104 protein-coding genes and 1 pseudogene (1 of these 105 cut by a window edge) are annotated in these 113,554 nt (G+C 71.7%); 60 read left to right on the forward strand and 45 right to left on the reverse strand.

All coding sequences use genetic code 11. From position 1 onward, the window contains the following. Both ABEA43_RS43640 and ABEA43_RS43645 read right to left on the reverse strand, forming a co-directional pair. Positions 1–209 (reverse strand): annotated as a pseudogene (locus ABEA43_RS43640) (hypothetical protein); the annotation flags it as partial. Between the two features lie 35 nt (positions 210–244). Continuing rightward, the gene (locus ABEA43_RS43645) at positions 245–1,546 is read right to left on the reverse strand and encodes an ABC transporter substrate-binding protein (RefSeq protein ID WP_345571678.1); all 1,302 of its coding nucleotides are present in this window, start codon (positions 1,544–1,546) and stop codon (positions 245–247) included. A gap of 233 nt (positions 1,547–1,779) precedes the next feature. Here ABEA43_RS43645 and ABEA43_RS43650 point away from each other — a divergent pair, with 233 nt between their 5' ends. Then, positions 1,780–2,817, forward strand: coding sequence for a LacI family DNA-binding transcriptional regulator (locus ABEA43_RS43650; RefSeq protein WP_345571680.1), 1,038 nt, complete (start codon positions 1,780–1,782; stop codon positions 2,815–2,817). 3 nt (positions 2,818–2,820) lie between these two features. On the opposite strand, the gene ABEA43_RS43655 is transcribed toward ABEA43_RS43650, so the two are convergent. Further along, positions 2,821–3,714 carry a helix-turn-helix domain-containing protein gene (locus tag ABEA43_RS43655; protein WP_345571682.1) on the reverse strand — a complete coding sequence of 298 codons (894 nt, stop codon included), beginning with the start codon at positions 3,712–3,714 and terminating at the stop codon, positions 2,821–2,823. Positions 3,715–3,877: 163 nt separating this feature from the next. Between ABEA43_RS43655 and ABEA43_RS43660 the strand changes: the two genes are divergently transcribed. From ABEA43_RS43660 to ABEA43_RS43690, 7 genes are all read left to right on the forward strand, one after another. Then, positions 3,878–6,163 (forward strand): beta-glucosidase, encoded by a 2,286-nt coding sequence (locus ABEA43_RS43660; RefSeq protein WP_345571684.1) that lies wholly within the window; start codon positions 3,878–3,880, stop codon positions 6,161–6,163. Positions 6,164–6,267: 104 nt separating this feature from the next. Further along, positions 6,268–6,519 (forward strand): hypothetical protein, encoded by a 252-nt coding sequence (locus ABEA43_RS43665; protein ID WP_345571686.1) that lies wholly within the window; start codon positions 6,268–6,270, stop codon positions 6,517–6,519. Positions 6,520–6,533: 14 nt separating this feature from the next. After that, positions 6,534–7,586 (forward strand): trypsin-like peptidase domain-containing protein, encoded by a 1,053-nt coding sequence (locus ABEA43_RS43670; protein WP_345571688.1) that lies wholly within the window; start codon positions 6,534–6,536, stop codon positions 7,584–7,586. Then, positions 7,586–8,671: a hypothetical protein gene (locus tag ABEA43_RS43675; RefSeq protein ID WP_345571690.1), complete on the forward strand. Its 1,086-nt coding sequence runs from the start codon at positions 7,586–7,588 to the stop codon at positions 8,669–8,671. Before ABEA43_RS43670 ends, ABEA43_RS43675 begins: the two co-directional genes overlap by 1 nt. Continuing rightward, positions 8,668–11,184, forward strand: coding sequence for an ATP-binding protein (locus ABEA43_RS43680; protein WP_345571692.1), 2,517 nt, complete (start codon positions 8,668–8,670; stop codon positions 11,182–11,184). The genes ABEA43_RS43675 and ABEA43_RS43680 overlap by 4 nt, the downstream gene beginning before the upstream one ends. 35 nt (positions 11,185–11,219) lie before the next feature. Then, positions 11,220–11,870, forward strand: coding sequence for a response regulator transcription factor (locus ABEA43_RS43685; protein ID WP_345571693.1), 651 nt, complete (start codon positions 11,220–11,222; stop codon positions 11,868–11,870). Next, complete coding sequence (locus tag ABEA43_RS43690; RefSeq protein ID WP_345571961.1) at positions 11,870–12,979, forward strand: sensor histidine kinase; 1,110 nt, start codon at positions 11,870–11,872, stop codon at positions 12,977–12,979. Before ABEA43_RS43685 ends, ABEA43_RS43690 begins: the two co-directional genes overlap by 1 nt. Positions 12,980–13,042: 63 nt before the next feature. Here the strand turns inward: ABEA43_RS43690 and ABEA43_RS43695 are convergent, their stop codons facing one another. The 7 genes from ABEA43_RS43695 to ABEA43_RS43725 are packed head-to-tail and all read right to left on the reverse strand — an operon-like array spanning position 13,043 to position 24,284. Continuing rightward, positions 13,043–13,534 (reverse strand): hypothetical protein, encoded by a 492-nt coding sequence (locus ABEA43_RS43695; protein WP_345571695.1) that lies wholly within the window; start codon positions 13,532–13,534, stop codon positions 13,043–13,045. 60 nt (positions 13,535–13,594) lie between these two features. Next, the gene (locus tag ABEA43_RS43700; RefSeq protein ID WP_345571696.1) at positions 13,595–15,169 is read right to left on the reverse strand and encodes a hypothetical protein; all 1,575 of its coding nucleotides are present in this window, start codon (positions 15,167–15,169) and stop codon (positions 13,595–13,597) included. Then, complete coding sequence (locus tag ABEA43_RS43705; RefSeq protein ID WP_345571698.1) at positions 15,169–16,173, reverse strand: hypothetical protein; 1,005 nt, start codon at positions 16,171–16,173, stop codon at positions 15,169–15,171. Before ABEA43_RS43705 ends, ABEA43_RS43700 begins: the two co-directional genes overlap by 1 nt. Beyond that, entirely contained in the window at positions 16,170–17,147 is a 978-nt protein-coding gene (locus tag ABEA43_RS43710) for a protein kinase family protein (RefSeq protein ID WP_345571700.1), read from the reverse strand. The genes ABEA43_RS43705 and ABEA43_RS43710 overlap by 4 nt, the downstream gene beginning before the upstream one ends. Next, a complete protein-coding gene (locus ABEA43_RS43715) occupies positions 17,131–18,972 on the reverse strand; it encodes a hypothetical protein (protein WP_345571701.1) in 1,842 nt (613 codons plus the stop codon). The genes ABEA43_RS43710 and ABEA43_RS43715 overlap by 17 nt, the downstream gene beginning before the upstream one ends. Continuing rightward, a complete protein-coding gene (locus tag ABEA43_RS43720) occupies positions 18,969–22,082 on the reverse strand; it encodes a tubulin-like doman-containing protein (protein ID WP_345571702.1) in 3,114 nt (1,037 codons plus the stop codon). Before ABEA43_RS43720 ends, ABEA43_RS43715 begins: the two co-directional genes overlap by 4 nt. A gap of 12 nt (positions 22,083–22,094) precedes the next feature. Then, positions 22,095–24,284 carry a VWA domain-containing protein gene (locus ABEA43_RS43725; protein ID WP_345571704.1) on the reverse strand — a complete coding sequence of 730 codons (2,190 nt, stop codon included), beginning with the start codon at positions 24,282–24,284 and terminating at the stop codon, positions 22,095–22,097. Between the two features lie 304 nt (positions 24,285–24,588). Here ABEA43_RS43725 and ABEA43_RS43730 point away from each other — a divergent pair, with 304 nt between their 5' ends. Further along, positions 24,589–25,458 carry an LLM class F420-dependent oxidoreductase gene (locus tag ABEA43_RS43730; protein WP_345571706.1) on the forward strand — a complete coding sequence of 290 codons (870 nt, stop codon included), beginning with the start codon at positions 24,589–24,591 and terminating at the stop codon, positions 25,456–25,458. A gap of 88 nt (positions 25,459–25,546) precedes the next feature. Here ABEA43_RS43730 and ABEA43_RS43735 read toward each other — a convergent pair whose 3' ends face one another. Both ABEA43_RS43735 and ABEA43_RS43740 read right to left on the reverse strand, forming a co-directional pair. Then, positions 25,547–26,464, reverse strand: a complete 918-nt coding sequence (locus ABEA43_RS43735; protein ID WP_345571708.1) for a TIGR03620 family F420-dependent LLM class oxidoreductase — start codon at positions 26,462–26,464, stop codon at positions 25,547–25,549. Positions 26,465–26,573: 109 nt separating this feature from the next. Next, on the reverse strand, positions 26,574–27,359 hold the full coding sequence (locus tag ABEA43_RS43740; RefSeq protein WP_345571709.1) for a glycerophosphodiester phosphodiesterase family protein: 786 nt from the start codon (positions 27,357–27,359) through the stop codon (positions 26,574–26,576). A gap of 97 nt (positions 27,360–27,456) precedes the next feature. Between ABEA43_RS43740 and ABEA43_RS43745 the strand changes: the two genes are divergently transcribed. The 4 genes from ABEA43_RS43745 to ABEA43_RS43760 all read left to right on the forward strand — a co-directional run bounded on the left by ABEA43_RS43745 (position 27,457) and on the right by ABEA43_RS43760 (position 29,580). Beyond that, on the forward strand, positions 27,457–27,603 hold the full coding sequence (locus ABEA43_RS43745; protein ID WP_345571710.1) for a hypothetical protein: 147 nt from the start codon (positions 27,457–27,459) through the stop codon (positions 27,601–27,603). 4 nt (positions 27,604–27,607) lie between these two features. Continuing rightward, positions 27,608–27,736, forward strand: coding sequence for a hypothetical protein (locus ABEA43_RS43750; RefSeq protein WP_345571711.1), 129 nt, complete (start codon positions 27,608–27,610; stop codon positions 27,734–27,736). Positions 27,737–27,883: 147 nt separating this feature from the next. Continuing rightward, entirely contained in the window at positions 27,884–28,684 is an 801-nt protein-coding gene (locus tag ABEA43_RS43755; RefSeq protein WP_345571712.1) for an SAM-dependent methyltransferase, read from the forward strand. Positions 28,685–28,791: 107 nt separating this feature from the next. After that, complete coding sequence (locus ABEA43_RS43760; RefSeq protein WP_345571714.1) at positions 28,792–29,580, forward strand: alpha/beta fold hydrolase; 789 nt, start codon at positions 28,792–28,794, stop codon at positions 29,578–29,580. Between the two features lie 95 nt (positions 29,581–29,675). On the opposite strand, the gene ABEA43_RS43765 is transcribed toward ABEA43_RS43760, so the two are convergent. Next, positions 29,676–30,392: an SDR family NAD(P)-dependent oxidoreductase gene (locus tag ABEA43_RS43765; RefSeq protein ID WP_345571715.1), complete on the reverse strand. Its 717-nt coding sequence runs from the start codon at positions 30,390–30,392 to the stop codon at positions 29,676–29,678. Between the two features lie 4 nt (positions 30,393–30,396). On the opposite strand from ABEA43_RS43765, the gene ABEA43_RS43770 reads away from it, so the two are divergent. From ABEA43_RS43770 to ABEA43_RS43780, 3 genes are all read left to right on the forward strand, one after another. Then, positions 30,397–30,570, forward strand: coding sequence for a hypothetical protein (locus tag ABEA43_RS43770; protein WP_345571716.1), 174 nt, complete (start codon positions 30,397–30,399; stop codon positions 30,568–30,570). 103 nt (positions 30,571–30,673) lie between these two features. Continuing rightward, positions 30,674–31,273, forward strand: a complete 600-nt coding sequence (locus ABEA43_RS43775) for a TIGR03086 family metal-binding protein (protein WP_345571718.1) — start codon at positions 30,674–30,676, stop codon at positions 31,271–31,273. 220 nt (positions 31,274–31,493) lie between these two features. Further along, positions 31,494–32,375 carry an LLM class F420-dependent oxidoreductase gene (locus tag ABEA43_RS43780; protein WP_345571720.1) on the forward strand — a complete coding sequence of 294 codons (882 nt, stop codon included), beginning with the start codon at positions 31,494–31,496 and terminating at the stop codon, positions 32,373–32,375. Positions 32,376–32,478: 103 nt separating this feature from the next. Here ABEA43_RS43780 and ABEA43_RS43785 read toward each other — a convergent pair whose 3' ends face one another. Beyond that, positions 32,479–33,219, reverse strand: coding sequence for a hypothetical protein (locus ABEA43_RS43785; RefSeq protein WP_345571722.1), 741 nt, complete (start codon positions 33,217–33,219; stop codon positions 32,479–32,481). Between the two features lie 522 nt (positions 33,220–33,741). On the opposite strand from ABEA43_RS43785, the gene ABEA43_RS43790 reads away from it, so the two are divergent. After that, positions 33,742–34,353: a chemotaxis protein CheB gene (locus tag ABEA43_RS43790; protein ID WP_345571724.1), complete on the forward strand. Its 612-nt coding sequence runs from the start codon at positions 33,742–33,744 to the stop codon at positions 34,351–34,353. Positions 34,354–34,435: 82 nt separating this feature from the next. Next, entirely contained in the window at positions 34,436–34,897 is a 462-nt protein-coding gene (locus ABEA43_RS43795) for a proteasome activator (protein WP_345571726.1), read from the forward strand. Between the two features lie 28 nt (positions 34,898–34,925). On the opposite strand, the gene ABEA43_RS43800 is transcribed toward ABEA43_RS43795, so the two are convergent. Continuing rightward, the gene (locus ABEA43_RS43800) at positions 34,926–36,131 is read right to left on the reverse strand and encodes an endonuclease/exonuclease/phosphatase family protein (protein ID WP_345571728.1); all 1,206 of its coding nucleotides are present in this window, start codon (positions 36,129–36,131) and stop codon (positions 34,926–34,928) included. Positions 36,132–36,371: 240 nt separating this feature from the next. Here ABEA43_RS43800 and ABEA43_RS43805 point away from each other — a divergent pair, with 240 nt between their 5' ends. From ABEA43_RS43805 to ABEA43_RS43815, 3 genes are all read left to right on the forward strand, one after another. Beyond that, a complete protein-coding gene (locus ABEA43_RS43805) occupies positions 36,372–37,097 on the forward strand; it encodes a helix-turn-helix transcriptional regulator (protein WP_345571731.1) in 726 nt (241 codons plus the stop codon). Positions 37,098–37,199: 102 nt separating this feature from the next. After that, complete coding sequence (locus ABEA43_RS43810; protein ID WP_345571732.1) at positions 37,200–37,721, forward strand: hypothetical protein; 522 nt, start codon at positions 37,200–37,202, stop codon at positions 37,719–37,721. A gap of 180 nt (positions 37,722–37,901) precedes the next feature. Beyond that, positions 37,902–38,768, forward strand: coding sequence for an alpha/beta fold hydrolase (locus ABEA43_RS43815; protein ID WP_345571734.1), 867 nt, complete (start codon positions 37,902–37,904; stop codon positions 38,766–38,768). 376 nt (positions 38,769–39,144) lie between these two features. Here ABEA43_RS43815 and ABEA43_RS43820 read toward each other — a convergent pair whose 3' ends face one another. Continuing rightward, the gene (locus ABEA43_RS43820) at positions 39,145–40,635 is read right to left on the reverse strand and encodes a hypothetical protein (RefSeq protein WP_345571736.1); all 1,491 of its coding nucleotides are present in this window, start codon (positions 40,633–40,635) and stop codon (positions 39,145–39,147) included. 447 nt (positions 40,636–41,082) lie between these two features. Between ABEA43_RS43820 and ABEA43_RS43825 the strand changes: the two genes are divergently transcribed. The 5 genes from ABEA43_RS43825 (at position 41,083) to ABEA43_RS43845 (ending at position 44,248) form a co-directional block, all read left to right on the forward strand. Next, positions 41,083–41,841, forward strand: a complete 759-nt coding sequence (locus ABEA43_RS43825) for an IclR family transcriptional regulator (RefSeq protein WP_345571737.1) — start codon at positions 41,083–41,085, stop codon at positions 41,839–41,841. Positions 41,842–42,093: 252 nt separating this feature from the next. After that, positions 42,094–42,972, forward strand: coding sequence for an SMP-30/gluconolactonase/LRE family protein (locus ABEA43_RS43830; RefSeq protein WP_345571738.1), 879 nt, complete (start codon positions 42,094–42,096; stop codon positions 42,970–42,972). A gap of 86 nt (positions 42,973–43,058) precedes the next feature. After that, positions 43,059–43,289: a hypothetical protein gene (locus tag ABEA43_RS43835; RefSeq protein ID WP_345571740.1), complete on the forward strand. Its 231-nt coding sequence runs from the start codon at positions 43,059–43,061 to the stop codon at positions 43,287–43,289. Then, entirely contained in the window at positions 43,226–43,468 is a 243-nt protein-coding gene (locus tag ABEA43_RS43840) for a type III PLP-dependent enzyme domain-containing protein (protein ID WP_345571742.1), read from the forward strand. The genes ABEA43_RS43835 and ABEA43_RS43840 overlap by 64 nt, the downstream gene beginning before the upstream one ends. 15 nt (positions 43,469–43,483) lie before the next feature. Further along, on the forward strand, positions 43,484–44,248 hold the full coding sequence (locus ABEA43_RS43845) for an SDR family NAD(P)-dependent oxidoreductase (RefSeq protein WP_345571743.1): 765 nt from the start codon (positions 43,484–43,486) through the stop codon (positions 44,246–44,248). Between the two features lie 71 nt (positions 44,249–44,319). On the opposite strand, the gene ABEA43_RS43850 is transcribed toward ABEA43_RS43845, so the two are convergent. From ABEA43_RS43850 to ABEA43_RS43895, 10 genes are all read right to left on the reverse strand, one after another. Beyond that, positions 44,320–46,542, reverse strand: a complete 2,223-nt coding sequence (locus ABEA43_RS43850) for a spherulation-specific family 4 protein (RefSeq protein ID WP_345571745.1) — start codon at positions 46,540–46,542, stop codon at positions 44,320–44,322. Between the two features lie 16 nt (positions 46,543–46,558). Next, complete coding sequence (locus ABEA43_RS43855) at positions 46,559–47,899, reverse strand: ABC transporter substrate-binding protein (RefSeq protein ID WP_345571747.1); 1,341 nt, start codon at positions 47,897–47,899, stop codon at positions 46,559–46,561. Positions 47,900–47,914: 15 nt separating this feature from the next. Continuing rightward, positions 47,915–48,784, reverse strand: coding sequence for a carbohydrate ABC transporter permease (locus tag ABEA43_RS43860; RefSeq protein ID WP_345571749.1), 870 nt, complete (start codon positions 48,782–48,784; stop codon positions 47,915–47,917). Positions 48,785–48,796: 12 nt separating this feature from the next. Then, positions 48,797–49,729, reverse strand: a complete 933-nt coding sequence (locus tag ABEA43_RS43865) for a carbohydrate ABC transporter permease (protein WP_345571751.1) — start codon at positions 49,727–49,729, stop codon at positions 48,797–48,799. Then, positions 49,726–50,778: an amidohydrolase family protein gene (locus tag ABEA43_RS43870; protein WP_345571753.1), complete on the reverse strand. Its 1,053-nt coding sequence runs from the start codon at positions 50,776–50,778 to the stop codon at positions 49,726–49,728. The genes ABEA43_RS43865 and ABEA43_RS43870 overlap by 4 nt, the downstream gene beginning before the upstream one ends. Before the next feature lie 11 nt (positions 50,779–50,789). Next, positions 50,790–52,082: an alpha-galactosidase gene (gene melA, locus ABEA43_RS43875; protein WP_345571755.1), complete on the reverse strand. Its 1,293-nt coding sequence runs from the start codon at positions 52,080–52,082 to the stop codon at positions 50,790–50,792. Between the two features lie 3 nt (positions 52,083–52,085). Next, complete coding sequence (locus tag ABEA43_RS43880) at positions 52,086–53,030, reverse strand: alcohol dehydrogenase catalytic domain-containing protein (protein WP_345571757.1); 945 nt, start codon at positions 53,028–53,030, stop codon at positions 52,086–52,088. A 513-nt stretch (positions 53,031–53,543) separates the two neighbouring features. Continuing rightward, the gene (locus tag ABEA43_RS43885) at positions 53,544–54,983 is read right to left on the reverse strand and encodes an RICIN domain-containing protein (protein WP_345571759.1); all 1,440 of its coding nucleotides are present in this window, start codon (positions 54,981–54,983) and stop codon (positions 53,544–53,546) included. Positions 54,984–55,011: 28 nt separating this feature from the next. Beyond that, positions 55,012–56,430, reverse strand: a complete 1,419-nt coding sequence (locus ABEA43_RS43890; RefSeq protein ID WP_345571761.1) for a pectinesterase family protein — start codon at positions 56,428–56,430, stop codon at positions 55,012–55,014. Positions 56,431–56,788: 358 nt separating this feature from the next. Then, positions 56,789–57,547 carry an alpha/beta hydrolase gene (locus ABEA43_RS43895; RefSeq protein ID WP_345571763.1) on the reverse strand — a complete coding sequence of 253 codons (759 nt, stop codon included), beginning with the start codon at positions 57,545–57,547 and terminating at the stop codon, positions 56,789–56,791. An 81-nt stretch (positions 57,548–57,628) separates the two neighbouring features. Between ABEA43_RS43895 and ABEA43_RS43900 the strand changes: the two genes are divergently transcribed. Together ABEA43_RS43900 and ABEA43_RS43905 are read left to right on the forward strand one after the other, a co-directional pair. Further along, positions 57,629–58,390: a sensor histidine kinase gene (locus tag ABEA43_RS43900; RefSeq protein ID WP_345571765.1), complete on the forward strand. Its 762-nt coding sequence runs from the start codon at positions 57,629–57,631 to the stop codon at positions 58,388–58,390. Positions 58,391–58,517: 127 nt separating this feature from the next. After that, on the forward strand, positions 58,518–59,165 hold the full coding sequence (locus ABEA43_RS43905; protein ID WP_345571767.1) for a response regulator transcription factor: 648 nt from the start codon (positions 58,518–58,520) through the stop codon (positions 59,163–59,165). Between the two features lie 54 nt (positions 59,166–59,219). Here ABEA43_RS43905 and abc-f read toward each other — a convergent pair whose 3' ends face one another. Then, positions 59,220–60,800: a ribosomal protection-like ABC-F family protein gene (gene abc-f, locus ABEA43_RS43910; RefSeq protein ID WP_345571769.1), complete on the reverse strand. Its 1,581-nt coding sequence runs from the start codon at positions 60,798–60,800 to the stop codon at positions 59,220–59,222. 300 nt (positions 60,801–61,100) lie between these two features. Here abc-f and ABEA43_RS43915 point away from each other — a divergent pair, with 300 nt between their 5' ends. The 4 genes from ABEA43_RS43915 to pafA all read left to right on the forward strand — a co-directional run bounded on the left by ABEA43_RS43915 (position 61,101) and on the right by pafA (position 66,593). Further along, positions 61,101–61,919, forward strand: coding sequence for an ABC transporter ATP-binding protein (locus ABEA43_RS43915; protein WP_345571770.1), 819 nt, complete (start codon positions 61,101–61,103; stop codon positions 61,917–61,919). An 11-nt stretch (positions 61,920–61,930) separates the two neighbouring features. After that, positions 61,931–62,914: an ABC transporter substrate-binding protein gene (locus tag ABEA43_RS43920; protein ID WP_345571772.1), complete on the forward strand. Its 984-nt coding sequence runs from the start codon at positions 61,931–61,933 to the stop codon at positions 62,912–62,914. Positions 62,915–62,940: 26 nt separating this feature from the next. Continuing rightward, on the forward strand, positions 62,941–65,043 hold the full coding sequence (locus tag ABEA43_RS43925) for an iron ABC transporter permease (RefSeq protein WP_345571774.1): 2,103 nt from the start codon (positions 62,941–62,943) through the stop codon (positions 65,041–65,043). Positions 65,044–65,234: 191 nt separating this feature from the next. Continuing rightward, positions 65,235–66,593: a Pup--protein ligase gene (gene pafA / locus ABEA43_RS43930; RefSeq protein WP_345571775.1), complete on the forward strand. Its 1,359-nt coding sequence runs from the start codon at positions 65,235–65,237 to the stop codon at positions 66,591–66,593. An 8-nt stretch (positions 66,594–66,601) separates the two neighbouring features. On the opposite strand, the gene ABEA43_RS43935 is transcribed toward pafA, so the two are convergent. From ABEA43_RS43935 to ABEA43_RS43945, 3 genes are read right to left on the reverse strand one after another with little or no spacing between them, the layout of a single operon-like run. Next, on the reverse strand, positions 66,602–67,705 hold the full coding sequence (locus tag ABEA43_RS43935) for a LacI family DNA-binding transcriptional regulator (protein ID WP_345571777.1): 1,104 nt from the start codon (positions 67,703–67,705) through the stop codon (positions 66,602–66,604). Positions 67,706–67,748: 43 nt separating this feature from the next. Beyond that, on the reverse strand, positions 67,749–68,627 hold the full coding sequence (locus tag ABEA43_RS43940; RefSeq protein WP_345571779.1) for a PfkB family carbohydrate kinase: 879 nt from the start codon (positions 68,625–68,627) through the stop codon (positions 67,749–67,751). 2 nt (positions 68,628–68,629) lie between these two features. Continuing rightward, entirely contained in the window at positions 68,630–69,631 is a 1,002-nt protein-coding gene (locus ABEA43_RS43945) for an SIS domain-containing protein (RefSeq protein WP_345571781.1), read from the reverse strand. Between the two features lie 256 nt (positions 69,632–69,887). Here ABEA43_RS43945 and ABEA43_RS43950 point away from each other — a divergent pair, with 256 nt between their 5' ends. From ABEA43_RS43950 to ABEA43_RS43980, 7 genes are all read left to right on the forward strand, one after another. Then, complete coding sequence (locus ABEA43_RS43950; RefSeq protein WP_345571782.1) at positions 69,888–71,207, forward strand: ABC transporter substrate-binding protein; 1,320 nt, start codon at positions 69,888–69,890, stop codon at positions 71,205–71,207. A 26-nt stretch (positions 71,208–71,233) separates the two neighbouring features. Continuing rightward, a complete protein-coding gene (locus ABEA43_RS43955) occupies positions 71,234–72,121 on the forward strand; it encodes a carbohydrate ABC transporter permease (RefSeq protein WP_345571784.1) in 888 nt (295 codons plus the stop codon). Continuing rightward, positions 72,115–72,951 carry a carbohydrate ABC transporter permease gene (locus ABEA43_RS43960; protein ID WP_345571786.1) on the forward strand — a complete coding sequence of 279 codons (837 nt, stop codon included), beginning with the start codon at positions 72,115–72,117 and terminating at the stop codon, positions 72,949–72,951. The genes ABEA43_RS43955 and ABEA43_RS43960 overlap by 7 nt, the downstream gene beginning before the upstream one ends. Before the next feature lie 25 nt (positions 72,952–72,976). Further along, positions 72,977–73,807 carry a TIM barrel protein gene (locus tag ABEA43_RS43965; protein ID WP_345571787.1) on the forward strand — a complete coding sequence of 277 codons (831 nt, stop codon included), beginning with the start codon at positions 72,977–72,979 and terminating at the stop codon, positions 73,805–73,807. A 90-nt stretch (positions 73,808–73,897) separates the two neighbouring features. Beyond that, positions 73,898–74,365 (forward strand): hypothetical protein, encoded by a 468-nt coding sequence (locus ABEA43_RS43970; protein ID WP_345571789.1) that lies wholly within the window; start codon positions 73,898–73,900, stop codon positions 74,363–74,365. Between the two features lie 161 nt (positions 74,366–74,526). After that, positions 74,527–75,996, forward strand: a complete 1,470-nt coding sequence (locus tag ABEA43_RS43975; RefSeq protein WP_345571791.1) for a gluzincin family metallopeptidase — start codon at positions 74,527–74,529, stop codon at positions 75,994–75,996. 17 nt (positions 75,997–76,013) lie between these two features. Further along, positions 76,014–76,292, forward strand: a complete 279-nt coding sequence (locus ABEA43_RS43980; protein ID WP_345571792.1) for a protealysin inhibitor emfourin — start codon at positions 76,014–76,016, stop codon at positions 76,290–76,292. A 63-nt stretch (positions 76,293–76,355) separates the two neighbouring features. Here ABEA43_RS43980 and ABEA43_RS43985 read toward each other — a convergent pair whose 3' ends face one another. The 3 genes from ABEA43_RS43985 to ABEA43_RS43995 all read right to left on the reverse strand — a co-directional run bounded on the left by ABEA43_RS43985 (position 76,356) and on the right by ABEA43_RS43995 (position 82,455). Next, entirely contained in the window at positions 76,356–77,975 is a 1,620-nt protein-coding gene (locus tag ABEA43_RS43985; protein WP_345571793.1) for a thiamine pyrophosphate-dependent enzyme, read from the reverse strand. A gap of 42 nt (positions 77,976–78,017) precedes the next feature. After that, positions 78,018–79,124 carry an FAD-dependent oxidoreductase gene (locus tag ABEA43_RS43990; RefSeq protein WP_345571794.1) on the reverse strand — a complete coding sequence of 369 codons (1,107 nt, stop codon included), beginning with the start codon at positions 79,122–79,124 and terminating at the stop codon, positions 78,018–78,020. 301 nt (positions 79,125–79,425) lie between these two features. After that, positions 79,426–82,455, reverse strand: coding sequence for a patatin-like protein (locus ABEA43_RS43995; protein ID WP_345571796.1), 3,030 nt, complete (start codon positions 82,453–82,455; stop codon positions 79,426–79,428). 209 nt (positions 82,456–82,664) lie between these two features. Here ABEA43_RS43995 and ABEA43_RS44000 point away from each other — a divergent pair, with 209 nt between their 5' ends. The 4 genes from ABEA43_RS44000 (at position 82,665) to ABEA43_RS44015 (ending at position 87,504) form a co-directional block, all read left to right on the forward strand. Then, positions 82,665–82,787, forward strand: a complete 123-nt coding sequence (locus tag ABEA43_RS44000; RefSeq protein WP_345571797.1) for a hypothetical protein — start codon at positions 82,665–82,667, stop codon at positions 82,785–82,787. A gap of 19 nt (positions 82,788–82,806) precedes the next feature. Continuing rightward, the gene (locus ABEA43_RS44005; RefSeq protein ID WP_345571798.1) at positions 82,807–84,138 is read left to right on the forward strand and encodes a YcaO-like family protein; all 1,332 of its coding nucleotides are present in this window, start codon (positions 82,807–82,809) and stop codon (positions 84,136–84,138) included. 197 nt (positions 84,139–84,335) lie between these two features. After that, positions 84,336–86,369, forward strand: a complete 2,034-nt coding sequence (locus ABEA43_RS44010; RefSeq protein WP_345571799.1) for an NACHT domain-containing protein — start codon at positions 84,336–84,338, stop codon at positions 86,367–86,369. A gap of 130 nt (positions 86,370–86,499) precedes the next feature. Then, positions 86,500–87,504: a DUF8094 domain-containing protein gene (locus ABEA43_RS44015; RefSeq protein ID WP_345571801.1), complete on the forward strand. Its 1,005-nt coding sequence runs from the start codon at positions 86,500–86,502 to the stop codon at positions 87,502–87,504. Here the strand turns inward: ABEA43_RS44015 and ABEA43_RS44020 are convergent. After that, the gene (locus tag ABEA43_RS44020) at positions 87,499–88,080 is read right to left on the reverse strand and encodes a helix-turn-helix domain-containing protein (protein ID WP_345571804.1); all 582 of its coding nucleotides are present in this window, start codon (positions 88,078–88,080) and stop codon (positions 87,499–87,501) included. The genes ABEA43_RS44015 and ABEA43_RS44020 overlap by 6 nt on opposite strands. A gap of 251 nt (positions 88,081–88,331) precedes the next feature. On the opposite strand from ABEA43_RS44020, the gene ABEA43_RS44025 reads away from it, so the two are divergent. The 6 genes from ABEA43_RS44025 (at position 88,332) to ABEA43_RS44050 (ending at position 92,823) form a co-directional block, all read left to right on the forward strand. Further along, a complete protein-coding gene (locus tag ABEA43_RS44025) occupies positions 88,332–89,189 on the forward strand; it encodes a class I SAM-dependent methyltransferase (protein ID WP_345571806.1) in 858 nt (285 codons plus the stop codon). Positions 89,190–89,300: 111 nt separating this feature from the next. Beyond that, on the forward strand, positions 89,301–89,423 hold the full coding sequence (locus ABEA43_RS44030; protein ID WP_345571808.1) for a hypothetical protein: 123 nt from the start codon (positions 89,301–89,303) through the stop codon (positions 89,421–89,423). A 13-nt stretch (positions 89,424–89,436) separates the two neighbouring features. Next, positions 89,437–89,814 (forward strand): DUF2255 family protein, encoded by a 378-nt coding sequence (locus tag ABEA43_RS44035; protein WP_345571809.1) that lies wholly within the window; start codon positions 89,437–89,439, stop codon positions 89,812–89,814. Between the two features lie 92 nt (positions 89,815–89,906). Next, a complete protein-coding gene (locus ABEA43_RS44040) occupies positions 89,907–90,911 on the forward strand; it encodes a LacI family DNA-binding transcriptional regulator (protein WP_345571811.1) in 1,005 nt (334 codons plus the stop codon). A 46-nt stretch (positions 90,912–90,957) separates the two neighbouring features. Continuing rightward, on the forward strand, positions 90,958–92,229 hold the full coding sequence (locus ABEA43_RS44045; RefSeq protein ID WP_345571813.1) for a glycoside hydrolase family 30 protein: 1,272 nt from the start codon (positions 90,958–90,960) through the stop codon (positions 92,227–92,229). A gap of 138 nt (positions 92,230–92,367) precedes the next feature. Beyond that, on the forward strand, positions 92,368–92,823 hold the full coding sequence (locus ABEA43_RS44050) for a carboxymuconolactone decarboxylase family protein (RefSeq protein WP_345571815.1): 456 nt from the start codon (positions 92,368–92,370) through the stop codon (positions 92,821–92,823). Positions 92,824–92,900: 77 nt separating this feature from the next. Here ABEA43_RS44050 and ABEA43_RS44055 read toward each other — a convergent pair whose 3' ends face one another. From ABEA43_RS44055 to ABEA43_RS44065, 3 genes are all read right to left on the reverse strand, one after another. After that, complete coding sequence (locus ABEA43_RS44055; protein ID WP_345571817.1) at positions 92,901–94,049, reverse strand: hypothetical protein; 1,149 nt, start codon at positions 94,047–94,049, stop codon at positions 92,901–92,903. A gap of 68 nt (positions 94,050–94,117) precedes the next feature. Beyond that, complete coding sequence (locus ABEA43_RS44060) at positions 94,118–95,596, reverse strand: amidohydrolase (RefSeq protein WP_345571819.1); 1,479 nt, start codon at positions 95,594–95,596, stop codon at positions 94,118–94,120. Between the two features lie 119 nt (positions 95,597–95,715). Then, positions 95,716–96,048, reverse strand: coding sequence for a helix-turn-helix domain-containing protein (locus ABEA43_RS44065; RefSeq protein ID WP_345571821.1), 333 nt, complete (start codon positions 96,046–96,048; stop codon positions 95,716–95,718). Between ABEA43_RS44065 and ABEA43_RS44070 the strand changes: the two genes are divergently transcribed. Then, positions 96,035–96,265, forward strand: a complete 231-nt coding sequence (locus tag ABEA43_RS44070; RefSeq protein ID WP_345571823.1) for an ABC transporter ATP-binding protein — start codon at positions 96,035–96,037, stop codon at positions 96,263–96,265. The two genes, ABEA43_RS44065 and ABEA43_RS44070, sit on opposite strands and share 14 nt — an antisense overlap. On the opposite strand, the gene ABEA43_RS44075 is transcribed toward ABEA43_RS44070, so the two are convergent. Then, positions 96,231–99,119, reverse strand: a complete 2,889-nt coding sequence (locus ABEA43_RS44075) for an ATP-binding protein (RefSeq protein WP_345571825.1) — start codon at positions 99,117–99,119, stop codon at positions 96,231–96,233. The two genes, ABEA43_RS44070 and ABEA43_RS44075, sit on opposite strands and share 35 nt — an antisense overlap. Before the next feature lie 150 nt (positions 99,120–99,269). On the opposite strand from ABEA43_RS44075, the gene ABEA43_RS44080 reads away from it, so the two are divergent. The 5 genes from ABEA43_RS44080 to ABEA43_RS44100 all read left to right on the forward strand — a co-directional run bounded on the left by ABEA43_RS44080 (position 99,270) and on the right by ABEA43_RS44100 (position 103,455). After that, positions 99,270–99,611, forward strand: a complete 342-nt coding sequence (locus ABEA43_RS44080) for a VOC family protein (RefSeq protein WP_345571827.1) — start codon at positions 99,270–99,272, stop codon at positions 99,609–99,611. 32 nt (positions 99,612–99,643) lie between these two features. Continuing rightward, on the forward strand, positions 99,644–100,249 hold the full coding sequence (locus tag ABEA43_RS44085; protein ID WP_345571829.1) for a VOC family protein: 606 nt from the start codon (positions 99,644–99,646) through the stop codon (positions 100,247–100,249). Positions 100,250–100,304: 55 nt separating this feature from the next. Beyond that, positions 100,305–100,766, forward strand: coding sequence for an iron chaperone (locus tag ABEA43_RS44090; protein WP_345571831.1), 462 nt, complete (start codon positions 100,305–100,307; stop codon positions 100,764–100,766). 42 nt (positions 100,767–100,808) lie between these two features. After that, positions 100,809–100,982 (forward strand): hypothetical protein, encoded by a 174-nt coding sequence (locus ABEA43_RS44095; RefSeq protein ID WP_345571833.1) that lies wholly within the window; start codon positions 100,809–100,811, stop codon positions 100,980–100,982. A gap of 298 nt (positions 100,983–101,280) precedes the next feature. Beyond that, the gene (locus ABEA43_RS44100; RefSeq protein ID WP_345571835.1) at positions 101,281–103,455 is read left to right on the forward strand and encodes a fibronectin type III domain-containing protein; all 2,175 of its coding nucleotides are present in this window, start codon (positions 101,281–101,283) and stop codon (positions 103,453–103,455) included. 61 nt (positions 103,456–103,516) lie between these two features. Here the strand turns inward: ABEA43_RS44100 and ABEA43_RS44105 are convergent, their stop codons facing one another. Then, positions 103,517–103,936 carry a YbaB/EbfC family nucleoid-associated protein gene (locus ABEA43_RS44105; RefSeq protein WP_345571837.1) on the reverse strand — a complete coding sequence of 140 codons (420 nt, stop codon included), beginning with the start codon at positions 103,934–103,936 and terminating at the stop codon, positions 103,517–103,519. A gap of 136 nt (positions 103,937–104,072) precedes the next feature. Here ABEA43_RS44105 and ABEA43_RS44110 point away from each other — a divergent pair, with 136 nt between their 5' ends. From ABEA43_RS44110 to ABEA43_RS44130, 5 genes are all read left to right on the forward strand, one after another. Then, entirely contained in the window at positions 104,073–104,339 is a 267-nt protein-coding gene (locus tag ABEA43_RS44110) for a hypothetical protein (RefSeq protein ID WP_345571839.1), read from the forward strand. 240 nt (positions 104,340–104,579) lie between these two features. After that, complete coding sequence (locus ABEA43_RS44115; protein ID WP_345571841.1) at positions 104,580–104,921, forward strand: hypothetical protein; 342 nt, start codon at positions 104,580–104,582, stop codon at positions 104,919–104,921. A gap of 88 nt (positions 104,922–105,009) precedes the next feature. Beyond that, entirely contained in the window at positions 105,010–105,597 is a 588-nt protein-coding gene (locus ABEA43_RS44120; RefSeq protein ID WP_345571843.1) for a TetR/AcrR family transcriptional regulator, read from the forward strand. Beyond that, positions 105,591–106,352 (forward strand): alpha/beta fold hydrolase, encoded by a 762-nt coding sequence (locus ABEA43_RS44125; RefSeq protein ID WP_345571845.1) that lies wholly within the window; start codon positions 105,591–105,593, stop codon positions 106,350–106,352. Before ABEA43_RS44120 ends, ABEA43_RS44125 begins: the two co-directional genes overlap by 7 nt. A gap of 169 nt (positions 106,353–106,521) precedes the next feature. Then, positions 106,522–108,228: a DEAD/DEAH box helicase gene (locus ABEA43_RS44130; RefSeq protein ID WP_345571847.1), complete on the forward strand. Its 1,707-nt coding sequence runs from the start codon at positions 106,522–106,524 to the stop codon at positions 108,226–108,228. Positions 108,229–108,255: 27 nt separating this feature from the next. Here ABEA43_RS44130 and ABEA43_RS44135 read toward each other — a convergent pair whose 3' ends face one another. From ABEA43_RS44135 to ABEA43_RS44160, 6 genes are all read right to left on the reverse strand, one after another. After that, entirely contained in the window at positions 108,256–108,633 is a 378-nt protein-coding gene (locus tag ABEA43_RS44135; RefSeq protein ID WP_345571849.1) for a hypothetical protein, read from the reverse strand. Between the two features lie 139 nt (positions 108,634–108,772). After that, positions 108,773–109,678, reverse strand: coding sequence for an aldehyde dehydrogenase family protein (locus ABEA43_RS44140; RefSeq protein WP_425570483.1), 906 nt, complete (start codon positions 109,676–109,678; stop codon positions 108,773–108,775). Then, positions 109,671–111,098 (reverse strand): aldehyde dehydrogenase family protein, encoded by a 1,428-nt coding sequence (locus ABEA43_RS44145; protein ID WP_345571963.1) that lies wholly within the window; start codon positions 111,096–111,098, stop codon positions 109,671–109,673. The genes ABEA43_RS44140 and ABEA43_RS44145 overlap by 8 nt, the downstream gene beginning before the upstream one ends. Before the next feature lie 14 nt (positions 111,099–111,112). Beyond that, a complete protein-coding gene (gene deoC, locus ABEA43_RS44150; protein WP_345571854.1) occupies positions 111,113–112,033 on the reverse strand; it encodes a deoxyribose-phosphate aldolase in 921 nt (306 codons plus the stop codon). Next, entirely contained in the window at positions 112,026–113,033 is a 1,008-nt protein-coding gene (locus tag ABEA43_RS44155) for an ABC transporter permease (RefSeq protein WP_345571856.1), read from the reverse strand. The genes deoC and ABEA43_RS44155 overlap by 8 nt, the downstream gene beginning before the upstream one ends. Then, positions 113,030–113,554, reverse strand: the 3' end of a protein-coding gene (locus tag ABEA43_RS44160; protein WP_345571858.1) for a sugar ABC transporter ATP-binding protein. The gene runs 963 nt beyond the window's last position; only the last 525 of its 1,488 coding nucleotides appear in the window; its start codon lies off the right edge, out of view — the gene reads right to left on this strand; its stop codon occupies positions 113,030–113,032. Before ABEA43_RS44160 ends, ABEA43_RS44155 begins: the two co-directional genes overlap by 4 nt.

Raw genomic sequence — 113,554 nt, forward strand, 5'->3', positions numbered from 1 at the left:
AGGTTCTGCTCGGCCAGGAAGTCGCGGAAGTTGTCCAGCCCGACGAAGGTGCTGTCGAACAGGGTCCAGCGGGTCAGCGCGAAGTAGAACGCCATCACGGTCGGCACCAGGAAGATCACCAGGTAGATGATCGCGGCCGGCAGATAGAGCGCGTACGGGTAGGCCGAGCGCGCCTTGGACGCGCCCGTGTGCCGTGGCCCCTGAGCCACGCCGGGCCCTGTGCGGGGCCCGGCGTCCTGTCTGGTCACCACCCCGCGAGCCCCAATTGCTTGGCCTGCTTCTCCACGTCCTTGTCGTACTGGGCGGCCCCCTCCGCGGGCGGCGTCAGTCCCGAGCCGACGGCGACGGTGATCTGCTCCAGCGACGGGCCCTTGACGGGGGAGAGGAACTCCAGGGCCGGCGCGCTCTTGCCCTCGTCGATGTAGACCTGCAGGTCCTTGGCGGCCTGGATGGCGTTGTCCGGCAGCTTGGAGCCCTCGATCCGGTACGGTCCCGTCGGCTGCACGGCCTTGGTCACCGCGTCGGCCGCGGCCGGCGAGGCGACGAAGGCCAGGAACTTCTTGGCCGCGTCCAGGTTCTTGGTGGTCTTGGCGGCGTAGACGGCGGCCGGCTCCCAGATCGTGGCGCCGTTCTTGGCCGCGTCATCACCCGGGATGCCGAAGAAGCCGATGTCGGTGCCGGCCTGCGGCATCGTCGCGATCACCGGCGGCAGGGCGGAGCTGAGCATCGCGTAGTGCGCGCCCTTGCCCTCGGCCAGCATCTTGATGCCCTGGTCGTTGGTCGCGGAGCCGAAGCCCTCGTTGACGTAGCCCTTGGCGTGCACGTCCGCCAGATGCTGGAAGCCCGCCTGCGCGGCCGGCGTGCCGGCGAACTTGACCTTGCCCGCGGTGTAGTCGGCCGCGAAGGCCGGGGCCGCGGCCTGGACGTTGAAGTAGTCGCCCAGCACGAAGAGCTGCGAGGTCCAGGTGTCCTTGAACGTCGTGATCACCGGGGTGATCTTCGCCGCCTTGATCTTCTCGTTGTTGGCCATGAAGTCCGCCCAGGTCTTGGGCACCTGCAGGCCGAGCTGCTCGTAGATCTTGCGGTTGTACAGGATGCCGCCGCCGGTCACTGTCCCGGCCGGTACGCCGAACGCCTTGCCGCCCTGTGTCACCGAGGGCAGGAAGTCCTTCTGGACGGTGGCCAGCACCGGGTCGCCGGTGAGGTCCACCATGGTCTGGCCCGGGTTGAGCGCCTGGAGCAGTGAGCCGGAGTTGTACCAGAACACATCCGACATGTCGCCCGTTGAGAGCCGGGTCTTGACGATGTTGTCGCCTTCGCTGCCTCCGGGCCGCGTCTCGGTCTCGATCTTGATCTTCGGGTTGGCCTGCATGAAGGCGTCCGTGAGCGCCTTGGCCGTGCTCACCGTCCCCTGGCTGTTGTCCACCAGGAAGGACAAGGTGACGGAGCCGTCGGCGGCCGGCTCTGAGCCCGAGCCGCAGGAGGTCAGGACCGCCGTCGTCAGAACGGCCAGGGCCGCTCCGAACGTGCGGTGAGAGGTCTTCACAACGCCCCTCCGGGTTCGTTGAAACGTTTTAACATCCCCCGATGCGAGTTAACGTAGGCGTTACCTCAGGGCACGTCAAGAGGCGATCTGAGGAACGATTCCCTTTCGTGATCCACGTGATACGCCTCCTTGATGGCATGGAACGGCGTAAGGATGGGTAACGTTACCCACCTTGGCGGTGGCGGGGAGCTCGTACAATCGGGGACGCGTCAACGACGAGAGAAGGACGGCATATGGTCACGCGTGACGGACGACGGGTGACGATCACCGACGTGGCCAGCCATGCGCAGGTGTCCACCACCGCCGTCTCCAAGGTGCTGCGCAACGCCTACGGCGTCAGCGAGGCGATGCGGGTCAAGGTGCAGGCCGCCATCGACGAGCTCGGCTACCGCCCGCACGCGGCGGCCAGGGCGATGCGCGGGCGCACGTTCACCATCGGCGTGCTGCTGCCGCACATCAGGAACCCGTTCTTCGCCGACATCGTCGAGGCGCTCGCGGAGCAGATCTCGGGGGCCGGCTACCAGGCGATCATCGTCCAGGGCGGCGGCACGGACCCCAAGGCGGAGCGCCGCGCGATCGACGCCCTGGTGGACCGGCAGGTGGACGGCATGCTCGCGGTCGCCCCCGTCATCACCAGGAAGGAGCTCGAAGAGATCGGCAGGGGCACGCCGACCGTGGTGCTCGGCCGCCACGACCGCTCGCCGGTGTACGACTCGGTGCTCGACGACGACGAGGTCGGGGCCGAGCTGGTCGTGGAGCACCTCATCGGGCTCGGCCACCGGCGCATCGCGCACATCACCCAGAACGACAACGTCCCCGCCCGTCCCGCGGCGCTGCTGCAGACCGTCAGGGCCAGGTCCTACGAGCGGGTGATGGCCGAGCACGGCCTGGCCGGGCACATCGCCCTGGCGGTCACCTCCTACTCGGAAGAGGGCGGCTACGAGGGCACCCGCGAGCTGCTGGCCCGCGAGCCGCGGCCCACCGCCATCTTCGCGGGCGCCGACCAGGCCGCCTTCGGCGTGCTCGCGGCGGTCAACGAGGCCGGGCTGGCGGTGCCCGGCGACATCTCGGTGGCCGGCTACGACAACTCGCGGCTGACCGCCATGGCGCACGTCTCGCTGACCAGCGTCGACCAGGACGGCGCCGCCATGGGCCAGACGGCCGGGCGGCTCCTGCTCGAACGCGTCCAGGGCCGCACGTCGGCCGTGCGCTTCTCCGTCACCCCCACGCTGGTCGCCCGCCGGTCCACCGCCCCGCCCCCGGCGGGGTGAGGCTCACCCCCGTGCGACCCCGAACCTGGCCCGGTACGCCGACGCGCTCAGCCCGTAATGGGCCTTGAAGCGGCGGGCGAAGTAGTTCGCGTCCGGCCAGCCGACCGTCTCGCCGATCCGGGTGATCGACTGGTCGGTGTGCAGCAGCAGGGCCGCCGCCAGCTCGACCCGGAAGCGTGACAGGTACGCCATCGGCGGCAGCCCGGTCGCCGACTTGAAGCGGCGCACCAGGTATCCGCGGGTCAGGTGCAGCTCGGCGGCGAGACCGGCGAGCGTCCAGCGGTGCTCGGGTGCCGCCTCCATCAGCCGCATCGCACGCACGATCGCGGGATGGCTCGGCCCGGTGGCCTGGAAGGCGTCGCCGGTGGTACGGGCGACCGCGCGGGCCAGGCAGCCGAGCACCAGCAGCAGCCGCCCGATGATGTCGCCGCGATGCGGCCCCACGGGCTGGAAGCACAGCCGGTTGAGTGCGTCGAGATGCTCGGCGCACTCGGCCAGGGCGGCCGGCTCCAGCCGGGTGGTCAGCATCCCGCGCCGCTGCACCGAGTGGGGCCCGGTCCACAGCAGGTAGCTCAGCAGGGCGTCCTCGCGGATCCAGGCCAGCTCCCGCTGCAGCGTCTCGGTGGAGAAACAGCAGTTGTACAGGTCGAGCCCCCTGCAGTCCTCGTAGCCGTGCCACACCCCCGGCCGCAGCAGGATGACGTCGCCGACGGCCAGCGCCCGGCGCCCGGCCATCGACACGTGCACGCCCTCGCCGCCGGTCACCACGGCGATCTCGACGAAGCTGTGGGTGTGCACGGGATGGCTCTGTTCGTGCAGGTAATGGCCGGCGTAGGCGAGCGTGCCGGCGGTGAAGTGCAGCAGGACCCCGGACCGGTCGACGGGTGGCTCGGCCATGCCCGGACTGTACTGCCGGGACGCCGGCCGGGGACGGCGTGAGGTGCATTTCGTGCTACCTCCGGCGCACTTTGGCCTAGCCGTGCCCACCGGCGGGACACAGGATGCGAAACACGGCGGAAACCTCGGCGCGCCGGTACCTCTCACCTCCGGAGGCTTCACTGTGGACCCACGTACGGGCACTCGCTTACCGACCACCAGACGGCGCGTCGCGTCGCTGGCCGCCGTGCTGGCGCTGGCGGCACCAGGAGTCCAGGTGATCAGCACGGGGCCGGCGGCCGGCCAGATCGACTGCGCGGCCGTGCCCTGGATGGACCGGGCGAAGTCGCCCGAGCGGCGGGCCCGCGCGCTGCTCGCCGCGTCGTCGCTGGACCAGAAGCTGCGCTGGCTCGACGAGCACTCGGCCAACGACCCGGCGCGCACCACGTTCACCACCGCCGCGCCGCGCGAGCTGCCGCCGGGCGAGTTCGTCCCGATCACGTTCACGATGCCGGCGCAGGTGCCGTGCACGCCGGCGATCCAGTACACCGACGCGCCGTCGGCGATCGCCGGGGCGGGCGCGGGGGTGACGGTCTATCCGGCGAACGTGTCGCTGTCCTCCTCCTGGGACCAGGCGCTGGCGTACGAGAAGGGTGTCGCGATGGGCCACGAGGCGTGGCGCAAGCAGCGCAACGTGCTGCTGGGCCCCGGCCTCGCGAGCGGGCGCGACCCCCGCAGCGGCCGGACGTCGGAGTACCTGGGCGAGGACCCGGTGCTGTCGGGCCTCATGGCCGGGGCGTACAGCAAGGGCGTCGGGGCCAACCCGGCAGAGCCGGTCCAGTCGCAGCTCAAGCACTACGTCGCCAACGAGCAGGAGACCGATCGCAACAACGGCTCCTCCAACGTCGACGGGCGCACCCTCCGCGAGATCTACACCCTGCCCTTCGAGATCGCGATCGACCGGGGCGACGTGGGCTCCGTCATGTGCTCCTACAACCAGGTCAACCACGGCTGGGCCTGCGGCAACGAGCAGTTGCTCGGCCGGATCCTGAAGCGGGAGATCGGCTTCGGCGGGTGGGTGGTGTCCGACTTCGGGGCGCGGCACTACCTGACCGACCCGGTGCCGTCGCTGAAGGCGGGCCTGGACCAGGAGCTGAACGCGTGGCGCTACTGGACGCCGATGGCCATCAAGGAGCAGATCGCGCAGGGCCGGCTGAGCGTGAAGGACGTCGATGAGGCGGCGTACCGGATCGTGCGCTCGCACATCGCCGCCGGCCTGTTCGACGTGCCCCGCCTGAGCGCTCCCGACCCCGACGTCGCCACGCCGCAGAGCGAGGCGCTGGCCCGCAAGCTGGCCGAGCGCGGCTCCGTCCTGCTGAAGAACTCCGGCATCCTGCCGCTGTCCCCGTCCGCCAAGAAGATCGCCGTCATCGGGCCGACCGCCGCCAACACGCCGGCGACCGGTGACGTCGACGCCTCCAGCGTCTGCCTGCACACCGCGCCGAACATCCCCTGCACCGCCAAGGCGCCGCTCGATGCCATCACCGCCCGCGCCCAGGCGAACGGCGGCACGGTCACCTACGCCGACGGCAGCGACCCCGCCGCCGCGGCGGCCGTGGCGGCCGCCGCCGACGTGGCCGTCGTGTTCGGCCACTACCGCGAAGGCGAGTTCGCCGACCGGCCGGACATCTCCCTGGACGCCGGCGGTGACGCGCTCATCGCCGCGGTCGCGGCGGCCAACCCGGAGACCGTGGTCGTCCTCCAGACCGGCGGGCCCGTCGTCATGCCGTGGATCGGCTCGGTGAAGGGCGTGCTGGAGGTCTGGTACGCCGGGGAGGAGATGGGGCCCGCGATCGCCTCCCTGCTGTGGGGCGACGTGGCGCCCACCGGCAAGCTCCCGCACTCCTTCCCCAAGGCGGAGTCCGACCTCCCGACGGCCGGCGACCCCGAGCGTTACCCCGGCACCTTCTCCGACGGGTCCGTCGTCCGCCCACCGGGCAGCACCGAGCCGCGGCAGATCGCGTACAAGGAGGGGCTCAAGGTGGGCTACCGCTGGTACGCGGCCCAGGACATCGAGCCGTTGTTCCCGTTCGGGCACGGCCTGACCTACACCACGTTCGCCTACGACCGGCTGCGGGTCACCAGCGCGGCCAAGGAGCTGCGCGTCCGCTTCCGGCTCACCAACACCGGCACCCGGGCCGGCACCGAGACGGCCCAGGTCTACGTCGAGCTGCCCGCCGCCGCGAACGAGCCGTCCAAGCGGCTGCTCGGCTGGCGGCAGGTCACGCTGGCCCCCGGCGAGTCCAGGGACGTACAGGTCTCCGTCAGTGCGGCCGACCTCGCGGACCTGCACCTCCTGCAGTACTGGAACGCGGGCACCGGCACGTGGGCCACCGCCAGGGGCGGCTACGAGATCAGCGTCGGCACGTCCTTCGACACCGCGCTCGCGGACCGGTTCACCATCCGCTGACCGGCGGGGCGGGGCCACGGCCCCGCCCTTTCGGTAACCAGGGGAGTACGGGGACCGATAGGTAGGTATGACCTGCCCCTGCGCCTGGCCTTCTGGAGAGTGACATGTCCTTGTCTCGTGCGGAGATCCCGGGCCAGGACGCGGCGGGCAACGAAGGGCTGCCGCAGGTCACGAAGCTGAACCGGGGCATCTACACGCTCGTCTTCTACATCCTCGGCATCGCGCTCATCCTGCTCATCCTGGGCTGGGTGCTCATCACGGCGGTCGGCCGGACCGTGCCCGACGGCCTGCCGGTGGTGATCGCGACCATCGTGGGCGGCCTGGTGGGCGTGATCTCCAGCAACCGGCCGTCCTAGCCGGGGGAGCGGCGATGAGCGGCGTCTTCGACGACTACCCACTCGACTTCTCGCGTCCGGAGCTGCGGACGCTGCGCGATCTCTTCGCCCAGGCGATCTACCGCCGGCGCGAGGTGGAGGACGTCGCCCTCACCGCGGGCCTGAACATGGGCATGATCGACTTCGGCGGCAACGCGTCGCTGCAGTGGCGCGCCATCCTCGTCGAAGCCCGGGCGCAACTACGCGTCCCCGCGCTGCTCGACGCCGTCAGGAAGGCGCAACCGGCGCTCGGCGTGCGGATCGACGAGCTGGCGGGCCCGCGCCCCGTGCTGGCGCCGAGCACGGGCCTGCCGGACCAGCTCTCCGATCCGAAGGGCGTGGGCTGGCGCGGGTTCGGCGCGGAGCGCCTGGTGGTCTCCGGCGCGGACACCCTGCTGGGGATCGCGTTCCTGGCCGTGGGGCTCGACCGCAGCCGGTCGGTGTGCCGGGTGACGGCCAGGTTCGGCGCGAAACAGGTGCAGGGCACGGCCGCGCTCGTCGGGCCCGGCCTGCTGCTGACGAACCACCACGTGCTGCACGACTGGGCCGACGGCGACCGGCCGGCGAACCTCGTCGAGGCGTGGTTCGACTACGAGCTGGACGGGGAGGGCGCCACCCGTCCGCTGAGCATCGTGCCGTGCGCGCCGGCGACGATCGAGGGGGAGCGCGAGCACGACTGGGCGGTGGTGCGTACCGCGATCGACCCGCCGCCGACCAGCTCGATACTCGATCTGGGCGGCGCGGCGGCGCCGCGCAAGGACGACTACGTCTTCATCATCCAGCACCCCGAGGGCGGGCCGAAGATGATCGGCCTGAGCCACAACCTCGTGCGGTCCGTGGACGACGACGTGCTCCAGTACTGGACGGACACCAAGGCGGGCTCGTCGGGCGCACCCGTGTTCGACAGCCGGTGGCGTGTGGTGGGCCTGCACCACCGGTGGGTCGCGGCGCCGGCGGAGGACGGGGTGGCCTACCGGAATCAGGGGCGGCGCATCGAGCGGGTGCTGCAAGGGCTGCGGCGACGTGGCATCGGCGTGGGGGCGGGTTGATGTACTGGCTGAACGAGCTCACCGATCCGAGCGACCCGCGCACCCGGCTGGTCACCGATTTGCTCACCAGGAGGGTGTACGGGCGGTCCGTGGAGGACCTCCTGCTGACCGCGGGACTCAACCCGGGCCACTACGTCCTCGAACCCGCCAAGCTGGCCTGGAGGGCCGTGGTGCCCGACGCCGCGAGCCTGGGACTGCTCAGCGGGCTGGTCGGGGAGGTGGTCAGGCAGGATCCCGCGTTCGGGGCGCTGCTGGAGTCGCGGTTGCGGGAGCTGACCACGCCGCCGGGCGCGGCCCGCCGCTGGTACCACCACGACGATCCGTACGCCTGCCAGTTCCTGGGCCCCCGGGCATCGCGCGCCCTGATCGACCGCGTCGAGCTGCGCAAGGGCCTGCGCGCCCTCGTCCACGACGACTTCCGCATCCTCGTGGTCAACGGCCCCGAGGGGTCCGGCAAGTCGCACACCTGGGTGCTCGTCGACCACTTGCGCGACGCCGGGACGCTGGCCGGGACGCACAGGTTCGCGCGCGTGACGACCCACGCGTGGAGCGACACCGTGACCGGGGAGGACCTCGGGCTGAGCATGGCCAGGAAGCTGGGCCTGGACATCGCGCTGGCGTCGAGCGGGGAGCAGGCCGCCACCATCGTCCGCAAGATCCTCGACATGCTGGTCGGGAAATACCCGCAGGGCGACGGCGTCACGCGGTGGATCATCCTGGACGGGCTGGACCGGCCCGGCGTGGACGACTCGGCCCGCGACCTCGCCAAGAGCCTGATCCGCCTGGTCGACGAGGGCGAGCTGCCGTACACCAGGCTCATCGTGACCGGTCTCGACACCCTGGGCCTGCAGATCGGCAGCAGCGTGCGGCACGAGACGATCCCGGCGATCACCGTCGCGCTGGTCCGGGCGTTCCTGGCCGACGCGGCCAGGCACCTCGGCCATGAGGCGGACGACCAGGAGCTCGACGCGCTCGCCGCGGAGGCGCTCGGGCCCGGGGAGGGGCCGCCCGACCTGCGCAGCCTGGAGGAGAACGTGTACCGGATCGTCACGACGCACTGGGTGAAGGAAGGCGGCGGGACATGACTCCGGAGGGCTCCGGCCGGCTGCTGCGGGCGGCGGTGCTGTCGACGTTCGACGTGGAGCAGATCGAGCCGCGCCTGGCGGAGATCGATGTGGACGACCTGGCCGAGTTCCTGGCGTCGTCCTGCGAGCGGGTGGTGGACGCCACGGGGACGCCGCGCTGGCGCCTGCGGGACGACGAGCGCGTACGCGTGCTCCGCGGCCAGAGCACGGCGGCGCTCCTGGGCGCGGTCGACAGCGTGACCACCCGCCCGGACGAGCCCGTGCAGGCCGTGCTGGAGCAGTACCTGCACGGCGAGCTGCCCCCGGTCGGCGAGCTGAGCCCGTCCGCGCTGGGCGGCGTGCTGCAGCTCGAACGCTGGTTCGGCGCGGACGCCGGCCTGCCGCGCGCCCAGGAGGTGCAGTCCAGGCTCGACTGGGCGGAGATCGCCGGACCGCTGGAGCGGCTGCTGGCGCGCGGCTTCGTGGGCCGGTCGGACCTGCTGGCGGAGCTGCGGTCCTTCATCGAGGACGGGCCCCAGGAAACGGAGTTCGTGCTCTACGGGGTGGGCGGCAGCGGGAAGTCGACCGTGCTCGCCCGGTTGATCGACGAGCTGACGCGCGCGGCGGTGCCCGTGGCGTACGTCACCTACGACCGCGGCTGGCTGATCGACGGCGGCCCTTTCGCGCTGTTCGACGAGATCGTCCGGCAGCTCGCCACGCAGGTGGACGACCTCGGCGACCAGGCGGCCCGTCTGCGCCGGCAGGCCGAGGCGACCGGGCGGCGCACCGGGTTCGCCGACATCGCCTCCCGTGGCTCGCAGAGCCGCGTCAGGGTGCCGGCGTCGCTCCTGGCGCGGCTGGCGAAGCCGCTGAGGGGGCAGCGCAGGGTCCTCGTGGTCCTCGACACCTTCGAGGAGATGGAGCGGCGGGAGCTCAGCAGGATCGCCGAGGTGTTCGGCTTCCTGCGCGAGCTCGGGGCCGAGCTGCCCGGCCTGCGCGTCGTGGTGGCCGGCCGCACGCCGGTCCAGGTCGGCGGCACCCGGTTGCGGGCTCCCTGGCGGCTGAGCGGGCTCGGCGAGGCGGACGCGCTGCGCCTGCTGCGTGAGCTGGTCGCCGAGCCGGACTCCGAGCTCCTGGGCGAGGTGGTCCGGCTGGTCGGAGGCAACCCGCTCAGCCTGCGCCTGGCGGCCGACGTGCTGAACCGCTCCGGCGGCGCCCCGGTCAGGCTCCTGTCCGTGGCCGAGGGCAACGTGCAGGGCCAGCTCTATTCGCGGCTGCTGGAGCACATCGCGGACCCGCGGGTCCGCGCCATCGCGCATCCGGGGCTGGTGGTCCGCCGCCTCACGCCGGAGGTCATCCGGGAGGTGCTGGCCGAGCCGTGCGGGATCGCGCCGCTGGAGGCCTATGAGGAACAGGACATCTTCTGGGGGCTGGTCCGCGAGGCCACGCTCTGCGAGCCGTCACCGGACGGCGACGGGGCCCTCGTGCACCGGCAGGACGTACGGGCTCTCATGCTGCCGTTCATCCAGCTCGACAACCCGGGCACGATCCGGCGGATCCACGAGGCGGCGGTGCGTTACTACGAGTCCGCGCCGCCGGAGGAGGTCTCCGCCGGCGTGGCCCGCCGCGAGGAGCTCTACCACCGGCTCATGCTCAAGCAGGAGCCGCCCCAGCTCGACGAGCGGTGGCAGCCGGCCGCGGGCGCCGACCTGGCCGCGGTCATCGACGAGCTGCCGGCCCGCGCGCAGCTCTACCTGACGACCAAGGTACGCGGGCTGCGGCTCGACCCCGAGGTCCGCGCCACGGCCGACGACCACGAGTGGCGGCACTCGGTGGAGCCCGTCGCGCGCGCCCGCATCGAGCGCGGCCTGCTGACCGAGGCGCTGGAGCTGCTGCGGGAGCGGCGCGGCGCCGACGGCCGTGCGCTGCTGCCCGTCATGGAGATCGAGGTGCTGGAGCGGCTCGGACGGGTGACGGAGGCGCTCGGCCTCGTGGCCGCCGAACGTGAGAACGCCTGCCGCCGCGGCTCCCTGACCACGATGCGCGAGCTGATCACCCACGAGGCGCGGATCCTGGAGCGGCTGAGCCGGTGGGAGGCGGCCATGGCCCTGCTCGGGCAGCTCGCCGGCCTGGACCGCGAGCGCCGCGCGCGCAACAGCCGGCTCGACGACGACGTACGGGTGCGTGAGCTCGTGGTGCTGACCAGCATGCTCCGCATCGCACGCCACCAGGGCCGCGACGATCCGGAGATCGAGGAGCTCAGGAACGAGACGGCGGAGCTGGCGGGGTCGACGCCAGGACGGCTCCTGACCGGGATCCCGAGCCTGCTGCGCGACCTGGCCGCCGAGATCGGGCTCGCCTCGCCCGGCATCATGGAGCTCGCGGTGGCGACGCTGGCAGAGCCATCAGAGGGGCCGTCAGAAGAGCCCTCCGAGGAGCCGGTGGACGCGTCCCAGTGGTCGAGGCACTTCAGCGAGGTCTCCGACCTGTCGCAGGACTACCTCGATCACCCCCAAGAGGGCCTGGAACGTTAACCGCGCCTTCACCCCCGCCGCGATAGGAAGGGAAGATGCGCATCCTGGTGGCCGAGGACGAGCGGGTGCTCGCGGACCTCATCGGCGTGGGCCTTCGTCGCGAATCGATGACGGTCGACGTGGTCTACGACGGCGGGGCCGCCCTGGAGCGGCTGGCGGCCGGCGACTACGAGGTGCTCGTGCTCGACCGCGACCTGCCCGTGGTCCACGGTGACGACGTCTGCAGGGTGCTGGCCGAGCGGGCGGCGCCGGTGCGCGTCCTGATGCTCACCGCGGCAGTCACGGTCTTCGACCGGGTCGCCGGTCTGGGGCTCGGCGCCGACGACTATCTCACGAAGCCGTTCGCCAGCGCCGAGCTGGTCGCGCGGGTCCTGGCGCTCGGCCGGCGCACCGCGGCCCGGCTCCCCCCGGTGCTCGAACGCCACGGCGTCGTCCTCGACAGCCCGCGCCGGCAGGTGCTCCGCGACGGCGTCCACGTGCAGCTCTCCCGTAAGGAGTACGCGGTGCTCGAAGTGCTCATGCGCGCCAGAGGCACGGTCGTCACCACCGAGGAGCTGCTGGACCGGGCATGGGACGAGCAGACCGACCCGTTCACCACGGTGGTCAAGGTGACGGTGCGCAAATTACGCACCAAGCTCGGTGACCCGCCGCTGATCAGGACCGCGCCCGGCGGGTACGCGCTGTGATGCACACGACGATCAGGACCCGCCTGACGCTGGCGTTCGGCGGGCTGTTCCTGGTGAGCGTCACCATCGTGCTGTTCGCCGCCAACCGGATGGTGGAGCAGTCCTTCGACGGCAGCGTCAGCGTCCGGTCCGAGGTGTCGCAGGACGGCCCCGTGCGGCACCCGCGGACGGTGCGCGTCGGGCCCGACCCCGAGGACGTCATGATGGCCGTGCGCGACGACGTGTTCAGCTCGCAGTGGCGGATCACGCTGACGTCGATCGCGGTCATGGGGGTGACGGCGTTCGGCCTGTGCTGGTGGCTGTCGGGACGCGCGCTGCGCCCGGTCCACCAGATCACGGGTACGGCGCGGCGCCTGTCGCTGTCCAATCTCGGCGAACGCATCAACATGAAGGGCCCCCGCGACGAGCTCAAGGAGCTGGCCGACACCTTCGACGCCATGCTGGAGCGGCTGGCCCGCTCCGCCGAGGACCAGCGCCGCTTCGTCGCCAACGCCTCGCACGAGCTGCGCACGCCCCTGGCCGTGCAGCGGGCCGCGATCGAGATCGGCCTGGCCGACGCGTCGCCGGAGCGCGTCGCCGCCATGCGCGTCGAGCTCCTGCGCAGCACCGAGCGCTCAGAACGGCTCATCGACGGCCTGCTCGCCCTCGCCCAGGGCGAGCGCGGCCCGCGGGCCCGCACGCCCGTCGATCTCGCCGCGGCCGTGCGCCGGGCCGCCGAGGAGTACGCGGCCGCGGACATCGAGATCGAGCTCGATCTCCGCCCGGTCGCCATCGCGGGTGACGACGTGCTGCTGACCCGCCTGGTGGACAACCTGGTGCAGAACGCGGTCCGCCACAACCATCCCGGCGGGCGGGTCACCGTACGGGTGGCGCCGGACGCCGGTCTGGTCATCTCCAACACCGGGCCGCTCGTGGACCCGGGCCGGGTGGAGGAGCTGTTCCAGCCGTTCCGCCGGCTGCATCCCGACCGGATCGGGTCGGCGGAGGGGGCGGGGCTCGGGCTGTCCATCGTCGCGGCGATCGCGGCCGCCCACGACGCCTCCGTCACCGCCACCGCCAACCCCGAAGGCGGGCTCACCGTCCACCTGTCCCTCCCGGGTCCCTCGTGACGCGCAGGACAGGCCGCCGGCCCCGCTGACCTACGCTGCCGCACCGGCCGGTGGGTGCGGGCGCTACTCGGCGCCGGAGGCTGTGCTCGCGGGGGTCCTGAAGCGTTCGTGGGCCGACTGCTTGGAGATGCCCATGGCCTCGCCGACCTCCGCCCAGGAGGCGCCGTTCTCCCGGGCCGCGGCGACGGCCTGGTCGAGCAGGGTGCGCTGCCAGCTCTCCACCTGGGACAACAGGGTGAGCGCGGCGAGCGGGCGATCGGCGGCGAGGTGCACGATCTGCTCGCACAGCAGGTTCGACTTGATCACCAGCCAGCTCGGCGGGGCGGCGGCGAGCAGGCCGGGGGTGTGCCTGCTCCACCACCGGTACTCCGCCTCCTTGGCCCCTTCCGGGGTCGCCGGGAAGCGGCGGCGGTCGGTCCAGCCGCAGGAGCAGGTGGCCTGATAGCCGACGAAGGTCTTGGTGAAGGCGCTCGCCGAGGGGGCCGGCTCGCCGGTGGGGAGCACCGGTGCGGCGAAACCCTCGTGGTCGGGGATGTCAGGCATCTTCAGGGTCATAATCGTCAGGATATCCTGACGATTAGGTTGTGGTGCAACCCGGGCCTCCTGCGGCGGGCGTCAGCGGAGTGCGGCGACGAGCTGGAGGACGATCACGATCGACAGGGCCGCGACGATGATCAGCCAGCGGGGCTCAAGCCAGGCGGATCTGCCCGCCGGCCTGCCCGCCACGGCCTGTCCGCTCGGCGGGGGCGCCGGGGTCAGCAGGGCGCGCAGGACCGGGTTGACCTGGTCGTCGGGCAGGAGACGTTCCAGCTCGGGGACGAGGGTCAGCAGCCGGGGGCGCACCTCGGCCGGCCGTTGCGTGGCCGCCCAGGCGCGTACGTCCTCCAGGATGCCCCTGGCCTGGGCGGCGGTGGTCGCGTCGGCCAGGTCCGCGCGGAAGTCCTCGAACACGTCGCGCAACACGAAGGGCCGCGCGTCCGGGTGAGCGTCGGAAGGCGGCAGCGGGGAGGCCAGCCCCGAGCGCGACCCGGCCGCCGCTCCCGGAGAGCTCGGCCCGCGAGCCTCGGAGTCGGCCGACGACGACCCCTCCTGCGCGCCGCCTTCCGCAGCGCGGCCCTCTTGCATGCGGCGTTCCGTAGTGCGGCCCTCTTGCGCGCGGCCTTCTCCGACGCGGCCCTCCTGCGCGCGGTCCTCTAGTGCGCGGTCCTCCAGGGCGCGGCTCTGCGGTGGCAGGCGTGGCTGCGTGGCGCGGTCCGGGGACGGGCGGGCCGGTGGGCGGGGGGCCCAGGGCTCGGCCGGGTCGGCCCGGGACGCCGGGCGTACCGGCTCCTGGGTGGCCCGGGGCGCGGCCGGCGGCTCCTGGGCGGCGCTGATGAGCCGCTCGACCCGCTCTTCGAGCGGCATCCCCTCCGTGATCCCCAGCCGCTTGACCAGCGCCCCCAGCTGCCGGTGCGCGTACGCCCCGACCACCATCGCCGCGATCTCGCCGTACAGGTCGTCCTGGTCCGGCGCCCGCAGATCCACGCGCCACCGGCGGGCCGCCCGCGACGACGGCCCCGGCCACTGCTGCAGGAAGATGACCTCGGCCCCCTGCTTGAGATCGTCGCTCTCGTACGTGGAGAACGTCTCAGGACTGAGCCCCAGCACCTGGTCCAGAACGTCCACCAGCCCCCACAGCTGCACGATCGCCTGCCCGTGAGACGCCACCGAGAGCGCTTCCCGGTGCCCGCGCAGCAGCTCGGACACGATCGGCGCGAGCGCCGCCGCCCCCGCCCGCGCCTGCCGGTCGAGGATCACGCTCGACTCCGCGTACGGAGCCAGCAGCCGCGCCAGATCGAGCGGCTCGGGATCTTCTGGAAGCTGCGCGGCCCACCCGGGCGCCAGGGCGAGGGCCTGGCGGACGTTCGGCATCGCCGACGGCCGGGTGACGGAGCCGCCCAGGTAGGCGTGCACCCGGAGGGTCCGCCTGCTGTCCGAGCCGCCGCTCCGGGTGCGGGCGAGCACCACCACCCGCTCGTCCACCACGAGCCGGCAGATGCTCACCCCCGCCGCCGGCCCGGGGTCGAGCCAGGGACCGAGCTGGTGGTACCAGCCCCGGGTGTCCTCCAGCGAGGACTGTACGGGCCCGAGCCCGGTACGCCGCTCGTCCCACTCGAACCGGATCCAGTCGACACTCGAGTAGCGCCCCATCAGAGCCCCACCTCCGGATAGCCGCGAAGGACGCCGGTCATCGCGAAGAGCGAGATCAGCGGCATGAGGACGCGGCGCGGCCGGACACCACGGGGGAAGCGCCCGTCGGCCTCGGCCGCGCCGGTGGCCGAGACGAAGTGCAGGGTGCACTTGCGGCACTTGTCGTACGGGCTCAGCCACGCCTGCGCGCCCCGCCGGTGCAGGAAGGCGTAGACGTCCCGGCTCTCCTCCAGGACGGCCTCCGGGTCCAGCCGGTCCGGCTCCCCGTACAGCCAGGTGTCCACCGGCGCCTGGAAGCGCACCGCGTCGCTCTTGGTGACGGCGATGGCGGCGGGGATGTTCAGCCGGCCGCCGGTCTTGGGCAGCCGGTCGAGCACGGCGCGGAAGGACTCGTCGCCCATCCTGGCCGGCTTGCCGGCCGCGTCGATCACGAACAGCAGCCCGCCCACGGCCGGCACGAACCTGGTCGCCTCGTGCGTGCTGCTGCGCAGCAGCTCGCCGGCGATGTCGAAGAAGGCCACCGCCGTGGTGTGCTCGCCGTCGTTGACGAGCAGCGCGTCGGCCAGCTCGGAGGTGGCTCTGTGAGTGGTGCGCGACAGCGTGGTCCGCTCCACCATCAGCGGATGCACGTACGTGTCGACGTACTCGGCGTGCCGCTCGATGTCCACCGCGTCCGTGGTCAGCCCGTACGGCCGCAGCCCGCCCTGCTCGATGGCGCCGATCATCGAGGCCAGCAGGTGGGTCTTGCCCGTCTCCGGCCCGCCGACCAGGCCGATCACCAGCGGGCGGCCGTGGCGCACGTAGGGGTAGGGCAGGTGGTGCTCCAGGCTCGGGTCGGCCACCGGCGCCGGGCAGCGTACGTGGGCCGCGCGCAGCAGGTCCTCGCGCCGGGCCCCGGTGACCAGGTCGAGGGAGAGCCGCTGGTACTGGCCGGCGGGGGTGCGTTCGTAGAGCTCGTCCTCGCTCCAGTCGAACTCGTGCAGGCAGATCGGGCAGAGCATCACCGGCTCACCATCCAGACGACGAAGACCAGGACGATCAGCACGGCCAGCGGCAGCCAGCGCGCCCACCAGGGCTGCGGTGGCTGCTCCTGCACCGGCTGGACCTGGGTGACGGTCTCTTCCGCGACCGGCTCGCGCCTGGCCGCGCGCGCCCGGTCGAAGGCGGCGCGCCCCTCTTCGAGCCCCAGGTCGTGCCCGTCGGGAACGCCCTGCATCGGGTCGGGCGCCCGGAGCCGGGCCAGCACCTCCCGCGCCGACGGCGGCCCGTCGGAGAAGACGTCGTGGATGGGCTGCAGCGAAGGGGCGGCGGTCAGGTCGGGCCGGTCGGCGATCTCGCGGCCGGTGACCGTTCGGTAGATGACGACGCCCGCGCTCCAGAGGTCGTCGGCGGTGGCCGCCCGGCCGTGGCCCGCCCGCTGCGCGGGGGAGGCGTACGGGGCCTCGCCCAGCCGCAGCCGGCGGGCGCCGATCAGGGTGGCGTGGCTGAGATCGGTGACCTGCACGGCGGAGCCGTCCCACCGCACGGTGCCCGGCTCGATGCGCCGGTGCACGATGCCGCAGGCCGACAGGAGGCGCACCGCGCGGAAGAGGCTCGCCTGCAGGGCCCGCTGCTCGGCGATCAGCAACGCCCCGGAGAAGCGGCTGACCGGCTCCCCCCGGTAGTCGGACAGCAGCACGAACGGCTCCGCCACGTCCAGGCTGTAGCCGATCAGCCTGGGCAGCTCGACGGGGTAGGAGCGGCCCAGCCGGGTGAGCAGCCTGGCGCCCATGCGGGCCTCGTTCTCCAGCAGGTCGTAGAGGTGCTCGCGGTCGCGGCCCTCCGAGCGCGGCACCCGCCGCTGCACGATCTTGGTGCCCTGGACGACGAGGGTCAGCCGGCGTTCGAAGGGATCGTGGTACGGCTCCGCCTCCACCTCCCAGGTCACCGGATCGCCTTCGGGAGTGGTGAAGGCCAGCGGCTCAGGTTCCATCCTCACTCCAGTTCTCCTCCACCGTCCCCGGGCGCACCGGCACCAGGCGCAGCGTGCCGGCGTACTGGCCCGACCTGGTCCACACGACGCCTGGCGGGTTCCCCGGTCCGCGTACGGCCCTGGGCGCGAACCGCACCGCGCGCGCCTGCCGCAGCAGCATCGCCAGGTCGCGGTCACCGCAGAGCTGCAGCATCTGCCCGTTCGCCGCCGCCCCCAGCGCTCGTACGACCTGCTGGGACTGCCGCCACATCGCATCGACGAACTCCTGGCGGCCCGCGTCGCCCGTGCCGAAACCGGGCCGTTCCTGCACGCCCCGGTGGGCCAGGTGATAGCGGTACTGCCGGAGCGTCTCGTCCACCCGGCCGTCCAGCCCGGCCCGCACGTCCCGGTAGGAGCCCTGCTCCAGCGCGGGCCAGCCGGGCTCCAGCCAGCCCGTCACCGCGTCGACCAGGTCGCCGTTGATGACCTCGCGCAGCCGGCCGCCGCGGTCGCGCAGGCGTACGGTGACCTCTTCGTCCAGCGCCGGGGCGGCCGCGGCCTGGCCGCTCTCGGCCTTGCTCCAGTCGATCAGCGTCCCGGCCACCTGCGCGGCGATCTCGCCCAGCGCCGCCGCCAGCGTGCGGGCCGCGTCGGAGGCGTGCATGCGCGACTCCCCGAGCATCCACTCGCTGGCCGCGACCCGGTCGAGCAGCGAGCGGAGGTCGTCGAGCGCGGTCCTCGCCTGGCCGAGCGCGAGCTGCTCGCGCCACCACGCCTGCGAGCGCCGGAAGAAGACGAAACGGGCGGCGAGCGTGGCGGGGTAGCCGGCGGGCACGTGCAGGGCGTCGAGCAGCGGGTCGGGGCAGATCCGCCAGAGATCGTCGACGAAGGCGGCGCTGCCGATGGGCGCGCTGTGGTCGGCCAGCAGGCGCAGCCGCGCGACCAGCCGCGTCAGGCTCTTGCGTTCGGCCAGCGCCGCCTCCACGTCGGCGCGCAGCTCGGCGGTGATCTCGGCGTGACCCATGCCCGCCGGGGTGGCGAACTTGATCCCGCTCGACGCCAGCCGCTCCCCGGCGTCCTCGTCGGTGTGGTCGATCTGCTCGAAGAGCCGCGCGACGGTGTCGCGGAACTCGGCCAGCGCCCGCCCCGCGGCGACCACCTCATCGACCGCCGCGGCCCTGGCCTGGGCGGCGTGGAAGTAGCCCAAATCCTCCACGGCGCGGGCGGCGCGGTCGAGCTGCCCGGCCGCCCGGCGGTAGAGCCGGTCCAGAGCGCCGTCGGGGACGAGCGCGTCGAGGAGGTCGGCGGGCAGGTCCGCGGCGCCGCTGAGCACCGGCAGCGCGGTGGCCAGCGGCGAGCTGAACGCGGCCGTGTCCTGCTGGACGGGCCCGTCGAAGCGCTCGGCCACCTCGCGGAACGTCTGCGCGAGCACGTCCGCGTCGATCCGGCCGGCCACGATGCGCCAGCCGGGCGAGGCGGTGCCGTACGGGATGTCGCCCAGGCCGCTGACCACCTCGTCGAACACCTCCGGCTGCGTCAGCAGATCGATCAGGACAGGCTCGGCGCTGACGCCGGGGCCGTGCGCCGCCTCTCCGGTGTCGGCGTCCCAGAGGATGCCGCGCGGGTCGCCCACCCACAGCACCCTGCGGCTCTCCCCGTCCAGCGCGGGAGGCAGGCGCAGCCCGGAGCCCACGGCCACGACCAGCACCGATCTGACCAGCCGCGAGCTGAACACCTCCTGCAGCACCCGCTGCCCGGTGGCCAGGCGCTCGGTGTCGGTCACCACCAGGACCCGGGAGCCGAGCCGCGCCGGCTCCTCCTTGCGCAGGTCGAGCACGACGACCATGCTCACTCTCCGATGAGCGCGTCCAGGTCGCGCAGGTTGTAGGCGACGGCCTCGGAGACCCGTTCGAAGGGCAGGTCCAGCGCGGCGGGCAGGGTGTGCGCCCAGAACGCGATGAGCTGGTCGGCCCGGCTGCGCGCGCCCGAGGGCAGCTTGGGCGTCATGATCTCCAGCAGCCCGAGCTGATCGGCCGACATGCCCGTGACGAGGTGGAAGAGCGGGTCGGGCGCGCTGAGCGTGCCCGCCAGGCCGTCGGGCGTGGCGTCCATGAGCTGCTCGCTGACCAGGCTGCGGAACTCCTCGTCGCCGCCGATCACCCACTGCTCGTACGCGCGCAGCATGCTCGGCCACGAGGACGCCTTGCCGTACCCGGTCAGGGGCAGCGTCATCGAGCCGCCCTCGACGTCGATCCTGATCCGCGACGGCGAGGCGGGATCGCCGTCGGCCACGCTGACACGCCCGTTCCAGAGCAGGCAGAGCAGCCGGTGCAGGATGCGGACGCGGTGCGCTTCCGTCGTGGCCAGATAGCCGAAGTCGTAGCCGAGGCGCTGGCGCCACTTGAGGTGGTCCTGGGGCCGTTCGTCGCGCAGCGCGTCGCCCCAGCTGTGCAGGACCTCGCGCAGCTCGCGGACCTGGGTGACGCTCATCGAGGTACGGATCTGCACCACGGTCACCGAGTCGGCGTCGATGTTGCGGTAGTCGGGCATGCCCGGCAGGTCGATCCGGTCCTTCAGGAAGCGCTCCAGATCCGGGTCCTTCGCCGGCGCCGGGTAGGAGACCAGCACCTTCAGCTCGCCCGTGCCATCGGGGGAGAAGCCGCCCGGCACCAGGTCGGCCAGCTTGAGCTGGAACTGGCGCACCTGCGGATCGTCGCCGCGGCCCGAGGCGGCCTGGGCCAGGATGTCGGCCAGCGAGGGCAGCAGCGGCTGCTCGCCCAGCGCGGCGGCCTCGTCCTGGTCCCTGAAGAGCTTCTTCACCTCCAGCTTGAGCCGCTCGCGCACCCAGTCGAGCGCGTCGGCCGGCTTGCCCGTGCGCCAGGCCAGGTCGTAGGCGTGCCGCCAGCCGTCCGCGCCGATCAGCGCGTTGACCACGCCGGCCTCCCCGTCGGTCGGGCGGAGGAGCTGCCGGGCGACGAACACGTCGACGAAGCGGCGGAGCACCGCGTCGTAGAAGGCCTCCGCGCCCGCGGGCGGCAGCAGGTGGTAGACGCCCACGCGGGTCTCGTACAGCTCGCCCGCCCGGCGCGCGAACCGGTCCTGGTCGGCCTCGGCGTGCTCGGCGAACACCTGGGTGAACTCGCGCACCTCGCGGATGAGCTGCTTGCGCCGCGGCTCCCAGCGGGGCATCTGGTCGGCCCACGCCTTGTGCCAGAGCGCCTGGCTGCGCCACAGGTACCAGGCGTCCTGGTCGGCGAGCGACGCCTGGACCCCGGGATCGGCCCACTGCGTCTTGCGCAGCACCCGGTCCCGCATCGACCTGGGCAGCGGGGGCGCCTCGGTCATGTTGTCGTACGGCTTGCGCGGCTGCGCCCTGCGCTGGTCCAGCAGCCCGGCGAAGCCCAGCCGGTCGGCCTCGTGCACGTCGCCGGGCAGCCCGACCACCACCCGCCGCAGCCGGAACGGGTCCACCTGACCCAGCGCTTCGAGCGCGCCGCGCCGCACGTCCATCTCCTGGACCATGACCGGCACGGTGCGGCTGAGCTGCCGGTCCAGCGAGGCCAGGTTGTCCTCCATCGCCCGCATCCGGTTGGCCAGCGACTTCTGGACGGCGGCGGCGCCGGTGACGGCACGGGCCTCCGGCAGCGGCAGCGGCTCGCGGGTGTTCAGGGGCTCCAGGTTGGTGGCGGTGAACATGCGCCGGATCTCGTCGACGTTGCTCTCCGCGGCCCCCGGCGGCACGGCTTCGAGCTGCGTCACCGCGCGGGCCAGCAGCCGCGAGCTGACCAGGTCGGCCAGCTCCTCCACGGGCACGGTCATGGACGAGACGAAGGCCGTGGACACCCCGCGGTTGCCGATGCCGGACGCCGCCGCCACCTCGCGCTCCACGGCCCGGTTGACGAAGTCGTCGGCGAAGGAGGACTCGCCGCGATCCTCCATGCCGCCGCCCGCCTCGCCCGAGGACCGCGGCTGGGTCCCGGCCAGCGACACGATCAGCGAGGCGATCGAGCGGTGCAGGTCGTCCCGTTCGACGCCGGGCGGCATGGTGAACAGGAACGCCGTCTGCACCGTGCCCGTCGGCAGGCGTACCTCGCCCTTGCCCGGGTAGCGCACGCCGAGCTCGCCGATGATGCCCTGCTCGTCGATCTGCGTGCCCGCGTGCGGCGCGTTCTGGTCGTCCACCAGCCGGAACAGGTCCAGCAGGCTGGAGCCGGCGTTCAGCCGGGCCCGCCGGCCGCCGCCCATGCCCTCGGCGAACGCGGACGGCATGACGACCAGCGGATAGATGCGCGCCCTGATGCCGTTGCGGGCCAGGGCGTCGCCGATCAGGTGCAGATAGTCGTAGAAGATGCCGCTGCCGGTGCCGCCCGCCACCGAGAAGGCCACGAACACGTCGCAGCTGCGCCGCAGCCGGCCGCCCAGCGCGGCCAGCTCGCTGCCCGAGTTGGCGATCGAGCCGATGGCGTCGTCGAAGCCCTGCACCACCGGCCCCGGGCCGTGCCGCATCCGCTCGAACAGCGCCGCCCTGGCCACCGTGGGCAGCTGCCCGGCGCCCCGCATCAGCGGCGCGACCAGCGGCTCCTGCTCGCGCGGCGGCAGCCAGTCCTTGACGTGGTCGCTCAGCGTCGCCCGCAGGCTGCGCGCCACCTCCGGGTAGGAGTCGAACTTCGGCACCACGTCGTGGATCAGATGGGCGGTCCGGCCGGCCGCGGGGAGCTCCCGCTCGGTCGGCACCACCCGCCGCCGCGTCCTGCCCAGCTCCGCCTCGTTGAGGTCGACGTAGACGAACTGCAGGCACGAGGGCAGCTCGTACGGCTGGTAGTTCTGCCAGCTGAAGTTCCTGATCAGGTCCATTCCGTCCGGACCGCACAGCTCGTCCCGCAGCCGGCGCTCCAGCTCCACCCCGACCCGGCAGCCGGTGCCGCCGAGCCCCACGAACATCATCGGATCGAAGATCCTCATGCGCCCCTCACATCACAAAAGGTCGTCACCGGGCATCGGTCTATGGGTCCTGCTCGGGTGCGGCTCCCGCGCGCCGTACCCGGGTTGCCCGGGGTGCCCGGGTTGCTCCGCGCCCTTGGCCCGGGCGTCGTCGACGCCGAGGAACAGGCCGCCGGGCAGCGCGACGGGCCGTCCCGGGCGTAGCGGATCCAGCTCCCGTCCCGACGGATCGCGGACCAGGACGGTCTGGCCGCCGCCGCGCCTCGCGGTGTAGCCGGTGCCGAACGTCCTGGTCAGGCGGCCGTTGCCGATCTCGAAGGTGAACTCGGGCCCCTCGCCGAGCGGCGCCTGCATCTTGCTGATGTACGGCTCGCCCGGCCGCTCGTACAGGTAGAAGGTCAGCTCGCTCGGGTCGGCCACCCTGAGCCGCGCCCGCCGCCTGACCAGCAGGAACCCGAGGATCGCGGCCATGACCAGGACGATGGCCAGGAGGATGAGCAGCAGCCGTTGCCACAGCGGGGCCGGCGGCTGCACGTCCACGTCCACGAACTCCTCGGCCACCACCTGCCCGGCCGCGTCGAGCACCTGGATCAGGCCGCCGACCTGGCCCTGGGGAGCGTCCGCGCCGACCCGGAGCCTGATGCCGTGCGCGGAGGTCCCCGCGGGCGCCGTCAGCCGCTGGGCCGAGAGGCTCACCGGCCCCTGGGCGTCGAGCAGCCGCAGGCCGAGCTGCGCGGGCTCGGCGTCGTTGGTCACGCGTACGGTGCCGGCGACCTCGCCGCCCGGCTCCACGGTGGCCGAGTCGAGCTGCACCTGGGCGCGCAGCCGGTCGGCCGGCCCGGCGATGCGGGTCTCGTACGGGCGCTCGTCACCGGCCACGCCCGGCCCGCTCACCTTGCCCAGGAAGGACAGGGCGCCGGTGGCCGAGGCGGGGATGGCGATCCGGCCGGAGTATTCGCCGTCGTTCGCGGCCCGGTCCGTGCCGTCGCCGGCGTCGCGCAGGTCGAGCGGCAGCTCCTGGAAACCCGCGCCGGACATCCGCGCGGTGAAGCGCAGGCCCTCCAGCGCCGCCGGATCGGTGATCGTGCCCGTCCTGGTCTGCAGCCGCAGGCGCACGGTCACCTGCTCGCCGGGTCGCGGCCTGGGGTTGCTCAGGGAGATCGAGGCCCGCAGCGCGCCCTGCCAGACGACCGTCGCGCTGACCTCCTGGCGGTCGGCGCCGGCGGGCGACTTGAGCTGGACCCGCCACCGGCCGGGCACCGGGTTGCGGATGCGCAGCGACTCCACCGGCCCCGCCTCGCCGGCCGCCTGGAACGTCGAGTCGTTCTGCTCGCCCTGCTTGGGCACCTGATTGCCGTCGGGGTCGAAGTAGGTGACCTGGATGCGCTTGTCGCGCTTGACCACCACGATCGAGCCGTCGGTCGCGATGATCGGGATGTTGACGTGCAGATCGACGGTGGCGCCCGCGTCGAGCGAGTCGGTCACCGGCTGCTCGATGCCCGCGCACCTGGCGTAGGCGAACGCCTCCAGCAGGGAGCGCACCACGTCCGCCGAGCTCGCGACCACCCGGGCGCGCGGCGTGGCCGATGCCTGGTCGCCGCAGGGCTGCCGCCAGCCGCCCGCGGCGAAGGCGTCGAGACCGGACTTGTCGGCCGCGCCGAAGCCGAGCGGCCAGATCTGCACCCGCGCCTTCTCGGCGTCCTTCAGGCTGCGGTCGATCTGCGCCTGGGCGTTGCGGTTGCGGGCCTGCGGATCGGCGCCGTATTGAGGGCTGTTCCTGACGTCGAGCACGCCGTCGGTCAGCAGGAACACGATCTTGGCCCGCTGCTGGTCGTCGGGCTTGTTCATGATGTCGAGCGCCTGCTCCACCGCGGCGGCGTGGTCGGTGTCGCCGCCCTCCGCGCTGTCGCGCCGGTGCAGCTTGTCCACGCACCGGCTCAGCGACTCGCGGTCCTGCGCGGTCTCGACCCCGGTCAGCGGGCAGACGATGTCGACGGCGGACTGGCCGGGGCCGTTGGAGCTGCCGAACCCGACCACGGCCACCTGCGACTGCGGCGAGAGCTCGCTGAGCGCGATGAGCTGGGAGGCGGCGCGTTCGCGGGCGACGTCCGGCTCGGTGAGGCTGCCTGATTCGTCCACCAGGATCACGACGCGGACGGGCTTGACGGCGGAGGGCTCAGGGGCGCGGGCAGGCGTGGGTAAAAGCGCTGCCGAGGCGGTCACGGCCAGCGCGAAAAGGGCACTGAGGGATGAAGTGACGTGCACATTTCCTCACAGTCGCTGTTTGCTTACTCGCAAAACGGAGAGAGGCCCTGAGAAGTTTCTGCCGCCATTCTGGTCATGTCTTGCATGGGTTTGAGCATGCCCGCAATTTACCTAAGATGCCACATCTGCCGGAGATCCTAAAGCGCGAAAATGCCGCTGCGCTGAAATAAGGGCAGGCATCTATTTCACATATGTCACTTATTTCCCATAAACCACAGACCGGACATATCGGTATTTATCGGTGTTTGACAGGGAGTCAGCTATGCAGATCGGGGTCGTTTTCCCGCAGACCGAGCTGGGCGCGGACGCGGGCGCGGTGCGCGCCTATGGGCAGGGGGTCGAAGAGCTCGGGTTCCGGCACGTGATGGTCTTCGACCACGTCGTCGGCGCCGACCCGGCTATCCACCAGGGCTGGCAGGGCCCTTACGACGTGCGGACCACGTTCCACGAGCCGATGGTGCTCTTCGGCTATCTCGCCGCGCTGACCTCGCTGGAGCTCGTCACCAGCATCATCATCCTGCCCCAGCGGCAGACGGTGCTGGCGGCCAAGCAGGCGGCCGAGGTCGATCTGCTGACCGGCGGCCGGTTCAGGATGGGCGTGGGGCTGGGCTGGAACCAGGTCGAGTACGAAGCGCTCGGCCAGGACTTCGCCACCCGGGGCAAGCGCGTCGAGGAACAGGTCGAGCTGATGCGCCGGTTGTGGACCGAGCCGTCGGTCACGTTCGAGGGCGGCTTCGACCGGGTGACGGGAGCGGGACTCGCGCCCCTGCCGATCCAGCGGCCGATCCCCGTCTGGTTCGGCGCGCAGTCGCCGGCCGCCTACCGCCGCGCGGGGCGGCTGGCCGACGGCTGGTTCCCGCAGTGGTCTCCCGGGCCGAAGCTGGACGAGGCCCGGTCGATGGTCGAGGAGGCCGCCGCGCAGGCCGGGCGCGACCCCGCCACGCTCGGCATGGAGGGCCGGGCCCCGTGGCGGGGCGACGCGGAGGAGCTGGACGACCTGGCCCGCCGGTGGCGGGAGTCCGGGGCCACGCACCTCGCCATCGACACCATGAGGGCGGGGCTGGGCTCGGTGGACGCGCATCTCGGCGCGCTGGAGACCGTGGCCGGCACGCTCGGCCTGCGCAAGGGCTGAGCCTGGCCGCTCGGTCTGCGCAAGGGCTGAGGCCGGCCGCTCGCGCTCGGTCTGCGCAAGGGCTGAGCCTGGCCCTCCGGAGACCGGGTCAGAGCGAGACCACGTCGCCGGTGGCCAGGGCGCGCAGGTGGTCCAGCATGTCGCGGGGCGTGTCGGCGAGCGGCTGGAGGCAGACGTGGTCGGCGCCGGCGTCGAGGTGGGCGCGTACCCGCTCGATGATCGTCTCCGGGTCGCCCCAGGCCACGACGGCGTCCACCAGCGCGTCGCTGCCCCCGTCCGCCAGGTCGGCGTCGTCCCAGCCGAGATCGCGCAGGTTGCTCGCGTAGTTCGGCAGGGCCAGGTAGAGCGACATGAACCGGCGGGCGGTCCGCCGCGCGCGCTCGGGGTCGGTGTCGAGCACGACCGTCTGCTCCGGCGCCAGCAGCGGATCGGGGCCGAGGACCGCGCGAGCGCGCGCGGTGTGCTCGGGGGTGACGAAGTACGGATGGGCGCCCTCGGCCCGCTGCGCGGCCAGCTCCAGCATCTTGGGGCGCAGCGCCGCCAGCAGCCGGGGCGCGCGTTGCGGCAGCGGCCCGGCGTACTCGGTCGCGTCCATGGCGTCCAGGTATTCGCGCATCGCGGTCACCGGCTTGCGATAGTCGTGCCCGCGCGCCGACACCAGCGGCGCGTGACTCACGCCCAGCCCTAGCAGGAACCGCCCGTCGTACGCCTCCGCGAGAGCGTTCGCGCCGTTCGCGGCGGCGGTGGCGTCGCGGCCCCAGATGCTGGCGATCCCGGTGCCGACCATCAGCCGCTGCGTCGCGCCGAGCAGGATCGCCGAATGGGTCAGCGCCTCCTTGCCCACCGGAGTCTCGCCGACCCACAGCGTCGTGAAGCCCAGCGACTCGATCTCGGCGGCCGCCTCCCGCTCGAACGCGGCGGACTCCGCGCTCAATGTGCTGTTCCAGACCCCGACTCGCCCCATGCGCCGCTTCAGCGCCGTGACATCGATGCTCGGACCGGGCATCTCACCTCACCGCCTCGATACGACCTGTCACCGCAGGTCACTGGACTCGCATGAGCACCATACGCAGCTCAGCGCCAGGGCACGGTCACGACTTGCCGTGTTCTCCGGGTCACGTGCATTTACCGGCGAGCCAGGTCTTGTACTCCTTCGTGTAGTTCGTCATGACGCTCTTCGGGCCCCCGTCGAGCACGGCCTGCCACTGGGGCGTGTTGCCGGTCCAGGCGGGCGGCGGCTCCTCCCAGGCCACGCTGTCGGTCCAGCGGGCGGCGGATCCCTTGAGCAGCCCCGGGTGACGAGTGGCGAGCTGGCCCTGGATCCAGGCGTCCTGCGAGTAGACCAGGATCTGCTGCGTGCCCTGGCGCTCCTTGATCGGGTCCGAGATCTCCTTCCAGGCGGCCGCGGCGTAGGCGGCGTCGGACAGGACGGCCTTCGTCTCCGGCTTGATCTCCAGGAGGGCGACCAGGCCCTGGGACCGTACGTGATCCAGCCACTGCCGCAGCGTGTAGACCTGCTCGCCCTGGTACGGTCCGCGGGCTATGCGCCGGGCCTGGAGGTTGTCCGCACCGGCCGTCCACCAGAGGCCGGTGATGAGGCTGTTGGCGCCCGTCAGGCCGTTGGTGGAGGTGTTGTGCCACATCACGGCCTTGGTGCCCTGCTTGGTGAGCTGGACGTCGCCCTCCACGCCCTGGGCGCCCCAGGCCTTCTGGTCGTTCACGCCGCGCGGGTGGTTGGGCTGGCGTACCTGGTCCCTGGTCCAGGCACTGGCGCCCGTGGGATAGCCGCCGTGGCCGAACACCAGCGGGCAGGCGGGCAGGCGGGCCGCCGCCGCGGGCGCGACCGTTCCCACGGCGGTCAGGGCCGCCATCGCCACCGTGAGTGCCGCCTTCATCGTCATTCGTCGCATCCCATCCGTGAACACCGATCGAAGAGCTGAGCAGGAGGCAGGCTATGGGTCGCGCCGATCACGATCAACCGCGCGCTACTTTGGGGGCATGCTCCCCGATCTTGGAGGAATCACCTCTGACGAGTCCTACGCCGTCCTGCGCAACGACCCCGCGTTCTGGGAGCCGTGGGCGCGGCGCGCTGCTCGCCGCCGCGCTCCGGGCCGCGAACTGGCCGGTTTCCCGCACCTTTCCTGAGGAGATGCTCGTTTACACCTTGCTGCATGACTTCGAGGTGTTCGAGGGGCCGCTGCCCGATCTGAGCGGCGTCGCGGACCTGGGTGAGCTGGCGCGGCTGCTGTGGGACGTCTCCGACGCCCGCTTGGGATAGCCCGCTCGGGATGGCGCGCTTGGGATAGCGCGGCCCTGTTCGCGGCCGGTGCCGGCAAGATCCGACACGCCCGGCGGCGTTCGTCCGGGCGAGGGGCTGCGGGGAGTAGGGTGCGGGCAAAACCGGCGAAGGCGGGAGATCCTCCTCATGAGTGATGTTTCGGGTGCCCCACGGATCGACACGACGCGGCCGCACTCGGCCCGGGTGTGGAACTGGCTGCTGGGCGGCAAGGATCACTACGCCGTCGACGTGGTGGCCGGCGAGAAGATCTGCACGGTCTTCCCCGGCATGATCGACATCGCCCGCCAGTCGCGCTACATGCTCGCCCGCGTGGTCCGCCACCTGGCGGGGGAGGCGGGGATCACCCAGTTCCTCGACATCGGCACCGGGCTGCCGACCGTCGACAACACCCACGAGGTCGCTCAGCGGGTCGCGCCCGCCTCCCGCATCGTGTATGTCGACAACGACCCGCTCGTGCTGGCCCACGCCCAGGCGCTCCTCGTCGGCACCCCTGAGGGCGCGACCGCCTACATCCAGGCCGACGTCCGCGATCCGGCGGGCATCCTGAGCAAGGCCGCCGAGACGCTGGACTTCAGCCGCCCCGCCGCGCTCATGCTCATGGGCATCATGGGCCTGGTCAGTGACGACGAGCAGCCGCGCGCGATCGTCCGCGAGCTGATGGCGGCGCTCCCGCCGGGCAGCTACCTGGCCCTGTACGACGGCTGCGACCTCGACCCCGCCTACGTCACGGCGATCCGCAGCTACAACGCGGCCAGCGGCGCGGTGCCCTACACGCCGCGCGGCATCGCGCAGATCACGGGGTTCTTCGACGGCCTGGAGCTGCTGGAGCCCGGCATCGTGACGGTCTCGCGGTGGCGCCCGGACCCCGGGCCGTGGGACGAGCCGCCCATCGTGGCCTGCGCGGGCGGCGTCGCCATAAAGCACTGACCCGGCCGGGCGGCGGGCGCGCGGGCGGTGCGGCTGGGGATGGCGAGCTTGCGGGTGGGGTCGCCGGGGGACGCCGAGCCGACCGGGCTGCTGGCAGGATGTCGGCCATGGTGTCGATCTCCCCGGACGAGCCCGTGCGCGCGGCCGTGACACTCGGCGGCCGGCAACTGTCCTACCTCGACTTCGGCGGGCCGGGGCCGGTGCTGTTCGCGTTGCACGGCCACTTCGGCGAGGCGCGCACCTTCGCCGGCTTGGCCCGCGCGCTGGCCCCCGAGTGGCGGGTGATCGCCCTCGACCAGCGGGGGCACGGCCGTTCCGATCGCCCCGCCGACTTCACCAGGGAGGGCTACGTCCAGGACGCCGCCGGTGTCCTGAGCCGGCTCCGCCTCGGACCGGTGACCGTCCTGGGCCACTCCCTCGGCGGCGTCAACGCCTACCAGCTCGCGGCGCGGCATCCGTACCTGGTCGATTCCCTGATCGTCGAGGACATCGGGGCCGAGGTCGCGGGCGACCTGTCCTTCTGCCTGTCCTGGCCGCACCGGGCGCCCACCCGCACCGCGCTGGTCGAGCGGCTCGGAGAGGCCGCGCCGTACCTCGTCGACGCCATCCGCGAGCACGCCGACGGCTGGGGCCTGGCCTTCCGCCCCGGCGACATGGTCGCCTCACAACAGGAGCTGAACGGCGTCCACTGGATCGACTGGCTCGCCAGCGCCTGCCCCGCCCTGCTGGTCAGGGGCACCCGCAGCGGTGTGCTGAGCGCCGAGCACGCGCGCGACATGGCCGCCCGCCGCCCGGACACCCGGCTCGCGGAGCTCGTCACCGGGCACACCGTCCACGAGAGCGACCCGGCCGGATTCGCCGCGATCGTCCGCAGCTTCCTCCTGCACTCCCGCTGAACTTCCGCCCGTGGGTGCGTGCGGCCTGGCCGGAGCGCACCGCCGCGTGCGTACCTGCTCACCCCGGGACGGTGGCTCGCCGCCCTCGACCGGCGTCACAGACCGCCCGAAACCTCCAGTACGGCCCCGGTGACGTACGACGCCTTGTCCGACAGCAGCCACGCGACCGCCTCGGCGATCTCCTCGGGCTTGCCGGGACGGCCGAGCGGCACACGTTCGGCGACCCGCCAGGCTCGGTCGGGCTCGCCCGCCCGGGCGTGGATCGTGGTGTCGATGGTCCCGGGGGACACGGCGTTGACCCGCACGCCGGGTGCCAGCTCCTTGGCCAGGCCGGTCGTCATGGTCTCGACGGCCGCCTTGGTCGCGGCGTAGGCGACGTACTCGCCGGGCGAGCCGGTACGGGCCGCCACCGAGGACACGGTGACGATCGAGCGCCCTGACAGCCGGGCCCACCGCCGCGCGGCCTCCCGGCACAGGCGCAGCGGAGCCACCAGGTTCACCTCCACGAGGCGGCGCAGGTCGTCGTCCTCCAGGGCGGTGAAGGGGCCGAGCCGGCCTGTGACACCGGCGTTGTTCACCAGCCCCGACACCTCGCCCAGCGACTCGGCCAGATCGAACAGGCGGGACGGCGCGTCCTCCGCGGTGACGTCCAGGCGGACGCCGCGCACCCGCGAGCCGAGCCGCTCCTCGATCTGGGCCGCCTCCTCGTCCGAGCCGGAATGCGTGAAGACCACGCCCAGACCGTCGGCGTGCAGCCGCTCGACGACGCTCCTGCCGATCCCCCGCGAACCGCCGGTGACGATCACGATCACGTACGTGCTCCTTGCGTCGATCCCGCGGCCCTCGATGGCGGGGACCGCGGCCACCCTGCCCAGCCCGCCGGGAGCCGCACCGCAAGTGATCGTCTCATGGCACCTCGGGACCGGCGACGGCCGTACCGCCTCGACCGCCGCCCGAGCCGCCCGCCCGGCGGGATACGGCCATTCCTGAACGATTGTGCTTCGGGGGAGCCCGCGCGCCGGGACCCACGGGAGGTTCGTTATCGTCTGTCAGCCCGGCCAAGAGGACCCTTCGAGGACGACAGGACGATGCCATGCCCGACCTCATCGAACTGAGCAGGCGGTCCGCCCTGGCCACCGCGGACCTGGTGGCCACGATCAAGCCCGCCGACCTGGACCGGCCCACGCCCTGCGCCGGCTGGGCCATCCGCGACCTGCTCGAACACCAGATCGCCCAGAACCACGGCTTCGCCTTCGCCGCCACGGGCGAGCGGTCCGAGCTGGAGAGCTGGCAGCCGCGGCCGCTCGGCGACGACCCGGTGGCCGAGCACACCGCGTCGGTCCAGGCCGTGATCGACGCCTTCGCCGCCGCCGGGGTGCTGGAGCGGCGCTTCCACCTGCCCGAGGTACGCGACGGCGGCCCCTTTCCCGCGGCGCAGGCGATCGGCTTCCACTTCATCGACTGCGTGGTGCACGGCTGGGACTTCGCCAAGGCGCTCGGCGTGCCGCCCAACGTGGACGCCGACCTCGCCGAGGCGGCGCTGCCGCTGACCGAGCAGGTGCCCGACTCGCCGGCGACGCGTGGTCCCGGACGGGCGTTCCTGTCCGGGGTGGCGGCGGGCGACGGGGCCGCGGCACTGGACCGGGTGGTGGCGATGCTGGGCCGCTCACCCGCCTGGACGCCACCCGCCTGAAACCGGACACCGCCGGAACGCCACCGGCCTGACACCGGGCACCGGCCTCACGCCGCCGGTCGGCACGGCGTGGCCCGGGTCGCCACGCCGAGCCGGTGGGCCTGGATCGGGTCGTCCGGGCGAGCCGACGCGGTAGTTGACTTAGAGTGCGCTCAAGGTCTTAGTGTCGGATCAACCGGCCCTTCGATCGGCGAAGGTCTCACTGTGGAAGGAGGCCGGCGTGAAGCTCGGCGTCCACATGATGCGGTTCGATCACCCTCAAGGCACGAACGTGCTCGGGCTGGAACTGGCAGCCGCCGGCGCGGCGGCCGAGGCGGCGGGCGTGAGCTGGCTGTCGGTGATGGACCACCACTTCCAGATGGAGCACGTCGGCGGCCCTGAAGAGCCGATGCTGGAGTGCTACACCGCCCTGGGCTACCTGGCCGCCCACACCACGACCGTGCGGCTCGGCGTGCTCGTCACCGGCGTGACCTATCGCCACCCCGGCATCCTGGCGAAGATCGTGACCACGCTGGACGTCCTGTCCGGCGGCCGGGCCACGCTGGGGCTGGGCGCGGCCTGGTACGAACGCGAGCACCGCGGGCTCGGCGTCCCGTTCCCGCCACTGGCCGAGCGGTTCGAGCGGCTGGAGGAGACGCTGCGAATCTGCCGGCAGATGTGGGATCCCGCCGACGACGGGCCCTTCGAAGGCGCCCACTACCGCCTTGCCGAGACCCGATGCGTACCGGCTCCGGTGAGCACCCCGTACCCCGAGATCATGATCGGCGGCGGCGGTGAGCGCAAGACGCTGCGGCTGGTCGCCCGCTACGGCGACGCGTGCAACTTCATCGGCCCCTCTCACGCGGAGCTGGCGCACAAGCTCGACGTGCTGCGCGCCCACTGTGACGACGTGGGGCGCGACTACGCCGGCATCCGCAAGACGGTGCTCTACCTGGGCGACGTGCTGTCCGACGACGACCTCAAGGTCTTCACCGAGGACGTGGCCGAGTACGCCAGGCTCGGCGTCGACACCGTGATCCTGCGACCGCCCACCGGCGCCGTGTCCGAGTGGATCGAACGCGACGTGGCCCCCGCCGTCCGCCGCGTGGCCGACGTCGGCTGAGAGCCCACCCCAGGCAGCCCCGTGGCCGACCTCGGCTGAGACCCCGCCACAAGCCGACCCCCGCTGAGACCCCCGCCACCGGCAGCGGCGGGGGAGCCGGGCGTCAGCGCGTCGGATCCTGGCCTTCCGGTGCGACCTCGTCTTCCTCAGGCGACAACGGCGGCGGCTCGGCAGGCGATGAGGCGCCGGCGCTCGCCTCGGGCGCACTCCGGCTGGGCTCGGGCGAAGGAGCGCCGGAAGGCGTGAGCGTGCTCGCGGGCGCGGGTGTGGCCGCCGGTGCGCCGGTCGTCGCCTTGGGGGCCGGGATCGAGCTGCGGGAGTCCGCCGCGGACGGGGTCGCGACCGGCCGGTCCGGCGGCACCCGTACCGGATGTTCCGCACGTTTGTCGCGCCTGACCAGGGGCTTGTCGCGCTCGGCCTTCTTCGCGGGCTGGCCGGCGATCTGGTCGGCCACGGTCCGGCCGGCCACGCCCTGGTAGGCGAGGATGCTCCCCATGCTCACGCCGAACACCAGCACGGTCACCGCGGCCACCCGCGCCCACTGCAATCTCCTGCGCGGCGCCTTCGCCGGCGCCGCGACCAGCGTGGACGCGCCGCCGTCGGCTCCGGCGACCTGCCCGCGCCAGGCGGTCACCGTGTGTTCCTTGACCTTGTCGCCGGTGCGTTTCAGATAGTGCGAGTAGACGGAGGTCCCGACGGTGGTGCCCGCGCTCATCAGCGCGGCGCCGATCACGGTGCCCGACACGCCGAGGTAGGAGGCCGCGACCGCGGCGGTGACCGCGGCCAGGGCGCTTCCCACGATCTGCGGCCCGGTCAGCTCGAACTTCGGCTGCTCGCCGCTCATTCTCGAATCAATCCCATCTGATAGGTACGTGGACACGAAGCCGTGCTCGTGAATCCGCCGGAGGTTGGATGCAGGAATCGCGTTCTGAATCCATCAGCGAACGTCCATGAACGACTAAAGAGGCGCGCATCGGGACCCGCCGCGCGTGAGGCCACGCCGTGGGCGAGATCCCAGGCCCGGCCGGACTTACCTGACCGGCGAACCTGGACCGCGATCGCCCGGACGGTGGACGCGGCGTACGAGGTCAGCGCACAGTCGGGAAGGCGCTGAACCACACCACCGCGAAACCAGCCGACACCAGGCACTCTCGCGGTGTTTTCGATGGATTCATCGGCGTGAGTCTAAGTTCGTCGGCAGAAGTCCATCGGCAGGCCCGCCGCCCACCAGGACAGACCTTTGCCGCACCGATCACGATGCTTGGCCCGGGGCAGGTTTGCCGGACGAAGATCCGCAGCGTCCTGCCCTCCGCCGGGACGACGTGATTGGCTGGCCGGTGTGCAACATGAATCGGACGAGGCGCGCGTGGAAGCCGCCACCGGTCAGGACCGGCCGGACGGCTTCCCCGTCCCTTTCGTGGTGGTCGCGCTGATCGCCTCCGCGGGCGGGCTGGACGCCCTGACCAGGGTGCTGGCCACGCTGCCCGCGAACCTGCCCGCCGCGATCCTGGTCGCGCTGCACCAGGATCCCCGCATGGTGAGCCAGCTGACGGGGCTGCTCGCCCGGCACACCGCCCTGCCGGTCGAACTCGCCACCGACAGGGCGTTCATCCGGCCGGGAACGGTCACGGTCGTCCCACCGGGCAAGCATCTGCTGGTCACGGCGGAGACCCGCGTCGGGCTGATCGAGACCGGCGCGCTCCCGCCGGCCCGGCCCTCGGCGGACCTGCTGCTGGCCACGCTGGCGGTCACCTGCGGCCCGCGCGCGCTGGCCGTCATCCTCACGGGCATGGGCCACGACGGCCAGGCCGGGGCCCGCGCCATCGCCCATTGCGGCGGCACCGTCTTCGCCCAGGACGAGCTCAGCTCCAAGTTCTTCGCCATGCCCTCGGCCGCCATCAGCACCCACCTGGTCAGCCAGATCCTGCCCCTGGACGACATCGCCGCGGCGATCTCCGCCCATATCGCCAGGACCTGACGCCGCGCGTGAGGTGCGGATACGTGGGCAGGGTCCTTCGTGACCGCGCCTTCGAGCGCTCGGCAACCACGGGGACGCTGACATGACCGCAACACCTGGGCCGTACCGGCCGGACAGATCTGACGACGCCGTCCAGTCCGATTCGCCGAACCCGACGATCGAAACCGAGGTCGAACGCATCAAGGAGCCGGCCAGGCTGCTGCGGGTGACCGCCATGGCCCGCTCGCTGCTCGACGAGGCCCGCGGGCTGCCTCTCGACGAGCATGCCCGCGATCAGCTGGGACGCATTCACGCGCGGGCCGTCGAGGAGATCGCCGAGGCGGTGGCGCCGGAGCTCCGGGAAGAGCTCGCCCGCCTGCTGCCCCCGCCGTCCAGCCCGCTCAGCCAGACGGAGATCCGGATCGTGCACGCCCAGCTGGTCGGCTGGCTCGACGGCGTCTTCCAGGGAATCCGTACCGGCTTGAGCCTCCAGCAGGCCGTCCACCCGAACCTGCCACGCCAGGCCCCTCCCACCGGAGGCCCCGAGACCGGCCAGTACCTCTGAACCCGCCCGCCTGAACGTGCTCACCGACCTACGGGCGCACTCGCAGGTCGGCGAAGAGGGCGCGATGGTCGGACCCCGGCAGGTCGTGCACCTGTACGCCCACGGCCCAGGCACGGGAGTCCGTCAGCACATGGTCGATGGCCACCAGCGGCGGCAGCCCGCGCCCCTTCGGCCAGGTCGGGACGAGGCCGCGCCCGGTGGCCGCCGCCGCGTCCGTGTAGCCGGTGGACAGCAGCTCACGGAAGACGGCATGGTCGAGGGTCGCGTTGAAGTCGCCCGCGAGGACCCGCGGCGGCCCCGTGGCGGGCGCGGGCGGCAGTGTGGCGATCCCGGCCTCCCACTCCGGCACCGTCGAGGGCACGGGCGCGACCGGGTGCACCACCACGACCTCCACGGGCGAGCCTCCGGGCAGGGCCACCTCGGCCACCGGCATGTGGTGCCCGACCGGCTTGAACAGGCCGGTCCGCGCGGTCAGGGGGTGGCGCGCGTACACGCCGCTGCCCTCGGGCCCGCGGAACTCCGGCTCGCTGATCTGGTACGGCAGCAGCGTCCCCAGCCCGGCCGCCGCCAGCCGGTCACGGGCCGACCACGTCAGCTCCTGCACGCTCAGCACGTCGACGTCGAGCTTGCGCACGAGGTCGACGATGACCGTCGCGTCCCCGCGCCCGCCGTTGAGATTGGCGGTCAGCATCCGCAGGCTCCGGCCCTCCACGGCGGACGCCTCCGTCGCCTGCCCACCGACTGCAGACGCCCCCGCCGCAGCGGTGTCAGCGTCGGCCTCGGTCCCAGCGCTGCTCCCGGTGCCAGCGGCGGTGGCGCTGTCAGTGCCAGCGCTGGTGCCAGCGCTGGTGCCAGCGCTGGTGCCAGTGCCGGTGGCGGTGCCGGTGCCGGTGGCGGTGGCGGTGCTCGGATCAGGCGCGGTGCCGGGGCCGGTGCCACCCACCGCACGCGGCACCACGAGCCAGGCGAGGCTGAGGCAGACCGCCAGCATGATCGCGATCGTCACCCGCTTCCGCGCCACGACCGCGATCGCCAGCACGATCAGCGCCGCGATCGCGAAATAGGGCGTGAAGGAGACCATGGGCACCAGGAACACGCCTTGTTCCAGCCCGCCGACCCGCACCGCCGTACCCAGCGCGAACAGCCCGGCCACCCCGGCGAGCAGGCGCGCGCCCCACACCCGGCGACGCCGCCGCAGCGGCCGCGCCGTCTCCGTTTCTTGTTGCACCAGCACGGCCGCCAACCCTAGACGGCCATCCTTAAACGAAGATGAGGATGACGCGCAGTTAGCGTTCCCATGGCCTGGACTTCAGTCCGCCCTCACCACCGGCACGGCGACCGGCCTCGCGACCGGCACCGCGACCGGCACCGGCGGTGGCTCGGAAGGCCCGGGTCGTCGCCCGTTCGGCCCGCAGGCTTCGCACCTTCGCCGGCCTGGGAAACTGGGTGGAGGTCTGATCGGCGGAGGAGGCGTGTGGACGAGAGCGTGTCGCTGGCCCAGCTTGCCCACCGGCTGGAAGAGGTGGTGGGGGAGCTGCGCGGCATCCCCGTGGACGTCGAGCGACTGGAGGACAACGAGCTCGTCAGGCAGCGGATCGCGCAGGCCGCCCGTTCGGCCCGTGAGCTGCGCGCCATGCATCCGGTGGGCTCGTCGGAGCAGGGCCGCGAAGAGCAGAAGAGCCGGCGCAGCGTGCTCGACGCCCTCAGGCACGGCCTGGCGATGCGGACGATCATCCACGCGAGCGTGCTCGACGACCCGCGCAAGGCGGCCCGGATCAGGGAGCTGCATGCGGCCGGCGACCTGCACCGCGTCGTCGACGAGCCGATCCAGCAGCTGCTGGTCTTCGACCGGGCGGTGGCATTCCTCCGGGTCACGCCCGTCGTGTACGCGCCCGGCGCCCTGGTGATCAGGCAGCAGAGCCTGATCACCACGCTCATCGACCTGTTCGAGCAGACCTGGGCCAGGGCCAGGGAGGTCACCGAGCCGACCCACCGGCTGACGGCACGCGAGCGGGAGGTGCTCGCGCTGATCGCGGAAGGGCGTTCCAACAGCGCCATCGCCCGCGCCCTGTCGATCACGGAGGCGGCCGTCGGCAAGCATGTGGCCGGCGTGTTCGCCAAGCTCGAGCTGCCCGCTACGGCGGACGACAACCGGCGGGTGCTGGCGGTGCTCGCCTACCTGCGCGGCACCGTGAGATAGCGGTACGGGCTCGTTGTGGGGTAGTGCCAGGGCGACCTCGTACTCGCCCCAGCCCCCATGCGCCCGGCCCCCGCCGCACCCTTGAATACTGTCATGCAACGAATGACTGGATTGCTGATCGGCGCGATCTTCGGCGCGGTGTTCGTCGTCGTGAACGCCCAGAGCCCGCTGAACGGCCTGACCGTGAACCTCCTGCGGGTCGCCGCCTGCCTCGGGGCCGCGAGCGTCGTCGCCATGTGGTTCGCCGCGGCGCGGAAGGGGCGGTCCGCCGAGGGCGCGGGGCAGAACATGTTCGGGAAGGGTTACCTGGTCGTCGTCGCCGCTGAGGCGATCCTGTTGTTCGGCGGGATCCGGGTGCTGGCCGCCGTGGAAAGCCCGGAGCAGGCCAACGTGGCGTGGGTGGCGTTCGTGGTCGGCGTGCACTTCATCGTGCTGGCGCCGATTTGGCAGGATCGGGGCATCGCCGTACCCGGTGTGGTTCTCTCCCTGCTCGGCGCCGCCGGGCTCGTGCTGGCCGCGGCGGGCGCCGTCACCTGGGTGCCGCTCGTCAGCGGGGTGCTGTCCGGAGCGGTGCTCCTGACCGGCGCCGTCGCCTTCGGCTGGCGGACAGTCACGGCAGCCTGAACGGGCCCAGAAGGGCAAGCCCAAAGGAGACCCAGAAGGCAGGTCTAGCAGGTAGCCGGAAACGGGCGTAGGAACGGGTGCGAATGGGTGCAGAATTCGAGGGCCCGCCACGGTGAGCCGACCGATGAGTTTCGCCGCTCTCGCCGGTCTACATGGCAAACGTCCAGAAGGAGCGACCACATGACCGAGCCCAAGACCCACACTCTCGAAGTGCCCGGCGCCACCCTGCACTACGACGTCAGAGAGGGCGGCGCGAGCGACGGGCCGATCCTGCTGATGATCGGCTCGCCGATGGACGCCACCGGGTTCGCCACTCTGGCGGGGCACTTCGGCGACCGTACAGTGGTGACCTACGACCCGCGGGGGATCGGGCGCAGCGAGCGGACCGACGGCGTCGCCGAGTCGACGCCCGACCTGCACGCCGACGACCTGGACCGGCTGATCGCCGCGCTCGGCGGCGGGCCGGTGGACATCTTCGCCAGCAGCGGGGGCGCCGTCAACGGGCTGGCGCTGGTGGCCCGGCACCCGGAGCGGGTCCGTACGCTGGTGGCGCACGAGCCTCCGGCCGCCCAGACCCTCCCCGACCGCAAGGAGGCGCTGGCCGCGGTGGTGCACATCCGCGAGACGTACGACCGCGACGGGTTCGGCGCGGCGATGGCGAAGTTCATCGTGATCACCAGCCTGCGAGGCGACATCCCGGCCGATTTCGCCGACCTGCCCACGCAGAGCCCGGCGGACTTCGGGATGCCCACCGAGGACGACGGCTCCCGTGACGACGCGCTGTTCAGGCAGAACCTCATCACCTGTACGCACTACGAGCACGACTTCGAGGCGGTGCGCGCGGCGCAGACCCGCGTCGTCGTCGGCGTCGGCGTCGAATCGGAGGGGGAGATGGCCTGCCGTTCGGGCGCGGCGGTCGCCGAGCGTCTCGGCACGAAGCCCGTCGTCTTTCCCAGCGGTCACGGCGGTTTCCTCGGCAACGAGTTCGGCATGCCGGGCGACCCGGACGCCTTCGCCGTCACGCTCCGCCAGGTCCTGAACGGGTAAGCAGCCCGCGACGTACGACGTGTCCCCTCCGAAGTACCGCGACGTATGGCGTGTCCCTGCTCCGAAACACCGGGGCGAGCGGGGACACGTCGTTTTCGCATGTGCGCGTGAGCGGAGCAGTGCGGCATGAGGGCGGGGGCCTTGTGCCGCACAACCGGACGCGCACCGTGATGCCATGAAAGGTGGCTGCGCCGTGACCTGCTGGCCCGGTTGGACATGTCGCGGGATGAACGACGGCCCGCCCGGACTGTGGCCGGTGGAGGACCCCGAGCGGCTTGATGAGCGCAGGGCCGAGGCCGGGCTGGAGCCGCGCGGGTTATAACGCCGGGGTGGGGCCGCGCGCGGACTACGACGGCGGGCTGGAGCTGCACGCGGATTACGGCGCCGGGATGCGTACCGGCTGGACGTCCTGACGCTCAGGAGATGTGCCGCGCCTCGACCGGAAGAGCAGTGCGGCGGCGAGGCAGGCGACCGGGATCACCGGGAGTACGTAGCGATGGTCGAAGTCCAGGACGGCGACCGGGCCGACGAGCAGCCCCATCGCGATCGCCCACGGCAGCAGCGCCGTGCGTGGCCGCCGGGCCGCCGCGACCGCGCCGAGCAGCAGGATCGCGCCCAGCAGCGGCCCGCGCAGGTAGGCGACGTACTGGTAGGCGACCAGGAAGTCCGCGTACGGTCCCGTCGACGACAGGCCGCGGATGTCCGGGTCGTACTCGCGTTTCACCTTGTCGATCAGCGGCTGCTCCGGCAGCGGCCAGTGCCCGAGGCCGAAGCCGAAGGCCGGGGTGACGCGCGCCGGGTGCGCGATCGGGGTCCAGGCGAAGGCGATGGAGGTGTCGCGTACGACCTCGCGCAGGTAGTCCAGCGGCTGGGCGGCGATCACGCGGAGCGCGAACGAGCGGGCCAGGTCGTTGTGCTGGAACCGGTCGCCGGGCAGCAGGTTGAGCGAGGACCCGGGTGCCCACACGTATTCGGAGGCGGCGTCCACCACCGTGCCGTTGGGGCACAGCGCGGCCTGTTCCGGGGGTGGCTGGACGGCCCGGCAGTCGGCGAAGGTCATCGTGCGGGCCCACAACGCGACCCCGTCCGCGCCGCTCAGCGCGTACCGGCCGTGGTGCTGCCCGTACCAGGCGGCGTACGCGGCCAGGGGCAGCGTCCCCGCCAGGGCCAGCGCGGCCAGCCGCCGCCATCCCGCCCGCCATCCCGCCCGCCACCCTGCTCGCCGCAGCGTCAGGGCCAGCAGGACGAGGAGGACGAGGAGGACGAGGAGGAGCAGCGGGAGCGCGATCGTACGGGTCAGCGCGGCGAGGGCGAACAGCAGGCCGGCCGTGACGGCGGCGCGCGCCGACAACTCAGGCGACCACATCAGCACGGCCAGCCCGGCCACGATGAGGAAGATGAACTGGGTGTCGGACAGGACGGCGTGCTCCAGTCGCAGGAACGACGCGTCGAACAACCCCGGCACGGTGGCCAGCGCCGCCCCCCAGCCCGGCACCGACCTGCGGCGCAGCACCGCGTAGATCAGTACGGCGACGGCCAGGCCCATGGCGTGCTGGACCCCCGCGATCAGCTCGACGCTGTGGGCCGGCCACAGCGCCCTGAGCAGCAGCGGATAGCCGATCGGGTGGAACGCGGCCGAGGGCGCGAGGTGGACGGCGGTGTCGAGGTAGGTGAAGGAGTCGTACCAGTAGAGCTGGGCGGGGTGGTAGCCGAGCATCGTCACCACGCGCAGGGCGGCGGCGAGCCCGAGGAACACGGCGAAGACGCGGTGGCCGGCGAGGGCGGCGGCCAGGGTGGCGGCGCGAGTGGCAGCGCGGGTGGCGGCGCGGTGGGGCGATGGCAGGGCGGAGCGGAGGTCTGCGAGCACGCAAGATCCGATCGTCGTGAAGGGGGTTCGGGCGCGCGGAACAGACCGCATGGCGGTTTCGGGGGTGGCGCGTTCAGGCGCTCTCACCCCGGGACGGAGGGCGCGATGCGTTCATGCCGGCGCTCGCCGTGGGGCGGGAGGTCGGGCGTCCGGATGCCCGACGCCTTGTACGTGTCTCGATCGTGGGGGTTGTTTCACCCCAGATCCAGAAATTTCCTCCAGCGGCCGGGCGAGACGGCACCGGACGCCCGCCGGTGACCGCCGGCCAGGGACCGCCGGCCAGGGACCGCCGGTCAGGGACCGCCGGTCAGGGACCGGCGGCCAGGGACCGGCGGTTCCCACCAGCGGCCCGAGCAGGACCCTCAGGGCGACGGGAGCGCGGCGCTTCGTGCGTGATTCCGCATTACGCGCTAGCATTCCATAAAGCGGAACAGATCGGAGAGCTCAGTGGCTGAGGCCCAATCCCCGGTGGGGAGCGTCGACCGTGCCCTGCTGATCCTGCAGGAGATCGGCAAACACAGCAGGGGCGTTACGCTCGACGAACTCGCCACCCGGCTCGGCCTGCCCAAAAGCTCGCTGCACCGCCTGCTCGGCGCGCTGAAACACCGGGGGTTCGCGGCGCAGCCCGAGCCCAGCGGGCCCTACTTCCTCGGCACGGAGATGCTGGCCACGGCCTTCAGGTTCTACGAGACGATGGATCTGCGCACCCTCGTTCGCCCGCTGCTGCTCAAGGTGAGCGAGGAGTTCACGGAGACCGTGCACATGGCGATGCTGGACGGCGGCGAGGTCGTCTACCTCGACAAGGTGGAGGCGGTGCGGTCGATCACGATGACCTCGGTCGTCGGCGGCCGTAACGCGGCCCACTGCACGGGCGTCGGCAAGGCGTTGCTGGCGTGGACCTACCCCACGGACGAGGCGGTGAAGGGCTGGGCCGAGCGGTTCGGCCCGCTGGCCACCAGGACCCGTAACACCATCACCAGCCCGGCCAAGCTGGCCACCCACCTCGACCAGATCCGGCAGCGCGGCTACTCGCTGGACCTGGAGGAGAACGAGCCGGGCGTGCGCTGCGTGGCGGCCCCCGTGTTCATGGGCAGGACCGCGCCCGTCGTGGCGGTGAGCGTGACCGCGCTGAAGGACCGGATGTCCCCGGCGCGGATGGAGGAGATCGGCCACGGCCTGATGCGGGCGGTGGCCGAGCAGGTGTGACCCCCGCCCCCCGCCGAGCAGGTGCGACGCCGATGCCCTGGGAGCCAGGCGCGACGCCACCCCCGGCGCGCAGGCCGTCCGGCGAGCCAGGTGCGACCGCCGACGCTCGCCGAACAGGCGCGACCGCCGACGCTCGCCGAACAGGTGCCCCCGCCGACGCCGGCTGAGCAGGTGCGATGCGGCCACCCGCCGCGCAAGCTTTCGGGTCGGCCACGTTTGGAATGAGATTCCGTCTAGCGGATCAAGGAGTGGATGATGGAGCTGCAGGCGGTGCCGGTCCCGAGGGCCCGGCTCGGTGAGGGCCCCCGCTGGGACGCGGGCACGGGGACGCTGCTGTGGGTGGACATCCCCGCAGGGCTGGTCCACCGGCTCGACCCGGCCGGCGACGAGCAGGAGACGATCGACGTCGGCCAGCCCGTCGGGGTGGCCGTCCCGCGCGCCGAGGGCGGCCTGGCGCTGGCCGTACGAGACGGATTCGCCGTGCTGGCCGACGGCGAGCCGGCCGTACGGGACGGATTCGCCGTGCTGGCGGACGGCGAGCTGATCGTGACGGCGGCGGTGACCGCCGCCGAGCGACCCGGCAACAGGATGAACGACGGCGCCTGTGACCGGGCGGGCCGGTTCTTCGCCGGCACCAAGGCCGAGGACGACACGCCGGGGGCGGGCAACCTCTACCGGCTGGACCCCGGCCGGAGCTGCGAGCGCGTCCTGACCGGGGTGACGATCTCCAACGGCATCGGCTGGAGCCCCGACGAGCGCCTGTGCTACTACGTGGACACCCCGAGCGATCAGGTGGACGTCTTCGACTACGACCCGGCGACGGGAGAGCTGACCGGCCGCCGGAGGTTCGCCCGGCTCCCGCAGCCCGACGGGCTCACGGTGGACGCGGCCGGATACGTGTGGGTGGCGCTGTGGGGCGGCGCGTCGGTCGTCCGGCTGCGGCCGGACGGCGGCCACGACCTGACCCTCCAGGTGCCCGCGGCCAACGTCACGAGCTGCGCCTTCGGCGGTCCCGGCCTCGACGACCTGTACGTGACCACCGCATGGGACGGCAGCACCGGCGGCGAGCTGTGGCGCTGCCGCACCCCGTTCACCGGCCTGCCCGCCAACCCCTTCCGCGACCTCGCCTAGCAAGCGTTCCGCTATTCGGAATACTAGTGCACGATACGGAATGGATGCTATCTTCGGGACAACCCCTCCGGAGGAGTCGTTCATCCATGTATCCCGAGCTCGACACCCCGTCCCTCGTCATCGACCTCGACGCGGTCAGGGCCAACGTCGCCGAGATGGCCAGGGCGGCCGCCGCGCACGGCGTCCGGCTGCGCCCGCACATCAAGACCCACAAGGTGCCCGAGCTGGCGCGGATACGGCTCGACGCGGGCGCGTGCGGCATTCGACGATGCGCCTCGGAGTGGCCACGGAGGAGACGGCCGCGGCCCGCGTGCTGACCACCGTGGTCGCCCGCCTGGAGCCGGGGCACCACCACGAGCTGCCGGTCGGCACGCGGGCCCAGCTCATCCCCAGTCACGCCTGCTCGGCCGTCAACCTCTTCGACCTCGCGTACGGCGTCGAGAACGGGCAGGTCACCACCGAACTCCGCGTCGCCGCCCGCGGCGCGGTGCGCTGAACGGAAGGAAAGACCATGCGGGGACTCGCGGGCAAGCGGGTACTGATCAGCGGCGGCAGCAGCGGCATCGGCGCCGCCACGGCCCGCCGGTTCCTGGAGGAAGGCGCCAGGGTCGTGCTCGGCGGGCTCGACCAGGCCGAGGTGGACGCCGCGGTGGCGGAGCTCTCGGCGCTGGGGGAGGTGCACGGGCTGGCCGGCGACGTCAGCGCGCAGGCCGACGTCGAGCGGCTGGTGGACGGCGCGGTCGAGGCCCTGGGCGGCCTCGACGTCCTGGTCAACAACGCCGGCACGGCCTGGCGCGAGCCGTTCCTGGAGATCACCCCAGACCACTGGGACCGGATCATGGCGGTGAACCTGCGCGGCATGTTCCTCGTCGCCCAGGCCGTCGCCCGGCACCTGGTGGCGCAGGGCTCCGGCGGGGTCATCCTCAACATGTCCTCCACCAACGGCCTGGGCGGCGAGGCCGACTACGCCCACTACAACGCCTCCAAGGGCGGCGTGCTGCTGCTCACCAAGACCATGGCCGTCGAGCTGGGCAAGCACCGCATCCGCGTCAACGCCCTGTGCCCCGGCTACATCCAGACCCCGCTCAACGCGTCGATCTCGGCCGGGCTGGAGGGCGACTTCGTCTCCTCCTACGAGCGCGACCACATCCCGCTCGGCCGGGCCGGGCTGGCGGAGGAGGTCGCGGCCGGGTACGCGTTCCTGGCCTCCGACGACGCGGCCTTCGTGCACGGCACGGAGCTGGTCATCGACGGCGGCCAGCTCGCCATCATGTAGTTCACGGCAGTGTTCATGGCAGTGGCCACCGTTCCCGGCGAGGGACGGTGGCCACTTCTGTGTGCGGGTGATCAGGGCTTGGTGACCGTGATCACCGTCGGGGCGTAGTCGTTCCTGGTGCCGTCCGTGGCGTGGAAGACGATCTTGTGGGTGTTGCCGGTGCCGGTCAGCGCCGAGACCGGCACCGACCACTGGTACAGGCCGTCCGTGCTGGAGACCAGCGGGCTCACGCCGGCCACCGCGCTCCATGACCAGGCCGTCGCGGCGCCGGTCTTCTGGAAGAGCGTGTTGTTCTCGATCATGTACTCGGCGCCGATGGTGTTCACCGACCAGCCCGTCTGGTAGTCCGCGTCGGTGTCGATGAAGACGTGGTAGCTGGTGTACGGGAGGTTGAACTGGGCCGTGTACGTCGCCGTGGTGGCGTCGATCGTCGCCGCCGTGTCGTCGATCGGGACGATCGGGTTGGCGGCGGTGGTGACGGAGATGACGTTCGGGGCGTAGTCGTTCCGATCGCCGTCCGTACCGTGGAAGACGATCTTGTGGATGTTGCCGGTGCCGGTCAGCACCGAAGCGGGCACCGACCACTGGTACAGGCCGTTGGCGTCGGAGACCAGCGGGCTCACGCCGGCCACCACGCTCCACGACCAGTCGGCCGCGGCGCCGGTCTTCCGCAGGAGCGTGTTGTTCTCGATCATGTACTCGGCGCCGATCGTGTTCACCGACCAGCCCGTCTGGTAATTCGCGTCGGTGTCGATGAAGACGTGGTGACCCGAGTAGGGCAGGTTGAACTGGGCGGTGTAGGTCTCCGTGGTCGCGTTGCTCGTCGCCGCCGCACCGGTGACCGGCACCGGATTGGTGGTGGTGACGGCCACCGCGGCCGACTGCGCCGAGGCGCGGCCGGTCGTGTCACGGGCCCGCACGGTGAAGCTGTAGGACGTGTTGAGCGCCATGCCGCCGAGGTTGACGCTGGTGACGCCGCCGGGCACGGACAGCTCCCGCACGCCGTTCTTGAACACGTCGTAGAAGGCCACGCTGTCGCCGGAGTCGCTGTCCGTCGAGGCGGCCCAGGTCAGCTTGACGCTGGTCGGGCCCACGTTGGACGCCACCGGTGTGCCGGGCACGGTGGGGGTGCTCGCGCTGAGCGCCGAGGTGGTCACGGACAAGGCCGTACCGGCCGCCGAGACGTTCCCCGCCCGGTCCCGCGCCTTCACCGTGAAGCTGTAGGCCGTGGCGGCGGTGAGACCGCCCACGTCGAAAGTGGTCGCCGACGGCGTGCGGTTGGCCTCGGTGCCGATCTTCACGCTGCCCTGGTAGACGTCATAGCCGACCACGCCGGGGTAACCGGCCGAGGTCCAGCTCAGGCGCAGGCTCGTGGCCTTCACCAGGCTCGCGGTGGGCGTGGCGGGCGTCGCGGGCACCGCGCCGCCGCTGCCCTTCGCGGCCGTGACCTCCGGCGACATGTACGGGGGCAGCTTGTCCCACGGGTTGGCCAGCTGGTCGTCGGTCACGTACACGTACCCGGCGTTGTTGGCCTTGGACGTGGAGATGACCGTGGCCAGCGCCGCCGCGTCGGGCACGTCGTAGATCAGGTGCCAGATCCGCTTGGGGTCGGCGGTGGCCTCCCACGCGGACGGCAGGTAAGGGTCCTGCCGGTTGAGGTAGGAGCCGTAGGACCCTTCGAAGGTCACGAGGATGTCGGCCGCGTTCTGGAAGCACGCGGCGGGCGAGACGCCCGGGTTGGCGATGGTGACCGCACCCGGGTGGTACGCCTTCACGTACGCGGTGGTCTCGCGGTAGAGGTTCGCCCAGGTCTCGCTGCCCGAGGTGGGCCCGCAGGCGTTCTGCGCCTGGTCGAAGAAGATCCCGTCGATCGAGGAGCCGTAGAACTGGTACCACTTGTTGATGTCGGACTGGATCTGCGCCCGCCAGTCCTCGATCGCCAGGGAGCCGAGCCGCGTCTTGTTCGCGGCAAGGCCGGTGGTGCCGAAGTAACCGGTGTCCACGTAGCCGATGACCTTGATCCCGGCGGCGTGCGCGGCCGACAGCGCGGCCGTGTAGTCCGCCTTGACCGAGTTGCCCGGACCGTTGGCGACGTTGGCGACCACCACGCCCGGCTTGTCGGTCGCCGTGGTGAGCTGGCTCCAGTAGTCAGGCGTGCCGCCGGGAAGGAAGTAGGCGGGCACCGCCACCTGCTGGTCGAGAACGGCCTCAGCCGCGTGCGCAGGCGTGGTGGCCAGCAGCGGGACGGCTAACAACGTGGCGCCGAGCAGCGTGCGCCAGCGAAGGTTACGCATGTACACCCTTTCTTGCTTACTGGAACAGTGCGTTTACTTCGGTGTTGGCTGCGGGGAGCGCCGTCTTGGCGTCGGCGGTGCCCAGGAGGACCGACGAGATCGCGGTGTCCATGATTTCGTTGATCTTGTCGGCGTTGTCGGTGACCGGCAGCAGGAACGTGCCGTCGGGGGCGTTGGCCTCCTCCACGAACGGCTTCACGTCACGCCCGGCCGCCTCGTGCGCGGCCAGCGCCTTCTCCGAGGCGGTGGTGATCGCGGGCAGCACCTCGGTGGTGGCCGCGATCAGGTCCTGGCACTCCGCGGAGGAGGTGAACTTGACCCACTGCCAGGCCTCCTCCTTGTGCTTGGTCCCGGCGTAGATCGCGTCGGAGACGCCGTTGATCGGCGTCTTGCGGCCCTGCGGCCCGGCCGGCAGCGGCGCGACGGCGAGGTTGAGCGTCTTGTTGTCCAGGTACGGCTTGGCCATCCAGGACCCGGCCATGACCATCGCGGTCTTGCCGCCCTGCAGCACGGCGTCGCCGCCGAGCGCCGACTGCTTGTCGTACGGCGGCGCGTACCCCTTCTTGATCAGCCCGGCGAACCAGTCGATCGTCTCGGCCAGCTTCGGGTCGTCGTAGAAGTACTTGCTGCCGAACGGGTTCTTGTCCAGGTACTTGAAGCCGTTGGCGGCCGCGAAGCCCGCCCAGCCGGTCTGGCCGAGCGAGCCCGTGTTGTAGTCGGGCGCGATCCCGTAGACGGCCACGTCGTCCTTGTCGAAGCCGGGGTCGGTGCCCCGCTTGCCCTTCTTGTCCACGGTGAGCGCGGCGATGGCCTTCTCGAACGTGCCGCCGTCCTGCGGGTTCCAGGTCCAGCTCGCGAAGCCGGCGGCGTCCAGCCCGGCCTTCTTCACCTGGTCCTTGTCGAAGAAGACGCCGATGGTGTCCCAGTCGAGCGGCAGGCCGTAGCGCTTGCCGTCGCGCACCCAGATGTCGGCCAGGCCCTTCTGGTACTGGTTCAGGTCCACCTTGTCGCGCGCCACGTACTCGCTGATGTCGAGGAGCTGGTTGTTCTTGGCGAACTGCGGATAGTAGGCGACCGAGTCGCGGAAGACGTCGGGGGCGGTGCCCGAGACGACCTGCGTGGTGAGGTTCTGCCAGTACTGCGCCCACGCCACCGAGCTCAGCTTGATCGTGATGGTGGGGTTCTTCTTGGTGAAGGCGTCGGCGCACTGCTTGTACGCGGGCACCTGGCTGTCGACCCACATCACGTAGTTGAGCGTGACGGGCCCGCCGCCCGCCTCGGCGCCGCCCCCGCACGCCGCGGTGACGGTGACGAGGCCGGCCAGGGCCAGGAGGGCGCGAGTCTTTCTGCTGGACATCGGGGGGTCCTTTACTTACTTGATGCCGGTGAAGTTGAGCGAGTTGGCCAGCCGCTTGCCGAAGACGAGCAGGAGCAGCAGGACGGGGATCACGGAGAGGGTCGAGCCGGCCATCAGGCCCGTCCAGTCGGGACGGGCGTTCGGCGACTGCTGCAGGAACACGCCGAGCGCCACGGTGAGCACCCGGCTGCCCTCCTCCTGGCCGACGAGCAGCGGCCAGAGGTAGTCCTTCCAGGCGTAGACGCCGTTGATCAGGGCGATGGTGATCAGCGGGCCCTTCGACATGGGCAGCGCGACGCGCCAGAAGACGCCCCACACGCCCGCGCCGTCGATGACCGCGGCCTCCTCGACCTCACGCGGCAGGGACAGGAAGAACTGCCGCAGGAAGAAGACGGTGAACGGGGTCATCAGCAGGATCGGCGCGACCAGCCCGGCGAAGGTGTTGAGCAGGCCCAGGTTGCGGACCAGGGCGAAGTTCGGCAGCAGCGTGAAGATCGGCGGGACCATCAGCGCGGAGACGAACACCGAGAACAGCGCCTCCCTGCCCCGGAAGCGCAGCCGGGCCAGCGCGTAGCCGGCCATCGCGCACGACAGCGTCTGCACCACGACCACGACCGTCGTGTACACGACGGAGTTGCGCAGATAGAGGACGAAGTCCAGGGAGGCGCCCGAGCCGCCGGCGGCCTGCGCCTCGGCGAAGGAGGAAAGGCCCAGCACCCGTTTGAAGTTCGCCCAGGTGAAGTGCTGCGGCCACAGCGAGAAGTTGTCGGAGAAGAGATGGTGGGCGTCGGTGAGCGCCGTACGCACCATCCAGTAGAAGGGGAACACGGTCACCAGGACGGCCAGCCCCAGCACCGTCCAGGCGAGGATCCTGCCTGCGCGCATGTCGGGCCGCTCCTATCCGAGGTCCGAGTCGGACGCGCGCATCAGGCGCATCTGGATGTAGGTGAGCACGCCGAGGACCAGCACCAGGCTGAGCGCCATGGCCGCCGCGTAGCCCATCCGGAAGTGGGTGAACGCCTCCTGGTAGATGTAGTAGTAGATGACCTTGGTGGCGTTGATCGGGCCGCCCTTGGTGGCGACCGCGATGGTGTCGAAGATCTGGAAGCAGCCGATCACCGAGACCACCAGGACCAGGGCGAGCACCGGGCGCAGCAGCGGGAGCGTGATGCGGAAGAAGGTGCGGATCTCGCCCGCGCCGTCCATCGCCGCGGCCTCGTACACCGAGTTCGGGATCTGTAGCATGCCCGCGTACAGCAGCAGCGCCACATATCCGACCGACGCCCACGTGGTCACCGCGGCGACGCTCGGCATCGCCTCGGCCGGCGAGTTGAAGAAGCCGTGCGTGGACATGCCCATGGCGTCCAGGAGCTGGTTGACGAAGCCGAGGTTGGCGTCCAGCAGCCACAGCCACAGCAGCGCGGTGGCCACGTTCGGCACCAGCCAGGGCAGCAGCAGCGTGGCCCGCAGCACCACCGACTTGGTCAGCCGGTGCATGAGCGCGGCCAGCACCAGCGCCAGCGAGAGCTGGCCGACCAGGTTCAGCGCCGTGTTGTAGCCGGTGAGCAGCAGCGCCTTCCAGAACAGCGGGTCGGTGGCCAGCTCGGCGTAGTTGTCCATGCCGACGAACTCGGGGTCGGACAGCAGGTTCCAGTCGGTGACCGAGAGCCAGACGCCGCGGATGCTGGGATAGATGTAGAACGCGGCGAAGCCGATCACCGTCGGCAGCAGGAACATCAGCGCGTACCTGCCCTGACCGCCCTCCGCGCTGTGGCGCTGCTTGAAGGCGGGCTTGAAGGACGGCTTGCCGCGGGTGAGCGTCGCGGTCATGCCAGCCTCGGCACGAGGTCGAGCGCGTTGCCCGCGTAGACCCGCTGGAGCACGTCGTCCGGCAGGTCGAGACCGGAGATCGTCCAGCGGCCCATCAGCGGCGGATCGTCCAGCGAGTGCGCGAACGCCTCGTCGTCGGTCTCCATGAACCGGAAGTGGATCCGGTAGCTCTCGCGGTCCGGCGGGATCTCGTCGGTGCCGAACAGCACCCGGCCCGGGTGCCGCAGCATCAGCGCGCGCGTGGCGCGCGGCTGGCGGCCCAGCTCGGCGACGCGCGCCGCGATGTCGATGTGGAAGTTCGGGTACGTGTCCAGCATCCGGCTCGCGAAGCCCAGGTTCTCCGGCCAGCAGCCCGCGTGCACCCCGATCACCGTGGTCGCGGGATGCCTGGCGATCATCGACTCCATGGCCTCCATCAGCCGCTCGAACGGCGGGAACTCAGGCCCGGAGAAGTTCCAGTCTGGCCGCGCGGCCAGCAGTTCGAGCCGCTCGTTGCGCTCGTCCACCGGCTCGAAGAAGGCCACCGGGTCGGCGGTGTGCAGCGCGATCGGGATGCCCGCCTCGCCGACGGCCGCCCACAGGTCGTCGAGCCGGGGGTCGTCGAGCATGACCAGCTCGCCGCGGTCGTCGCGGACCCGCAGGCCCACGTCCTTCCACACCTTCAGCCCGGCCGCGCCCTCGGCCACGTTCCGCCGGAGCTGCGCGGCCAGCCGCTCGCCGAAGCCCGGCTCCGCCGTCTGCGACCAGTCGACGTGGCAGAACGTGGCGAACCTGCCGGGGTGGGCCGCGTCGTAGCGCTCGATGTTCTCGGCCAGCTCACGTCCCCAGCGGCCGTCGAGGTTGACCATGCCGCGCAGGTTGAGCTCGTCCATCAGCCCGATCAGGGCCGGGACGTCCTTGACCATCCAGTCGCCGTCCTCGCTCAGCCAGCGGCCGAGGTGGATGTGGGCGTCGACGACGGGCACGCAGGCGCGATCGATCTCGTGGACCGCGACCCGCAGCTGGGAAACCGGCCGGTATCGGGACAACGGCGGGTCGGCAGCGCACATGATTTCCTCCTCTAGTTCCGGATGCCGGCGGGCAGCAGGTCGCCGTGAGCCGCGATCAGGTCGTCCACCAGCTCGCGGATCTTACGGACCGGGAGCGTGGCGGCGGTGTTGGGGTCGAGCAACGCGGCCTGGTAGACGTGGTCGCGCCGGCCTTCGAGCGCCGCCTTCACGGTCAGCTCGCTGACGTTCAGCAACGTCCGGTTCAGCGCGGCGACCTGGGCGGGCAGCTCGCCGACGCGCACCGGCTGCACGCCGGCCCGGTCCACGTGGCAGGGCACCTCGACGGTGGCCTCGTGCGGCAGGTTGGAGATCAGCCCGGCGTTGCGCACGTTGCCGTGGATCATCCGGCGGGTCCCGGTCTCCATCGAGTGGATGGCCAGCGAGGCCAGCTCTTCGCCGCGCCTGATCGGCACGCCCCGGCCCTCTTCGAGCGAGCGCTTGTACGTCTCGTACTCCTCGAAGCCGTCGGCCAGCCATTCGAGGTAGACGCCGACCGGGATCCGGTAGTGCGCCACCTCCTCCTCGTGCGGCAGGAACCACGGCAGGTACTCCGAGCCGTGCTCGCTGGACTCCGTCGGGAAGTAGCCGAAGCTCCGGTAGACCTCGACGCGGACCCGGCGGGCCAGCTCGGGGTCCTTCTCGATCAGCTCGTCCAGCCGGTCGTAGAGGTTCTCGCCGGCCCGCTCGAAGCGCAGGACGAACGCCTGGTGGTTGACGCCCGCGGTGAGGAAGGAGATCTCCTCTTCCGGCACGCCGACCATCCTGGCCAGGGTCTTCTGGGTGTCGCGGGCGGCGTGGCAGACGCCGACGACGTTTTTGAACGGGGTGCCCGCGTACACCGACCACGGGATCATCGACATCGGGTTGGTGTAGGTGAACAGGGTGGCGTCCGGGGCCAGCTCGGCCAGGTCGTTCCCGATCCCGACCATGACCGGGATCGTGCGCAGGGCGCGGAAGATGCCGCCGATGCCGAGCGTGTCGGCGATCGTCTGGCGGACGCCGTACCCGGCGGGGATCTCGAAGTCGCGCTTGACGGCGTCCAGGCCGCCCACGGCGATCTCGTTGATCACGTAGTCGGCGCCGGCCACCGCGGCCCTGCGGTCGGCGTGCGCCTCGATCGTCGCGCCGGCGCCCAGCTCGGCGACCATCCACTCGGCCATCGCCGTGGCGGTGTCGAGGCGGGCCTGGTCGATGTCGTGGAGCACGATCGTCGACTCCGACAGCTCCGGAAACGTCAGGAGATCGGAGAGGAGGTTCTTCGCGAACGTGATGCTGCCGGCGCCCACGAGGACGATGCGGGCCATGGGCTACCTCGCTTCCGGGGTCAGCAGAGCCTTGACGGGGGTGGCGCGGCCGTTCATCAGCGTGGTGAAGACGGCCGCGCCCTCGTCCAGGGGGAAGGTCTCGACCCAGCTCAGGTCCCAGCCCGTGACCAGCTCGATCGCTCCGGCGAAGTCGGCGGCGTCGTAGGCGAAGGAGCCCAGCACCCGCTTCTCGCCGCGTACCAGGTCGAGGGCGTCGTAGCCGGCCACGTGGTCGGCCAGGCCGAGCCAGATGGCCACGCCGCCGGGGCGCAGGCGGGCCAGCGACTGCTGGTGGGTGACGGCGGCGCCGACCGCGTCGAAGACGACGTCGTACTCGCCGGTCAGCTCCTGGCCCGCGGCGCTCGCGCCGAGCCGGGCGGCGATCTCCAGCCGCTCCGGTGAGCGGTCGGCGATCTCGACCGAGGCCGCGCCGCCGGACAGGGCCACCTGCAGGCAGGTCAGGCCGATCGCGCCCGCGCCGAGCACGCCGACCCGGGCGCCGGCCGGACGCCCGGCCAGCCGCCAGGCGTGCACGGAGTTGGCGGCGGGCTCGACGACGCCCGCGGCGGTCCAGCCGAGCCCGACCGGCAGCGGCACCACGGCCGCCGCGGGCACCGCGACGCGCTCGGCGAACGCGCCGGGCCGGTGCACGCCGATGATCTGCCGGTTCCTGCACACGTTGGGCAGCCCGGCCGCGCACACGTCGCACGTGCCGCAGGACAGGATCGGGTTGACCGTCACCGCCTGCCCGTCATTGGTACGCCCGGCGAACTCGTGCCCCATCACCAGCGGCGGCACCCGGAACCCCGGGGTCCTGACGCCGTGCAGCTCGCTGCCGCAGATGCCGGAGGTGACCACGTGCACCAGCACCTCGTCCCGGCCGACCGACGGCTCGGGCACGTCCTGCGGCTCGACGACACCCGGCCCGGTGAAGACCAGCGCCTTCACCGCGGTTCACCGGCCATCGAATGCGCGCGTTCCATGGAGCTCCGTTCTCAAGTGATTGCCATCATTCCGCAATAAGGAATGACGTTCCGAAGATGGCGCTAGCAGACCACTGAGGCCGAGAGTGTGTCAAGAGGTCCCGGCGGACATGACGGGGCGCTGTGGCGCACATCAGGAGGGGTCGCAGAGGTGAGCGGGAGCGGCTCCGCCGGGTCCGGCCCGTCGTGAGCTCGGGTTTTAGACTGCCGGGTGCGCCTGGCGAGCGGTGTTTGTCTTATTCCGCTTCACGGAATGCAACCCTGCCAGTCAGAATTAATCGGCGGTCAGTCTCCGGCGCCAGAACCTGCTCCCTCCAGCGCACGATACCGGGCCACGGCCTGCTCGGTGTATCCGAGGGCGGCGACGGAATCGCCGAGATCCTCGGTGACGAGGGCCAGGTTGGCCAGCGGCTTTCCGGTGGTGAGCCCGTCCAGCCGTGAGCCCGTCCGGACGGGCGCCGGACGGGCTTGGGCGGCTTCAGGCGCCGATGCTGGCCTGCGGCCCCGCGTACGACCTGAGCAGGGACGGCACGTCGGCGGCCGGGTCGAGGGTGTAGGAGTAGAACGAGCTGGGCGTGAAGGCCGAGCCGCTGGTGGTCTGGTTGCCGGTGCAGGAGACGCAGACGCTGCCGCTCTGCCGGAGCTGGGCGGTGGCGTCGGGGTAGTAGGGGTCCTTGACCGACTGGTAGTAGCTGTTCTCGATGACCATCTTGGTGGCGCCGCGCGCGTAGTTGCCGTACGACGTCACGTTCTGCAGGTAGTTGTTGTAGAGGTGGGCGTAGGCGACGTTGTCGGTGCTGGGGTTGCGCTGGTTGGTGTCGTGGATCCAGTTGTGGTGGATCGTCATGCGGGCGGTGACGTTCTCGGTCCAGCCGATGCCGAAGGACTTGTTGTTCTCCGACAGGACGTTCCAGGACACGGTGAGGTAACTGGTGTCCTTGCGGCTGTCGATCAGGCCGTCGTTCATCCGGGTGATCGTGTTGTGGTCGATCCAGATGTGGTGGGCGGTGTCCATCTGGATGCCGTCGTAGTCGTAGAGCTTGTCGTCGGGGTCGTCGTCGGCCATCCGGGTGTCGCGGATGGTCAGGTTGCGGATGATGACGTTGCTGACGCCTTCGCCCAGGAAGAAGCCGCCGTTGAGGATGTGGCCGGCGGTGCCGGCGCCGACGATGGTCTTGTTGGAGGTGACCTTGATCTCGGTGCCGTACGGGGCGACGGTGATCGCGCCGTTGACGCGGATGACGTACGGGGTGCCGGCGGTGGCGTATCTGACCAGGTCGGCGTAGGTGGTGACGGTGACGGTGGGGCCCGCCGCGCCGCCCGTGGTGCCGCCGCCGGTGGCCGCGAACCCGTCGGCGTTGGTCGGCCAGGTGCGCCCGCCGCCCACCGGCTCGAACGCCCACTGCTTGTTGGTGTTGGCGGTGCAGGTCTCCTGGATGATCGCGGCGCCGTTGGCCGTGGAGGCGCCCTCGTCGCTGGCGCACAGGCCGCTGGCGACGTTGGCGATCTGGTACGTGCCGCTGCCTGAGGTGGTCAGGCGCCATTGCTGGTTGGTCTTGGTGCCGTCGCCGCAGCCCCATTGCTGCAGGCGGGCGCCGGAGGTGGTGGTGCCGCTGGGGACGTCGAGGCAGCGTCCGCTGTTGACGTTCACCAGGTTGTAGATCCCGGAGCCTGCCGACTTGAGGGTGAACTGCTGCCAGGCCGAGCCGCTGCAGCCCCATTGCTGGAGCAGTGCGCCGTTGTCCTTCGAGCCGGCCACCACGTCCAGGCACATGCCGCTCTTGGTCACTTTGAGCTGGTAGACGCCGCCCGCCACGGGCACGGCCGCCTGCGCGGAGGAGGGGACCAGCCCGAGCGAGGCCACGACGGCGGCGGCTGCCACGGCCGCCGCGCGGGCCCGGATGTTCGTGAAACGCATGATCATCCTTCTGGAGAGGGGGAGCGGGTCAGCCGACGGGGTTCCAGCCGTCGGATCCGGCGAGGTACCTCTGCGGGGTGTAGTTCGGGGCCTGGGCGTCGCTGAGCTGCGGCCGGTTGGCGTTCGTGCCGGCGCCCGCGCCGGTGTTCCGGTACTCGGTGAAACGGGCGTTCTTCCACGAATTCGTGGACATGTCGGTCCACGGCTGGCCGGTGTTGATCACCGAGCTGAGCGTGGACTCGCGGTAGAGGACCTGGGCGTCGGGGCGCCAGGGGCGGCCCAGGGTGGTGGTGCCGGCCGAGGCCGCGCCGGAGATGCGGGACTTGTAGAACAGGAAGCCGTACGTCTTGGCGGCCGCCGTGCTGGCGGCCGTGATCGGGCCGCCGGTGCTGCGCTTCTCGTAGATGTCGCAGTTGTCGAAGACGATGGTGCCGCCGCCGAAGATGAAGTCGACGGTGCCCTCGATGTAGGAGTTCGAGACGTACGCGCGGGCCGAGTCGTTGACCAGGAACGTGTCCTGGTCGCCGAGCAGGCGCACGCCGGACAGGCGGGCGCGGTCGGCGGTCAGGTTGAGCGCGAGCGCCTGGTGACCGGTGACGGCCGGGTCCTCGTTGAAGTCGTTCGAGATCGTCAGGTTGGTCGCGACGAAGTCGTGGCCGTCGACGAACGCGGTGGCGCTGCCGGATGTCCCGTATGCACCGGCATAGTGGTTGTTAACGATAACAGTCTGGCTCGCCGAAGAACCGAGGCCCTGCAGCGTGACGTACGGCTTGTTCGAGGGCACCCGGACGATCTCCCGGTATGTCCCGGGCGCGATGGTGATCGTCACCCGGCTCGCGTTCCCCGAGGGCACGGCGTCGATGGCGGCCTGCACGGTCCGGTAGGTGCCGCTGCCGTCCGCCGCGACCGTGGCCTTCGCGGCCGAGGTGAAGGCCCACTGCTTGTTGGTGTTGGCGGTGCAGGTCTCCTGGATGATCGCGGCGCCGTTGGCCGTGGAGGCGCCCTCGTCGGACATGCACAGGCCGCTGGCGACGTTCGCGATCTGGTAGGTGCCGCTGCCTGAGGCGGTCAGGCGCCATTGCTGGTTGGTCTTGGTGCCGTCGCCGCAGCCCCATTGCTGCAGGCGGACGCCGGAGGTGGTGGTGCCGCTGGGCACGTCGAGGCAGCGTCCGCTGTTGACGTTCACCAGGTTGTAGATCCCGGAGCCTGCCGACTTGAGGGTGAACTGCTGCCAGGCCGAGCCGCTGCAGCCCCATTGCTGGAGCAGTGCGCCGTTGTCTTTGGAGCCGGCCACCACGTCCAGGCACATGCCGCTCTTGGTCACTTTGAGCTGGTAGACGCCGCCGGCCACAGGCGCGGCCGCCGCCTGGGCGGCCGTCGGCGGCGCCACCCACGCGGTCGCCGCGGCGGCGAGCAGGGCGATGCCTTTGAGTTTACGCACGAACATCTCGTGGGTTCTCCTTTCCTCGTAGCCACCGAGGAAGAAGTACGCCTAATAGATATGTCAAGTCAACAAACTAATTCACACTGAAAAGGGGAGGTCGCGGCTGAAACTTTCACGCGGGACCCTGCGATCGCGCTGGTAGGAAGGCCGTCAAAGGGCGGCGTGGTAATCGGCGCGGTCCGGGTAGCGAAATTTTCGAATTTATGCGGATCCTGGCTGCTGGGGGTGTCCGCGGACTTTTCTGGCGCCTTTTCTGGGCGTTGACGCCGTCCTCGTTGTGGCGCAACGTTCCAGCAGCCGGTCTCGCGGAAGGAGGCGCCGTGCGTACGGAAACCGTCCCGTGCTCGACCGGCGGCAGGCGTCAGGAAGAACGCGGGCCGAACCCCTGGGCGGCGAGCCAGGTGGCGCACAGTCCGGGCCAGGCGGACGCGGCCGGCACGTCCTGCGCGAGCCCCAGCCCGTGCTTGCCCTCAGGAAAGACATGCAGCTCGTACGGCGTCCCGGCGCGGGCGAGCGCACCCGCGAACAGCAGGCTGTCGGTGGCGGGCACCGACTCGTCCGCCGCGGTGTGCCACAGGAAGGCGGGCGGCGTGTCCGCGGTCACGTTGAGGTGCGCGGACAGGGCCGCCGCCTGCTCCTCGGTGCCGTCGGGGCCGAGCAGCTGGCGGCGCGACCAGGAGTGGCTGCGCGCGCCGGTGAAGTCGATGACGGGATATCCGAGCACGATGGCGTCCGGGCGCTCGACCCGCGGGGCCGTCGCGAGAGTGGCGGTGAGGTGGCCACCGGCGGAGAAGCCCATGACGGCGACGCGACCGGCGCCGCGCTCCCTGACCACGCGTACGGCCTGGCGCAGGTCGTTCAGGGGAGCGGGGTGCAGCGGCGCGCGGCCTGGCTCGTCCCCGATCACCCGGTAGCGCAGGACGTACGCGTCGATGCCCAGCGTGACGAGCCAGCGGGCCACGTCGGCGCCCTCGTGCGCGGCCAGCCCGGAGTACCCGCCGCCGGGACACACCACCACCGCCCCGGCAGCGGGCTCGGCGGCGGGGTAGAACGTGAGACCAGGAGCTTCGGCGGTCGCCGGACCCGGGGGAGTCCCCGGCCAGAGCGGGACATCGGTCATGTACGCGGACACTCCAGACTTGTGATCGGATCGGCGGAATTGTACCCGTCAGCCGATCGGCGGACCCCGCTCAGCCGTCCGGTGGCGAACCGCAGGCTGGCGGCCACCCTGGCGGAGAACGCGGCCCTGCACGAGCAGCTCCTCACCCAGGCGCGGGAGGCGGGTGTGCACGACGAGCGCGAACGGATGGCGCGCGAGATCCACGACACCCTGGCGCAAGGGCTCACCGGCATCATCACCCAGCTGCACGCGGCCGCGCACGCGGACGACGACCATGCGGGGCGAGAGCGGCACATCGTCGCCGCGACCGCGCTGGCCAGGGAGAGCCTGACCGAGGCGCGGCGGTCGGTGCACGCGCTGCGCCCCGAGCCGCTGCAGACGGCGCGGCTGGGGGAGGCGCTGGCGGGCGTGGCCGGGCGCTGGTCCGCGCTGCACGGTGTGCCGGTGCGGGTCACGACGACCGGTACGGCGCGGGCGATGCTGCCGGAGACGGAGGTCGCGCTGCTCAGGACCGCGCAGGAGGCGCTGGCGAACGTGGCCAGGCATGCGCGGGCGACCAGGGTGGGCGTGACACTGTCGTACATGGAGCACGAGGTGGCCCTGGACGTGCGCGACGACGGCACCGGCTTCGACCCGGCCAGGACCGGCGGTGACTTCGACCCGGCTTGGTCCGGCCGTGCCGCCACCGGCGGTTCGGGGGCGGATCGCGGCGGGTTCGGCCTGGTCGCGATGCGGCAGCGGATCGAGGGCCTGTCGGGGACGCTGCAGGTCGAGTCGGAGCCCGGCGCCGGCACGGGGATCTCGGCCCGCGTCCCCGCCGAGCCGGCGGAGGCGACGGCATGAGCCGCGCCGGTGGGGGACGGCATGAGCCGCGCCGGCGGGGGGACGGTATGAGCCACGTCGGCGGGGACGGCCGGGTGAGCCGGGCCGGTGGGACGATGGCAGGAGCCGCGCCGAGGGGGACGACCGTATGAGCGGGGGCGGTGGCGTGATCAGGCTGCTGATCGCGGACGATCACCCGGTGGTCAGGGACGGCTTGAGCAGCATGTTCGCGCGTGACCCGGACTTCGAGGTGGTCGGTGAGGCCGGCGACGGGGCCGAGGCGGTCCGGGTCGCTGAGACCGTGCGGCCGGACGTGATCCTGATGGATCTGCGCATGCCGGGCATGGACGGGGTGAGCGCGACCCGGGAGCTGGCCGGCCGCGGTGCCCGCGTCCTGGTGCTGACCACGTACGACACCGACGCCCACGTGCTGCCCGCGATCGAGGCGGGCGCCACCGGCTACCTGCTGAAGGACGCTCCCCGCGACGAGCTGCTGCGCGCGGTCCGCGCGGCGGCCCGGGGCGAGGCGGTGCTCGCGCCGTCGGTGGCCGCCCTGCTGATGAACCGGGTACGCACCCCCGCCCCGGGGCCGCTCAGCCAGCGGGAGCTCGAAGTCCTCCAGCTGGTGGCGGCCGGGAGCACGAACCGGGAGGCGGCGGCCAGCCTGTTCGTCACCGAGGCCACGATCAAGTCCCACCTGCTGAACATCTACGCCAAACTCGGCGTGGGCGACCGGGCCGCCGCCGTGACCGAGGCGTTCAACCGGGGCCTGCTCACCCCTCGGCCACCGGATTAGCGTCGGCCGGCCACCGGACCCGACCACCGGGTGATCGGGCCGGCGGCGGGAGCGTCAGGCCACGAGGCGGCCTTCGTGCATGGCCACGTGGGTGCCGTCGAAGCCGTCCCGGAAGCGGCGATCGTGCGACACCACCACCAGCGACCCCCGGAAGGCCCCCAGCGCCTCCTCCAGGTCCTCGATGAGCGCCAGCGACAGATGGTTGGTCGGCTCGTCGAGCACCAGCAGGTCGGCCGGGCGGCTCACCAGGCGGGCCAGCTCCAGCCGGCGCCGCTGCCCCACCGACAGGGCCGCCGCGGGCCGGCTGAGGTCCGACTCCGCGAACAGCCCGAGCGACAGCAGCCGGGCGGCATGCTCGTCCGCCGGCCCGGGCAGCCCCTCGGCGAAGACGCCGAGCACCGACGTGCGCGGCGCGCTCTCGGGCACCTCCTGGCGCAGGTACCCGATCCGGCGCGGGCGGCGTACCCTGCCGGAGTCCTGCGCGAGGTCGCCGGCCAGCACCCGCAGGAGCGTCGTCTTGCCCGCCCCGTTGGGGCCGGTGAGCAGCATGCGCTCGCCCGGCGCGAGCCGCAGGCTGTCCACACGCAGCCGGTCGCCGACGGTGACGCCTTCGAGCGTGGCGGTCAGGCCGTCACCCTTGCCGCCCTCCAGCCGCGCCGTGAAACGCAGCGGGTCCGGCGGCTTGGGCACGGGGTTCTCGCGCAGGCGGCGCAGCCGTTCGCGGGCGTTGCGCACGACGCCCGACAGCCCCGCCTCGTGCGATCGGCGGTGCCCCGCCGTACGGGGGCGGTCGGAGGTGCGCTCGGCGGAGGAGAGGCGTTCGACACCGCTGTCGGCCAGGCGCGCCTGGCGCTCGGTCTCGGCCAGCCACTCCTCGTACTCCTGCTGCCAGCGCCGCCGCGCGGCCGCCTTGGCGGTCAGGTAGCCGTCCCAGCCGTCGCCGTAGCGGGTGACGGTCCGCCGGTCGTGGTCGGCCTCCAGGATGGCGTCGGCGAACCCGCCCAGGAACGCGCGGTCGTGCGTGACCGCGATGACCGTGCCGCGGTGGGCGCGAAGATGCTTCTCCAGCCAGGCGACGGCCTGGCCGTCGAGGTGGTTCGTGGGCTCGTCGAGCAGCAGCAGCTCCGGCGCGCCCGCCAGCACGCAGGCCAGCGCGAGCCGGGACAGCTCGCCGCCCGACAGACTGCCCAGCGTCCGGTGCCGCGTGACGCCCGACAGGCCGAGGCCGTGCATCGCGGCTTCGACCCGCGCGTCGGCCTCGTAGCCGCCGCGCGCCTCGAACGCGGTGAACAACGCGCCGTACGCGTCCATGTCCTCGGCCTCGGCGGCGGCCTGCATGCGCCGCTCCAGGTCGCGCAGCTCGGCGAGGGCCGCGTCCACGGCGTCCTGAACGGTGTGCCGCGGCGGCAGGTCCAGCGTCTGGCGCAGGTGACCGATGCCTTCTGCGGCGACGATCAGCTCGCCGCCGTCGGGCTGCTCGGCTCCCGCGATCAGGCGGAGCAGAGTCGACTTGCCCGACCCGTTCTCGCCGATGACGCCGACCTTCTCACCGGCGGGGACGGTGAAGGAGACCTGGTCGAGCACGGCGCGCTCACCGTACGCCTTGGAGACGTCGCGAAGGGTGACTTGGCTCATGAAGAGAGCACTCCAGATTCGTGGAGAGGTGATCAGGGAGAATCAGGTGATCCGGCTCGATCGGCGAACGCCGAGAGCGGGCTCACCGCGCGTCAGCGCGGCAGCCTTATCGGAACCACAACCTGTTCGGCATCCCTGAACATGCACCCATGCCTTCGACGGTACCGGAAGGCGAAATAGGTGCGCGACCGATTTATGGCGGCACCCGATGCGTGCCGGTCCGCGGCATCACGCCTTCGCGGTTCTGGACGAGGTACCCCGCCGTGGTGCTTTCTGTAAGGTTAGCCTAACCTTATCTCCATGACCGAGGAGATCGCTCTCCGCGGCGCGGAGCTGCGCCTCAGTTACCACGGCATCCCCGTGGTCGAGGACGGCCGCATCACCTTGCGGCCGGGCCACGTGACCGCCCTGGTGGGCCCGAACGGCAGTGGCAAGTCCACGCTGCTGCGCGCCCTGGCCAGGCTGCACCGTCCCGACAGCGGCACGGTGACGCTCGCCGACGGCGCCGACGCGCTGGACCTGTCGTCGCGCGACTTCGCCAGGCGGGTGACGCTGCTGTCGCAGAGCCGCCCCACCCCGGGCGGCGTGCAGGTGCACGACGTCGTCGGGTACGGCCGCCACCCCTACCGGCGGCGGTGGAAGGCCGCCGACCCGGACGGAGCCGCCGCCGTCGCCAGGGCGATGGAGCTGACCGGCGTCACGGCGATGGCGGACCGGCCGGTGGACGAGCTGTCCGGCGGCGAGCTGCAGCGCGTCTGGCTGGCCACCTGCCTGGCCCAGGACACCGGCGTCCTGCTGCTGGACGAGCCCACCACGTTCCTCGACCTGCGCTACCAGGTGGAGCTGCTGGAGCTCGTCCGCGACCTGGCCGGCGAGCACGGCGTGGCGATCGGCGTCGTGCTGCACGACCTCAACCAGGCCGCGGAGATCGCCGACCACGTCGTGCTGCTGCACGAGGGCCGGATCCGCGCCGACGGCCCACCCGCGCAGGTCCTCACCGAGAGCCTGCTCAGCGACACGTACGGCATCCGCATCGAGGTCAGCCACGACCCCAGGACCGGCACCGTGACCACCCGGCCGATCGGCCGGCACACCAAGAGAGTCGACGCAACGACATGACGGGAACCACCATGCGCAGTGCTCTGACGGCCATCGCGGCCATCGTCGTCCTCGCCGCCTGCGGCACGACGGAGGCGCCCGTGACCGAGCAGGCCCCGTCCGCCGGCCCGACATCCGCGGCCCCCGCCCCCGTGACCGTGACCGACGGCCGCGGCAAGCAGATCAAGCTCGACGGCCCGGCCACCCGGGTCGTCGCCCTGGAGTGGGCCGAGGCCGAGATGGTGGCCGGCCTGGGCGTCATGCCGGTCGGCGTGGCCGACGTGAAGGGGTACGGCACCTGGGACACGGCCGTCAAGCTCGACTCCTCGGTCAAGGACGTCGGCAGCCGGCAGGAGCCCAGCGTGGACTCCATCAGCGCGCTCCAGCCGGACCTGGTCATCATGGAGGTCGAGCGCGACTCCACCCTGGTCGAGCAGCTTGAGAAGATCGTGCCGGTGCTGGTGACCAAGGGCAGCGACGCGGCCGACAACCTCAAGCGCATGCGCGACGACGTGAACATGATCGCCGCGGCGGTCGGCAAGACCGGCGAGGCGGCCAAGCAGCTGACCGAGTTCGACACGGCGCTGGCCGACGCCAAGCAGAAGATCGCCGCGGCGGGCGGCGCGGGCAAGCCGTTCGTCATGGCCGACGGATGGAAGCAGGGCAGCACGATCTCGGTCCGCATGTTCGGGCAGGGCACGCTCGTCTCCCAGATCGCCATCCAGCTCGGCCTGAAGAACGCCTGGACGGGCAAGGTCGACGACAAGTGGGCCCTGGGCACCACCGACGTCGAGGGCCTGACCGTGCTCAAGGACCCGGACCTCCGCTTCTTCTACAACGCCTCCGACGGGCTCGACGTGTTCGCCGACGGCCTGGCTGGCAACGCCATCTGGAAGTCGCTGCCGTTCGTCGAGAAGCAGCAGATCACCAGGCTGCCCGACGGCATCTGGACCTTCGGCGGGCCGCTGTCCGGCCGCCAGTACGCCGACGCCCTGGTCAAGGCGTACACGGGGTGAGCAAGGACGATCATCGAGGTCATGGGGTGAGCACGGACGTTCTGGGCGGCGTACCCGGAACGAAGGAGGACGCCGCGACGCCGTTGCGGCGGCTGGGCGTCGCGGGGGTCTTCCTGCTCGCGCTGGCCGCGGTCGTCCTGGTCGCGGCGGTGCACGTGACGCAGGGCACCTCGTCCGTCGGCGCGCTCGACCTGCTGGCGCTGCCGTTCGGCGGCAGCGACGAGGCCGCGCGCGTGCTGCTGGCCTCCCGGCTGCCGCGGCTGCTGGCCGGCGTCTGCGTCGGCGTCGCGCTGGGCGTCGCGGGCGCGCTGCTGCAGGCGATCGCCCGCAACGCGATGGCGTCGCCGGACACGCTGGCCGTCAGCTCGGGCGCCTATCTCGCGGTCGCCGCCGCGGCCGCGTTCGGGCTGTCGCTGCCGGTCCCGGTGTCGGGCGGGCTCGCCCTGATCGGCGGGCTGGCCGCCGCGACGCTGGTGCTGGCGCTGTCGGCGGGCGGGCGTACCGGGACGACCCGGCTGATCCTGGCAGGTTCGGCCACCGCGCTGGCGCTCAGCTCGCTGACGAACCTCGTCATGATCCTGTTCGAGCAGGAGACCACCGGGCTGTTCGCCTGGGGCAGCGGCTCGCTCGTGCAGAGCGACCTGGACGCCGTCACCCAGCTCGGCCCGGTGATCGCGGTGGCGCTGGGCGCGGCGGTGCTGGCCGGGCCCCGGCTGGACATCCTCGGCCTGGGCGACGACACCGCCACGGTGCTCGGCGTGAACGTGCGGCGGCTGCGCCTGTGGCTGACCCTGCTGGCCGTGCTGCTGTCGGCCGCCGCGGTGACGATCGCGGGACCGATCGGGTTCGTCGGGCTGTGCGCGCCGGTGATCGTGCGGCTGCTCCCCAGGTCCATCCCCGGCCTGCACAGGAGCCGCGCGCTGCTGCCCCTGTCGGGGCTGGCCGGCGTGCTGGTCGTGCTGGGCTCCGACATCGTGCTGCGGGCCGTGCTGGGTGCGCAGGCAGGGGTGGAGGTGCCGCCGGGCGTGGTGACGACGGTGCTCGGCGCGGCGGTGATGGTGTGGCTGGCCCGCCGTTACCGCGACGCGGGCGCGACCCGCCGGCCGCCGTCCGTGCGCACGGGCGCGACGCGTTCGCGCGCGGCCTTCCTGGCCGTGGTCGCCGTCTGCGCGGTCCTGCTGGTGAGCGCGGTGGTCATGGGCATGCTGGGCGGTGACAGGTGGCTGCTGACCGGTGACGTGGTCAACTGGCTGCAGGGCCGCAGCGGGCGGGCCCTGACGTTCGTGCTCGACCAGCGCTGGCCGCGCGTGTTCGCCGCGGTGCTGGCCGGTACGGCGCTGGCCGTGGCGGGCGCGGCGGTGCAGGCCGTGTGCCGCAACCCGCTCGCCGAGCCGGGCGTGCTCGGCGTCACCGCCGGGGCGGGCGTCGGCGCGATCACGCTGCTCACGCTGGTGCCGCTGGCCGGGCTCTGGACGATGTCCGCGGCGGCGGGCGCGGGCGCGCTGGCCGCCTTCGCTTTGGTGTACGGGCTGGCCTGGCGCGGCGGGCTGAGCTCCGACCGGCTGGTCCTGATCGGGGTCGGCATGCAGGCCGCCTGCACCGCCGTCACCGTCCTGATCATCGTGCTGTCCGACCCGTGGAACACCGCCAAGGCCCTGACCTGGCTGTCCGGCTCGACGTACGGCCGCGTCCCGGCGCAGCTCATCCCGGTGACGCTGGCGCTGCTGGTCGTCGTGCCGCTGCTGGTCTGGCTGCGCAGGGACCTCGACCTGCTGTCCCTGGACGAGGACACCCCGCGCATCCTGGGCGTCCCGTTGGAGCCGGTACGCCTGGGCGCGCTCGCCGGAGCCGTGCTGCTCACCTCCACGGCGGTGTCCGTGATCGGGGTCGTCGGCTTCGTCGGCCTGGTGGCCCCGCACGCCGCCCGCGCCCTCGTCGGCGCCCGCCACCGGCGGATGCTCCCGGTCGCCGCGCTGCTCGGCGCGGTGCTGGTCAGCCTGGCCGACACGCTCGGGCGTACCGTCATCGCCCCGGCGCAGGTGCCCGCGGGCCTGGTGACGGCGCTGATCGGCACGCCGTACTTCGTCTATCTCCTGTGGCGCGCCCGCGCCCACAGCGACGCCACGTGACCTCGCTCGGTGCGGAGCCGTCAGGAAGGCGGCGGTGGCGCGCCTGGCGGGGGCAACGGTTGTGAAATGGCGGCCCGCCCGTTTTCACGGCTTTGTGACCAGGAGACCCGCGCCTGCGCGCGCTCGGCGCCGGCCACCAGGCCCGCACCGGCCATCTGGGCGAGACCGTGCTGGGGGAGTAGCTTGAGGAAATGGATCGTCGCATCTTCGGCCTGGAGAACGAGTACGGCGTCACGTGCACGTTCCGGGGACAGCGCAGGTTGTCCCCGGACGAGGTGGCCCGCTACCTGTTCCGGCGGGTCGTGTCCTGGGGCCGGTCGAGCAATGTGTTCCTGCGCAACGGCGCCCGCCTGTACCTGGACGTCGGCAGCCATCCCGAGTACGCCACGCCCGAGTGTGACAACCTGATCGAGCTGGTCACGCATGACAAGGCAGGAGAGCGCATCCTGGAGGGCCTGCTCGTCGACGCCGAGAAGCGGCTGCGCGAAGAGGGCATCGCGGGTGACGTCTACCTGTTCAAGAACAACACCGACTCGGCCGGAAACTCCTACGGCTGTCACGAGAACTACTGTGTGGGACGGCAGGGTGAGTTCGGGCGGCTGGCCGACGTGCTGATCCCGTTCCTGGTCACCCGGCAGATCATCTGCGGGGCGGGCAAGGTGCTGCAGACCCCGCGCGGCGCCGTCTACTGCGTCTCGCAGCGGGCCGAGCACATCTGGGAGGGCGTGTCGTCGGCCACCACCCGGTCCCGGCCGATCATCAACACCCGTGACGAGCCGCACGGTGACGCCGAGCGGTTCCGCCGGCTGCACGTGATCGTCGGCGATTCCAACATGAGCGAGACCACGATGCTGCTCAAGGTCGGCGCGACCGATCTGGTGCTGCGCATGATCGAGGGCGGCACGGTGATGCGCGACCTGTCGCTGGAGAACCCGATCAGGGCCATCCGCGAGGTCTCCCACGACATGACCGGCCGGCGTCGGGTGCGGCTGGCCAACGGGCGCGAGGCCTCCGCCCTGGAGATCCAGCAGGAATACCTGTCGAAGGCGAAGGACTTCGTCGAGCGCCGCGGCGGCGACGCGATCGCGCACCGGGTGCTGGAGCTGTGGGAGCGCACGCTGCGCGCGGTCGACACGGGCAACCTCGACCTGGTGTCGCGTGAGATCGACTGGGTGACGAAATACCAGCTCATCGAGCGCTACCGGAAGAAGTACGACCTGCCGCTGTCGTCGCCCAGGGTGGCGCAGCTCGACCTCGCCTACCATGACGTGCACCGCAAGCGGGGCCTGTTCTACCTGCTACAGCGCCGCGGTGCGGTGGAGCGGGTGGCCTCCGACATCAAGATCTTCGAGGCCAAGTCGGTGCCGCCGCAGACGACCAGGGCGCGGCTGCGCGGTGAGTTCATCCGCAAGGCGCAGGAGAAGCGCCGCGACTTCACCGTCGACTGGGTGCATCTCAAGCTGAACGACCAGGCCCAGCGCACGGTGCTGTGCAAGGACCCGTTCCGCAGCGTGGACGAGCGGGTGGACAAGCTCATCGCCGGCATGTGACCGAACCGCTAAGAGTCACCCAGGACAGGCGGGGCGACCGAGGAGCGGACGATGAGCCGCGAGCGGAGTATGTGCATCTCGCGGGGTGGGTCGGCGCCCTCCAGGGTGTCGAGCAGCACCTGCGCCGCCTTCGCCCCGAGCTGGTGCACGGGCTGCTCGATCATCGTCAGCGGCGGCTCCATGACGGCCGCCCACGCGCTGTCGTCGAAGCCGATCAGCGCGACGTCGCGCGGGCAGGACAGCCCGGCCGCCCGTAGCGCGCGCAGCGCCCCGGTCACCGCGTCGGTCTCGGTGCAGAACACCGCGGTGATGCGGTCGCTCATGGACGTCATGCGCGCGACCTCCGCGGTCGCCCGCGCCTCCGTCTTGGGCCCGACCATGACCAGCTCGGGGTCGAAGGGGATGTGCGCGTCGTCGAGCGCGTCGAGGTAGCCGCGCAGCCGCTCCCCGTCCGTCCACAGCCCGCGGGCCGCGTCCGCGAGCAGCTCGCGCCGCGTCGCCGGCGTCCGTGACGTGGAAGGACCCCAGACGAACCCGATGCGGCGGTGCCCCGCCGCGATGAGCGTCTCCACGGCCTCGCGGGCCGCGTCGCGGTTGTCGGTGACGACCGCGTCGAGGTCGAGCGCGGCCACCGCCCGGTCCACGAGCACGACGGGAATGCCGCGGTCCATCGCCGCCCTGATGTGCGCGACGTGCTTGCCGGTGGTCGCGGCCGAGGCGATGATGACCCCGTCGACGCGCTTGTCGATGAGCACGTTCGTGGCCGCGACCTCCTGGTCGAGATCCTCGTACGTGCTCAGCACGAGCGTGTCGAACCCCCTGGCCCGCGAGGTGTCGGAGATGCCGCGCATCAGCCCCGCGAAGAAGGGGTTGCCGATGTCGGCGACGATCACGCCCAGGGTGTGGCTCACACCCGTGGACATGCTGCGGGCCAGCGCGTTCGTGCGGTAGCCGAGCTTCTCGGCCGCGGCCAGCACCCGCTCGCGCAGCTCGGGGCTGACGTAGCCGTAACCGCCGAGTGTGCGGGCGGCGGTCGCGCGGCCGACCCCGGCCTCCGCGGCCACCTCGGAGATCGTCGGCCGCCCACTCGCCTGGCCCCGGTCAGCTGGCATGGATCGGGTCCCTCATTTCTCGCGTTCGCCGGCTCGCCACATGCTAACCGTGCCCGGGCGTCGCGGGTCTGCCGTGCCGGAAGGCGCCTTCGACGAAGCACTGCTCGTACGCCGACTGCGCGCCGTCGCGCAGCGCCCGCCCGAGCTGCTCCGCCCCCGGCGGCCGGCCCGCGGACCAGCCGCCGCGCAGCAGGGAGACCGCGAACCCGGCGAGGAAGGCGTCGCCGCAGCCCATCGTGTCGACGAGGCGCGCGGGGTCCTCGACGAGGCGCGCGGGCGCGGTGACGGTGACGCGGCCGTCGGTGGCCACCGCGCCGTGCACGCCGCGGGTGCCCAGAGCCAGCCCCGCGCCCCGGCGTACGAGGTCGGCCAGCACCTCGCGGGTGGCCTCCTCGTCCAGGTGGGCGCAGGACAGCAGCACCAGGTCCGCGTGCGGGCAGACGCGGTCGAGGTAGGCGGGCGTGCGGTACGTCTCCTCGCTGGACAGGTCGAAGCTCACCAGCGGGCCCAGCCCCGCCAGCTTCGGCAGCTCGCCCTCGCTGCCCGAGTAGACGCTGGAGTGCACCAGGTCGAAGGAGGACACGTAGCCGAGCAGCCCGTCGTCGAGCGCGAGCGGCTCGCGTACGGTGACGCCGCCGCCGTTCCAGCCGAGGAACACCCGCTCGCCGTCGTCCACCCGCAGGGTCGAGACGCCGCTCTCGCCGGCCCGCACGACGCACCGGCCGGTGGCGACGCCTTCGGCGGCGATCGACCCGGCCAGGAACCGGCCGAGGTCGTCGTCGCCGAAGACCCCCAGGTAAGCGGCTTCGACGCCGAGGCGGCGGGCGTAGACGGCGACGTTCACGCTGTTCCCGCCCGGGTAGTCGATGCCGCGGTCGACGAACCTGTCGACGATGTTGTCGCCGAAGCCGAGCACCCGCATGCCTAGTAGTCCATGACCCGGTAGTAACGGCGCAGGTCGAGCGAGTGGTCGCGGACCCGCTCCAGGTGCTTGCTGACCCGGCTCAGCACGGTGTCGAGCACCAGCGGCGCGAGCAGCCCGCGGAACTCGGGGCTGATGCCGTCGAGCGGGTAGTCGCGCGTGTCGAAGACCGTGACGTCCTTGGAGATGCGCCTGGCGAACGCCTCGGCGCGGTCGGTGAGCGGCCGCGTCTCGTCCTCGCCCTGGAAGATGACGACACTGGTGTCCTCTTCGAGCAGTTCGAGCGAGCCGTGGAAGAACTCCGCGCTGTGCACCCTCGTGGTACGCAGCCACTGCATCTCCTCCAGGATGCACATGGAGTAGAGGTAGGTGAAGCCCCACAGGTTCCCGCCGCCGATGAGGAAGTGGTAGTCGGCGTCCTTGTGCGCCTCGGCGAACGCGGCCGCCACCGGCTCGGCCTGCCTGGCCACGCCGAGCAGGACCTCCGGCAGGCCGGCGAACTCGGCGGCGAGCTTGTCATAACCGCCGAACTCGCCCCTGCGCGCCAGCAGCCGGCCCGTGAACAGCAGCAGCTGCATGTCGAAGGGCCACGTCTTCGGCTCGGAGACGAGTGCGACGTCCACGGACTTGGCCACGGGGGAGTCGGGGTAGCCGGTGAAGCCGATCGTGTACGCGCCTTTGGACCTGCAGTACTCGATGGCCCGCAGGCTGTCCTCGGTCGTGCCGGAGACCGAGGTGAAGACGGCCACCGTGCGCTCGCCGAGCGAGGCGTCGCCCGAGACGACGAGCTCGGCCGCGATCGCGGAGCGCACGTCGAGCGTGGAGACGCGCCTGGCCCAGTGCTCGTACGGCCACATCTGCGCGTAGGTGCCGCCGGCGCCGACGAGCAGGAGGTTGTCGAAGCCCTGGTCGAGCAGCCGGTCGGCGAGCTCCTCGATCTGGGGGCGGAGCGCCACCGCGCTCGACAGCTGGGAGAGGAATTCCGGCTCGTTGAATCCGAGCATCTTCAAGTCCTTTCACGGGGGTGCCGCTTCCACCGGCCTGATACCGGTATCACGCGGAGGTCACGGTGGCACAGTGAACCGGCCCTCGTCAACATCCCGTTTCTGTAATAGCGTCTCTACCTGCATGAATACTGGCCGGTAAGAGCGGTTTCCCGAGGTCGGGAAAATAAGATCTTGGCTTTGGGTCTGGTACCGGTATCAGTTCGGCTGTACAGTCCCACACCAACCCCCTCTCCCCCCGAGAGAAAGGAAGCCCATGCGGCCTCGCGCACTGACGACGTTCGCGGCACTCGTCGGGACCTCGGCGCTGGCTCTCACCGGCTGCGCCGGCGAAACGGCCAAGGCTCCCGCGGCGGACGTCGCCGCCACGCCGGAGTTCTCCGGCACGCTCAGCATCCTGACCAAGTTCGCCGGCGACCCGCTCCAGCCCTACTTCGAGAACATCGCCGCCGCGTACCAGAAACAGCACTCCGGGGTGAAGGTCGAGCTCATCCAGGAGACCGACCAGAGCGTCAAGGACAAGACCAAGACCCTGACCGCCTCGGACGCCCTGCCCGACATCTACTTCACGTGGACGGGCAACTGGGCGGAGAACTTCGTGCGCGGCGGCCGCGCGGCCGACCTGACCAAGGTGATCGGCCCGGACACCGAGTGGGGCAAGACGTTCGGCCAGGGCTCGCTGTCCGCCTTCGCCTACGACGGCAAGTACTACGGGATCCCGCTCTACAACAACGGCAAGTTCATGGGCTACAACAAGACGGCCTTCGCCAAGGCCGGGGTCAAGGTGCCCACGACCTTCGAGGAGCTCGTCGGGAGCTGCGCGGCGCTGCGCAAGGCGGGCTACGAGCCCATCGCCTTCGGCAACAAGGACGGCTGGCCCGCCCTGCACTACCTGCAGCAGCTCTTCGCCTACAACGTGCCCGCCGAGACCCTGCAGGCCGACTTCACCCCCGCGACGGCCAAGCTCGCCGACCCGGGCTACGTGACCGCGCTCAAGCAGTTCAAGAGCGTCGTCGACCAGTGCACGAACACCGGCAGCGGCACCAACGGCGTGCTCTACACCTCCGCCCAGGAGGCGTTCGCCGACGGCAAGGCCGCCATGTACTACCAGGAGATCCTGGAGTTCGACAACGCCACGAGCGACAAGGGGCTCAAGCCGGCCGACTTCGGCATCTTCCCGCTGCCGGTCCCGCAGGGCGCCGCGGGCGACACCAAGACGATCGAGGGCGCGCCCGAGGGCTACCTGGTCAACGCCAAGTCGCCGCGCGTGGCCCTGGCCATCGACTTCATGAAGTTCGCCACGAACGCCGAGAACGCGAGCACCCTGTCCGCGCCCCCGTACGGGCAGCCGAGCACCGTCGTCGGCGCCGTCACGGAGAAGACGTCCAGCAAGGCCGTGTACGAGGGCATCGAGCTGGTCAACCAGGCGCCGCGGCTGGCCGCGTGGCTCGACACCGTGACCGTGCCCGAGGTCGCCGACGCGTGGCTGGCCGGCGGTGAGGCGCTGGTCAGCGGCGGCTCGACGCCGGAGAAGGTGCTCGAAAGCGTGCGCCAGGCCTCGGAGTCGGCCAAGTAGGCCGGCGGCCGGAGGGGAGCATGCCGGTGCGTGCCATCACTCAGCGGGCAGCGGGGCTGGCGTGGGTCGTTCCCGCGCTCGCGCTGGTCGTGGTGTTCGTCTACCTGCCGCTCGTGCAGAACTTCGAGTTCAGCACGATGAAGTGGGACATCTACAGCGGAAGCCAGGAGTACGTCGGCCTCGACAACTACCGCAAACTCCTCGGCGACCCGGTCTTCTGGTCGTCCTTCGGCAACAACGTCCTGTACGCGGTCGTCTCGATCGCGTTCCAGGTGTTCGGCGCGCTCGTGCTCGCCGCGCTGATCGAGTCGGTACGCGCCGAGCGCTGGCGGCGCGCCCTGCGGGCGATCTACTTCATCCCGTCCGCGATCTCGCTGACCGTCGCCGGCCTGCTGTTCTACTTCATCTACGAGCCCACGATCGGCCCGCTCAACCACCTGCTGCGGGCGACCGGACTCGGCTCGCTGGCGCAGGCGTGGCTGGGCCAGGAGAGCACGGCGATGTCCGCGATCATCGCGATGAGCCAGTGGCAGGGATTCGGCTACTCGACGCTGCTGTTCGCGGTCGCGATCCAGCGCATCCCGTCGGAGATCTACGGCGCCGCCGCCATCGACGGGACCGGCCCCGTACGCCGGTTCTTCCACGTCACCCTGCCCCTCGTACGCGAGATGACCGGGCTCATGATGATGGTCACCGTCTCGGGGGCGTTCCAGGTGTTCAACGAGGTCATGGTGATGACCAGCGGCGGGCCGAACAACTCCAGCCAGGTCATGGGCACCTGGCTCTACCGCAGCGGCTTCGTGCGCAACAACTTCGGCTACGCCGCCGCCATCGCGACGGTGATCTTCCTGATCACGCTGGCCATCGCCGTGGCGCAGATGCAGGTCACGCGGAGAAAGAGGGTGGAATGGTGACGCGCCTCGGCTTTCTCGGCGTGATCGGGCGCGTGTTCCTGTGGGCGTTCCTCCTCGGTCTCGCGGTCGTCGTGCTCTACCCGCTGCTGTGGATGGTGCTCAACGGGTTCAAGTCGAACGCCGAGCTGTTCGGCAACCCGTTCGCGCTGCCGGTGGACTGGAGCTTCGCCAACTACCAGAAGGCGTGGAACCGGGGGGTCAGCGGCTACCTCGCCACCAGCGTGCTCGTCACGGTGACCTCGACGCTGGCCACCGTGTTCGTCAGCGCCTGGGCCGCGTACGGGCTGACCAGGGTGAAGATCCCGTTCAGCAGGTTCGTCAGCATGGCCATCCTCGGCGGGCTCATGCTCGCGCCCACCGTGGCGCTCGTCCCGCTGGTCAAGATGTTCCAGGCGATGGGGCTGTACAACACGTTCTGGGCGCTGCTCATCCTGTACACCGCCTTCCGGGTGCCGTTCACCACCTTCCTCATCCGCGCGTACATGATCGACCTGCCGCGCGAGGTGGACGAGGCGGCGGAGATGGACGGCTGCAGCCGGTGGACCGCCTTCTGGCGGATCATCCTGCCGATGTGCAAGCCGATCATCACCTCGACCGTGCTGCTGCACGTCCTGTTCGCCTGGAACGAGTACCTGTTCGCGATGGTCTTCACCAGCGGCAGCGGCGTGCAGACCCTGCCGGTCGGCCTGACGAGCCTGATGAGCAAGCACGGCACGGAATACCCCGTCGTCTTCGCCGGCATGGTGATCGCGGCCCTGCCCGTGGTGCTGCTGTTCTTCTTCGGCCAGCGCTACATCGTCAAGGGCCTGGCCGACGGCATCGGCAAGTGACCCGCCCCCTACCAGGAGGATCCCCATGAGCCTGTCGGCCCGGCAGATCACCGGCTCGAACTTCGCCTACCAGCACCTGCCCCTCCCGCGCTGCCTCGACGACGCCGCCGAGCTGGGCCGCGAGCAGGTGGAGCTGTGGGGCATCGCGCCGCACCTGTACGTGCCCGAGCTCAGCGACGCCGAGGCGCGCGCCATCAGGCGGGCGGCCGAGTTGCGCGGGCTGGCGATCCGCTGCCTCACGCCCGAGCAGGTAGCCTACCCGGTCAACGTGGCCTCGCCCGACACCGCGCTGCGCGCGCGCAGCGTCGCCATGTTCCGCCGGGCCGCCGAACTGGCCGCGGAGCTCGGGGCCGGGCTGCTGCTCCTGACGCCGGGGCGGGGCTTCGAGGACGAGCCGGTCCAGGCCGCGTGGCGGCGCTCGGCGGACGCGATCGGGGAGATCAGCGCGTACGCGGCCGGCCTCGGCGTGGACTGCGTGCTCGAATCGCTGCAGCGGGTGGAGTCGAACCTGGTCAACGACTCCCGTGCGCTGGCCGCCATGATCGGCGAGATCGGCGCGCCGAACCTGGGCGCCGTGCTCGACACCGTGGCCATGGCGGTCGCGGGCGAGGACGTGGACGACTACTTCGACGCGCTCGGGGACCTCGTACGCCATGTGCACCTCATCGACGGCCGGCCGGCCGGGCACCTGGCGTGGGGCGACGGCGAGCTGCCGCTGCCCGCGATCCTGGCCGCCCTGGACCGCAGGGGATACGCGGGGTGCATGACGTTCGAGCTGTTCGGCGACGGAAGCTACGCCCTCGATCCCCGGCCGGTCGTGGAGCGCTGCCTCGCGGCGACGTCGCTCGCCCCATAGCGGTACGGCGCGGCCGCAGACGACGTAGGGTCCACATCAGCAACCGGTCCCGGCCGCGCCCACGACGGCCCTTGCGAGATGGAAGCCTGCATGACTGTCACTCCCGAGCAGCTGCGCGACCTCGCGAGCCGCGCCGAGGCGCTCACCGCCGAGGTGCGGGCACTCTGCGTCGGCGCCCAGAACGGAACGCCCGAGCCCGGCCACCTCACGACGGCCCGGCAGGCCGCGGAGTGGCTCGCCCGCGGCGCGGCCGACCTGGAGCTCGCGGCCGAGGACCTGGCCAGGCTCCAGACGCCGCCGTGCGCCTTCCGCTGGGGCGTCTGCCCCGAGCACGGCAACACCCTGTCCTCCAAGGCGGGCGTCTCCGAGTGCCGCGTGTGCCGCCGCACCTGGACCTACAACCGGCTCGACCAGCCGTGCGGGGAGCCGGTCACGTGGCGGGTGATCGACCGGGCGGGGACGGAGACGCAGATGTGCGACGGGCACGTGCTCGGCGCCCGCGCGGCGGCCGGCGGCGCCACCTTCGCCCGCCTCGACGCGCCCATCGGGCAGCCGTGATCGGGTGACCGCCGCCGCCCGGCTCAGGGCGGCTGGTCAAGGCTTTGTCATCCCCCATGCGGAGGATTAGCCGGCACCGGGCACGACTCGGGAGGCGTGTCCGCCAGAAATGCCCGAGAGGCCCGGAACATGGGGCTCGGGGCCGCACAGGGAGAAGCCAGATGATCATTCAGGACGCCGGGGACCGAGTCATCCCCGAATATCGCGAGGTCACCGCAGCAGCCGTGGGCGACATGACGAAGCAGCTGCTCCAGCCGCCCTTCACCATGGCGGCGACCCCTGTCTCCCGCCCGCTCTCGACCCCGGTGCCGATCCCGGTCCCGCCGATCGTCGGGCCCCGGATCCTCATCTACAAGCAGGACCCCACCATCGCCGAGCTGGGCGTCAGGGCGATCTTCATTCCCAGCCCGGTGCTGGCCGGACCCACCGACGCCCGGATCACCACCGAACTGCCCGGCATCACGCCCGTGGCACGCAGCATCAACGGCGACTTCATCTTCGTCCCCAACTCACCGGAATTCGACTGCGCGCACACGTACGCGGTCGTCCGGGAGACGCTGACGATGTACGAACGCCACAACGGCGGCGTCCCCCTTCCCTTCGCGTGGAACACCGGCGGGAACCTCGACCGGCTCACCGTCTTCCCGCGGGCCGCGGTCGGCGCCAACGCCTTCTACAGCAGGTCGGCCAAGGCGCTGAAGTTCCTCTTCTTCACCCCGCCCAGCTCCGCACAGGAGGTCTTCACCTGCCGCTCCCTCGACATCGTCTCCCACGAGACCGGGCACGCGATCCTCGACGGGCTCAAGCCGGGCTGGCTCGGCGCGGAGAACCCGCCCCAGACCGGCGGCCTGCACGAGGCGTTCGGCGACCTGACCGCCATCTTCGTCACGCTGGCGCAGCCCGACCAGGCCGAGGCGCTCGTCGCGCTCACCAAGGCGAACCTGCACGCCAAGTCCTTCCTGTCGTCCCTGGCCGAGCAGTTCGGCCAGGGACTCGGCCTGCCGTTCGGCCTGCGCAACGCCGACAACGACCTCAAGCTGAGCGAGGTCAGCAACGAGGTGCACGCGATCTCCCAGGTGTTCACGGGCGGCGTCTACGACGTGCTCGCCGACATCTACGCCCACGAAAGCACCAAGCAGGGCACGGTGAAGAGCCCGACCGTGATCCTCATGGAGGTCGCGGACAGGCTGTGCAAGCTGCTGTTCAACGCCATCGTGAAGGCGCCCGCGAGCGGCGCGACCTATACCGACGTCGTCAACCAGATGCTGAAGATCTCGGCCGCGCAGGGCGATCCCATCATCTACCGGACCTTCATCCGCAACCGGTTCGCCTTCCGTGAGGTGGTGACGTCGCCCACGCCGTTCACGGAGATGCTCTCCGGTGAGATGGATCTCATGAACGCCGACTACACCGGCGACGGCAAGGCCGCGAAGGACGCCACCAGCGTGAAGGCCGCCGACCCGGCCTCCGCCAGCCTGCGCGCCGTGCAGGACCGGTCGTGCTGCTGCGGCACCATGCAACTGCCCGAGTTCCAGGTCATCGGCACGGACAAGCTCACGTCCACGGGCGACCTGACCGACGACGACATCCTCGCCACTGAGCTGAGCGCGCTGAAGAAGGCGTTCAAGTAACGGCAGGAGAGTTCCGCATGCGGGTGCAGGTCGAGAGAACCGGCGGCTTCGCCGGCCGCGAAGAGATCGTCGCCGCCTACGACACCAGCGATCTCCCCGCGGCAGAAGCCGCCGCGGTGCACGACGCGCTGGCCACGGTCAGGGCCGCCCTGGACCGTGGCGAGCCGGGCGAGGCGGGCGCCGATCTGTTCAGCTACCGGATCACCGCCGGCGACGGCGCCGGACAGGTCTACACGGTGTCCGGCGAGCCGCCGGAGCTGGCGGACGCGCTGGCCGTGCTCACCCGGCAGGCGTGAGGGCCCGCGCGGCGTCGCTCAGAGAAACGCACCCGGCAGGCGTGAGGGCCCGCGCGGCTTGGCTCAGAGAAGCTCGGCCGGCAGGTCGTGCGGGTCGACCTTCGCCACGATCAGGGCCGGCGTGGTGGCCGCCTTGGCGTCGGCGAGCGCCTGATCGAGCGCCGCCGCCGTGTTGACCGAGCGGGCGAACTGGACGCCGAGCGCGTTCGCGAACTTGACGAAGTCCCATCGGTTGAGCACGACGTAGGGCTTCGGCAGCGCGCCGGGATCGTCGAAGTAGGCATCGTCGATGAGGTACTGCTCGAAGGCGTAGATGCCGTTGTCGATCACGACGACGACCGGGTTGCGCGCGTACCGGACCATCGTGGACAGCGCCTGCGCGGTCATGTGGAAACCGCCGTCGCCGCAGATGACCAGCGGTCGCCGGGCGGACCCGAACGACGCGCCGACGGCGGCGGCCACCGAGTGCCCGATCGACGCCCACACCGCGCCGGACACGACGGCGTCCCGGCCCTTCACCGGCAGGTTCGCGGCCGAGGCGACACCGATGAAGGTGTCGGGGACCACGAGCCAGGACGCGTCCAGCGCGGCGCCGATGCGCTCGAACACCTGCCGGTAGGTCAGCGCGCCCGTGGCCGGTGCGGGCGCGGGCGGAGCCACCCCGGCGGGCACGTTCGCCGGTGGCGCCTTCGCGGCCTCGACACCGAGAGCCGTCACCAGGGCGCCGATCTCCGCGCTCTGCTTGGCGCCCGCCTTGATCTTCACCTTGCCGTCGTAGGCGGTGACGACGCGGCCGGTGTCCCTCACCAGCGCCGCCCAGCCGCTCGGGAAGACGCAGCCGAGCATGACGACCAGGTCCGCCCGATCGACGGCGTTCGTGACGGCGGGACGCGAACGCGGCGGCGCGTAGACCCCGAGCCACCCGCTGCCCTCCTCGTCCAGCGCCGACTTGGCGAGCAGCGCGGTCGACCAGCGGATGCCGAGCTTGGCGATCAGGGCGGCGACCTTGTCGGCGAGCCCGTAGCGCTGGATCTCCGTGCCGACGAGGAGGAGCGGCGCGGCCGCGCTGCGGATCATCTGCACGATCGTGACCGCGAGCTGCTCCTCGGTGCCCGCCGCGGGAACGGCGGGCGACAGCGGCTGGCCCGGCATCGGGCAGGCCATCCGCCAGATGTCCCGGTTGATCTCCACGTAGACCGGGCGCTTCTTCCTGATCGCGGTCAGGATCGCGTTGTCGACCACGGCCGGCACCTCAGAGGGCTTGCCGGCGCGCGCCGCGCTCGCCGTGACGAGCTTGTACGCGTTCAGGTCCGCGTCGGGTGCACCGGTCGAGTGCGAGAACAGGACGTCGAAGTCCTTCAGATTGCTGAGGTTGACGCTGTTCGGGCCGCCGTTGATGACCACGATCGGGCTGCGCTCGACATAGGCGCCGCCGATCGCGTTGATCATGCTCAGCATGCCGACCCCGTTGGCGACCGCGACCGCGGCGAGCCCCTTCGTCCGGGCATATCCGTCGGCCGCGTAACCCGCCTCGAGGTCGCTCGCGGTGACGACCGCCTTGACGCTGTGCGCGCCGACCGCGTCGAACAACTCCGCGCAGAAGGCGGCGGGGACGCCGAACAGCGTGTCGACGCGCTGCTGGGTCAGCCGCTTCAGGATGTAGTCGGCGACGGTGAAGGCCACGGTGACACTCCCTTGCCGGCCCGCCCTGCGGCGGGACCCGGATCAGACGCCGGTCGGCAGCGTCGGGTCGAACAGGCGCGCGTTGCGCGGGTGGTGGATGTGGTACTCCGGCATCGCCACGGGCACGGCCTGGCCGAACAGGGCGGCGATGTGCCGCACCAGGCTCTTGCACTTCGCCGGGTCGATGGTCTCGTTGTCCACGCCGACCTCGAAGGTGGAGCCGATGATGACGGCATCGGAGCGCGGGAACATGTAGCCGTCCTGGCCGTAGAGATATTTCAGCGCCGGCTGCTTCGGCAACATCGCGAGCTGCCCTTTGATCGGCTCCATGTCCTGGTCGTTCCACAGCTTCTTCGCACCCATTCCGGTGCAGTTGACGATGACCTTCTGCGGCAATGACGAGAACACGTCCGACTTACTGATGAATTGCCGCGGCTCAATCGTGACGCCACGCGCCGACAGGTCGTTCTCCAGCCGGAGGAGGAAGATCGGTGGTTCGACGAGCAAGGTCTGATACTTGAATCCCGGCTTGGTGTGGTTCTCGAACGGCATGCGCATCAGCGACTCGCGCTCCGGCATGAGCCCGGGCGCGAGCCGCCGCACCACTTCGAGGCCGGGAGTGACCTCCCGGCTGTAGTTCGGCACCTCGGAGACGCCGAAGCCGGCGCCGATGCTGTTCTTGAACGTTGTATAGGACGTCTTGATGATGCCTTTGAGCTCCTGCTCCTTGCCGGCGAACGCCACGACGGAAACGGCCCACTGGCCGCCGGCCTTGTGCGACGTGGTCTCGACCGGGTTACGGTCCGCGTAGATCGTGACCTCGAGGCCGAGATCGCGCAGCAGCGTGGCGGCGGTCAGCCCCATGACGCCGGCGCCCAGCACCGCGACCTGCGTGTCGTGCGACACGGCGATGCGCTTCTTGACGATCTCCGCCACCTTGGCGGCACAGCCCCAGCTCAGCGTGATGCCCGCGCCGCCATGCCCGTAGTTGTGGACGACGAACCGGCCGGAGGCCAGCTCGGAGTCGAGCCGGTACGAGCCGTTGCGGAACGGCCTGACCCCCGCCACGCAGGCGCCCGCCGCATGCGGGTCGTAGGTGAAATCCGGGGTCGGGAGATTGGGTATCGCGTGCCTGCGGCTGGTCGGCATCCGTCAACCTCCATGGGGCGTGGAATATGTCGCTGAACGCCACCTCGGAAAGGCCGTCCAGCCCATCGACTACCCTTCTCCGCAGGAGCTCAGCGGTTGAATCGGAGACCTTTGCCGATTCCTTTCCTGCGATTTCCTCACGCGCACATCCAGGCATTTCCCGGCAATGACTGAGCAATATCGCCACGGCCGCGTCGGCACGGACCCTCCGACTCGCTCGCCGCGCGCATCGCGCCGATGAGGCCGCGGAAAGTCCGACCACGCTCCGGTCGTCGCCACCTTCCAGTTCGACTGACCCGGGTCAGCGGCGTGGCCTGGCCCGCGCCACGAAGAGGCCGAGGCCGATGAGCAGGACGGCGATGCCGAGCTTCGCGAAGGGCTCCCAATCCTGGGCGCCCGGGCGATGCCAGGTCGCCCACGAGTAGAGCCCGACGGCCGCGAGGGCGATCACCGTACTGGCCAGCAGCCGGACGCCGACCTTGCGCGCCCCGTGGTCCGGCGCGCAGAGCGCGGCGCTGGTGGCGCCCGCGAGAACGAGCACGACGCCCGCCAGGATCAGGCCCAGGGGAACGCTGGGGAGCAGGACCACCATGGCGAGCAGCGTGCCGCCCGCGGCGATCGTGACGTCCATGACCCGCTTCGCGAAGTTGCCCTTGGTCGTCAGCGCCAGGACCATCGCCCAGACGATCAGGGTGTATCCGCGGAAGACCCGGAGGAGCGTGCCGACGACCCTGCTGCGCGAACGGGTTCCGAGCATGCTGGACGCGACGGCGGCCGTGTGCGTCGCCGTCTGGGCGAGCGTGTCGTCTCCGACCTCGTTGTGAATGCGCTGGCCGCCGATCCGTTCGGCGTCGTGCCAGCAGCTCCAGAGCTCGGCGGTGGACAGGGCGCGGTCGTCCGGCGTTCTGGCCTCGTACGCGCTGAGCCAGGTGCCGCTGTCCGCGGGCGGAGCCCCGATCTCCTTTCTGATCGCGTCCGCCAGCTCGGGGAGATCCTCCCGGAGTATGCGCGTGTGGATGCGCCTGGCGATCCGATCGGCGCAGGCGGCCAGCATCTTCGGCAGCGGCTTGTCCTGGTCGGCGGTGTCGGTCAGCTCCCGCAGGCACGCCTCTCGCGCGTTCGCCCACTCGTCGGCCAGGAACTCGTGGTCGCGATCCCCTTCCTCGGGGACGGCGACCTCCCTGATCACGTCGAGCAGCTGCGCGGGCGGGGTGCCGAGCTGGCGGATCCGCTCGGGTGCCAGCAGGATCCGTACGATGTGGCTCGCGCCGTCCAGACGGCCGTGCACCCAGTCGTTCATCCGCCAGGACGGACGGTAGAACGCGCCGAAGTGGTGCGCCTGCCTGCCGGTCAGGTGATCGGGGTCGCGAGAGGAGATCTGCACCAGCTCGACCTGCTGCTCGACCTCGCCGGTCGCCCCGCCGAAGGCCAGCTGGACCACGTCCAGGCGAAGCATCCGGTCCAGGACCTGTTCATCATCCGTGGCCTGGGCCAGGAGGTAGGTGTACAGGGCGGTGAGCCGGGCCGTCTCGTGCCCTGCCGGATCGAGGCGCGCGTTGGGGTTGCGGCAGACGCTCTCGATCGCGTGGGCGGAGGCGCGTAGCTGCCGGGCGAGCGCGGACGCGTGCTCGTACAGCCGCTGGGCGATCGGGACCTCGGAGGAGGGCCCAGAGGAGGGCCCAGAGGAGGGCCCGGTGACGGTCTTCCAGAGCGGGATGACGGCGGCCAGCCAGCCGTCGAGCTCTTCCTGATTGTGCGCTGGCGTGTTCGCCGGTCCGCGCCGTTCTGGGAGGGGGCCGACGCCGCGCGCGCTCCCGCGCGCGGCCGCCGACCAGAAGCCGTCGAGAGCGCGCCGGTCCGCGTAGATGCCGCTCAGTATGCGGTCGTGCAACGCCTGCAGCCCCGCCACGACCTCCTCTCGTACGCGCGAGTCGCTGGTGCTGAGCGGGGCCAGCCACACCGCGCGTTTCAGCACGTCCAGGCTCATGTTCCCCAGTCGCTGGACGGCGGTCGGACCCCACGCCCAGCCCGACGGGGGCAGGCGCAGCTCCTCCGCCAGGCTTTCGCTCTGCGGGACGAAGGACAGGCTCTGCTTGCCGCGCCGCATGGCCTCGACCAGCTCCCGCTCGCTCCAGCGCTGCTCGGTGGCCGTCTGACCGGCGAATATCAGCTCGGCGATGGTACGGGCGGCGTACTCGACGCGCACCTCGCGGTATCCGGCCCAGGCGGCTTCCGCCAGGTCGGCCGCCTGGCCGGTCATGGCGGCGGCGAGCTGGTCGCGGGCCCGGCGCCGGGACCCGGTGAGCTCGCTGCGGCAGCGGATCTCCTCCAGCTCGCGCGACACCGAGTCCGTCGAACGCAACCGGGTGAACACGTCGAGCACCACCTGGCGGGCGCTCGGGACCTGTTCCTGGTCCGACCGGCCGGCGGCGGTGTCGGAGCTTCGCTCGCTGGGCGTGGGGGACACGTAGGCGAGGATCCGGCGCACCTGCCGCTCGGCGGGCTGCCGGTAGATGGCTTCCAGCGCGGGGCGGAGCGGCTTGTTCAGCAGCACCCCGCCGTCCACGACGAACTGCGAGCAGGAGAAGTTGACCCGGCCCGCCGACGACGGCCACCGTCCGTCGGGCAGGTCGTCGGCCGGGTCCACCGTGACCCAATGAGGCTCGAACGCCCCGGGGAACGAGGACGTGCACCGGGCCGCCTTGGCGAGCTGCCCGATGACGCTCTCGTGATCGAGGTTCCCGCTGACCGCGCCGCCGTCGTCGCCGTTCGTGAAGCGGAAGGTGGCGTCGTAGTCCTGCTCGACGATGCTCGTTCCCATGTCGTCGGTGAAGGTGGAGAGTCGGCCGTCCCACAGCGTGCCGGTGAGGATGAGCTCCACCGGAGACGGCGGACCCTCCCCTGTCCTTTTCGTGGTGGAGTCGTAAATGGCGGTGAGGGATTCTTCGACCTTCTTGATGAAGTAGTCGTCACCCCGGAGCAGCGAGGGCGGGTTCTTGGTCAGCGGATGGCGCAGCAGCCGCTTCAGGTCGCCGTGCTCCTTCCACAGGTCGCGCATCCGTCCCAGGTCGCGCCGGCCGGCCAGGCCGAGAGCGAGGAACGCGCCGTTGAGCCCGCCTGCCGAGGTGCCGGCGATCACGTCGACGCGGGCGCTCGCCTTGAGCACGCGGTCGAGGATCAGGCGGTATTCCGGTGCGTTCTTCGCGGGCTGTGCCACGTGATGCAGCTCCAGCGTCACACCGCTGATCCAGATGGCCAGGCTGACACCGCCGTTCATGACGACGGCGATGCGGATATCTTGTTTGTCGATATCGGATACGTCGACATTCATTGGTGTCCCTCAGAAGCTTGACCACAGTATCGCCGGATCCGTTCTGATTATTCCCGGCCGAACGTCAACAACGTGCCAGGGCCATGCTGTGAGGTCGCCCGCTAATCTCTCGGTGAGGATAATGTGCCGCCAAGTCGTGGTAAGTCGGCTTTCTGGATGGATTGTTGCGGCCGAGTTATCATGGGGGTGAACGCCGAGAGGGGAACGCCATGGGAAATCTCGTGGACTACGTCACGGCCGAATCGCTCGACAAGGCGGCCCAGTGCCTGACCCAGGCCGAGCTCGACCGGCTGGCGGAGCTGTCTCCGAGAGCCGAGGATGGCGAGCGGTAGGCCGCGGCGCGATCCTGAGGTGGAGCGGGCGGTTCCGCTGGGGGAGGCCGCGAGGCAGGCGGTGACGACGCTGGCCGCGCTGGGCCTGCGGGCGGAGCTCGTGGACGCGGGTGGTGGCCGCGATCCGACCGCCTGGTGGTGCGGCTTGATCGGTGATGCAGGTGATGCAGGCGACACAGGTGGCGCGGAGAGCGCGGGCGGCGCGGGCGGCGCCCGGGTGGTCGCGTCCGGGATGGGGAAGGGACGGCCGGAGCAGGCGCGGGTGGGCGCGCTGTTCGAGGCCGTCGAGCACTATATGAGCGGCCCGGCCGGTTTTGACTCCACCGCCGTCGAACCGGTCGGGCCCCCCGTCATCGCCGCGGGCCCGCTGCGTGCGGACGCCTGCGCGGTGCTGCTGGACGGGATGCCCGGCCGGCGGATGGCCTGCCTGCGCTACCGCCCCCTCGGTGCGGGGTGCGAGCTGCTCCTGCCGTTGTTCCTCTGCGCTCCCTGGTACGTCGATACGGCGGACCTGCGTGATCTGGCCGGGGACGACTGCGATTACACCCACCTGAAGCGCTACAGCTGCAACAGCGGCTCGGCCGTCGGCGTCACCGTCGCCGAGGCGCTGCTGCACGCGCTCAACGAGGCGATCGAGCGGGACGCCCTGTCGCTGCTCCTGATCCGGGCGTTCCTCGGGAGCGGCGGCTTCCGGCCCAGGCTGATCGACCCCGGGACGCTTCCGCACGGTCCCGCGCGGGCGTACGCGATGGCCGAAGAGCTGACCGGGTCGCCGGTCCACCTGCTGGACATCACCAGCGACGCCGGAGTGCCGACGATGCTGGCGTACACCGCTCCTGCCGCGGGCCGGCCGCACCGGCGTGGCGCCGGAACGTCGCTGAGCCCGGTCCATGCCGCGTGGCGGGCACTGACCGAGCTCGTCCAGGCCGCGCTCGGCGAGCGCCTGTCGCACTCGGGCGGCCCCGCGCACGGCGATCTGGCCGGGCTGGCGCGGCACCCCGCGCTGTACGCGTGCGGGCGGTTCGATCTCACGGGCCTCCTGCGCGAGGCGCGGGTCGTCCCCTTCCCGCCGGTCGCCGAGGTTGGCGGGCCGCCCGGCCGCCAGGTGCGGGAGGTGGTCGCGCGGCTGGCCGCTCAGGGCCACGTGGCCTACCGGCGTACGGTGTGCGCCCTGCCCGGCGGGGTCACCGCGGTGCACGTGCTCGTGCCCACTCTGGAGCGGTTCGTCCTGGTCACGGATGGAAATCTGGTCATCCCCGGCCGCAGGGGGCAGGCCGCCGCGGCTGGCGCTCTCCCTGATTCTGGAAGCGTTTGCGGATCGATGTCGCGCAATGGGGGATCTCGTCAATGAGGAGCCCGACTTTTCCGTTTTATCGACCTTATGTGTGAAGTTTTCTGCCCCATTCTGATGGGCATCATGGGCACACTGGTTTTATGGCTGCACGATATTGGCGGCAGAATCGAAAAGGCTTGCTCTTTGCCGCGCTGGGTGTTCTGCTTGTGGTGCTTGCCGTGGTGCTCCCGCTCATGGCGCGAGGTTTGGGACAAGTGCTGGGCCCGACGATGGGCGCTGCCGCGGTCCTGGCGGCCGCGTGCAGCGCGATGACGCTGGGCAACGGCCTGATGCAGTTCCTGTCCTTCTGGCGCAAGCGCCGGACGCCCTCGGCCGCGCCGACCTCCGCCGACATCGGCACCGCGAAGGACATCCTCGCCGGCCTGGTGCGCCAGCAGTGGCGCGACGAGACGGCCCTGCGCTCACTGTGCGACCCCGAGCCCATGCCGCTGGCCTGGCGCTCGACCGAGCGCCGCGAGCTCGCCGACCATCCTGAGATCATCGCCAAGGGCAAGGTGGCTTTCCCCGGGTCCGAGGTGCACATCGCGGACATGGTGCGCAACTTCCGTGCTCTGCGGTGCCGCCGGCTGGTCATCCTGGGCGGTCCTGGCACCGGCAAGACGACGCTGGCCGTGCAACTGGTCCTCGAACTGCTGCGCACGCGGCAGCCGGAGGAGCCCGTACCGGTGCTGCTTTCAGCCGCGCGCTGGGACGACCGCGTACATCCGCGGCTGCAGGACTGGCTGGCCGACAGCCTCGCGCTGGACTATCCCGCGCTGCGCGCGGAGGGACTCGGCCGGGGTATCCCGCAGGCGCTCGTCGCACGCGGCGAGGTGCTGCCCGTCGTCGACGGGCTGGACGAGCTGCCCGAGCACGCCCGCGCGGACATGCTCGGCGCGCTGATCCGGTCGATGTGCGAGACGGACCAGCTCGTCCTCACCTGCCGTACGGCGCAGTTCGCCGAGTCCGTCCAGGAGCTCGGCGACGTCCTCACGGCGACGGCGGTCATCGAGCCACAGCCCATGTCACCCGCCGAGACGGCAGACTACCTGCGAGCCTGCCTTCCGCCCGTGCCGCACCCCGCCTGGCCCCGGATCCTGGACGCGCTGCACGCGGGCGAAGCCCCCGCACTCGCCGAGGTCACTTCGACGTCTCTGGGGCTGTGGCTGGTCCGCGCCACCTACATCGCGCCGCGGATGGACCCGACGCCGCTGGCGGAGCTCGGGCGGGGCAGTGCGGCCGACCTGCACGACCATCTGTGCGACCGGCTCATCCCGGCCCTGGTGAGCGCGCGGCCGCCCGCCGACGGCCCGGCCCAGCCCTTCCGTCCGCAGCACGCGTGGACCCCGGAGCAGGTCGGCCGCTGGCTCACGTACCTCTCCCGGCAGCTCATGGTGCGTGAGGAGGACCCCCGCGACATGGCGTGGTGGCATCTCGCCCGCTACACGCCGAGCCGCCCGGTCCGGATATGGACCGGTGTCGCGATCGGGGCGGTGGTCGGACTGGTCTTCACCCTGCTGACCAGGACGCCCCAGGCCGGCATGTGGATCGGGCTGCTGTCCGCGCTCCTGATCGTGATCATGATCGGCTCCTGGTTCACCGAGTCACCTGGCCACGCGAACTTCCAGGTGCGCGGCAGGCTCGTCCAGCTAATCGGCGTTCTCAGGGACGGGCTGATCGTCGGAGCCGTGGGGGCTCTCATCGGCTGGCTCACGGTCAAGCCGTTCTTCGGCCCGGGGGTGGCGCTGACGGCGGCGACGAAGATCGGCCTGCTGTCCGGCATCGGGTTCGTCGTGGTGCTCAGCCTGATCCGCTGGGTCGAGCACCCGGCCACCACCGCGACCGCGAGATCCCCGCGCTCGACGTGGCGGGCCGACAGGAACCTCACCATCATCCGGATCGTCAGCGGGCTCGTGGTCGGGCTCATGGGCGGGTTCATCGCGCAGGAGGCGCGTCTGAGCGCGACCGTGACGATCGTGGGCGGGCTGCTGCTGGGCCTGCTGTTCGGGCTCATGCTGGGCAGGCACCATGCCTGGCTGGCCTACAAGCTGACGGTTCCCCGCCTGGCCACCAAGGGGATGCTGCCGCTGCGGGCGATGGATTTCCTGGACGACGCCCACCGCCTGGGCCTGCTGCGCGCGGAGGGGCCGTACTACCAGTTCAGGCACGTCGAGCTGCAGCAGCACCTTGCGCGCGGCCGGCACCTGACGCCTGAGGAGGAGCCGCGGCAGCCGTCAGCGCTTTCGTGACCGGCCAGTTTTTCTGAGGCACCGGGACTCGCAAGCGCATCCGACCGACTCGGCATGGCTCCGGTCCGGGTTGAACCGCGGTGGGCGACGGCCCCGTACACGGTGGCAGTTTCACACCCCGGAGACAGCCATGACGATCAGACGTCAGTTATCCATCATGCTCGTCCTGCCCGTGGCCACCGCGTGTGGCCTGATCGAGCAGGCCGCGAACCCCTTCGCGGCCTCGCCGTCCCAGTCCTCCTCCGCGGCCCCGTCCCCGCAGAAGCGGGGGGTCGTGACGGTGGCGGAGGCCAGGAAGATCCTCCTGAGCTGGGACCGCGCGGAGAAGGAGGCGATGCGCCGGGGCGGTACGGACTGGTCGGCGGCCGAGTCCGGCCTCGTCGCGGAGATCCACCGAGCCGAGGTCCAGATGGACCGGCTGGAGGGGAAGAAGCCCGAAGTGCCGCAGGAGCGCATCATCAAGGCGCGCTACTTCATCCCCCGGGCGGGCTCGGGCACTCCGTGGTTCCTGGTCGACTACACCCGCGCGGCCGCGGATTACCGGCGGCTGCAGGCCGTCTTCGCCAAGACCCGGGCGGGCTGGCGCGTGGTGGCCGAGTCGGTGACCGTGAGCAAAGTGCCCACCCCGGCGCGGGACCGCGACGGCTTCGCCGTGACGGTCGCCCCGGACGACAAGTCGCGGCTCACGATCTCGCCGCGGCAGCTCGCCCAGGCGCACGCGCGCCTGCTGGCCACGGGCGGCGACGACAAGCGCGCCCGTCGGCTCATCTTCCAGAACCTCTTCACCTGGTACGCCGGCTTCAGGAAGACCGAAAGGGAAAGCCTGCCGAGCAAGTGGGACCTGCGGCGGAACATGCGGGCCGCCCCCGAGATCTACGCCCTCCGCACGACCTCCGGCACCGCCCTCGTCTGGTACGGCGTCACGGAGGAGGACACCTACATCGCCGGCCCCGGCGCGCGAGCGATGACGTTCCCCCGGGAGGGGTTCGGCGACCAGCTGAGCAAGGGCAGGGCCTACCGTGAGCAGGCCGTCTACACGAGAGGCTCGCAGTACGTCGCCGTCATACCCAAGTCACCCGGCCAGACCAAGATCCGCTATGCGCGGTACGCCTACCTGGGCGTCACCGGATCATGAGTCGGTGGTCGTGGGCAGGTGGGTGCGTTCCCCGTTGTGGTCGAGGATGGTGAGGATCTCGACCGGACCCTCGTGGGCGCCGATGACGTGCGGGGTCATGGTGGAGAACTCGGCCGCGTCGCCCGTACGGACCAGGATGACGCGCTCGCCCAGGTGAAGCCGGGCCGTGCCGGACAGCACGGTGAACCAGTCGCGGCCCGGGTGCACCTTCAGGTTCGCGGCGTCGGTGGGATGGTCGGGGGTGATGCGGAGCTTCGCGACGGTCACGCCGTGGAGTGAGCGCTCGCGCGACAGGAGCCAGCTCGTCATCCCCGGGGCGCGGCACGCCTGCGGCCGGATCACCACGTCCTCGTCGTCCTCGGACTCGACGAGCTGGTCGAGCGTGGTGTCCAGGGCCCGGGCGATGGGGACGAGCTGGTCGAGGGCGATCCTGCGCCGGCCGGTCTCGATGCGGCTCAGGTTCGACGGGCTGAGGCGGCAGCGGGCGGCGAGGGCGTCCAGTGACCAGCCGCGGGCCAGCCGCAGGCTGCGGATGCGCTGCCTGATCACGCTGTCGAGGTCGAATTCTTGCGTCATAGGCAAGAGAGTATGTCGTAGGGGCATGGGGCGCTTAGCGTGGAGTCAGGGAACTGCACGCACACACTCATGCTCACGATGGCGACTCCCATCACGACGGATCCCACCAGGACGGGTCTCATCACGGCGACGGGCATCACGGCGGTGCTCACCACGGGGAACATCAGCATGGAGCCCATCAGCATGGGGCTCATGCGCACGAGCACCCCGACGATTCCGGGCTGGCGGACCTGCTGGACCTCGACGCGAAGGTGCTCGGCCCGTTCCTGGAGGAGGTGCTCGGGTGGCTCCGGGGGCACGCCCCGCACGAGCCGCGCAGGGTCGCGGACATGGGGGCCGGGACCGGCGCCGGCAGCCTGGCGCTGGCACGGCGCTTCCCGGCAGCCGAGATCATCGCGATCGACCGGTCGTCGGTGATGATCGACCGGGTCCGCGAGGCGGCGCGTGCGGAAGGGCTGGGCGATCGGCTGCGGGTCGCGGAGGCCGACCTGGACGCGGCCTGGCCGGCCATCGGCGCCCTCGACGTCGTGTGGGCCGCCTCGTCGCTGCACCACGTCGCCGACCCGGGGCGGGTGCTCCGCGACATCCACGCGGCGCTGAACCCGGGCGGCCTGCTGGCGGTCATCGAGATGGACGCGTTGCCCAGGTTCCTGCCCGACGACTTCGGCCTCGGCCGTCCCGGTCTGGAGGCCCGCTGCCACGAGGCGGCGGCGCAGGCAGGCTGGAACGCGCACCCTGACTGGGGACCTCACCTGGAGCAGGCCGGGTTCGAGCTGGCCGAGCAGCGCAGCTTCTCCATCGAGCCCAGCCCGTCGCCCACCCCGGCCGATGCGAGCGCACCGGGCCTGGCAGCGCCGGACTCCGTGGCGTCCGCTCCCGTGGCGCCGGGCTCCGGGGCTTCCGGTTCCGTGCCGTCGGCCGTCGCGCGGTATGCGTATGCCGTGTTGAGCGGGTTTCGTGCCGCACTCCACGACCGGCTGGACGCCACCGACCTCGGCACGCTCGACCGCCTGCTGGCGGAGGACTCTCCCGACGGTCTCCTGAACCGCCGCGACCTGACGCTACGGGGCACCCGGACCGTCTGGGCGGCCCGCAGGCCGAGCGCCTGACGCCGTACATGTCCGGCGACGCGGCCGAAAGGAGCCACCCCGAGCCGCGCACCTGAGCATGACGCGGCGTTCGCGCAAAGGTCCGCCATCGGCCGCTTGACCTGCGGTTTCATGGGTAATGAGGGACGCGAGAGCAGCCGCCGGGGCGTCAGCGCGGCCACCGAGCCCGCCCCGTTCGGCCCCGCGCACGCCGCCGTGGACGAACGCCGCGCCATCAAGGTGCCGCAGCCGTGAGAAGGAGAGAGCGATGAGCACATGGACGAGCGACGAGCTCGGCAAGATCGAGACAGCCGACGAGCTGCAGATCGCGCCCCGCGACGGCGACGGCCGCCCGCGCAGGCCGGTGCCGATCTGGGTCGTCCGCGACGGCGACGACCTGTACGTCCGCTCCTACCGCGGACCCGACGGCGCGTGGTTCCGTGCCGCCGTGTCCGGCCACGAAGGCCACATCAGGGCCGGTGGCGTCGACAAGGACGTCACCTTCGCCGAGGAGCGCGACCCGCAGCTCAACGAGCGGGTCGACGCCGCCTACCGCAGCAAGTACGGCCGCTACAGCGCCGACTACGTCGACCCCATGGTGGCCGAGCCGGCACGGGAGACCACGCTCAAGCTCGTGCCGCGCTGACCGTAGGTGATCGGTCACTTTGAGTCGGCTCCCTGCCACCGGGCAAGGACTAGGCTGTCTCGCAACGAGCGCGCGAAGCGGAAGGAGGCCCCGTGGACCAGGCCGGGACGCCGCGCGTCACGATCCACGAGGTCGCCCGCCGGGCCGGCGTCTCCCACCAGACCGTGTCCCGATATTTCCGCCACAACGCCGGACTGAAGCCGGAGACCCGCAAGAAGATCGACCTGGTGGTCCAGGAGCTCAACTACCGGCCCAACCTGGTCGCGCGTTCCATGCGCACGCGCCGGACGAACCGGCTGGCGATCGCCATGCCCGCCTCCACCTACATGTGGCCGGTCCGCCTGCTCGGCGCCGCCTCCGCGGCCGCGCACGCCGAGGGCTTCCAGCTGGAGGTCGTCAGCGTCGACGGCGACGCGGACGTCAGGGCGGAGCGCGTCCTGGAGCTGGCCGGCTCCGGGCAGGTGGAGGGCATCTTGTCGCTGACGCCCCTCGACCTCGATCCGGCGGCCTCGCCGGTCCCCGTCGTCGTCACGGGTGACTACGACGACAAACTGCGGGGCACGAACGAGCTCGCCGACGCCTCCCCGATCCGCGAGATCATCGGACACCTCGCGTCGCTGGGCCACCAGGTCTTCTTCCACATCGCCGGCGCGCAGACGTTCCCCTCCGCCCGCAACCGCCGGCTCCTCTACGAGCAGACGATCAAAGACCGCGGGCTCACCTCGTACGGCGTCGCGGCCGAGAGCTGGCGACCCCAGTCCGGCTACGACGCGGTGCGCGGCCTGCCCGAGGACAGCGGCGTGACCGCGATCGTCGCCGCGAACGACCGCCTGGCCATGGGCGCCGTACGCGGCGCGCTGTCGCGCGGGTGGGGCGTTCCCGGTGACGTCAGCGTGTTCGGCTGGGACGACGAGGAGCTGGGGCGCTTCGCCACCCCCTCGCTGTCCACGGTCGCCGTCGACCGGGAGGTCCAGGGGCGGGAGGCCATGGCCAGGCTCATCGCGGAGGTTCGTGGCGAGCCCGCGCCGCAGCCGGCCGCGCGATCGATCAACCGGGTCATCGTCCGTGAGACGGTGGGCCCACCCCCGTCCGCGTGAGGACCGCCCGGCAGCGGTCCGAGACCACCTGCTCGGAGCTCCAGTGATGAATGAACCACCGGTGATCAGGATCGACGATGGAGTGCGGCATCAGACGATCGACGGGTTCGGGGTCTCCACGGCGTTCCGGCGCAACGAGCTGATCAGGGCTCTGCCGGAGGACGTGCAGCGGGAGATCCTCGACCTGTGGTTCAGCCGCGAGAAGGGCGCCGGGCTCAGCATCCTGCGCCTGGGCATCGGCTCGGCCCCGGCGGGCAGCCCGTACGACGAGATGGTGTCGATCCAGCCGGAAGACCCGGGCGGCCCGGACGCCCCGCCCCGCTATGTCTGGGACGGCGATGACAACAGCCAGGTCTGGATGGCCAGGGCCGCGCGGGAATACGGCGTCAGGCGCTTCCTCGCCGTCGCCTGGAGCGCGCCCGGCTACATGAAGGACACCGGCCGGGAGCGCAACGGCGGCAGGCTGAAGCCGGAATGGCAGCGCGCCTACGCGGACTACCTGGTGCAATACACGAGGTTCTACGCGCAGGAGGGCATCGAGATCACCGACCTGGCGTTCGCGAACGAGCCCGACTGGACGGCCCCGCACGCCTCCATGCGCTTCACCCCCGAAGAGGCCGTCCAGTTCGTCAAGGTGCTCGGCCCCGTCGCCTCCGGGGTGCGGCTGGTGTGCTGCGAGTCGCTCGGCTGGACCGAGGCCAAGGCGTACACGGCCGCGATCGAGGCCGACGCCGCGGCCCGCCGCTGGGTGAAGGTCTTCACGGGGCACAGCTACGCCACGCCCGTGGACTCGCCGCTGCCCACGAAACGGCCGACGTGGATGTCCGAATGGCACCCCAACGGCCTCACCTGGAACACGAGCTGGTACGACGGCAGCGGCTCCGACGGCTTCACCATCGCCGCGGCCGTGCACGACGCGCTCACCCTCGGCAACGTCTCCGGTTACGTCTACTGGCTGGGCGCCTCGGTGGGGAACACCAGGGCGCTGCTGCTGATCGACGAGGAGGCCAAGACCTACCACGTCTCCAAGCGGCTGTGGGCGCTGGCCGCGTACAGCAGGTTCATCAGGCCCGGCGCGGTCCGGCTCGAAGCGGTGTCCGCCAGGCCCGCGCTGAAGGTGTCCGCGTTCCGCAATCCCGACGGCTCCCGCGTCGTCGAAGTCCTCAACACCGGCGTGGACCTCGTCACTTGGGAAGGGCTGGGCGGCGCCGTCACGGCCTACCTGACGAGCGAGGACGAGTCGCTCGGCGTCGTTCCCGTGGCAGGCGGGGCGGTGCCGCTCCCGCCGCGCGCGCTGACGACGATCATCCTGCGCTAGGCCGCCGGCCGCTCCCTGACGGTCGAACCGGGGTGGGCGATGACGCGTATCCCCATCCAGTGCTGGGTCTTCAACGAGCGAGATGAGAGCCACGACATGTCTATCGACACGATTGCCACTCGGATTGCCATCAGGAATGTGACCCCGGATGTCTCCAGCGCGATGAGCGCCCTGCACGAGGCCGCCCTGGCCGCGGCGCAGGCGGCGGACATCGAGCCGGAGCTGCTCCAGCTGATCAGGATCCGCGCGTCCCAGATCAACGGCTGCTCCCTCTCGCTCGATCAGCACACGCGGGGCGCGCGGGCCATGGGCGACAGTGAGGAGCGCATCCGCGAGGTGCGGGTCTGGCGTACCAGCAAGTTGTTCAGCCCCAGGGAGCGGGCCGCGTTGTCGCTGACGGAGGCGATCACCTTGGTCTTCGCGGGTCAGGTCCCGAACGCGGTGTACACCGAGGCGGCGAGCCTGTTCGCGGAGACCCAGCTCGCCGCGTTGATCTGGGCCGCGACGGTGATCAACGCGCACAACCGCATCGCGGTCACCACCCGCCTGGAGGGCAGCGGCGCGCCGCCGACCGCGGCCGCCCGCCGCGGCTGAGCCCCGGCAGCCCGCCGTCAGGCCGGGGCCGTCGGCCCCGCCTTGAACGGCGTGCCCACCGTGACCGCCGTCCCGGCCTAACGGCGGTCGCGGTGGGCGCGCACCTCGTCCAGGATGGCCTTGGCGGCCTGCTGCTCCGCCTGTTCCGGCTGCGTCGTCCCGATGACCTGCTCGGCCAGCTGTTCCGCGGTGGCCGCGTGCCCGGGCTCGCCCGTGCACTGGAAGACCGCCAGGTGCGCCAGGCTCAGGTCCAGGGTGCGTTCGATCCGGTTGTGATCGTCTTCCGGCGTGGCCTCCCACGCCTGCCGGGCCATGCCGAGCGCGATGCCCAGGTCGTTGGGATCCCCGCGAAGGTGGTATCTGGCCAGGGTCGCCTGCTGCAGCAGGCCCAGCCGGGAGGCGGCGACGGAGCCGATCTCGTCGCCGGCGGTGGCCGTCACGGCGTCGGTCAGCATGGTCATGGCCTCGTCCAGGTCGGCCTCGTCCTGGGCCACCCCGTAGCGGAAGAGCAGTGCCCGGCCCAGGTTCGAGCGGAACATCGGCCAGTCCTGGTGCCCGGCCGGCAAGGCTCCCGCGGCCGTCCTGATCACCTCGATCCCGTCGTCGAGGTCCCGCCGGTCGCCGCTCACCGCGAAACGGAACTGCAGCAGGCCGCCGAGCTGGGAGGACCTGCCGGGATACCACTCGTGATCGTCCGGGGTCCCGTGCACCGCCTCCGCCATGGTGGCCACGGCGTCCTCCAGGTCCTCGACGGCCCCGGTACGGCTCCACCGCGCCTCCCTCGCCTGGGCGGCGATCACCAGATAGCGCAGCTCGTCCACGGTCACCGGGTCGCTGACGCCGTACCGGATGCGGGCCACGAGATCGTCGAGCACGGCCAGGGGCGCGCCGAGCAGCGCCATCACCAGGTGTTCCACCGGCGGCAGCTCGGGCGCCGGCTGCGGCGGGCGCTCCGCGGCCCGCCGGACGGCCTCGACCTCGTCCGCGTCGGCGTGGGACAACAGCTCGTCGTCGCCGTCCTCGTCAGCAGGGCTGACCAGGTGCCTGGCGTGGCGCAGGAGGCCGACCGCCGCCAGGGCGTCGGGCGGCCCGTCGGCGGCGGCCAGCAACGCCGCCGCGTCCCGCAGCCCGGCCGGATCGCACAGATCCCGCGTGTCGCTCGTACGGGTGAACCATTCGATCCGCCGCCGCACCGACTCCAGCAGTTCTTCCGCTGCCACCGCCATGCCGTAATTATCAGAACTCGCGGGGACATTGGATAGATCTCGTTCCAGGCGCGGCGTCCGACCCGCCGTCAGCGCCCCAGCGCGTTCCACGTCCAGCGGCCCGCGAGCAGCGTGCCCGCGACCCCGACGTCGCGCAGCCGCTCCTCGTCGAGCACGGCGGGATCCTGGTCGAGCACCATGAGGTCGGCCACGTCGCCGGCGGCCACCCGGGTGCGTCCGCGCGCGCTCGCGGCGAGCGCGACCTCCCTGGGCAGCCGCTGCTCCGGGTGCCAGGCCTCGCGTCCGCCGCGCGACCTCGTGACGGCCGCGGAGATCGCGAGCCACGGGTCGAGCGGTGACACGGGCGCGTCGGAGCCGAGCCGGACCGTGGCTCCGCCCTCGTGCAGCGAGCGGAACGCGAACGCCCGGCCGGTCCTGCCGTGCCAGTAGCGGTCGGCCAGGTCACGATCGTCCATCGCGTGCTCGGGCTGCACGCTCGCGACGACGCCGAGCCGCCCGAACCGCGCGAAGTCGCCCGCCGAGACGAGCTGCGCGTGCTCGATCACACCGCGCACGCCGCTCGCCTCGAACGCGTCGAGCACCTCCGCGTTGGCCCGGTCGCCGATCGCGTGGACGGCCACCTCGATCCCCGCTCGCCGTGCGGCGGCCAGCAGCTCACGCAGCTCGTCCGGGGCGACGCTCTGCATCCCGCACGCGTGCGGCCCCGCGGGGTCCATGCCCGGGTAGGGCTCCCAGCACAGCGCCGTCCGCGTGTTCAGCGATCCATCGGCGACGATCTTGAGCCGGCCCACGGTGACGAGGCCCTGCTCGTCCAGCGGCAGCCCGGTGCGCTGCCCCCGCTCGGCCGCCGCCGCGAGCCGGCTCGGCCAGATCGAGGCCTCGACGCGGAGCGACGTGACGCCCGCGGCGACCCGGGCGGGCCAGTCGCGCAGGTTGTCGGCGTTCTCGAAGTCCACGATGCCGACGACCCCGAGGCGGGCCGCGTCCTGCGCCGCCGCGCGGTAGGCGGCCACGCCGGGAGCCGTCTCGACGTCGAGCCGGTGCAGCGCGCCGATCCACGGCGTCTCCCGTGCCAGCCCCGACGCGTCGACGGTCACCCCGAGCAGCGCCGCCGCCCGCGAGTTCAGCCACCCGCAGTGCAGGTCGCCGCTGACCAGGGCGACGGGACGATCCGGCGCAACGGAGTCGAGGCCGGCGAGCGACGGGGGATCGGGCCACAGCCCGTCACGGAATCCGTATCCCACGAGCATCCCCGCGCCCGGTGGCGCGGCGCGCACGATCGCGAGGACCTCGGCCGCGCTGCCGGTCCCGGACAGGTCGAGCCGCCCGCGCCTGATCACCCACTGGGTGAAGTGGACGTGCTCGTCCCACAGCGCCGGCCGCAGCCACCGCCCGCCGAGCCGCACCTCGGCGGCGCCGTCCCGGCGCACCGTGCCGGCGGGGCGGAGCGCGGCGACGCGGCCCGCGCTGACGAGCACGTCCGCCGGCGTCCCGGCGCCGGGCAGGCGGGCATCACGCAGCAGCAGGTCCTGGGTGGCGCCGCTCACCCGGCCCCGCCAGATCGGAGGTCTCCATCGGTCATGCTCCGAGGCTAAGGAGACGGCGGGAGAGGCGGCAATGTGCCATCAGAACAGGAGATCGGGCCACATTGTGCCGTCGGACAAAGTCAGCGCCGGGTCGCGATGAGCCGTACGCGGCACGCGAGCTCGACCGCGAAACGCACGTCCGGATCGGTGAGATCGAGGCCGAGGCTCTGCTCGATGCGGCGTACCCGGTAGTTGACGGCGCTGGGATGCAGGTTGAGCGCCTCGCCCGCGCGCGCCAGCGAGGTGCGGTGGCCGAGATAGGCGACCAGCGTCCGTACGGCGATCGCCGCGCGCTCAGGCCCGAGCGCGTCGAGCGGCGCGAGGATGTCGTCGAGCAGCGACCGGCTGAGCGGCGAGGCGTAGAAGTCCAGCAGGACCCGGCTCAGCCCGGTGACGTCGGTGGCCTCGCACAACCTCGCCGTGGTGCGCTACGTGTGCGACACGGTGAGCGTGATGAGCCAGGGCCGGATCGTCGAGTCGGGCGGCACCGAGGCGGTGCTCTCGCGGCCGCGCGACCCGTACACGCGCGAGCTGCTGGCCGCCGTGCCGGTGATGGGCGAGCGGTTCGAGCCCGGCGTCGGGGTCGTATCGCGCGTCAGCGCGTTCCTTCTCCGGCGGGCGCGGGGATGAGGCCGAGGTCGGCGAGGACGGCGTCGCCGGCCGGGGCGGTGTCACGGCCGGCCAGGATGAGCGTCCGGGCGCGCTGGTAGGGGCAGCCGGCGCTCTCGAACGCGGCGGCGGTGGCGAGGAGGCGTTCGTGGTCGTCGTCGAGCAGCGCGGCGGCCCGGTCGAGGAGCGCGACGGCGATGGGGTTGCCGGCGGCGATCGGGCGGGCGGCGGCCAGAAGCCGGGCGGCGTCGGGGTGGCCGGCCAGCACGGCGGCCTCGGCGCGCAGGGCGACGTGCCAGTGGAGCAGGATCCCGGTGAGCCACGGCTTCGGCTCGCCGGCTCCGGTGTCGAGTTGTTCGAGGGCGCGTGCGGCCTGTCCCTGGTGGAGCAGGATGATGGCGTCGAACGTGGGGCTGTAGCCGGCCCGGTCTTCGGGGGTGACGCCCAGCTGGTCGAGGACGGCGAGCCAGCCGGCCTGGGCGGCCTGGTCGCCGCGCAGGCCGTGGATCATCGCGACCGAGGCGGCCACCGGGCCGAAGCCGCGGGCCGGTGGGCGGCCCGCCTGGGTCCAGGCGTCGAGGAACCGGCCGCTGGCGGCGATCACGTCGGTGGCATGGCCGGCGAGGGCGTCGGCCATGAGGAGCCGCTGGGTGGCGACGTGCCCGACCTCGGCCAGCGGCGGCAGGTCGCGCAGCTGGCGGCCCATTCGTCGCGCCGCCGGCAGGTCGCCGACACCCATGCTGGTCGCGGTGGCGATCAGGAGGGCGTCGATCAGCTCGTCGGCGCTGCCCGGGGTGAGGGGCACGGACTGGAGCAGCTCGACGCGGCGGCGTGCGGTGCCGGCGGCGGCGAAGGTGTCGCCCGCCCGGCGCTGGGCCCCGGTCAGCGCGTAGAGGGCCGCGCACTCCGCCAGCGGGTCGTCCAGCCGGCGGGCCAGCTCCACCGCCCGCTCCGCGCGGGCGGTCATCTCCGACGCGGCCGTCTTGGGCCCGCCCCGGTCGGCGAAGAACGCGTAGCCCAGCGCGACGCAGTCGGCGAGGGCCACCGCGGCCTCGGCCGCCGGGTCGTCGCCGGCCAGCTCGCGCGCCCGGGTGAGCAGCGCGGCGGCCTCGTCACGCGGGGGCAGCTGGGCGAAGGCCCCGGCCTTGCGGAAGTAGGTGGTGGCCGCCGTGGCGAGGTCCCGGGCCGCGGCCGCCGTGTCTCCCGCACGGTGGGCGACGTCCGCGGCGGCCTGCCAGAGGCGGTAGACGTCGTCGCCGCGCATCCGGCACGCGGCCACGTTCGCGGCGCCACGCAGGGCGGCGGCCGCGACGGCGGGATCGTCGGTGAGGGCGGCCGCCTGCTCGTAGCGTCGCTGGGACTCGCCGACCAGGTTGCGGGTGAAGGCCAGGTCCGCCAGCGAAAGAGCGAGACGGCAGGCGTCGGCGTGCCGGCCGGGCTGCTCGGCGGCCCAGCTCAGGGCGGCCCGGAGGTCGTCGGCCACCGCGTCGAACCTGGCCCGCCAGCCGCCGGTGGCGGGCGACGCGTCCGCGGCGAGCTCTTCTGCGCCGGCCAGGCACCAGCGCAGATGCTGGGCCAGCGTGGCATCGAGCTCACCGGCCGCGGTGAGTTGCTCGGTGCCGTACTGGCGGATGGTCTCCAGCGCCCGGTATCGCGTGCCGCCGGCCGACGCGGCCACGCTCAGCAGGCTCTGATCCGCGAGCCGGGCCAGCCCGTCGACGACCTCGCCCGGCTTGAGCGGGTCGAACCCGGCCACCGCCGCGGCGGCCGAGGCGGTGCACGGCGCGACGAACACCGAGATCCGGCGCAGCAGCGTCAGGTCGGGACCGGCGAGCAGCGCCTGACTCCAGTCCAGCATGGCCCGGACCGAGCGGTGGCGGTCGTCGGCACGGTAGCCGCCGACCAGCAGCCGCAGGTGGTCGGACAGACCCGCGACCAGCCCGTCGAGCCCGAGCGCGGGCAGGCGGGCGGTGGCGAGCTCGATCGCCAGCGCCACCCCGTCCAGCTTCCTGCACACGTCGGCGACCTGGTCGAGGTGCTCGGCCTCGATGGTCCAGCCCACGGCCGCGGCCCGGTCGGCGAACAGCGCGACCGCGTCCGAAGAACCGGCGGCACCGTCCGCGCCGCCGTGTCCGCTGTGTCCACGGTGCGTGCCGTCGCCGCCGTGGACTTCGAGGGACAGCGGCGGAACCGGGTAGACCCACTCGAAGGGCACCATGAGCCGGGCCCGGCTGGTCGTCAGCACGCTGACGTCCGGGCAGCGCGCCAGCAGGCGCTCGAGGAACGGCGCCACCCCGTCGGTCAGATGCTCACAGTTGTCCAGCACCAGCAGGGCGCGCCGGTCGGCCAGGGCGGCCAGCACGGAGTCGTCGATGCTGCGGCCCTGGAGCTCGCCCAGGCCGAGCGCGGCCGCGACCGCGGAGCCGACCATGGCCGGATCGGTGACCGGTACGAGGTTGACGAACCACACGCCGTCGGCGAAGTTGGCGGCCAGGTCCGCGGCGACGGCCAGCGCCAGCCGGGTCTTGCCCACCCCGCCGGGGCCGACGGCGGTGACCTGACGGTGCGCGCTGACGGCCTCGCGCAGCGCGTCGCGCTCCTGGGCCCGGCCGATGAAGGGATTCAGCGGCGACGGGAGCCCGGCCAGCGCCTGGCTGGTCCGCTCGGCCCGGTCGAGCTCGGCGGCCAGGTCGGCCAGCGCCCGCCGATCCGGGGCCCCGAGCTTGCGCAGCAGGGACGACACGTGGGCCTCGACCGTGCGCACCGAGATGACCAGCTGCGCCCCGATCTCGGCGTTGCTGCGATGCTCCCCGATCAGGGCCAGGATCTCGGCCTCACGAGCCGAGATCCCCACGGTGGCTGCCTGCTTCGACACGTGTCCCATTCTCTCGTACGGGGTCGCGCCGCCGGTACGCGGCGGCTACGTGATGGTATCCGTGGTACGTCCCGTGCTCAGCACGGATGCCGCCCTGACCAGGCAGGCGAGACGCTGTCTCTTGTCAGTCGCTCCAACGAGGAGGCAGTCGTGAGCCACGGAATCAAGACCATCATCATCCCCGTCCGGGACCTGGCCGCCGCCAAGGCGTTGTACGGGACCGTTCTGGACGTGGAGCCCTACGCCGACGAACCGTACTATGTCGGCTTCCGGGTCGGCGACCAGGAGATCGGCCTCGACCCGAACGGCCACAACCACGGCATGACCGGCCCCGTCGGCTACTGCCACGTCGGCGACGTCACCGCGACCCTGCGCCAGGCCGTCGACGCGGGCTGGCGGACCCGCCAGGACGTCAAGGACGTCGGCGCGGGCCGGCTGGCCGCCATCGTCGAGGACCCCAGCGGCAACGTCCTCGGGTTCCTCCAGCGCTGACCGGACCTCCACCCCAAGCTTTAGGAGCAGCCATGACCTCCATCGAACACATCACCCTCGAAGTGGCCGACCCCGAGGCCGCCGCCGGCTTCTACACCGCACTCGGTGTGGAGACCCAGGTGCGCGTGCGGGCATCGGAGGCGCCGACGACCGGTTTCCGCGGGTTCACGCTGTCGCTCATCGTCTCCCAGCCGGCCACCGTCAACGGCCTCATCGACGCGGCCCTCGGCGCCGGCGCCACGGTGCTGAAGCCGGCCGCGAAGTCGCTGTGGGGCTACGGCGGCGTCGTCCAGGCCCCGGACGGGACGATCCTGACGGTCGCGTCCTCGGCGAAGAAGGACACCGGCCCGGCCACCCGGCAGATCGACGACCTCGTGCTGCAGCTGGAGGTCGCGGACATGGCCGCGAGCAAGCAGTTCTACGCCGACCGGGGACTCACCGTGGCCAAGAGCTTCGGCCGCAGGTACGTCGAGTTCGACTCGGGCGCCGTCAAGCTGACGCTCAACCGGCGCCGTTCCCTCGCCAAGGTCGCCGGCGTCTCCCCGGACGGCACCGGATCGCACCGGATCGTCGTCGGCGGCGACGGCGGGTCCTTCACCGACCCGGACGGGTTCGCGTGGGAGGCCGGCTCGTCCTGAGCAAGGCCCCACAACCGCACCGCGATCACGAATCAACACATAGAGGAGACCTGTCATGAAGGACACCGAGAAGTCCGGCAAGAGCTACGAGGGATTCACCGACGAGGAGCGGGCCGCGATGAAGGAGCGCGCCCAGGAGCTGAAGGCGGAGGCGCGCCGCAGCCCGCGCGCGAAGAAGGGCAAGGCGGACGGCGAGGGCGAGGTGCTCGCGAAGATCGCCGAGATGCCGGAGCCGGATCGCGTCATGGCCGAGCGGATCCACGCCATCGTCAGGGCCAGCGCGCCGGAGCTCGCGCCGAGAACCTGGTACGGGATGCCCGCCTACGCCAAGGAGGGGAAGGTCGTCGTCTACTTCACGCCCGCGTCGAAGTTCAAGGAGAGGTACGCCACGCTCGGCTTCAACGCGACCGCGAACCTCGACGACGGCACCCTGTGGCCGACGTCCTTCGCGCTGACGGAGCTGACCGCCGACGCCGAGGCGAGGATCGCCGCGCTCGTGGAGCAGGCGGTCAGCTGACGGCCGCGTGGCCGTGCGTACATATGGGACGATCACTCATCAATGGGACGTTTCTCTGTGCTGCAGCGTCAGCGACATCAGCCCGCCACGGAGGGGAGCGGACAGCGTGCCGACAACGAGCGAGAGTCCCCGGACTGCGCGCGGACGGCGGCGCTGGGCACCGTCATCAGCGCGGTCGTCGATGAGGTCGGCGTCAGCCCCGCGACATGGTGGTGAGCGTGGAGCACCCAGGATTCGGGCCCTGCGATGCGCTACTTCAGCGAGGAGTACGCACGCGCGAAGATCGTCATCACCCTGTGAGCGCCGCCCGATCGGACGCGGAAACTTTCGGCAACACCCGCCGAGCATTCGGGTATTCACTTAGTTTCCGATACTTTCGGAAAAGGCGCCAGCAAAGCTCCAGCTCAGCCGCGCAGAGCAAAAGCAAAAGCTGAAACGTTTCGGCCAGTGCGTTGACATGTTTCGAGCGGATTCTCAGACTGATCGCCAACACCCCACCCGGAAGGGAGTCCTGGTGATCAACAGCTTGGCGCGCTCCAAGATCCGCTCGGCGATCGTCGCGCTGACCGTGGCGGCGGCGCTGTCGTTGGCCGGCGCGGTGACGGTCGCACCCACCGAGGCCGCCGCGGCTGCCGGCGTCGAGAACGAGGGCGCGGACTGCGTGGTGCCCGGCCTGCCCGACGCGGGGTCCTTGCCGACCAACTCCAGGCTGCCCGACCCCTTCAGGAAGCTGGACGGCACGCGCATGTCCGCCAAGTCCGAGTGGCGGTGCCGGCGGGAAGAGATCAAGCGGCTGGCCGAGAAGTTCGTCTACGGCGAGAAGCCCGGAAAGCCGGCGAGTGTCACGGGGACGGTCTCCAGGACCGGCATCACGGTGAACGTGAACCACAACGGCCGGAGCTCCAGCTTCTCGGCGAGCGTCGCGCTGCCAAGCGGTTCCGGGCCGTTCCCCGCCGTCGTCGTCCTGGGCGGGTTCGGCGCGGACACGGCCGCCATCACGGCCGCCGGCGCCGCCGTCATCAAATACGACCCGTACACGGTCGGCCGGGAAGGCACGCCGCGCACCAACAAGCAGGGCGCGTTCTACAGCATCTACGGCGCGTCGAGCAGCACGGGGCTGCTGCTCGCCTGGGGCTGGGGCGTGAGCCGGATCATCGACGTCATCGAGCAGTCGGACGGCAGCATCCTCAGAGCCGACGCGACCGGCGTCACGGGATGCTCGCGGTTCGGCAAGGGCGCGTTCGTGACCGGCGCGTTCGACCAGCGCATCGCGCTCACCATGCCGATCGAGTCGGGCAGCGCCGGCGTGCCCATCTTCCGCGGCATCCCGGGGGAGGGCGCCCAGAGCCTGAGCAGCGCGTACGGAGAACAGCCCTGGCTGGGCGACGCGTTCGGGACCTTCACCGGCAGTCCCGCCAGGTTGCCGGTGGACACGCACGAGATGGTGGCCATGGTCGCGCCACGCGGGCTGTTCATCATGGACAACCCGCACATCGCGAACCTGGGCCCCAGGTCTGCGAGCGTGGCGGCCCTCGGCGGGGCGGAGGTCTACAAGGCGCTCGGCGCCGGCGACAACCTCACGTACTGGTCCGACATCCAGGACGGCAACCACTGCGCCAACCGGCCGGAATGGCGCACCCCGCTGCAGCAGAACATCCAGAAGTTCCTGCTGAAGACGGGCAACGCCGCGGGCGCGATCAGGATCTCCTCCAGGGCGCTCGGCAACCTGGCCGAGTGGCGGGACTGGCAGACCCCGGCGCTCACCGACTCCGGCGACACCACCGCGCCGAGCACGCCGGGCACCCCGGCCGCGGCCAGCGTGACCGCCACCGCCGCCGCGCTGACCTGGGCCGCGTCCACCGACCAGGGCGGCTCCGGCCTGGCGGGCTACAACCTCTACCGCGAGCAGGGGGCCACCGACCCGCAGCTCGGCCAGTCCACCACGAACTCGGCCACCCTCACCGGGCTGACCGCGAACACCCAATACCAGGTGTACGTCCGGGCGCGTGACGGCGCGGGCAACCTGTCGGGCAACTCCGCGCTGGTCACGTTCACGACGGCCGGCACCGGTGGCGACACCTCGCCGCCGACGGCCCCGGCCGGGCTGGCGGCCTCGGGCGTCACGTCCGCGGCCGCGAACCTGTCCTGGACGGCCGCCACGGACGACAACGGCGTCACCGGCTACGACATCCTGCGCGCGCCCGGGGCGAGCGGCGGCACGTTCGCCCAGGTCGGCACCTCGGCGACGACCTCGTACGGCGACACGGGCCTGACCCCGAGCACCACCTACCGCTACCAGGTCAGGGCGCGGGACGCGGCGGGCAACACCTCGCCGGTCTCGAACACCGCGGAGATCACCACTCAGCCCGGCACCTCCACCGGAGGCTGCACCGCCGTCGCGACCGTGCAGACCCAATGGGCCACCGGGTACGTCATCCAGCCCCTGACCATCACCAACACCGGCACCTCGACGATCACCGGCTGGACGGCCACCTTCACGCTGCCGGCCGGGCACACGCTCACCGGCTCGTGGAACGGCGCCGTCACCGTCAGCGGGCAGACCGTGACCATCAAGAACGCCGGCCACAACGGCACCCTCGCCCCCGGAGCCAGCACGCCCAGCGTCGGCTTCCAGGCGAGCCGCCCGAACGGCAACACCGCCCTGCCCTCCGGCTACACCTGCGCCTGACGGCCACGGGTCCCCGGTCCGCCGCACCCGGCGGGCCGGGACCTGCTCACGGACGGCGCCCTCACGCGGGGCCGCGCCGCTTCTCCTTACCGGCCATCTGGTCCGCCAGCTGCGCCATCACGGTCTCCAGATCGCCGTCGAGATGGGCGCGCATCTGGTCCGCCGGGATGAGCGGCTCGAAGACGTCCAGGACCCGCTGCCTGGCCTTGTCCGCCGCCCGGTGCACCGTGTCGGTGATCGAGTCGGCGAGGTGCCTGGCGTCGGGGTGGCGGTAGATCCGGGGGTCGATGTCGAGCCTGACGAGCTCGCCGCGCGCGCCCACGGTGGCGGAGATCAGGCCGTCGCGCGACTTCTCCGTCACCTCGATCGCCCGCGCCTGCCGGTGCAGCTCGCCGCCCTCTTCCTGCAGCCGGAGAAAGGTCCGGCGGAGCTCGTCGGCATAGGCCTGCATGCCGGTCACGTCGGGCTCCTCGAAACCCATCTCACCAGCCCCTCACGCGTCACAGCTGCCTGGAAACCACGTACAAGCTAGCAGGCTGGGCTTGGCTCACGACCTCGCCGGCGCCGCGCAGGTGGTCGCTTCGGCGGCGCCGGCGGGCCTGCCTGTCCCGTGCCCTGTGACAGCGGATCAAACGTGCCGCCGAGGTCCGCGCCCATCGGCGTACGTCCCGTCCATCGCCTCCGGCCTGGTCCTTACCAAGGTCACCTTCGAGCCGAACCCGGCCTGCCTGCGCGACCTGATCGACTACACCACGCTGGGCACCGGATATGTCCGGGAGGTCCACGAACGCTTCGAGAAGATGCAGGACGCCCTCATGGGCGGCGAACAGCCGCCGTCTGAGCAGGTCGTCGCGGGCGACCGCGCCCCGGCCGGCCGCCCGTGACGACGCCGCGCGCAGCGGCTCGCGCAGAGGTCTGGTGCTGAGTGAACGTAAAGTAGCCACTACGTCACTGATAATCGAGTATGGGAGTCACATGGCAGCGCGCCCTTCCCCGGACTTCTGGCCGACCCTTTTACCTGATACATGGATCCGTTCCGCCCACTCGGCCCGTCTCAGATAGCAGACGGTCAAAACGCCCAGCCATCCAGTGAATCTCGATCTGATGACAAAGGACGCGACCTGATGCATCCGCACGCGCTCGTCAGCCGCGCACGCCAGCACTGCTGGGACATTCAGAGCATCCGCCCGCCCGCCAACCTTGTGATCGTTCTGCGCCGCGATTCCTGGCGCCTGGAGGTCACGTTCGCCGGCCAAGCTCCTCAGGACGCCACCATCAGCGGTCCCGGCTTCGAGGACGGCACATCCGTCAACCTGCGCTCGATCAACGCTTTAGTTCGCTGCGACCCCAGCCAGATCGGTGGCCGGGCCGAAGCGGCCGCCGCCGGCGGCTCGCCCGCTCATGACCGCGACGGAGCTCGCGGCGGCAAGGCCCTGGTCGGCGGCGGCCGCCCGCACCGCCGCTGAGCCCTCGGGACGAGAACGACGGCTCGCAACGCCCGCGGGCCGGAGGCTATGCTATGAACAAAAAACCAAACTGTTCATACGGAGACACATGCCTTCGGCGTTCTCGGACAAGGAGCGGTCGCGGATCACCGAGCAGTTGCTCGACACCGCCACCCGGCTCTTCGCCACCCAAGGACTGCGCAAGACCTCCCTGGAGGAGCTGACCGCTCCGGCGGGCATCGCCAAGTCCTCGCTCTACGCCTTCTTCGACTCCAAGGAGGACCTCTACTTCGAGGCCGTCCTGCGGCAGAGCGCACAGGTGCGCCGCCGGGTGATCGACGAGGGCCTCCACCGCGGCGACGGCACCCGCGACGCGCTGCGCTGCTTCCTGCGCGCGACGGTGGCCGAGCTCGACGCCAACCCCCTCTATCGCAGGCTGATGTCCCATCCCCAGGAGATGGACGCCGTCGCCGCCAAGCTCACCCCCGAGCGCCTGGCCGCCGCCGAGGAAGGCCCCATGGGCGATCTGCTCGACTTCCTCGGCACCCACCTGAAAGGTGACCCTCAGGTGCTGCTCGGCGTGCTGCGCGCGGTGCTGCTGGCCCCGCTGCACGCCGACCATCTGGGCGCCGACCTCTTCCCCGCCGTGATGGACCGCCTGATCGACGCCGTCACGGAAGGGATCACCTCATGCTGAACGGCCTGCCCTATCTGTCCGCCGGTGAAGGACCGCCGCTGGTCGTCCCGCTCTACACCCCGGAGGCGGCCAATCCGACGGGCCTGGCGCGCTGGTCGACGCTGCGGATGGTGCGGCCGTTCACCGAGCACTTCACCGTCTACGTCGTCAACCGCCCGCCCGGCCTCCCGCCGGCCACGACGATGGCCGATCTCGCCGCCGTCTACGCCCAGGCGATCAAGGCGACGTTCCAGGGCCCGGTGAACATGCTGGCCATCTCCACCGGCGGGTCCATCGCGCTCCAGCTCGCCGCCGACCATCCCGATCTGGTGGACCGCCTCGTCCTGGCCGGCACGGCCGCCACCCTCGGCCCGGTGGGCCGGCGCGCCCAGCGGGGCTACATCGAACGCGCACGCCAGGGCAGGCGGCCGAGCCCCGCGCTGGCCGGCGTCGTCACCGAATCGGCGCTCGGCCGCAGACTCCTCGCCGGGCTGCTGTGGCTGTCGGACGGCAGCCGCAAGGACTACACCGACGCCGTCGTCGTCCTCAACGCCGAGGACGGCTTCGACCTGCGCGGACGGCTGCACGACATCAAGGCCGCCACGCTGCTGATCCAGGGGGACCAGGACCTGGTCTACCCGCTGGACCTGGCCAGGCAGACGGTCGAGGGCATCCCGGACGCCCAGCTCGTCGTCTACCGGGGGCGCAGCCACAGCGGCACGTTCACCGACAAACGCTTCGCCCCGGACGCCCTCGCCTTCCTGACCGACAGCTGATCAACCCTGGGCGGCCGCCTTGGCGACGCCGGCCCGCCCGGCACCCGTGACCTGGGCGTACGCTGTCCGATTCCGGACGTTCCCCGGTTCTCTGCCAGGGTAGGGCTGGGCGGAGCGAAGCCCGTCCAGAGATGACCGGCAGCAGGGGGAAGTTCGTGAGGATTCGGCGATGACCGTGAACGAGACCGACGGCGAGGGCACCTTCGCCGACATGAGGCTCAGACCTGAGCTTCTGGACGTGCTGTCCGCTCTCGGATACGAGGAGCCGACGCCGATCCAGAGAGAGGCGATCCCCCCGCTGGTGGCGGGGCGCGACCTGCTCGGGCAGGCGGCGACGGGCACGGGGAAGACCGCGGCGTTCGCGCTGCCGGTGCTCGAACGGCTGCCCCCGCCGGTCGAGGGCACCGGGCCCGTGGCGCTGGTGCTGGTGCCGACCCGGGAGCTGGCCATCCAGGTCTCGGAGGCGTTCCATCGCTACGGCCGCATCCTGGGCACTCGCGTCCTGCCGATCTACGGCGGCGCGCCCTTCGGCCGGCAGTTGCAGGCGCTGAAGCGCGGGGTGGACGTCGTGGTCGCGACGCCCGGACGGGCCCTCGACCACATCGGCCGGGGCACCCTCGACCTGGAGGGGCTGCGCACCGTCGTGCTCGACGAGGCGGACGAGATGCTCGACATGGGGTTCGCCGAGGACATCGAGGCGATTCTCGCGGCGACCCCGGAGACCCGGCAGACCGTGCTGTTCTCCGCGACGCTGCCGCCGCGCATCGACGGGATCGCCCGCCGCCACCTGCAGGACCCGGTGCGGATCGAGATGGGGCAAGCGTCGGACGAGGGCCGTCAGACGACCCCGCTGGTCGAGCAGAGCGCGTACCTGGTCGCCAGGGCGCACAAGCCCGCCGCGCTCGGCCGGCTGCTCGACATCGAGGCGCCGACGGCGGCGATCATCTTCTGCCGCACCCGTGACGAGGTCGACCAGCTCACGGAGACCATGAACGGGCGCGGCCACCGTGCCGAGGCCCTGCACGGCGGGATGGAGCAGGAGCAGCGCGACCGGGTGATGTCACGGGTGCGGGCCGGGACCGCCGACCTGCTCATCGCTACCGACGTGGCCGCGCGGGGTCTCGACATCGAGCAGCTCACCCACGTCGTCAACTACAACGTGCCGTCCGCGCCCGAGGCGTACGTGCACCGCATCGGCCGGGTGGGCCGCGCCGGCCGCGAAGGCGTGGCGCTCACCCTGGTGGAGCCGCGCGAGCACCGCATGCTCAAGGCGATCGAGCGGGTGACCAGGCAGCGGATCCCGGTGGAGCGGCTGCCGACCGTGGCCGACCTGCAGGCGCGCCGGATGGAGCTGACCCGTTCGGCGCTGGAGGAGTGCCTCCTTCAGGACGATCTGGGCCCCTTCCACGTCGTGGTCGAGTCGCTCACCGACGAGTACGACCTCATGGAGGTGGCGCTCGCCGCCGTCAAGCTGGCCCACGAGGCCAGCGGGGCCACGCTCGACGAGGAGGAGATCCCCGAGGTGGCCCCGCGGGCCATGGACCGGGGCACGGACGGCAGGGGCCCCGACAGGCGGCGCGGGCCGGACGGCGAGCGCCACACGCGGGCCCCCGCCGGCGGCATGACCCGGCTGTTCTTCAGCGTGGGGCGCAGCGCGGGCATCCGGCCCCAGGACCTGGTCGGCGCGATCGCCGGCGAGTCGAGCCTGAGCGGGCGCGACATCGGCGCGATCGACATCGCCGACCGGTTCTCCCTGGTGGAGGTGCCGCAGGAGTCGGCGGACGAGGTGATCGCCGCCCTCCGGCAGGCCACGATCAAGGGCAGGCGGCCGACCGTCCGCCGTGAGCGTGACACGCGCGGCAGACGAACGCGATGACGCGGCGGCCGCACCGCCGCGTCTGCGTCACGGGTTTCCCGACCTGCAGATCGCGGAGGTGCGGAACTCCACGGACGCTCCGGTGGCGTCGGAGATCACCGAGCGGATGTCGTACCTGAAGGTGGGCTGGCAGCCGATCCCCACGAAGGTCCGGTCGTTGAACGCGGGCACCTGGCTGCCGTTGACGAACCAGCGGATGGCGGCCGGCGCGACCGCGCCGCTGAAGGCGACCGAGCAGAGGAACCGCCGCGCGAGCGGCTCGCAGCTGCCGCCGTCCAGGGTGAGGGCCAGGGAGGCGGCGGTGCCGGCCGACGCGGCCGACGCGGGGGAGGTGAGCGCGCCGGGGATCGTCAGCAGCCCGGCCGCCACTACGGCGGGCAAAGCAAGCTTGTACGACTTACGCATTCCTGTCTCCTTTTGGGCGATGACGGAATCGGGTGTCGCGTACAGACGGGATGAGCGGTACGCCCGTCTTCCTCTTGCTTCGCCGCCGCGGCCGTCGCGGATGAGCCCGCCGCGCGAAAGGTTCACCCCTGAAGGCGGCTCATCGCCCGATCGGATGCCAGACCGTCTTGATCTCCATGAAGGGCTTGACGCGGGACAGGCCGGGGTCGGGGTCGTCCCAGTCGTCGCGGCCGGGCCGCAGGACCCGCTTGAGCGTGGTCGCCGCCACCGCCTCCAGCTCGGCCGCGAGGCTCCCCGCGCCGGCCAGGTCCAGGGCGTTCACGTCGGCGTGGCCGGCCAGGGGCGGGGCGAGCTCGGCCAGGCGGCCGGTCAGGATGTTCGCGACGCCGCCGGGGAGGTCCGAGGTGGCCAGCGCCTCGGCCAGCGTGACGGCCGGCAGCGGCAGGCGTTCGCTCGCCACCAGCACCGCCGTGTTGCCGGCCGCGATCACGGGCGCGAGCACGGAGACCAGCCCGAGCAGCGAGGACCCGCCGGGCGCGAGGACGCCCACGACGCCCGCGGGCTCGGGCTCGGACAGATTCAGGTACGGGCCGGACACCGGGTTGACGCCGCCCAGCACCTGCCCGATCTTGTCCGTCCACCCGGCGTAGTAGACCCAGCGGTCCACGGCCGCCGACACGAGCGCCTGGGCCTCGGCCGCGCCCGAGCCTTCCGCCGCGGCGACCTCCTCGGCGAACTGGGCCCGCCGCCCCTCCATCATCTCGGCGACCCGGTAGAGGATCTGCCCCCGGTTGTACGCCGTGCGCCCCGACCAGCCGGGGAACGCCTTGCGGGCCGCCACCACGGCGTCGCGCACGTCCTTGCGCGAGGCCAGGGCGGCGTTGGCCAGGTGGTCTCCTGCCGGTGACGTCACGGGATACGACCTGCCTGATTCCGAGCGCGGGAACGCGCCGCCGACATAGAGCTTGTACGTCCTGCGCACGCCGATGCGCTGGGGCTTGTCAGCCAAGGTAGGGTCCTCCGTCACCGTGGTCCGCTCATGCATCGAGGTACGCCCCCAGCCCGTGCAGCCCGCCCTCGCGGCCGTAACCGGACTCCTTGTAGCCGCCGAAGGGGCTGGCCGGGTCGAAGACGTTGAAGGTGTTGGACCACACCACGCCGGCGCGCAACCGGCTCGCGGTCCAGAGCATCAGGGAGCCCTTCTCCGTCCACACGCCGGCGGAGAGCCCGTACGGCGTGTTGTTGGCCTTGGCCACGGCCTCCTCCGGGGTGCGGAAGGTGAGCACCGACAGCACCGGGCCGAAGATCTCCTCGCGGGCGATCCGGTGCGCCTGCGTGACGCCGGTGAACACGGTGGGCCGGAACCAGTACCCGCGCTCAGGCAGCGGGCACGACGGTGACCAGCTCGTGGCGCCCTCCGCCTCGCCGGCGGCGGCGAGCTCGCGGATCCTGGCGAGCTGCGCCGCGGAGTTGACGGCGCCGATGTCGGTGTTCTTGTCCAGCGGGTCGCCGAGGCGCAGCCGCTCGATCCGGGCCCGCAGCCTGGGCAGCAGCTCATCCGCGATCGACTCCTGGACCAGCAGCCGCGAGCCCGCGCAGCACACGTGGCCCTGGTTGAAGAAGATCCCGGAGACGATCCCCTCGACGGCCTGGTCGATCGCCGCGTCCTCGTAGACGATGTTGGCGCCCTTGCCGCCCAGCTCCAGGGTGAGCCGCTTGCCCGTGCCCGCCACCGCGCGGGCGATCTCCCTGCCGACCTCGGTGGAGCCGGTGAAGGCGACCTTGGCGGCGCCCGGGTGCGCGACCACGGCCCGGCCGGTGGCGCCGGCCCCGGTCACGATGTTCACCACGCCGGGCGGCAGCCCGGCCTCCTGGCAGATCTCCGCGAACGCGAGCGCCGTCAGCGGGGTCGTCTCCGCGGGCTTGAGCACGACCGTGTTCCCGGTGGCCAGCGCGGGCGCGACCTTCCATGCGAGCATCAGCAGCGGGAAGTTCCACGGGATGACCTGCGCGGCCACGCCCAGCGGCCGGGCGCCGCCGAGCCCCGCGTGCGCGAGCTTGTCCGCCCAGCCGGCGTAGTAGAAGAAGTGGGCCGCGACCAGCGGCAGGTCGACGTCCCGCGTCTCCTTGATCGGTTTGCCGTTGTCCAGCGACTCCAGCACGGCCAGCTCGCGGGCGCGCTCCTGGATGATGCGCGCGATCCTGAACAGGTATTTGCCGCGCTCGGCCCCCGGCATCGGCGACCACACCCGCTCGAACGCCCGCCGCGCCGCCGCGAAGGCGCGCTCCACGTCGGCGTCTCCGGCGGCGGCCACCTCGGCCAGCGGCTCCTCGTCGGCGGGGTTGACCGTGACGATGCGCTCGTCGCTCTCGGCCGCGGCGAACTCGCCGTCGATGAACAGGTCGTACGACGGCCGGATGGACACGATGGATCGTGACTCCGGCGCGGGCGCGTACTCGAAGATCTCCACGCCTCTCCCTAGTCGATGGTGTAGTAGTCGGGCCCGCCGTACTGGCCGGTCTCGAGCTTGGTGCGCTGCATGAGCAGGTCGTTCAGCAGCGTCGAGGCGCCCAGCCTGAACCAGGCCGGATCCAGCCAGTCGTCCCCGGCGATCTCCTTGACCAGCACCAGGTAGCGGATCGCGTCCTTGGTGGTGCGGATGCCGCCGGCCGGCTTCACGCCCGCCTGCCGTCCGGTGGCGGCCCGGTAGTCCCGGACGGCCTCCAGCATGATCAGGGTGACCGGGAGGGTGGCGGCGGGCGCGACCTTGCCGGTGGAGGTCTTGATGAAGTCGGCCCCGGCGTGCAGCGCGAGCCAGGACGCCCGCCGGACGTTGTCGTAGGTGACCAGCTCGCCGGTCTCCAGGATGACCTTCAGGTGGGCCGGGCCGCAGCGTTCCTTGACGGCCGTGATCTCGTCGAAGACCTTGCGGTAGTCGCCGGCCAGGAACGCGCCCCGGTCGATGACCATGTCGATCTCGGTGGCCCCATCGGCCACCGCCGTGGCCGTGTCGGACAGCTTGACCTCCAGCGAGGTGCGCCCCGAGGGGAAGCCGGTGGCGACCGAGGCGAGCCCGACGCCGCTGCCCGCCAGCGCCCGTGCGGCCACCGCGACCATGTCGGGGTAGACGCAGAGCGCGGCCACCGGGGGAGCGGTGGGGTCGGCCGGGTCGGGCCGCATGGCCTTGGCCGCCAGCGCGCGCACCTTGCCCGGTGTGTCCGACCCTTCGAGGGTGGTCAGGTCGACCATGCCGATGGCCAGGTCGATCGCCCGCCGCTTGGCCGTGGTCTTGACGGACCTGGTGGCCAGGTCGGCGGCGCGCCTGGCGACGCCGACCTCGTCCACGCCGGGCAGACCGTGCAGGTAGGCCCGCAACGAGCCGGGGATGGTGTCAGGCACGAGCGCCACGCCTCTCGATGAGCATGTTGAGTACGAGGGCGACCAGCAGGATCAGGCCGGTCACCACCATCTGGAAGAAGGAGCCCAGGCCGAGCAGGTTGCACAGGTTGCGCAGGACCGACAGCAGCAGCACCGCCACGAACGTGCCGAACACGCCGCCCCGGCCGCCGAACAGGTTCGTGCCGCCCAGCACCACGGCCGCGATCGCGTCCAGCTCCAGCCCGCTGAAGGCGGTGGGCTGGCCCACGGTCAGGCGGGAGGTGAGCAGCACCCCGGCCAGCGCCGCCAGCCCGCCGGACACGGCGAACACGGTGGTGATCACGCCGCGCACCGGCAGGCCGGACAGCCGCGCGGCCTCCTTGTTGCTGCCGACCGCGTAGACGTACTCGCCGAACGTGGTGCCGCGCAGCACCGCGGCGGCCAGGACGGTGATCACCACGAAGATGATCCCGACGATCGGCACGTAGCCGACGAACCCGCCGCCGAGCAGCTGGAACCCCGCCGAGCCGCCGCTGTCCGCCGGCTTGCCGTCGGTCAGCAGGTACGTGAGCCCGCGCACGGCCGTCAGCCCCGCCAGCGTGGTCATGAACGCCGGCAGCGACAGGTACGCCGACAGGCCGCCCATGACGGCGCCGAACGCCGCCCCGGCCGCGACGCTGAGCAGGATCGCCGGCAGGACCGGCACGCCCGAGGCCATGAGCAGGGCGACGGTCATCCCGCCGAAGGCCGCGACGCTGCCGACCGACAGGTCGATCCCCGCCGTGAGCACCACCATGGTCATGCCGATGGCCACGATCCCGGTCAGCGACGACTGCTGCAGCAGGTTGGCGATGTTGCGGCCGGTCAGGAACTGCGGGGCCAGCAGCGAGGCCACCACGCACAGGCCGAGGAAGACCAGCAGCAGGTTGGACTTGACGATCAGGTCGGCGCCGCGGCGCGAGCGGGCGCCCTTCTCCTGGCCTTCGCTCGCGGTCACCGTGGATCCGATGGATGCGGTCATGGTGTGGCTCCTGTGATGACGGTGTGCGCGATGACGCTCTCCGGGCTGACCCGGGGATCGAAACCCGCGATGTTGCGGCCCTCGTACAGGACCTGGATGCGGTCGGCGTTCGCGGTCAGCTCGTTGAGCTCGCTGCTGGCGAGCAGGACGGCCACGCCCTGGCCGGCGAGGTGGCGCACCTGCCGGTAGAGGTCGGCCTTGGCGCCGACGTCCAGGCCGCGCGTGGGCTCGTCCAGCAGCAGGACCCTGATCCCGCCGCGGGTGATCCACTTGGCCAGCACGACCTTCTGCTGGTTGCCGCCGGACAGCTGGCCCACGGGCTGGCCGGGCCCGGCAGCGCGGACGCCCAGGCCGGCGAGCGCGGGCCGGGTCAGGCGCCGCCCGAGCCGGCCGGGCAGCAGCCACGGTGGCCGGCCGAGCGCGCCGATCGCGGCGTTGCGGCTGACGGACAGGCCGAGCATCAGTCCCTGCTCCTTCCTGCTCTCGGGGACGAGCGCCAGCCCCGCGCGGACGGCGGCGGC

It is taken from the genome of Nonomuraea rosea, assembly GCF_039539705.1.
GTDB lineage: Bacteria > Actinomycetota > Actinomycetes > Streptosporangiales > Streptosporangiaceae > Nonomuraea > Nonomuraea rosea.

Excerpts from the sequence above, each read along its gene's own strand:
- ABEA43_RS43650 (WP_345571680.1), top strand. The coding sequence starts at position 1,780 with ATGGTCACGCGTGACGGACGACGGGTGACGATCACCGACGTGGCCAGC.
- ABEA43_RS43655 (WP_345571682.1), bottom strand. The coding sequence starts at position 3,714 with ATGGCCGAGCCACCCGTCGACCGGTCCGGGGTCCTGCTGCACTTCACC.
- ABEA43_RS43665 (WP_345571686.1), top strand. The coding sequence starts at position 6,268 with ATGTCCTTGTCTCGTGCGGAGATCCCGGGCCAGGACGCGGCGGGCAAC.
- ABEA43_RS43670 (WP_345571688.1), top strand. The coding sequence starts at position 6,534 with ATGAGCGGCGTCTTCGACGACTACCCACTCGACTTCTCGCGTCCGGAG.
- ABEA43_RS43675 (WP_345571690.1), top strand. The coding sequence starts at position 7,586 with ATGTACTGGCTGAACGAGCTCACCGATCCGAGCGACCCGCGCACCCGG.
- ABEA43_RS43680 (WP_345571692.1), top strand. The coding sequence starts at position 8,668 with ATGACTCCGGAGGGCTCCGGCCGGCTGCTGCGGGCGGCGGTGCTGTCG.
- ABEA43_RS43685 (WP_345571693.1), top strand. The coding sequence starts at position 11,220 with ATGCGCATCCTGGTGGCCGAGGACGAGCGGGTGCTCGCGGACCTCATC.
- ABEA43_RS43690 (WP_345571961.1), top strand. The coding sequence starts at position 11,870 with ATGCACACGACGATCAGGACCCGCCTGACGCTGGCGTTCGGCGGGCTG.
- ABEA43_RS43695 (WP_345571695.1), bottom strand. The coding sequence starts at position 13,534 with ATGACCCTGAAGATGCCTGACATCCCCGACCACGAGGGTTTCGCCGCA.
- ABEA43_RS43700 (WP_345571696.1), bottom strand. The coding sequence starts at position 15,169 with ATGGGGCGCTACTCGAGTGTCGACTGGATCCGGTTCGAGTGGGACGAG.
- ABEA43_RS43720 (WP_345571702.1), bottom strand. The coding sequence starts at position 22,082 with ATGAGGATCTTCGATCCGATGATGTTCGTGGGGCTCGGCGGCACCGGC.
- ABEA43_RS43730 (WP_345571706.1), top strand. The coding sequence starts at position 24,589 with ATGCAGATCGGGGTCGTTTTCCCGCAGACCGAGCTGGGCGCGGACGCG.
- ABEA43_RS43735 (WP_345571708.1), bottom strand. The coding sequence starts at position 26,464 with ATGCCCGGTCCGAGCATCGATGTCACGGCGCTGAAGCGGCGCATGGGG.
- ABEA43_RS43740 (WP_345571709.1), bottom strand. The coding sequence starts at position 27,359 with ATGACGATGAAGGCGGCACTCACGGTGGCGATGGCGGCCCTGACCGCC.
- ABEA43_RS43745 (WP_345571710.1), top strand. The coding sequence starts at position 27,457 with ATGCTCCCCGATCTTGGAGGAATCACCTCTGACGAGTCCTACGCCGTC.
- ABEA43_RS43750 (WP_345571711.1), top strand. The coding sequence starts at position 27,608 with ATGCTCGTTTACACCTTGCTGCATGACTTCGAGGTGTTCGAGGGGCCG.
- ABEA43_RS43755 (WP_345571712.1), top strand. The coding sequence starts at position 27,884 with ATGAGTGATGTTTCGGGTGCCCCACGGATCGACACGACGCGGCCGCAC.
- ABEA43_RS43760 (WP_345571714.1), top strand. The coding sequence starts at position 28,792 with ATGGTGTCGATCTCCCCGGACGAGCCCGTGCGCGCGGCCGTGACACTC.
- ABEA43_RS43775 (WP_345571718.1), top strand. The coding sequence starts at position 30,674 with ATGCCCGACCTCATCGAACTGAGCAGGCGGTCCGCCCTGGCCACCGCG.
- ABEA43_RS43785 (WP_345571722.1), bottom strand. The coding sequence starts at position 33,219 with ATGAGCGGCGAGCAGCCGAAGTTCGAGCTGACCGGGCCGCAGATCGTG.
- ABEA43_RS43795 (WP_345571726.1), top strand. The coding sequence starts at position 34,436 with ATGACCGCAACACCTGGGCCGTACCGGCCGGACAGATCTGACGACGCC.
- ABEA43_RS43810 (WP_345571732.1), top strand. The coding sequence starts at position 37,200 with ATGACTGGATTGCTGATCGGCGCGATCTTCGGCGCGGTGTTCGTCGTC.
- ABEA43_RS43815 (WP_345571734.1), top strand. The coding sequence starts at position 37,902 with ATGACCGAGCCCAAGACCCACACTCTCGAAGTGCCCGGCGCCACCCTG.
- ABEA43_RS43830 (WP_345571738.1), top strand. The coding sequence starts at position 42,094 with ATGATGGAGCTGCAGGCGGTGCCGGTCCCGAGGGCCCGGCTCGGTGAG.
- ABEA43_RS43835 (WP_345571740.1), top strand. The coding sequence starts at position 43,059 with ATGTATCCCGAGCTCGACACCCCGTCCCTCGTCATCGACCTCGACGCG.
- ABEA43_RS43845 (WP_345571743.1), top strand. The coding sequence starts at position 43,484 with ATGCGGGGACTCGCGGGCAAGCGGGTACTGATCAGCGGCGGCAGCAGC.
- ABEA43_RS43850 (WP_345571745.1), bottom strand. The coding sequence starts at position 46,542 with ATGCGTAACCTTCGCTGGCGCACGCTGCTCGGCGCCACGTTGTTAGCC.
- ABEA43_RS43855 (WP_345571747.1), bottom strand. The coding sequence starts at position 47,899 with ATGTCCAGCAGAAAGACTCGCGCCCTCCTGGCCCTGGCCGGCCTCGTC.
- ABEA43_RS43860 (WP_345571749.1), bottom strand. The coding sequence starts at position 48,784 with ATGCGCGCAGGCAGGATCCTCGCCTGGACGGTGCTGGGGCTGGCCGTC.
- ABEA43_RS43865 (WP_345571751.1), bottom strand. The coding sequence starts at position 49,729 with ATGACCGCGACGCTCACCCGCGGCAAGCCGTCCTTCAAGCCCGCCTTC.
- ABEA43_RS43870 (WP_345571753.1), bottom strand. The coding sequence starts at position 50,778 with ATGTGCGCTGCCGACCCGCCGTTGTCCCGATACCGGCCGGTTTCCCAG.
- melA (WP_345571755.1), bottom strand. The coding sequence starts at position 52,082 with ATGGCCCGCATCGTCCTCGTGGGCGCCGGCAGCATCACGTTCGCGAAG.
- ABEA43_RS43885 (WP_345571759.1), bottom strand. The coding sequence starts at position 54,983 with ATGCGTTTCACGAACATCCGGGCCCGCGCGGCGGCCGTGGCAGCCGCC.
- ABEA43_RS43890 (WP_345571761.1), bottom strand. The coding sequence starts at position 56,430 with ATGTTCGTGCGTAAACTCAAAGGCATCGCCCTGCTCGCCGCCGCGGCG.
- ABEA43_RS43895 (WP_345571763.1), bottom strand. The coding sequence starts at position 57,547 with ATGACCGATGTCCCGCTCTGGCCGGGGACTCCCCCGGGTCCGGCGACC.
- ABEA43_RS43905 (WP_345571767.1), top strand. The coding sequence starts at position 58,518 with ATGAGCGGGGGCGGTGGCGTGATCAGGCTGCTGATCGCGGACGATCAC.
- abc-f (WP_345571769.1), bottom strand. The coding sequence starts at position 60,800 with ATGAGCCAAGTCACCCTTCGCGACGTCTCCAAGGCGTACGGTGAGCGC.
- ABEA43_RS43915 (WP_345571770.1), top strand. The coding sequence starts at position 61,101 with ATGACCGAGGAGATCGCTCTCCGCGGCGCGGAGCTGCGCCTCAGTTAC.
- ABEA43_RS43920 (WP_345571772.1), top strand. The coding sequence starts at position 61,931 with ATGCGCAGTGCTCTGACGGCCATCGCGGCCATCGTCGTCCTCGCCGCC.
- pafA (WP_345571775.1), top strand. The coding sequence starts at position 65,235 with ATGGATCGTCGCATCTTCGGCCTGGAGAACGAGTACGGCGTCACGTGC.
- ABEA43_RS43935 (WP_345571777.1), bottom strand. The coding sequence starts at position 67,705 with ATGCCAGCTGACCGGGGCCAGGCGAGTGGGCGGCCGACGATCTCCGAG.
- ABEA43_RS43940 (WP_345571779.1), bottom strand. The coding sequence starts at position 68,627 with ATGCGGGTGCTCGGCTTCGGCGACAACATCGTCGACAGGTTCGTCGAC.
- ABEA43_RS43945 (WP_345571781.1), bottom strand. The coding sequence starts at position 69,631 with ATGCTCGGATTCAACGAGCCGGAATTCCTCTCCCAGCTGTCGAGCGCG.
- ABEA43_RS43950 (WP_345571782.1), top strand. The coding sequence starts at position 69,888 with ATGCGGCCTCGCGCACTGACGACGTTCGCGGCACTCGTCGGGACCTCG.
- ABEA43_RS43960 (WP_345571786.1), top strand. The coding sequence starts at position 72,115 with ATGGTGACGCGCCTCGGCTTTCTCGGCGTGATCGGGCGCGTGTTCCTG.
- ABEA43_RS43965 (WP_345571787.1), top strand. The coding sequence starts at position 72,977 with ATGAGCCTGTCGGCCCGGCAGATCACCGGCTCGAACTTCGCCTACCAG.
- ABEA43_RS43970 (WP_345571789.1), top strand. The coding sequence starts at position 73,898 with ATGACTGTCACTCCCGAGCAGCTGCGCGACCTCGCGAGCCGCGCCGAG.
- ABEA43_RS43975 (WP_345571791.1), top strand. The coding sequence starts at position 74,527 with ATGATCATTCAGGACGCCGGGGACCGAGTCATCCCCGAATATCGCGAG.
- ABEA43_RS43980 (WP_345571792.1), top strand. The coding sequence starts at position 76,014 with ATGCGGGTGCAGGTCGAGAGAACCGGCGGCTTCGCCGGCCGCGAAGAG.
- ABEA43_RS43990 (WP_345571794.1), bottom strand. The coding sequence starts at position 79,124 with ATGCCGACCAGCCGCAGGCACGCGATACCCAATCTCCCGACCCCGGAT.
- ABEA43_RS43995 (WP_345571796.1), bottom strand. The coding sequence starts at position 82,455 with ATGAATGTCGACGTATCCGATATCGACAAACAAGATATCCGCATCGCC.
- ABEA43_RS44000 (WP_345571797.1), top strand. The coding sequence starts at position 82,665 with ATGGGAAATCTCGTGGACTACGTCACGGCCGAATCGCTCGACAAGGCG.
- ABEA43_RS44015 (WP_345571801.1), top strand. The coding sequence starts at position 86,500 with ATGACGATCAGACGTCAGTTATCCATCATGCTCGTCCTGCCCGTGGCC.
- ABEA43_RS44020 (WP_345571804.1), bottom strand. The coding sequence starts at position 88,080 with ATGACGCAAGAATTCGACCTCGACAGCGTGATCAGGCAGCGCATCCGC.
- ABEA43_RS44030 (WP_345571808.1), top strand. The coding sequence starts at position 89,301 with ATGGGTAATGAGGGACGCGAGAGCAGCCGCCGGGGCGTCAGCGCGGCC.
- ABEA43_RS44035 (WP_345571809.1), top strand. The coding sequence starts at position 89,437 with ATGAGCACATGGACGAGCGACGAGCTCGGCAAGATCGAGACAGCCGAC.
- ABEA43_RS44045 (WP_345571813.1), top strand. The coding sequence starts at position 90,958 with ATGAATGAACCACCGGTGATCAGGATCGACGATGGAGTGCGGCATCAG.
- ABEA43_RS44055 (WP_345571817.1), bottom strand. The coding sequence starts at position 94,049 with ATGGCGGTGGCAGCGGAAGAACTGCTGGAGTCGGTGCGGCGGCGGATC.
- ABEA43_RS44085 (WP_345571829.1), top strand. The coding sequence starts at position 99,644 with ATGACCTCCATCGAACACATCACCCTCGAAGTGGCCGACCCCGAGGCC.
- ABEA43_RS44090 (WP_345571831.1), top strand. The coding sequence starts at position 100,305 with ATGAAGGACACCGAGAAGTCCGGCAAGAGCTACGAGGGATTCACCGAC.
- ABEA43_RS44095 (WP_345571833.1), top strand. The coding sequence starts at position 100,809 with ATGGGACGTTTCTCTGTGCTGCAGCGTCAGCGACATCAGCCCGCCACG.
- ABEA43_RS44105 (WP_345571837.1), bottom strand. The coding sequence starts at position 103,936 with ATGGGTTTCGAGGAGCCCGACGTGACCGGCATGCAGGCCTATGCCGAC.
- ABEA43_RS44115 (WP_345571841.1), top strand. The coding sequence starts at position 104,580 with ATGCATCCGCACGCGCTCGTCAGCCGCGCACGCCAGCACTGCTGGGAC.
- ABEA43_RS44120 (WP_345571843.1), top strand. The coding sequence starts at position 105,010 with ATGCCTTCGGCGTTCTCGGACAAGGAGCGGTCGCGGATCACCGAGCAG.
- ABEA43_RS44125 (WP_345571845.1), top strand. The coding sequence starts at position 105,591 with ATGCTGAACGGCCTGCCCTATCTGTCCGCCGGTGAAGGACCGCCGCTG.
- ABEA43_RS44130 (WP_345571847.1), top strand. The coding sequence starts at position 106,522 with ATGACCGTGAACGAGACCGACGGCGAGGGCACCTTCGCCGACATGAGG.
- ABEA43_RS44135 (WP_345571849.1), bottom strand. The coding sequence starts at position 108,633 with ATGCGTAAGTCGTACAAGCTTGCTTTGCCCGCCGTAGTGGCGGCCGGG.
- ABEA43_RS44140 (WP_425570483.1), bottom strand. The coding sequence starts at position 109,678 with ATGCATGAGCGGACCACGGTGACGGAGGACCCTACCTTGGCTGACAAG.
- ABEA43_RS44155 (WP_345571856.1), bottom strand. The coding sequence starts at position 113,033 with ATGACCGCATCCATCGGATCCACGGTGACCGCGAGCGAAGGCCAGGAG.